Origin of the sequence: Streptomyces aidingensis (assembly GCF_900112355.1) — a bacterium.
Classification (GTDB): domain Bacteria; phylum Actinomycetota; class Actinomycetes; order Streptomycetales; family Streptomycetaceae; genus Streptomyces; species Streptomyces aidingensis.
Genome location: NZ_FOLM01000007.1, coordinates 1 through 115,343, shown reverse-complemented (window position 1 = coordinate 115,343; position 115,343 = coordinate 1). Strand labels below are relative to the sequence as shown.

Sequence of the window (115,343 nt, the reverse complement as noted above, 5' to 3'; positions counted from 1 at the left end):
CTCCGAATCCCACCTTGGGGGTGAAGATGGGAACGAATGCACGAATGCACGAATGCGCGAATACGTGCACAGGGGTCGATGGGGCTGTGCTTGCCGCAGCGCACCCGCCGTCACCCGGGCGGGCCGCCCGGGCTGCGGCCAGGAGCCCGGAATGCCAGCATCGACCCGGTACGGCCCCGGACGAGGACGGTGTGCGGCGGATGGACAAGACGGGACTGATCGAGGAGACCGTGCGCAGGGCCGGGGACGGCGGCTCCGGGCCGTCCGCGGAGGAGACCGAACGGGTTCTCGACGCACTTTTCGGCACCCTGGAGCACGCCGGGGTGATCGCCGAGGCACTGCGGCGCGGAGAGCCGGTCACCGTGCTCGGCTTCGGCACCTTCCACGCCGAGGATTCACGCGCCGTGCTCCAGCCCGGCAGGGCGCTGAACGAGTACATCACCCACGACCTGCCGCCCGACCGGCCCTGACATCCCCATCCGGCCGGCATCGGCCAGGCGGGCGTAAACGCAGGTCATGCGAGCGAATGCCGGATGCACCGGGGCCCGGCGGCGGGCCGGCGGGGAAAACGGTGAACGGCACGCGGCGGCCGGTGAGCACCGTCGACCGCCCGTGCCCGTCCCACTTCCCCCACCGGCGCAGGAGCATGCCATGACCATGGAAGCGACCCGGGTCGACTTCGACAAGGAGACCGGCATCGGGCCCACCGACCCCGAGGGCGAGTTCGACCCGGAGGAGCGACGGCTCCTCGAGGACGTCCAGGGCAACATTCTCAAGAGCCACGGCCGCGACCACAGCCGCCATCTCTTCATCCGGTTCGACCCCGCGCAGCGCGATGCGGCCCGCTCCTGGCTGGCCGGCATGGCCGACCAGGTCACCAGCGGAATGGAGCAGTGGAACCAGTCCCGCCGCCGGGAGCAGATCTTCGCCAGGGCCGGCTTCGGCCCGGCGGCGGTCTCGGCCGGAGCGGAAATCGGCAGACAGCCGAGCGTCACCATGGGCGGCCAGGCCGGCCCGCTGGGCATCGCGATGACCGCCGGGCTCGGCGGCATGCCGGGCGTCTCCGTGAGCCCCCCGGCCGCCGACGGCCGGGGCCCGGAGGACCCCGAGGCGTATCTGAGCGCCGAGCTCCGGGAACACCCCAGCCCGCCGTTCGTCTGCCTGATGCTCTCCGCGGCCGGCTACCGTGCCCTCGGCCTCACCGACCTGCCGGACGACGCGGCGTTCCGGCGCGGCTCGCGCGACGAGGAGACCCGGTCCAAGCTGTGCGACCCGCCGGTGGCCGAATGGCACCAGGGATTCCGCGAGGCGCACCACGCCCTGATCGTGGTGGCCGACGACGACGCCCGGCGGGTGCAGCAGAAGGCCGACGGGATCCGCGACTCCCTCACCGCCGCGGGCGCCGGCAAGGTGGCCCACCAGGAGATCGGCAAGGTGATCAGGCTGCGCCCCAACGGCCCGCCGCGCGAGCACTTCGGCTTCGCCGACGGCATCAGCGAACCGCTCTTCTTCGCCAAGGACATCGCCAAGGCCGGGCAGAGCGAGCCGGGCCGCAAATGGAATCCGGGCGCCCCGCTGAAACTGGTGCTCACCAGGGATCCGGGCGGCGACCTGGAGACCGGCTACGGCTCCTACTTCGTCTACCGCAAGCTGGAGCAGGACGTCCCCAAGTTCAACGAACAGCGCCTGAAGCTCGCCCGCGCGCTGGCCGAGGCCGACGGCCGGGACCACCCGCACGAGGGCGACAAGGAACTCGCCGGCGCCTACATGGTCGGCCGGTTCCGCGACGGCATGCCCGCGCACCTGCCCGCCACCGCCCGCGGCACGGACGACGCGGTGCCCAACGACTTCGACTTCGGCGAGGACCAGGAGGGCAACAAATGCCCCTACCAGTCCCACATCCGCAAGACCAATCCGCGCGGGGACACCGTCTGGCGGTTCAACTCGACGCTGGCGGAGGAACGCACCCACCGCATCGCCCGGCGTGCCATCTCCTACGAGAGCGAACGCACCGTAGGGCTGCTGTTCCTGTGCGCCCAGTCCGACATCTCCGCACAGTTCGAGTTCATGCAGGAACGCTGGTGCAACAACATCAACTTCATCGCCGGAGGTGACGACGGCAAGGCCGCCACCGGCCAGGACCCGGTGGTGGGGATCGGCAGCTCCGACACCCCGGGCCAGTGGCCCCGGAAGTACGGCAAGCCGGAGCGGACCTCGGTCGGCCTCGCGGAGTCGGTGCGGCTGCGCGGCGCCGAGTACTTCTTCGTCCCCAGCCGCAGCTTCCTGCGCAGCGTCCGCCCCTGACCGCCCCCGTTCCCGGCCGGCCGCCGGGTGTTCAGCCGCCGCCGTTGCCGCTCCGGCCGCGGCCCGCGGCGGGACCGGCCGGGTCCAGGGCCGCCTTGGAGGCGGTGACAAAGGCGTAGATGGCGGCCTTGGAGGATTCGCGGCGCCGGGCGAAGACCGCACGGTCATCGGTGGCGTAGAGCTGCTCCACCTCCGTCAGCGCCTCTCGCGCCCGGTCCACCAGCGGCCGGCTGTCGGTGAGGAGCTCCACCCGGAACATGGCCTCCTGGGCGGCGGTGCGCAGCGCATAGGACGTCCGGCGCAGCCCGAGCCGGTCGTCGTCGGGATGCTCCTCCCGCTCGGCGTACCAGCGGTCCATCACGCCGCGCCGGTAGTCCATCAGCGCCCCGCCGTAGGCCGCGTAGGCGTCCAGCCGCTCCTGCCGGAGCCGCTCCGCCCGTTCGATCCCGGCCGCCAGCCGGGTCGATTTGCGCTGGTAGTGGTGGGCGACGGTGGTACCCAGCAGGGTGCCCAGCACCGCTATGACACTTGCCCCGAGAACCTCCATCCGCCAAGTGGATCACGCCCGCGGCGCGGCGGCGAGCCCCGCTGCGCGCCCGGGCCCCGCCAGGCGGCGGGCCGGCGCGTCGGCGCGTACCGCCGCCGGTATCCGGCCGGCCTACGCCCGCGCGTCGGACCTGCCGGTCCGCCCGCAACCGGTGCTTTCCTGGAGGGAACCGGGCCGGGGCGCCGCACGCGGTGCGGGACCGGCAGCGACCCGTGGCGACAGGAGGTCCGACGATGCGGCGAGGTCCCTACTCCGCGGTCCGGAGGCGGCTGTACCGCGGCGGCCGGCCGCGGCCGGTGGCGCGCCGGATCGACCGGCTCACCGCCGCCTGGCACGCCGGGGCGCTCTCCCCCGGAAACTGGGTGACACTCGAGGTCCCCGGCCGCCGGAGCGGCCGCACCATCACGTTCCCGGTCGTGGTGGCCGACTACCGGGGCGCGGGCTACCTGGTGTCCATGCTCGGGCAGAACGCCAACTGGGTGCGGAACGTCCGGGCCGCGGACGGCAGGGCCGTGCTGCGCAAGCGCGGCCGCCGCGCCGTGCGGCTCCACGAGGTCGGACCGGCCGACCGCGCACCCATCCTGCGCCGCTATCTGGAAGTCGCGCCGGGAGCCCGTCCGCATTTCCCGGTGGACCGGCACGCCCCGGTGGCGGACTTCGCGCGCATCGCCGCGCGCTACCCCGTCTTCCGCCTCGGGCCCCGGGAACCGCGCGGCCCCGGCGGACCGTCGCTGCCCGGCACGCGGGACGGCCGGGCGCACGGGGCGGCGGGGCCCTGAGGAGCGGCGCACCGGGACCTGCCGGCTTCCGGGCCGAAGCCGGTTCCGCGGCCGTGCGCCGGGCCCGCTCCCCGGGCCAGCGGGGCCGGCGCGACATCAGCCGCCGCAGGGCCCGGGCGACCTCGGCCGGGGCCTCCTCGGCCATGAAGTGCCCGCAGGACACGGTGGTGTGCTCCAGGTCGGGGGCCAGGCCCGCCACCGGGCCGCGGCGTCGTAGCCCAGCGCGGCGCCCCGGTCCTGCTGGAGCACCGTGACCGGCATGCGCAGCCGCTTCGCGGCGTCCCGGTCGGCCCGGTCGTGCTCCACATCGATGCCGGCCGAGGCCCGGTAGTCGGCCACGATGGAGGGGATGGCCGCGCGGGACGCCCGCAGATGGGCGGACCGCACATTCCCGGGGATGGCTAGGCCGGGCGCAGCGACGAGTCGACGTGTGTGGCCTGGAGATAGTGCTCTTCCTCGAACTCCAGGAAGAGGGCGTCGTCCAGGTCCACTTGCAGGTCCTCCTCCACCCCGGCAGCGGTGAAGTCCTCCCTGACGACGCCGGTCACCCGCACCCGCTCGCCCTCGTCGACCAGGCTGGAATCGGCGTCGACCACCAGGATCCGGCTCTCGCCCGGGTTCTCGGTCCCGGTGATGGTGAACGAGCCGGGATCGACGATCCGGCCGACCCGGGCCTCGACGGTGACCTCCTCGCCGACCCAGGTGTCGACGCCGTCGAAGAAGGCGTCCCCCTGGATGTCTCCCACATCGACGGATTCCTGCGGGTCGGCACGGCCGTCGTCACCGTCGCCGCAGCCGGCCAGAACGGCCGTCAGCACCATGGCACAGATCAGGGCGGCGGTCCGCGGGGCGGGGCGGTGCGGCAGGAGCGGGTGGTGCATCGTGTTCCTTCGCTTCGGTCCGGACGGCCGCCTTCCCGGGCACGCCGCCCCGGCGACCGCCACACGGCACAGGGTGACGATTCGACCACGGGGAGCGGGAACCGCCGCCGCGACCCGCCCGGCGCGGCGGCGCCTTCCCGCCGTCCGGAGGGAGTGTTCGCCGCCGGGGCAACGGGCACCCGGCGGTGGCGGGCGGGTGCCCCGAGGGCCTGCCCGCGCCGGGCCGGACACCTCGCAGTACGGAAGGAGCAGATGATGACCCAGCAGCAGCCGGGGGCGGGCGGCCGGCCGGTGGTCGCCTCGTACGCCACCTACGAGGACGCGCAGCGTGCGGTGGATCTGCTCTCCGACCAGAAGTTTCCCGTGGAGCACACCGCGATCATCGGCTCCGACCTGCGCATGGTCGAGACCGTTCTCGGGCGGCTCACCCGTGGCCGGGCCGCATTGGCGGGGCTGGCGGCCGGTGCCTGGTTCGGACTGCTGATCGGGCTGCTGCTGTCGATCTTCGCGGCCGACGCGGACGACGTCGCGGTGCTGATGCTCAGCGCGCTGTTCTACGGGGCCCTGTTCGGCGCCGTCTTCGGATTCGCCGGCCACCTGCTCTCCGGGAGCGGGCGGGACTTCACCTCGCGCAGCCGGATCGTGGCCGCCCGCTACGACGTCGTGGTCGGTGAGGAGTGGGCCGAGGAGGCCCGGGGCCTGCTCGCCGGGCACACCGGGGAACACGCCTGAGGCCGGGCCGGGCGGGCCGCCGTGCGGGTGATGACGGGCGGCAATGCGCGACACCCTCCGGCAGGGCCCCGGTGCGGCCGGGCGCCGCACCGATCATGAGAGCCGGCGGCGACCGACAAGATGCTGGAGGCACTGTGCGCACGCATGCACCGGTCAGGGCGGCGGCATCGGCCATTGCCGCACTGGGCCTCGCCACGGCCCTGGCGGCCTGCGGCGACGGGTCCGGCGCGCGGGCCGGGCAGGCCGGGCAGATCCCCGCGCAGACCACCACGACCCCTCCGGCGAGCCTGGACCCGGCGGACTTCACCACCGGGATCGACCACCCGCATCTGCCCATGGAACCCGGCACCCGCTTCACCTACCGGTCCGACGCGGACCCCGGCGGGGAGATGGGCAGGGTGCGGGCCGTTGTCGAGGTCACCGACGAGACCACGGAGATCGGCGGTGTCCCCGCGCTGATCGTGAAGGAGACCGTCAGTGTGGACGGTGTGGTGATCGAGGAGAGCGACAACTGGTTCTCCCAGGACAGCGACGGCAACGTATGGAATCTCGGTGCCGACACCAACACGGTGGAGGACACGGAGGTGTTCGAGACACCGGGAGCCTGGCAGTCCGGCAAACACGGCGCCCATCCGATCATCATCATGCCGGCTGGCCCCGAGGTGGGAGACGTCTACATCACGCCGGACGCCCCCGAGGAACAGGAGGCGACCGTGGAGATCCTGGCCCTCGACACCGCGGTGGACGTGCCCTTCGGCTCCTTCGACTCCACCGTGGCCACCGCGAACACCAACCCCGTCCAGCCCCACGACACATACCGCCTCACCTATGCGGAGGGCGTGGGCCTGGTCCTGAGGGAGCAGACCGAAGGCGGCGCCCAGCGCATGGAACTGATCTCCGTGGACCGGCCCTGACCCGGCCTCCCGGCCCGCGCCCGGGTGGCGGCCTTGCCCGGGGCCCGGTCGCCCCGAACCACGGCGTGCTCATCGCCGCAGCCCGGCGGGCAGCTTCACCCAGCGGCGCGCGGTGCGCAGATCGGCGGCGTCCCGGCCGTCGCTGATGCTCAGGCCCGCGGCGGCACAGGCGTAGGCCAGGATGTCGGCGCCATGGGGGAAGGTGCGCCCGCGCTGCCAGAAGCGGAAGTGCCAGTAGGCGTCCGGGTCGGACTTGTGCGGCCGGAGACCGATCTCCTCACGCGCCACCGCTTCGCCGTCGCGGGCCAGGGCGCCGAAGGTGCCGCCCGTGGGATTGAAGTACACCCCGTACGCGGCGGTTCCCGCCGATATCGCCCGGAGCACGGCCTCGTCCTCCGGCAGGTATCCGTCCTGCGTGACCACGCAGCCGCCGGGAGACCCCGCCACGCTCCGCACGCCCACGTGCCGCAGGGACTCCTCGAAGTCCGTCGGGTCGAAGGGCGCGTCATCCTGACCGGCCCGCGGGCACCGGGCGGGATCGGCACCGAGCCGCCGGATCAGCTCATCCTCGCCCAGGCCCCTGACGAAGGCGATGCCGAGCCCTTCCGTCCACAGCGGCTCCTCGCCGAAGGCCGCGATGAGCGCATCGGCCGCCTGTACGGCCGCGGCCTCCGCCGCGGGCAGCCGCACCGCCCCCGGCAGGTCCGCGACCAGCGGTGCGAGCGGCGTGGTCAGCAGCAGCCGGCCCGGAGACCAGTGCCCCGCCTGCGGGGTCCAGACATCCGCCCCGGCGCCGGTCAGCGCACGGATACGTCCCTGGTCCATGCTGTGGACCGCGTACCACAGCGGTGTGTGCCCGTCGTCGTCGCGTACGTCGACCGCCACGTCCCGTGACAGAAGCATCCGCACGGTCTCCTCCGTTCCCTCCTCCGCCGCCAGGTGCAGCGGTGCGGCCCCGCTGCGGCCGATGCGGGCCCCGGGGGGCGCGCCCGCGTCCAGCCGGGCCCGGACCAGGGCGGCATCGCCCCAGCCCCGGCGGCCCATGTGCCGCCAGTCGGCCCTCGGCGCATACCGCCGGCGGGCCTCCTCCTCACGGCGGCGTGTGTCGAGCTGACGCCGGGTCAGCGGCGGTGCGAGAATCGCGGGCGGTCCGCCCGCCGCCGCCGTCATGAACATCCGCGGCTGTGCCGCCGGCTCCGCCGGCTCCGCCGGCTCCGCCGGCTCCGCCGGCTCCGGCCGCTCCGGAGCGGGCCAGACCTCGATCACCCGGCCCGACGCCGCACGGAGCACCCCCGCGTCGACCGCCGTGTGCGTCTCGGTCACCCCCTCGTCCGGCCACTCGACGACCAGCTGGGTTTCCCCCGGCGGCGGAAGCTCGCCCAGATACAGATCGACATCGGTCCTGAACGGGGACGGGCGGGCGGGAAGCAGGCCCGGAGCCGGCGGGATCAGCCCGGTCGGCTGCGCCGTCGCCGCCGTGCCGGGCCGCCCCGGCGGCCCGGCGGCGGGAGCCGGCCGCGCCACTGTGCCGTCCAGGGAGGTCACCCGGCGGCCGTCGGAGAACAGCAGCCCCACCCTGAGCCCCGACTGGCGTCCGGCAGGCGGGTCCGCTCTGCGGGTCCTGCGGAAGACCGACAGATGCAGGGTGACGGAACGCGGCCATACGGACCAGCCGGTCAGCAGCACCCGCGTCTCCGGGCCGGCGCCGGCCACCGCGGGCTGCGGCACCTGCGCGGGGACGAACCGGTCGACGGGCGGCGCGTACCGCGCGTCGTCACTCCCCGGTGCGGTCGGCCGGGCCAGCACCGCCCGCCCGGAGAGCGGTTCCTCCGGCACCACAAGGTCGTCGAAGAATCCCACACGCCGAGCGTGGCACACCCCACTGACACCGCCTGCCGCGTCCGCGGCGCACGACGCCGATGGCAGACTCGGGCCCGGTCGGAGAACGGTCGCGCGGGCGCCGGACCGCGCGGTGCCGAGGGCGGTGACGGAGGATGAGGGTTCCCGGAGCATTCGCCGAGGCGACGATCCGGCGCGAAGGCCCGCCGGGGAAGGCGTGGATCGACGGTCTGCCGGAGCTGATCGGCACCATGCTGCGGGAGTGGGAGCTGACAGCCGACGGGGAGGTGCTGCACGGCCACGTCGCCGTGGTGCTGCCGGTGCGGCGCGCCGGGGGCGGCCGGGCGGCGCTGAAGGTGGCCTGGCCGGATCAGTACGCCCGCCGTGAGCCCGTCGGGCTGCGCGCCTGGGCGGGCCGCGGCGGTGTGCGCCTGCTGCGCCAGGACACCGGCCGCGCCGCCCTTCTGCTGGAACGGCTCCGGCCGTCGGTGAGCCTGGAGCACCGGCCGGTGCGCGAGGCCCTGAGCACCGCCGCCCGGGTGCTGCGGCTGCTCCACTCCGCGCCGCCGCCGCGGGAACTGCCCTCCGTCGCCGAGGAGCAGGGACCGGTGGCCGGGGAGATCAGCCGGTCACTGCCCGGGCGGCCCCGGTGGCAGTCCTCGCTCCTGGAAGCGGCGGCGGGGACCTTCCTCCGGGCCGGACCGGCGCGCGGCGGTGAAGCCGTCCTGCTGCACGGCGACTTCCACTACGCCAACGTACTCGCCGACGACACCGGCCGGTGGAAGGCCACCGACCCGAAACCCTGTGTCGGACCGCGCGAGTACGACCTGCTGCCGCTGTTGCGGAACCGGTGGACGGAGCTGCCGGCCGGTGACCCGGGCCCGGGGCTGCGGCACCGCCTGCGGATTCTGGCCGCATGCGCCGGTCTCGATCCCGGTGCCGCGGCCGAGTGGTGCCGGGCACGGGCGGCGATGGACGCCCTGGCGGCGGAGATGAGCCACGACCACGGCTTCGCCGCCCGGTCCTGGGCGATCGCCGGAGCGCTCCCGGCGCCCGGGCCCTGACCGCGCGGACCGGCCGCTGGCGGCTCAGGCGGCGGCCTCGGGACGGCCGGGGCCGAGGTACTGCACGGCGGTGTGTCCGGCGTGCGGTGCGAGCAGGTCCCGCAGCTCCTGCGCGGCGGCGGTGAGCAGCCCGCCGTCGTGGTCGGCGCGGACCGTCTCCAGAAGGAAGGCGACGCGGCCGGAGCTCTCGGTGACGCGGGTGCGGTGGGCGTCGCGGTGGTTCCAGTGGCGGGTCAGGACGCCGGTGGCGTCCGCGTAGACGATCTCGCCCGGCCCGGGGTGCTCGGTGGTTCCGGGTTCGCCGAGCGGGGTGAAGGATTCGGTGCCGTCCGCATGGCGGATGTCGACATCGCCGGTGACGTGATCCAGGTCGAAGGCGCCGGCGGGCAGGCCGTGCCGGACCGAGACCACGTTGTAGGAGTCGACGGCCGGGTTGATGCGCGGCAGGGTGCCCTTCTTGGCCAGGCGGCGGCCCAGCGCGTCGACGCTGGGGCGGATGCGGCGGGGGTTGGTCCCGAAGGAGCGGTAGGCGGTGTGCCATGCCCCGATACGGGGGTCGTCCTCGCCGGCGGGCCGCCAGGTTCCGGCGGCGAGCCGCCGTTCCAGTTCCCGCACCGCGGCGTCGGTGTGCGGCCAGGGTCCGCGGCCGCGCAGGCCGGTGGCGGTGACCAGTGCGATCAGGGTGCCGGGGAAGGCGTCGGCAACGGCGGGGGCCATGCGGAAGACGGGCATGCGCGGTGATCCATTCTCCGAGTACGGGCGGCCGGCGGGCCGGGAAGGCGGTGGTGCGGTGACCGCCGGCCGGGGAGGGGCCGGTCGGCTCGGACCAGAGCGATCACGCACGTCCTTGGTCATGCACTGGAACGGCCAAACGGTACAATGAACTGACTCGTCTGTGCCAATCAAATGACCGCATGAGGCATTCCAGCGGCCGGCTGTGGAGATGGTGATCAGACGGCCGAGACGGCCTCAGCCCTGCGGACGGTCGCCCGCAACGTCCGCGCCGCCCGCCTCCGCGCGGGACTGTCCCCGGCCGGTCTCAGCCGCCGCGCCCGGGTCGGCAAAGGGGCCCCGGCAGCGCTGGAGAAAGGCCGGGGACAGTCCCGACCCGGCCACCCTCGTCCGGATCGCCGACACCCGCGGAATCCCGGTCCCGGCCCTGCCGCGGCGCCGGCACCGGGACCTGCCGGCTGTTCATGACCGTCCACCTGCCCCCCCGGCCCCGCCGCCGCCACCATCGCCTGAGGCCGCGGCCGGGCCGGCAGCGGGCAAAACCGGTCGCCCGGGCCTGCTCCCGCCCGCTACCGTCACCCGGATGGGCGACGGTTTCCCCCTGCTCTGGCTCTGCGGCCCCTCCGGCGTGGGCAAGACCACCGTCGGCTGGGACATCTTCGGCCGGATCGCAGCCACCGGGACACCGGCCGGATACCTCGACGCCGACCAGCTCGGACTGTGCTACCCCGCGCCCGCCGACGACCCGGAGACCCACCGCGTCAAGGCCCGCAACCTCGGCGCCATGACCCGGACCCTGCGCGCGGCCGGGGCCCGTTGCCTGATCCTCTCCGGCGGGGTCCAGCACCCCGACCAGGTGCGCCGGTACGCCGAGGCGGTGCCCGGCTGCGCGCTCACGCTGTGCCGTCTGCGCGCCGGGCCCGGCGAACTGAGGACCCGGTTCCTGGGCCGCGGGTGGCGGCCGGAGCTGGTGGCGGAGAACGAGCGGGCCGCCGCGGCGCTGGACCGCAGCGATTTCGGCGGCCTCAGCGTCGACACCACGGGCCTGTCCGTGCCTCGGACGGCGCGGCGGGTGCTGGACCGCGCCGGCGGCTGGCCCGGGCGGCCGGAACCGGCAGCGGCAGCGGCAGGGGAAGCGCCGCCGAGCCCGCCACCCGCGCCCGCCGCCACCCGCTCGTCCGTCCCCGTGCTGTGGGTCTGCGGTCCGCGCGGTGTCGGCAAGTCCGAGGTCGCATGGGCGGTCTTCGCGGAACTGTTCGCCTCCGGTGTCACCGCGGCGTACGTGGACCTGGCCCAGCTCGGCTTCCGCCGGCCGGTTCCCGCCGACGACCCGTCGGGTCACCGCCTGCGGGCCCGGGGCCTGGCTGCGGTATGGCCCGCCTACCGCGCGGCCGGGGCCCGCTGTCTGATCCTCTCCGGCGCAGTCGGTGATCCGGAGACCGTCCGGGCCTGCGCCGAGGCCGTCCCCGAGGGCACCTTCACACTGGTCAGGCTGCACGCCGGCCCCGGCGTGCTCAGGGAACGCATACTGCGGCGCGGCCGGGGCCGCGGTCCGCAACTGCCGGGCGACGAGCTGAAGGGACGTCCCCCTGCGGAACTGCTGAGCCGTGCCGAGGCGGCGGCGCGCGAGGCCGAGACCCTGGAACGCGCCGGAACCGGCATGGCGCGCGTGGCGACGGACGGCCGCACGATCGGGGAGATCGCGGACGAAGTGCGCCGGCTCCTTCCGGACCTCCGCGCACCGGAAGCCGGCCGGCAAGACGTACCAGACGCCCGCGGCAGCGGTTGACCGGGCGGCCACCGCCCCGCTTCCCCGGGGAGGGCGCAGATCTGGAACGGACGCCGGAGACCCGGACGGAGACATACCCGCCGCCGGCGGCGACCCCGCCCGGTTCCTGGTGTCCGGCCGGGGGCGGCTGTGGACCTACGCCCGGCGGAGGTCTCCGGCCGGTGCCGGGGACCGATGCGGTACGGCCCGGCCGTGAGGGGTAATGGGGGCATGGACCAGACGATGACCCATGCCTACCTGGAACGGATCGGTGCCGGCCGCCCGGCCGTGGCCGACGCCGAGGCCCTGCGCGATCTCCAGCAGCGCCACCTGCGGACCGTGCCCTTCGAGAATCTCTCCATCCATCTGGGGGAGGAGATCGAACTCACCGAGAAGGCACTGGTGGAGAAGGTGGTCACCCGGCACCGCGGTGGCTTCTGCTACGAGGTGAACGGCGCATTTGCCGCCCTGCTCGGGGCACTGGGCTTCGGCGTGCGGCTGCTGGCCGCCCGGGTCTTCGAGAACGGCGACGAGACCCGGCCCGGCATCCCCTTCGACCACCTGGCGCTGTGGGTGGAGCCGGTGGACGGCTCGGGGCCGTGGCTGGCGGACGTCGGTTTCGGCGAGTTCTCCGAAGGCCCGGTGCTGCTGGAGAGCCGCGAGGAACAGCGGGACTCCGCCGGGGTGTTCCTGCTGCGCGAGGGCCCGCACGGCGACCTGGACGTGTTCAAGAACGGAACGCCGCAGTACCGGCTGGAGACGCGCCCGCGTGCGCTCGCGGACTTCGAGGGCGGCTGCTGGTACAACCGCACCTCGCCGTCGAGCCACTTCACCCGGGGGCTGGTGTGCTCCCGGATGACCGGGGACGGGCGGATCACGCTCAGCGGGCGGACCCTGAAGCGCACCGCGGCCGGCCGGCAGCAGACCGAGGAGGAACTGCCCGGCGAGGCGGCGGTACTGGACGTCTACCGCCGCCACTTCGGGATTGTGCTGGACCGGGAGCCGGTCGTCACCCGGCCCGGCACCGCCGCCTGACCGGCCGTACCGGGGCGGGGGACCGTGCCGCCGGAAGGCGAACCCGGGCGGAATTCCGGCCGAACAGAACCGGAAGGCCGCCCGCGGCGTCTGAGCCGTCGACCACAATGCGGCGGGGCCGCCGCACCGTGCCCCGGCCCGGCCCGGGCCGTCGGCTTCTGGCGGATCGGTTGCGCCACCCGGTGGCAACTGGAACTGTTCGGGGTGGATGTGCGGCGGTCTGCGCCACACGGCGGACGTCCCGTCATGACAGGTGCGTGGGGGCGGTCTGCACACAATGTCTGCACCAATGAATCATGAAGGAGTGTGAACGCCGGCATGGTGTTCAAGCGGCTGCTCGGTGCGCTCGGGGTGGGCGGGCCCAAGGTCGACACGGTTCTGTCGCCGGGCGGGGTCCACCCCGGCGGCACCATCAGCGGCCAGGTCAACATGATCGGCGGCTCATCGGACTCCGAGATCCAGCAGGTCTCCCTGGAGTTCGTCGGCCGGGTGGAGGTCGAGTTCGAGGTCGAGGGGGAGGAGCACGAGGGTCACCGTCTGGTCGGGTTCGACAAGGTCGCGGTGAGCGGCCCGTTCCGGCTCGGCGAAGAGGAGGAGCGCTCCATTCCGTTCCAGATCCCGGTGCCCTGGGAGACGCCGGTCACCGAGATGTACGGACGTCAGCTCGGCATCGGGCTCGGGCTGCGCACCGAACTCGCCGTGGCGGGCGCGGTGGACGCGGGTGACATGGACCCGGTCGCGGTGTTCCCGCTGCCCTCGCAGGAGGGTGTGCTGGAGGCGCTGTCCCGGCTCGGCTTCGTCTTCAAGTCGGCGGACCTGGAGCCGGGCCACATCCGCGGCACCGGCCAGCAGCTCCCGTTCTACCAGGAGATCGAGCTGGGGGCGGCTCCGCAGTACCAGGGCGTGATGAACGATCTCGAGGTGACCTTCCTGGCCGGTCCCGGTGGCCTGGAGGTGGTCCTGGAGGCCGACAAGCGCGGCGGGCTGTTCCAGTCCGGCGGTGATGTGATCCACCGCTACACCGTGCCGCACGAGGCCCCGGACCAGCGGGACTACGTGTCCGAGGTGGACTCCTGGATCCGGGCCATGGTCGAGGGCCGGCCCGGCCACTGAACCGTCGCCGGCGCGGCGTTGCGCCGGCCGCACCGGCATTCCGGCCGGGCCCCGGCGGGCCCGGCCGGTTTTCTGCTCCGTCGGCTTGACAGCTCTCTCGTCAGTTAGTTGACTGACTAACATGGTCGGCCCGGCAGCCGCGCCGGCTCGGCACACCCCGGCTCCGGCCGCTCTGAGAGGAGCGCACGCATGACAGCGCAATCGCCCGCCGCCACCCGGGTACTGGTCACCGGGGCGACCGGCTTCCTCGGCCGCCAGGTACTGCGCGCCCTCATGGCACACCCGCGGGCGCGGCCCGTCGCGGCGTGCCGCAACCCCGCCCGGCTCCCCGCGGACTTCCCCGGCGAGGTACGGTCCGGCGATCTGCTGGACGCCGGCTACCGCCGCCGGGTGGTGAGGGATGTGGACGTGGTGTGCCACACCGGCACCTGGGGCGCCTTCTGGGGGCATGCCGACGCCGAGCGCACCCACTTCCTGGAGCCGGCCCTCGACCTGCTGGAGCAGTCCCGGCGGGCCGGAGTCCGCCGCTTTCTGCTCGCCTCCACGGTGGCCGTGGCCGCACCGTCCCGGGACGGCTCGCCCGTCGACGACTTCGCGCCGCCCGCGCCCACCGGGTTCTGGCCGCACGCCGACCGCCTGATCGAACTCGACCGCCGCATGGAGCAGACCGCCGGCCGTGACGGCACCGGAATGGTCACGCTCCGGCTGGGCCACTTCGTCGGCGCGGGCAACACCCTGGGGCTGGTCCCGGCCCTGGTTCCCCGGCTGCGCACCCGCCTGGTGCCGTGGCTGGCGGGCGGACGCGGGCGGCTCGCCCTGACGGCCGACACCGACCTCGGTGAGGGCGTGGCGCTCGCCGCGCTCGCCGACGGCCTGGAACCCTATGAGTCATTCAACATCTGCGGCCCGGAATTCCCCACCATGCGCGAGGTGGTGGGTTTCCTGGCGGCCGAAACGGGCCTGCCCGCCCCGCGTTTCAGCGTCTCCTACGGCGCCGGCTACGCCTTCGGCCGTCTCATGGAGGCCCTCCACCCGGTGCTCCCCGGGTCCTCGCCCTTCCTCACCCGGTCCCTGGTCCGGGTGGCCGAGGACCGGTACTGCCCCACCGACTACGCCGAACGCAAGCTGGGCTATGTGCCGAAGAAGGACTGGCGCACCGCGGTCCGGGAATCGCTCGACGAGCTGCGGCCCCGGGGCTTTCCCTGGCCCCGGCTGGCCCAGAGGGTGTGACGCCGACGCGACGCCGCTTCAGCGCGGGCGACGCCGTGCCCGCCCGCACCGTGACCACCCTGCACGCCGGTCCCGTGCCGGTGCCCGACCCCGAGGCCCTGCTCCACCTCCGGTTCCGGCGCTTCGCCGGGTACCCGGTCGGCAACCTCCGTCTGCGGTCCGTGGTCCGCCGCCACGACGGGATCCGCGCCGCCGGACTCCGGAAGGTGCCGTCTTCCGCTCCACGCGCGAGGCGATGCCGCCCGACCCGGGCGGGCTGCCCTTCGCCGTCGTCGCCGGCCCGGAGAAGCTGCTCCACCAGGAGTGCGGAGTGGCGGCCTCCGTCCGCTCCCTGCCGGACCCGCGGGCCCGGCCGGGCGCACCGTCGCGGGAGCGGCCTCGACGGCGAGGCGGCCGGTCCGGCGGACACCGGCCTCAGGAGCCGGCCCGTCAGAGCTCGGCCGGTGCCGATGAGGAGCCGCGGGGGCCGGGTGCGGGCGGGCGCACCGGCCGGCTCTCCGCTTCGATCAGCCAGCCGACCGGGTTTCTGGGGCTGGTCTCGCCCCGGCGGCGCTGCTTCCTGCCGAGGACGATCAGCTGGGTGCCTTCCTCCAGCATGTGCCTGGTGCGGCCCTGGTCCGGCGCCTCCCAGTCGTCGGCCCGCCATCGTCCTGTCACCCCGTTGAAGAGCATCACGCGGACCAGTGCGTCGCCCTGGGCGGCTCCGAGGGTGAGCCAGACGCGCCCCCACCGGTACCACTGCTCGCGCGCGTAGGAGGGAACGTTTTCCGGCGGCGGGATCACGAGGTGGGTGACCAGCGCTTCGTCGTAGGTGTTGTCCGGCAGGACGGCGAACTCCTCCCCGAGCACACCCATCTGGAATCCGAGCATTGTGCGGACTTTCTGCTTGACGTTGAAGGACGGCGGGTACCGCCGCGGCCGCTCCAGACCGGCGGTCATGATGCTCCGGCCGGGCCGGCCGGACGGGGACGCGCTCGGCAGCGGCGGCCCCCGGTCACAGGAACTGCTCCTCCCGGGGCCCGGCGGCAGTCGTGATGCCTTCGACTTCGAGAAGCCAGGTGATGGGGTCGCGGTTCTCACCGGCGCCCGCGGACGGCCTTCGCTTCCCCAGAGTGATCTTCTGGGTGCCGGGGCCGACACCCACATGGATCCGCCGGTGGGAATCCACCTCCAGCTCGGACGTTCGCCAGGTCCCGCTCTCGGCCTTGTACGCCCTGGCCACCACGATCTCCCGGTCCCTGCCGGGAATCGTGCCGAGGCTGAGCCACATGCGTCCCCACCGCTGCGCAAGGTCGGGGGTGTCGTCGAGGGAGGCTGCGGGTGAGGGGATGACCAGGAGGGTGAGCAGTCTCGGGTCGTACAGGGCGCCGTTGGCGTGATACGCATACGCGTCCCTGAGCCTGCCGCCGATGTGGAAATGAAGCACGGTGCCGGTGTCCCCTCTGCCGGAGTCCTTGTCCCTGCTGTTCCACCGTCACGTCCCCCCGCGGTGCGCAACAGGGGGCACGCAGGGGTGCCCGCAGCACTTCCGTCCCGCGCGGCGGCCACCACGGCGCGTGCCCCTCCCGCCCCCGCACCGGCCTTTCCGCCCGGCCGATGTCGCGTGAACTTGACACCGCGCCGGGCGGACTTCTAGTCTGTCAAGCAGACTTGACTCAACGCTGCGGGAGACAAACTCGTGCAAGCACACCATGCGGCCGGGGACTACCGGGACTCGGTCAGGACAACCGTTCGACTTGTCCTCTGGACATTCGCCTGGGCGGCGACGCTCGCCCTGGCCAGGTTCGGCCCGGAAAACTGGTGGGATTCGCAGCAGCCGGCGGCGAGCTGGGCCGCGGTGGCCGTCAATCTCGCCGCCGGCATCGGATGGATCGCCGCCTTCTCGCGCTTTCTCCGGGCACAGGACGAGTTGCAGCGGAAGATCGTGCAGGATGCGCTGGAGGTCACCCTCGCGGCGGGGTGGGTCGGCGGATTCGCCTACGTCGTCGCGGACGCCGCCGACCTCGTCACCCACGACCTCGATATCGCAGCGCTCTTCCCCGTCCTGCTGGGAGTCGTCTTCCTGGGCGCCGTCCTCGTCGGAAAGATCAGATACCGATGAAGAACCGCATCAAGGACCTCCGGGCCGAACGCTCCTGGACGCAGGCCGACGTGGCCCGGCGGGTCAGCGTGTCACGGCAGACGATCAATGCCATCGAGACAGGGAAGTTCGACCCGAGCCTTCCGGTCGCCTTCCGTCTTGCCAAGCTCTTCGGTCTGAAGATCGAAGAGGTGTTTCTCGACGATCAATGAAGCGCCTGGGTCGTGCCTGCGCCGAGGGCCGCCGTCGGCCTGTCACCGGCCGGCCGCTCGAAGCGGCTCGTCCGCCGGTCTGTCGGCCTCCCAGCGCAGCAGGTCGCCGGGCTGGCAGTCGAGGGCGGCGCAGAGGGCGGCAAGCGTGGTGAAACGGACCGCCTTGGCACGGCCGTTCTTGAGCACCGCCAGGTTGGCGGGTGTGATCCCGACGCGCTCGGCGAGTTCCCCCACGGACATTTTCCGTTTGGCCAGCATCACGTCGATGTCGACGACGATCGGCATCAGATCACCGCTTCCAGTTCGGCCCGCATCCGGGTCGCCTCGATGTCGCGCGCGACGGCCTGGGCGAGCAGCATCCGCAGCACGAGCACGATCAGCGCGACCCCGAAGACCGCCAGCGAAACCCCGCCCAGCAGAAGCACGATGCCCGGGGCCACGGCCTCGCCCGGGGCCAGGACCACGCCGAGGGCGAACACCAGCAGCGCGGCGGCGACGAAGGCGCCGATCACGATGTGCACATGACGGAAGGCGGCGTGGGAGAACACGGTTCCGCGCCGCACCATCGTCACCAGCCGCCAGACGCAGACCAGCACCGTCTGGGCCGTCATGATGCCCAGGACCACAATCGCCAGGATCGGGAAGCGCCGGTCGCCGAGCGCACTGCCCTCCAGGTCGAGGGACAGCAGCGCCACCATCACCGTCTGGACGAACAGTGACCCGGCGAGGAGCGCCAGCAGCACCACCCGCAGCGCAAGCACGGTCAGTTTTCCCATCATTGCTCCTTCAATCGAAACACGATGGGAATCTATCGAAAAACGGTAGGTGCCGGCAAGTGGTGGACCCCGTCGCGTTCGGTTCGGGCCTCCTCGGGTCCCCGCCGCGGCAGCGCTCGGCGCGGTCCCGCGGGGTCCCGCGGCGTCGTCCCGCGCCGAGCGCGGGCCCGCCCACGGGGCGGACCGTGGTCGGGACCTGCTCCTGTGCGGGGGGCGAGCCATCTCCCACGAACATATATTCGCATGGACTTAAAAATTCGATCACCTGAAGTAATTCCATACCCTCACGTGAGGGAACTGCGTCCGCCCTGCCGATCGCGGAGTTTTCTTCGCACGGCCTTGCGGTAGGAAAGCGCCACCGGAGTACAGGCGAGCAACCTGGAGGCTCACATGGCTGTTCCGAATTCGTGGCTGCCGGTGGAGGTTGTGAACAACTGGGGCGGGACGATCACCAGCCTCACGGCCAACCACCGCTACGACACCGACCACTACGACCACCATTCCTGGGAGTCCGTCGAGAACGGGAAGACGGCCAGTGGAATGCAGGCAGGCTTCTGGACCGGTTTTCTCCGCACCGGAAAGGACTACTGGAATGTGGTCTTCCGCGCGGACGGCCAGAACTGGACCTGCAAGGAGAACTTCTACTGCTTCCTCACCAGCGACGACGCGAGCAGCGGGCGGGCCGTGCGGCTGACCATCTCCAAGAACAACCTGCACGTCGCACCGCCCGAGTCCAGCTCCTGCGACGTCTCTCTCCACCAGGTGGGCTGAGGAACCGGCGTGCGGGTGAGCGGCCTGGGCGACCTCATCGCCCTGGTCACCGGAACACTGGGCGCGGCCCCGGGAGACCGCTGCGGCTGCGCCCACCGCAGGGACCTGCTCAACAAGATGTTCCCGCTGCCCCGCCGGCTGCGCACCCTCCGGCGCGCCACCGGCCGGGGATGAGCTCATGACTGCGACGGACTCCGCCGGTGAAATGGGGCACGCCGGAATTCTCCAGTGCCAATGGCTGGAGAATCACCTTCCGCAGTTCCTCCGCCTCCCGGGTCTGCCGGGCTCTGCCCTGGACGGGCTCAACCGGATCACGGAGTTCTCGATCGTCCTGCTGGGTCTCACCCGGCCCCTGGACACCACACCGCCCGGCGACCCGTATGCGGTCTGGGCCAACCGCATGGCACATGCCCTGTGGACCGGTCTGCACCGTGGCCGCGGGGCGGACACGGTCCGGGCGGCGGCCACCGCCGCCCGGACCGTACCGGGCCGTCTGCCCCTGCTGGCACTTCCCGTGCTGGGCACCATCACACGGCGCGGCTCCCGCACCCGGTCCCGGGCGACGGCCCTGCTGGCCGGGCTGCCCGGCACCACGGACAGCGGCGACGCCGCCCCGGCCTTCGCCCGTGACCTCATCGGCCTGGGCGACTGCCGCCCGGCCGTCCACGCCGGACTGGCAGCACTGATGCGCACCGCAGGCCCACCGGGGTCCTCCCGGCAGACCGCATACGACCTGACGCACCTGACCTTCTACGCGACCCTGATGGGGCAGCGGCCCGCCGGCTGGTCCACCGAGGCAGCGGCCTGGGTACGGGTCTACCTGGAGGACTCGGTCACCGCCTGGCTGCGCCGCCGCGATGCCGACCTGGTCGCCGAGACGGTGACGGCCCTTCTCCAGACCGGCTGCCCCGCGGGTGCCTCCATCCGCACCGCGGCCGAGGCGCTGGCTGCGGCCGCAGATCCGGACGGCGGGGTGCCCGCGCATCCGTGCCCCGGCCACGTCGGCCGCACATTCGCCGAGCGCTATCACCCGACCCTGGTCTCACTGGCGGCACTGGCCGCCTTCGACCGCAGCGGACGGACTCCGGCCCGTGCCGGAGCCGGCGGACGCGGGACGCCCGGCGCCTTCACTGCTGCTGCCGGAAGTTCCGCGCGTAGTCGGGGACGCGGTGCGCCGGGCCCACCCCGGCCGCGGTCTGCGGCGGGCCGTACACCTGGCGCAGGGGAATGACGCCCGCCCAGCACCTGTCGGCCTCGGTGTCGAACTCCTCGTCTCCCACATCGCCCTGCCGGACCTTGGCGGAGGCGTGGGTGACGGGAATGCGGATCACCTCGGTCACTTCCCGCTCGCACACGCTGGGGGTGCGCACTCCGGGGTCGTTCCCGCGTCCGGGGACCAGGTGGTCGTTGAGGATCTCGAAGGCCCTTCGCTTCTGTGCCCGGGGCACCAAGGCCGGTCTGCCGTACATCACGGCCGAGCGGTAGTTGATGCTGTGGTGGAACAGCGAGCGCCCCAGCACCACGCCGTTCACCTCGTTCACCGTGACGCACACCCGGAAGCCGGCGTCGTCCTTGTTGGCCCTGACCAGCTGCGTCAGCCGGGAGACGGCCGAGCCGTGCACATAGAGCGAGTCCACCGTGCCGTCCTTGACAAAGGGGGCGTACAGGGACGGCAGTACGCGCGGGATGGAGGGCCGGCCGGCGCTTCCGGAGCCGCCGGAACCGGGGTGTTCCACGAAACCGATGTGGCAGACGAAGCCGGCCCGCACAATGGCGGTCACGGTCGACTTCCGGTAGTCGAACCGCCTGTCGCCATAGGGGTCCCCGGCATGCGAGGTGTACTCGTCCCTGGGGTACTCGTCCGATTTCGGCGCATTGCTTGCGACAACCGTCACGGGGCTGGACGCGCTGCCGTCCGCGTTCGCGCCGACGGCCAGCCGGTACTCGCCGCCCCGGTCCGCGGGCAGCGCGAACCGCACCTGGTGCAGCAGGCATTCCCCCGACGCGCGGAAACCCGGCTCCGCCGGAATGGGCGGGCCGCCGCCGGGGGGCGGCACGAGCGAGATCACGGCCTCGTTTCCCCCGAGGTTCCCGCCCAGGACGGACAGGCTCTCGGTGACCCACCTGCCCCGGTCCTTCTCCAGACGTACCTCGCTCCGGCTCAGACGGTCGACCTTCGGTGCCGGCCGCGCAGTTGTCATCTCTTCCCTCCAGTCTTCCCTCCGGATCGGACCCGCGGATGGCACCCGCCCGGCGCGGGACCGTCCGGCGGAGCCGAGCCGGCCGCGGGGGCGCCGCGGGGATGTGCGAAGGCGTGCTGTCCCTTCCTTCGGTCCCGCCTCCGGCCCCCGATACCGCCGAACGCCGGAACGTCCACCGCCCGGCGGACCCCGCCGGGACCGGTGCCGCCCGCCCCCCGGTCGCCGCGGCCTACCCGGCGGCCGGGGGCGGCGGCAGGTCGTCGAGGGCGCGGCGCAGGCCGGCGACCGCGCCGCACACGGTGCCGGGCCGGTAGGCCGTGTAGCACATGCGGAAATAGCCGGGCCGGGGGCAGGAAAGGGTCTCTCCCGGCAGCAGTTGCACCCCGGCCCGGTCCCGCAGCCACCGTTCCAGGGCCGCCTCCCTGCGGTCGATCTCGGGGAAGAGGGCCGGGCCGCCGACCGGTACCCGGTCCAGATGGGCCCGCAGGTCCAGCAGAAAGAACTGGGCCGGGTTGCGCCCCGGCTCGCCCCGGCCCGCGTAGTCGATGTCCGCGTGGCCCAGCGCGCCCGCGACGTCCCCGCGGGCCTCGGTCAGCCGGCGGCGGTAGAGCCGCATCAGCGCGCGGGGATACCACTCCCCGGCCCCGTCCCCGGAATCCTCCGCTCCCTCGTCCGGCACTTGGAACAGCAGCTTCAGGTAGGCGCCCTTGAGGGAGTCCAGCGGCCCGAACCAGCAGACGGACTTGTGCCGTTCGTCACCCGCCAGCACGCTCCGGACCTGGGGCGAGGCGGACACCAGAAAGCCGACGCGGAAACCGGACAGACCGAAGTCCTTGCCCAGGCCCCACACCAGGTGCACGCGGTCCCGGCGGCGCCGGCAGACCTCCAGGGACAGGGCACTGGTGAACGGCGGGTCCGCGCCCTCGATCTGGGAGAAGGCATAGATCTCGTCGGACACCACATGCATGTCCGTCTGCTCCAGCGCCCAGGCACAGATGTCCTCCAGCAGCGCCGCCGGATGGTTGACCCCCAGCGGATTGCCCGGATTGGTCAGCACCAGCAGCCGGGGCGGGGTCCGCTGGGCACAGTAGGCCCGCTGAAGGTCCTTCAGGATCAGGCCGAAGTGCTCCCGGCCGCCGCCGCTGCGCTTCAGCGTCGGCACCGGCACCAGGCGCAGCCCGGGGCGCTGCTCGAAGCACCACCGGAAGCCCTGCCAGCACGGGGTGGGGACCAGAACCCCGTCGCCCTGCCGCAGCACTCCGCCCTGGCGCAGCGCGAGCGCCAGTGATTCCAGGGCGCCGGACACGCCGGCGGTGGCGAAGACGTCGCTGTGCGGGTCGATGACCGCGGAGAAGTTCTCGCGCAGCAGCGCGGCGACCTTCTCCCGCAGCCGGGCGGTGCCATAGGGCGGGGACAGGTAACGGATGTCGTCCTCGCCCAGGCGCACCCGGCCGAAGACGTGCTCGTCCAGCGAGTCGTACAGCAGCACATTGTCCGCGATGCCGAGATTGACCAGCTTTCTGCCGGTGGCGGCGTGGTAGGCGGCGATGCGCTGTTCGGGATCGGCGATACGGAGCGCCGGCACCAGGGCGGCGTCCGCGGTCTCCTGCGGCGTCATGGTCCCACGCTGGCAAGGCCTGCACGGCGAGACCATGCGCCGCACCCCGGCCACGCGAAGACGGCGCCCCGGGTCCCCCGGAAGGCCGCACCGCCGGGAGGTGGCGCGGACGGCGCCGGTCCTCCCCGGGGCGGCGTGCCGCGAGATGCTCCTTCGGCCTCGGCGAAGCCGGGGCCGGACACCGGTGGCAACCGGTGGAAGGGCCGGTGGAAGGAGTTGTGCACATCGAAGGGTGCACAGGAATGCTAGGTTCTGTGCAAAGCGCAGTGTGAGCCCTGGGGTGGAGGCGATCCGGATGGCCGAGGCGGGCCATGACCTGGTGGCCGCTGTCGATGCCCTGATCGACCGGCCCCGGGACCTGCCCGACGCGGCCGAGCGCCGGCGTCTGCGCAGGGCCGACGGTCTCACCCAGAACCAGGTGGCCGGCGCCCTGCGGGTGAGCCGCACGACCCTGGTCGCCTGGGAGGCCGGGCGCAGCGAGCCGTCCGGGCAGCGCCGCGCCGCCTACGCCCACTTCCTTCGCCGGCTTGCCGAAAAGTATCCCGCCGTACCCGGGCGGGAGGCACCCTGATGAGCCGCCGGCACCACGATGGCGACTTGTTCGCGGCTGTGGACGCGCTGCTTGAGCAGGCCGAGCCGCTGCCCGAGGCGGCCGAGCGGGAACGGCTGCGGCTCGCCGCCGGCCTGACCCGCGCCGGAGTCGGCCGCGCCCTCGGCGTCACCGCCCCCACAGTCGCCGGATGGGAGACCGGCCGCAGCGAGCCCAGCGGCCGGCGCCGCGCCGCCTACAGCCGACTGCTCCAGGGCCTGGCCCAGCGCTACCCGGCACCCGGTGAACCGCAGACGGGTCGGGTGCCCGGACCCGGCCGCGAGGAAGCGCCGCGGACCCCGGCCACCGGCCACTCCGCCACCGGCGCGCCGGCCGCCGCACCGGCGCCAAGCGGCCGGCCGGTGGCCGAGAAGCCGGCCGCCCGGCGCCACCCGGCTCCGGCCGCCCCCTCCGATGCGGCCTTCCCGGCGGGGCCGCTGGCGGTGCTGGACGGCACCGGCACCGGCCATCTCGCGAACGGCCGGACCCTGGAGTGCCCGGCCGCCACGGTGCCGGACCTGGTCGCCTGGGCCCTGGACACCGGCCTGGGGCAGCCGAGGCTGCACCGCGCCGGGCGGGACGGCGACCCGCTGGTCGTCCTCACCCCCGGCGCCGCCGCGCGCCTCGGCCTGCCGGGGCGGCTGGCGGACCGGCGCGGGCTGCGCCTTGCCGGGGACCACCCGGTGGTCCGCGAGGTCCTGGCCGCCGGATGGCAGCTCACCAGGCGCGGCTTCGGCCCGTGGGCCCGCATCTACCGGCCGGTGGAGCGCGGCGGGCGCCGGCAGTGCGTGCAACTGGCCGTGCTGCCCTGGGACGCGCTCGATCCCCGCGCCTGGGGCGGCACCGCCACCATGCCCGCCGCCGACATCGCCCGGGTGCTGGGCACCTACGCCTCCCGCGTCCTCACCCCCCGCGGCTCCACGGCCGTCACCGGGCTGGAACTGATGACGGCGCTGCGCCCGCCGAGCCGCGCGGTGCGCACCGCGGACGGCGGCTGGGCCTCCGGCCCCGTCCCCGGCTCCCTCACCACCCCCGTGGATCCGGCGCCCCCGGAGGCCCCGGACGAACACCCGGTCGCGCAGGGCCGGGCCCCGGACGCGGTGCTGGACGAGGAGGCCTACGAGTGGGTGCGTGACCCCGAGCTGCTGAGCGACGCGGAGTGCGCCATGCCCTGCGCGGTCGGCCTGGACGTCAACATGGCGTTCGCCGCCGCCGCCAACCGCCTCACCGTCGGCCTCGGCGAGCCGGTGCACACCGACGGCCCCCGCTTCGACGCCAGGGTCCCGGGAAGCTGGTACGTCGACCTCTCGCACGTGGAGACCGACCCGCGGCTGCCCAGCCCGTTCACCCCGCACGGCCGCCGCCCCACCGGCCCGGCCTGGTACGCCACCCCCACCCTCGCCTACGCCGCCGAACTCGGCTACGGCATCCGCCCCCTTCAGGCGTGGATCCGCCCGGAGTCCGGCCCCTACCTGGATCCCTGGTACGAGCGGCTGCGCGACGCCTACCTCGCCACCATGGCCGACCTCGGCGTCACCAAGGACCTCTCCCCGCGCGCATTCCTCGCCGCCATGGAGCACCACAAGACCGCCGACCCGGCCGCGGTGGCGGTGCTGTCCGCGATCAAGGCCACCGTCAAGGGCGGCATCGGCAAGCTCCGCGAGCGCCCGCAGGGCGCCGGCTACCGGCCCGGCGAGCGCTGGCCCGCACTCGACCGCCCCACCTGGCGCCCCGACATCCGGGCCGCCGTCATCGCCCAGGCCCGCACCAACATGCACCGCAAGATGCGCAAGACGGCCGAGGCGGCCGGGCTGTTCCCCGTCGCGGTGCTGTCGGACTGCGTGGTCTACCCCGCGCCCGGGCCGTCCCCGCTGGACGTCCTCCCGCACGACCCGGCCACCGGGAAACCGCCGCCCGGCACCTTCCGCCCCGGGGTCTCGCCCGGGATGGTCAAGCACGAGGGCAGCATGCCGTTCTGGCGCTGCGCGGAACTGCTGGAGCAGGGCGCCAACCCCGCCCGCCACATCAAGGACGCGACGGACGGGGGCGGGGCATGACCAACAGCGGGCTGTTCACCCGCGTGCCCGCCACCGCGGCCGTTTCCTGCCGGGCCTGCCGCCCCGGCACCCCGGAGGCCGGCGAGGCCCGGGAGGAGGCGCCGGGCCGTGGGTGAGATCGCCGACGGTATCGAAGCCGCATTGCAGGCCACCCAGACCCGCCCCGTCCCCAGGAGCCCGCAGGTCCGGGTGCGCTACCTGGTGCGCACCGTCGACAAGGGCAGCACCCGGGCGACCGCCGTCCGGCTGGGCTGCTCCCAGCGGCAGGTCGAGCGCTACCTCGCCGGGCAGGCCAAACGGCCCACCCCCCGCCTGGCCGCCGCGATCGAACGCGAGATCCGCCGCGCCTGGCAGCCCCGGCTCCGGCAACGCGCCGTCCAGCGGGCCGCCCGGGCCGGGATCACCGTGGAAACCCGGGCCCGCTTCGGCTTCACCGCCGCCGGCGGCTCCACCGACGACCCCAGGATGCGCCGCATCACCGAACAGCTCCCGCCCGGCACCGCCGCGCAGCTCCTCGCCGCCCACCAGGCCGGAGCCGACGAGCAGCGGCTCGCCCGGATCCTGGCCGACGGCCTCGGCCACGCGTACTTCCGCGACCGGGGACGGCGCGCGGACGGGCTGGACGTGGAGATCTCCGATGTCGACTACCTGAATCTGGAGCTGTGACACCCCGGGGGGGCTTCCGCGGCAGCGGCTCCGGGACCGGCCGGTGCCGCCGGCCGGTCAGGTGTCGGTGAGGGCTTGGTGACCTGGGAAGCGGAGACCGCGGTGGCCGGGGGCGGATCGGTGCTGTGCCGGGACGGACGGAGGCTGGGGAACAGGGAGGAGCCGGGAGGCCTGCTCGTGGCTGCGCCGGGTCTCTTCGCGCTTTCCGGGGCGGGTGACGCCGTCGGAGGTCGGTGACCAGGGGAACCCTGGGCGGGAATCCCCTTGGGGCCGAGCCCGGACCGCCTTTCGGCCCCGTCCGGCGAAGTCCGGTGCGGTGAGGTCAGCGCGGGTCGGGGGGGTCGGGCGCGGGGGTGAGGGCGGCGGAGAGGTCGCACACGGCTTCGCGGCTGTCCTGGCTGGTCTTGCTGATCAGGTTCGCCACGTGTTTCTCCACGGTACGCGGCGAGATGTGCAGGCGGCGGGCGATGTCCTTGTTGCCGAGGCGCTCGCGCAGCAGCTGGAACACCTCCCACTCGCGTACCGTCACCCCCTGCGCCCGCAACTGGAGCGGGATGCGGTCGGTGCCCGTGCGGTGCTGGTGCACCGGGGCGCCGACCTGCCGCAGCAGCGCCCGGCAGGCGCCCGCCGCGGTGACGATCGCCGACTCCTGGAAGAAGTGCTCGGCGCGCCGCAGCCAGCCCACCGGATCGCCCCAGCCCGCGGACATGGCCTCCTCGCCCAGCAGCCGCAGCCCCAGGTGACGGGCGGTGGGATACGGTTCGGCGGCCTCCTGGGCACGGCGGACGGCGGCCAGCGCCCGGTCCGGATGGCCCTCGCGGCCCAGCAGCACGGCGTCGGCGAGCAGCGTGAACTGCCGGTTCCAGCGCATCCGGCCGACCGCGGTGTCCGCCAGCCGCCGGAACTCCTCCCGGCCGGCGGTGCCGGCCAGCACGTGCAGCAGCAGCCCGAGGCCGTGCCGCCCGCCGAGGTGGAAGACCGACGGGTTGGCCTCCTCCATGGCGATCAGGGCGGCGAGCTCCCGCCGGGCACCGGGCCGGTCCTCCTCCAGCAGCGCGCAGAAGACCCTGGCCAGGCCGATGGCCAGGCCCTCCTCCTGCGCGCCCTTGACGTTCCAGTGCTCGAACGCGGCCAGCTCCCGGTCCATGGCCTCCCGGTCCGCGCGGTGGGCGGCGGCGGTGGCACGCGCCATCAGCACATAGCGGACGATCGGCGCCAGCCGCATCCGGGAGGTGGTGGACAGGCATTCCTCACTGTCGCGCAGCGCCTCGGCGAAGCGGCCCCGCAGCACCGCGTGGAGCAGCAGGATGGAGTCCACGGTGTACATCACGGTGACCGCGCCGAGACGTTTCGCCTCGGCGCGGGCCGAGGCCAGCCCCCCGGAATCGCCCTCCGCCAGCCAGCGGTCGCCGCCGATGCGCACCAGCGCGTACAGCTGCTGGATCGGCAGGTCGTGCTTCTCGGCCAGCCGCAGCGCCTGCCGGGAGCAGGAGGTCGCCTCGGCCAGATCGCGGCGGCGGGCCAGGACCCCCAGCATCTGCCAGGCCTCGCAGGCCACCTGCGGCAGCCGGTGGCGCTCGGCCGCCTCCACCGCCCGCCGCGCAAGCGCCTCGGCGTGCCGGGTGCGGTCCGGGCCCGGGGTGTCGAGCGCCAGATAGGCGGCGACCACGTCGATGGGCGCGGTGTGCCGTTCGTCCGGGTCCGGCCCCAGCAGCGAACGTGCCTGCTCGATCTGGTCGTTGCCCTCCGCCCACCGCCCGGCGATATGGGCCGCCTTGGCGAGCTTGGTGTGCAGCGCGGCCACCCGGGGGGCGCTCAGGCCGGCCCGCACCAGCTCCCGGGCGCTGCCCGCCAGGCTGTAGGCGCGGGTGAAGTCCCCGGCCTCGGCCAGCGCCGGGATGAGCCCTTCCAGGGCCTCCGCCCGGGCGCCCGGGTCGGCCGGGCCGGTGCCGCCGGCCAGCAGGTTCTGGGCCCGTCCCAGCAGCGAGATGGCGGAGCCGACCGCGCCGTCGGCCAGGGCCCGCCGGCCGGCCGTGGTGAACAGCCGGCCGGCCCGTGAGGAGTTGCCGGCCGCGGCGTGCAGACCGGCGGCCAGCGGGCACCACTCGCCGGGCAGCTCCGGGTGGATCGCCTCGATCGCCTCGGCGGCCCGCTGGGAGAGCTCGGCCCGGCTGATCGGGGTGAGCTGGGCGAGCATCGCCTCGACCGTGAGCGGGTGCCGGAAGGCGTACCAGTCGGGTGCGGGTTCGTCGGCGACCACCAACTGCGCGGCCACCCCGGCGTGCAGATGGCTCAGCAGGCTGCGGTCGTCCAGGCCGGTGATGCGCTGGAGCACCGAGAGGGAGAAGCGGCGGCCCAGCACGGCCGCGGCCGACAGCAGCATGGTGGCCTGCGGGCCCAGCCGGTCGATGCGGTGCACGGTGCCCCACATCAGCGCGCTGGCCACCTCGCTGCGCAGATCGCCCACCGCGCGCCAGCCGTCCCCGGAGCGGACCAGCGCGCCGCTGCTGAGCATGGACTGGAGCAGCTCCTCGACCAGGAAGGGGTTGCCCACGCTGTCGCTCCACAGCCGGTCCAGGGCCTCGCGCGGGACCTGGTCCGGCGGTACGTCCAGGCAGGAACCGGCCATCCGGGCCACATCGGGCCGTCTGAGCAGCGGCAGCCGCAGCAGGGTGCCGGCCCGGCGGCGGGCCGCGGCACGCGCCAGGTCCATCGCCGGGCACGCCTCCACCCGGACCGTGGCCAGGACCAGCACCGGCAGATGGGCCAGATTGTCGGTGAGGTACTCGATGACGGCGAGGGTCTCGGTGTCGGCGTCGTGCAGGTCCTCCATCACCAGCAGCGTGCCGCGGTTCCGGCCCAGGGCCGCCAGCAGCCGCAGCAGCGCCTCGCCCAGCACCACCATGGAGGTGTTGTCGTTGGCGCCGTCGCCGGCCGATTCGCCCAGGTCGGGCACCAGACGTCCCAGCACCGGCTGGTAAGGGGCCAGGTGCGGGTCGTCCAGCGCCTCCAGGGGCTCGGCGCCGCGGAACAGGGGCAGCAGGGCTTCGGCCAGGGGCCGCAGCGGCACCACCGGGCCGATGGTGCTGCTGCGGCCCCGGAGCACGCGCATGCCCTGGTCGAAGGCCACGCCGGCGGTCTCGGCCGCCAGCCGGGACTTGCCGATCCCGCCCTCGCCGGCCAGGAAGACGGCATGTCCTTGGCTGCGTGCAGTGCCGTTCAGCATGTCGCTGAGAAAGGAAACTTCTTGTTCTCTGCCGACAATCTCCGCTGCACGTACAGCCATGTGAGCGATCGTAGCGGCAGAACGCGCACAGATGGAGAGTGCGAATCAGTGGTGACCGAGGCGTCAGACGATGGAAACCGTGGTGTCGATTCCCCCGAAGGTCGCGATAACCCCGCTGCCGACCGTGAGTCCGGCGAGCACCCGGACCCCGGCGCAGACACCGCTTCTGCCGAAGAGGCCCGTCTTCCCCGCGGGCTGCGCTCCGGGCTCCCCGAGGTCTTCGGCGAAGTCTTCCGACACGGCCGCGGATTCCGCGGCTTCGGCGGCGGCATCGGCGGCGGTGGTCTGCGTGGGGGCGGCGGGGACGGACGGGTCGGCGGACGGCAGGGCGGACGGTTCCATCGGGGCTCCTTGACCGGTCATGAGGGTGCCTCTCCTGGGACGGGGGGAAGGTCAGAGCGGGCAGAGGACAGGACGAGCAGGACGGGGCGGGCAGGGACTCAGGTCTCCGTCGGATCCGGAGCGGGACGGGCCGCCGGAGCCGCCGGGGCACCGGCGGCCGGAGGCGGGACGGATGGATCCAGCAGCAGAACCGACGGCACGGTGGCCGGGAAGGCCGTCCGGAGCAGGGCGTAGCCGATCCCGGACAGGCCGCTGAGCAGGCCCGGGGACGGCAGCCGGCCGGGGGTGCCGCAGCCGTGCCCGTGCTGCTGGAGGGAGCCGAGCAGCAGACCGGTGCGCCGGGCGAGCCCGGGACTGTCCGCGCCCAGGGCGGTGAGCGTCTCCAGGACGCCGAACTCGCCGTGGCACAGGCTCAGATCGGCCTGCGGCGAGGTGCCGGCCAGCAGACGGGCGCAGCGGGCCGCGTCGTCCGCGGCGAGCAGCGGGCCGTCGCCCCGGTCCGCAGGGTCCGCCGGGTCCGGCAGGTGCGGGGCGGAGGCGGCGGCCAGGGCGATCCCGGCCAGGCCGGAGCACCAGGCCGCCGGGTGCTCCCCGGCCGCGCCCGCCGCCACGGCATCCCGCAGCAGCGTGGTCGCCAGCGGCGCGGGCCGGCCGGTGCGGCCCGCGTGCCGGGCCAGCGCCCAGCCGATGCCGGCGTCGCCGTGCGCGAAGCCCGGCGGCGGGGACGGGGCGGTGACGGCACCGCGGTCCGCGGGCGGTGCCGTGAGCTGGTCGGTCAGCCGGTCCATCAGCCGGTCGCCGAGCCGGTCCGCGATGCGGCCGGCCAGCTCGGCGGCGCCGGGCAGCCGGTGCTCGCGGTGCACGGCCTCGGCCGCGGCCAGCCCGCCGGCCAGTCCGGCCGCCACGCCCAGCACCGGCCGCGGCCCGGCGCCGTCCCCGGCCTGCGTCTGCGCCGGTCCGGGCCCGGCCGTGGCGTGGGCCAGGGCCGTCAGGGCGGGCGGCAGACACCGGTCGAGGCCGTCGCCGAGCAGGGTGGCCAGCCGGGAGACCGCGTAGCAGATGCCGCCCAGGCCGTGCTGGGCGCCCGGCCCGACCGCCCGGGCCAGCTCCGGCCGGGCGGCCAGCATGGCCAGCAGTTCCGGCAGCGCGGCCAGCGCCGCCCGGGCCAGTTCCCGGTAGCGGTGACCGCCGGTCAGCTCGCCGAGCTGGGCCAGGAACAGGGCGACCCCGCAGTAGCCCTGGGCCAGCCCGGCGCCCATCGGCAGCACCGTCCAGTACGACTCCTCCACAAGTTCCAGGCCCAGCCAGTTGGCGCGGCCGGACCCGTGCACCGCCCGGCCCACGATCTCGTCCGCGATTCCGCAGGCCATGGCGAGCAGCAGCTCGGGCGCGGGCGCCAGGGACGGGGCGGCGGGCAGCCGGGCGGGGGCCGGGCGGTGCGCCGCGCCCGGGTCGGAGCGGGTGGTGGCCAGCGCGGCCGAGATGATCCATTCCTGGTCGTGCCGGTCCACCTCGCTCATCCGGCCGATCTTCGCGGCGGCGGCGTCCAGGCTCGGCCCGGGCAGCACATCGGGCACCCGGTCCCCGCGCGAGGTCCACAGTGCCCGGTCGCCGGTGCGCTGGAAGAACACCGGCACGTCCCCGGACCACAGATCGCTGATCTCCTCCTCCACCAGGCGCTGCCGCACCGGGTCGCCGGCCGACTCGGTGCACAGCGCGGAGAACAGCGCGTCCCCGGCCAGTGCCGAGCGCAGCAGCTCCGGGTGGGTCATCTCGCCCAGCAGCGCGGTGTACAGGCGGGTGGCGCGCAGGATGACCCGGCCGGTGCCGGTGCCGTGCGCGGCCAGCAGGCCGTCCGGGCCGAGGAGTTCCTCCCGGTGGGCGACGACCGCGTCGTATCCGGAGCGGAAGCCGGCCAGCAGCGCCAGCTCGAAGTCGGCGTATCCGGCCTGGCCGTCCCCGGGCAGCGGCCGGTTGCGGCTGCCGCCGAACGGCGCGGGCCGGTGCACCAGCCGCATCCGGTCGGTCCCCGCGCCGTCCCAGACGGCCTTCCCGGTGGGCAGGGTGCCGCCCGGCCGGCCGCCGACCGAGGAGATGTCCACCGCGCCGTGCTCGCCGATCAGGAGCTGCGGCAGCACACAGGTGCGCTGCACGGACCCGGCCAGCGCGGTGCCCGCCGGGTCCGGCCGGGTGAGTGTGGCCTCGGGCACGGTCGGGTGGAGCAGGGTCTCGGCGTCGATGGGGACGGGCTGGTCGCCGCAGGCGATGATGTTCTCGCAGTGCATGTCCACGCCGTCCACGGCGTGGAACAGGGCCAGCAGGCCGCCCTGCCGCCGGTGGAAGCGGGCCACCTCCGGCACCGACCGGCACGGGCGGTGCGTGATGAACTCCATCCAGCCGTAGCCGTCGCCGGTGACCGTGGCGGGCACCCGCAGGCCCAGGCCGGGCACCTTGCCGTCCAGCCAGTCGGCCATCCGGGCCAGGAACACGTGCTGGTCCAGCGGCCGGGGCTTGTAGACCACGACGGTGCCGTCGGTGAACCGCAGCAGCGCGGTGGACCGGCCCCGCTGGTGCGGGTCGCCGTGGCCGGTCTCGACGGTGACCAGCGGCCCCGGGTCGTGGCCGCGCAGCAGGTCGGCGACGATCCGTTTGCGGTCGGCCCGGAACCGGGTGAGCAGTTCGGCGGCGGCCTCGGCGGTCCCTTCGGCGGTCTGGCCGAGCAGCCTGGCCAGCACCGGGTAGCGGCCGAACAGCCGGGCCAGGCCGGGGCGTCCGGCGACCTGCCGCAGGAAATCGGCGAACCGTTCGCGTGGCCCCGCGCCGTCCAGCAGGCCCTCGCCGCGGGCCCGGTCCAGTTCCAGCACCAGGGCCCGGGCGGCCAGTTCCGCCAGCCGCAGCCGCAGCCGGAACTCCAGGCCGGCGCAGACGGACGCCAGGTCGACCGGGGACTCGCCGTGGCCGGCGATCCCGGTGGCGACGGACCGGTCCCCGGTCACCTGGTCGGCCACCGCGCGGACGGCGGTCTCGCTCAGCGGGCGCAGCGCGGGGGTGAACACCTCCGCGCCCGCCGGGCCGGCGGCGGACTCCTCCGGGTCCGGGGCCAGATGCCCGGGTCCGGGGTGTTCGGGGGCGGCGGCCAGGGCGCGTTCGGTGAAGGCCGCCCAGGACGGCTTGGCGGCCCGGGCGCCGAGGCGGTCGGCGGGCTCCGCGCACAGCGCCGCGAGGGTGCGGTCGTCGATGCCGAGCCGGGCGAGGCGGGCGGCCAGCCCGCCCCGGCTCAGCTCGTGCAGCCCGGCCGGAGCGTGCTGCCCGCGCTGCCCGCGCGGCTCCGCGGGGCGCGCCGGGGCATCGTCCCGCGCCGGAACCGGCTCCGGGCGGTCGGGCGCGGCGAGCCGCTCCCCGAGGGTGAGGCCCGGGGCCCACCACCAGGGGGAGAGCGAAGTCCGCGGCGGTTGGCCGGCGAGGACGGATGCGCTGGTCACGCAAGCATCGTGACAGAGCACCACACCACGTTCATGGGGAAACGACCCCCACATTCTCCCGCCCCCGGCCCGCGGCCTGGGGGTCCGGGACGGGGGCGCATGGGGGCCGGCCGTCCGCGGGTCCGTCCGGCGGCCGTCCCGTCCGGCGGCTCATCCGGCGACGAGCAGCCGGCCGGAGGCCGCCGGAACGGCCGCCCGCACCGCGGGCGGGACCGGGCGGTGCATGCTCTCGGGCAGCTCGAACCGGTGCACGGCGACCAGTGGTTCGGTGGTGGCCAGCGCCGAGGCATGCCCGTCCGGCGCCGCCAGACCGTAGAGGTGGACCGTGCAGGACGGCCACTCGGGCGCCGTGGCCCGCACCGTCGCCCCGCTCACGTCCACCCGGTGCGGCCAGGCCCGCAGTCCCAGCCCGGTCAGTTTCAGCGCGGCCTCCTTCCGGGTCCAGGCGGCGAGCAGCCATCTGGCCCGCTCCGGGCCGGTGAGCTGGGCGAAGTGCGCCCGCTCGGCCTCGCTGAGGATGGTGCGGGACATGGCCTCCGGGTTCTGGAAGGAGTCCATCTCCTCGATGTCCACGCCCACCAGGCCGGTCCCGGTGAGTGCCAGCAGCAGCCAGCTCCTGGTGTGCGAGACCGAGTAGTCGATGGCCGCGCCCTGGAAGACCGGGCGGCCGTGCCGGGCACCGGGGCAGCGCGGGCAGCCTCGTTCGATCACGATGTCGGAGGGCCGCGCGCCCAGGTAATGGGAGCCGATGAGGCGCTGGGCCGCGCGGGAGGTGAGGAACACGTCCCGGGCCGGGGTTCCCTCCAGCTTGGCGGCCCGCCGCTGCTCCTCGGCGTCCAGCAGGCCGGGCCAGCCCGGCCGGACATGGACGGGCACCAGCCACAGGTGTACTTCACCCGGGGCGATCATCGCTGCCTCCCGAGGGGATGGGAGGCCGCCGCCCCGGCGGGCACGGCGGCCTCGGAGGTGTCCGCGGTCTCCGGGGTCCGCGAGGCCCGCGAGCTCCGGGTGGGCTCGGCGCCGTCCGCGGCGGGGCCGTCCGCGCCGGGCGTGGGCGGCGCCGGGCGGCGGAGGCGGTCCAGCAGATGTGCGACGGCGGCGGCGAGCTGTCCGTCCCCGGCACCGGACCGGTCGCGGAAGGGCGGCGGGTCGGCCACCACATCGGGCACCACCCCCCGGTTCTCCAGCAGGTCACCGGCCTGGCGCAGAAAGAAGCGGTACTCGGGCTGGGTCGTCACGGTGCCGTCCACCAGCACATGCCGGGGCCAGGTGGCGATCACCCCGCCCCAGGTGCGCCGCCCGACCAGGCTGCCCAGCCCCTGGGCGCGGAAGAGATGGGCGAAGATCTCCCCGTCCGAGCCGGTGTGTTCGTTGACCAGTACGGCCATGACGGCGGGCGGGGACTCCGCCGGATGGACCGTGAGCCCGTTCCACCGGCCGCGCTGCACCCCGGCCCGGGGACGGGCCAGCCGGTCCAGCAGGAGCGGCGAGATGTGCCCGCCGGTGTTGTAGCGGACGTCCACCACCAGCCCCTCCCGGTCCAGTTCACCGAGGAAACCGCGCACGAAGTCGGCGAAGCCGGTGCCCATCATGTCCGGCACGTGCAGATAGCCGAGCCGCTCGCCGGACAGCTCGTGCACAGCCCGCCGGTTGGCGGCCACCCAGTCCAGATAGCGGGCACGGGTCTCGCTGCCGACGGTCCGGACCGTCACCTGCCGGGGCGGCCCGCCGCCGTCCCGCCGCACCGTCAGCTCCACCTCCCGGCCGGCCTGTCCGACCAGCAGTTCGCCCGGGCCGGGCGGGCCCACCGGGCGGCCGTCCACGGCGGTGACCGTGTCGCCGGGCCGGATGCCGGTGCCGGGGCCCCGGCAGGGCGAGGTGGCACCGCTCTGCCAGGGGTCGCCGCGCAGCACCCGGGCGATCCGCCAGCCGTCCCGTCCGGTGCCGCCGGGCCCGGCCCGCCAGTCGACGCCGAGAAATCCCTGCGGCTGCTGCCCGGGCGGGGTGCGGTGGTCGCCGCCCTGCTCGTAGGCGTGCGAGGTGGCCAGCTCGCCGTGCAGCTCCCAGATCAGGTCGGAAAGTTCGGAACGGCAGGCGACCAGGGAGACCAGCGGGGCGTAGCGGGCGTGGAGCGCGTCCCAGTCCAGCCCGGACATGCCGGCGTCCCAGAAGTTCTCCCGCTGGAGCCGCCACGCCTCCCGGAACATCTGCCGCCACTCGGCCTCCGGCCGCACCTCGACCCGGACCCGGTCCAGGTCGACCCAGCCGCTGTGCCGTCCGGGCGGGGCGTCGGGGTCGTACTGGTCGAGCCGGTCGGCGGACAGCACCCGGAGCCGGGTGCCGGAGCGGTACAGCAGTACCCCGCCGCGGCGGTCCGCGGACAGTTCGTCCACCGGGCCGAGGCAGTCCTCGGCGACCTCGCCGGCGGCCAGGTCGACCAGGGTCACGGTGGCGGCGGCCTCGGCACCGGCCCCGGTGCCGGAGGCGTCCGGATCGGGGCCGGTGACCGGGGCGGCGTGCACCAGCACCCGTCCGGGCAGGGCGGTCAGCGCGGTGTAGCGGCCCTCGGGGACCGGCAGCGGCACCACGCGGTCGGCGATGCCGTCGAGGTCGATCCGCACCGCGGGCGGCGCGGAGCCGTCCCCGGTCTCCTCGGGGCCGCTGCCGGGCTCGTCGCCGGCGGGGGCGGCGGGGCCGGACTGCTCCGGCCCCCGCCCCAGCGGCGAGGGATCGCCGTCCCGCAGCGTCACCAGGTAGGGCCGGGCACCGAAGGTGAAGCCCAGGCCGAACAGGACCTGGTCGTACTCGGCGGTCAGGGTGCGCTGGCCGAGGAAGTACAGATACCGGCCCTCCGGGTCGAACTCCGGCGAGCTGTCCCGCAGCACCGGTTCGGTGATCTGGTGGTGCCGGCCCGCGGGCACGTCGGCGATCCGGATCGCGGAGGTCTGCGGCGAGAGGGGGAAGGTGTAGGCCAGCCAGCGGCCGTCCGGCGACCAGGCCAGGTCCTCGATCCGCTCGTGCCGGGCGGTGTCCAGCAGCCGGGGGACGGGCCGTTCCGCGGCGGCGTCCACCGTCCACAGCTCCTGCCGGTTGGTGGCGAAGGCGACCACCGGGGAGGCGGGGGAGACGGCGAGTTCGGTGACGCAGCCGAAGCCGCCGGCCAGCAGCTCCCGTTCGGGGCCGGTGCCGTCCGCGGGGAGCAGCACCAGCCGCTCCTCCGGGCCGTCGTCGGCGGCCACCGCCACCAGCGCGGAGGCGTCCGGCAGCCAGTCCGGCAGCCGGTGGCGCACGCCCTCGGGCCGGCCGTGCCGCCGCACCGCTCCTGACCAGGGGGCCAGGGTGAACGCCCGGCCGCGGGCGGCAAGTGCCAGCCGGCTGCCGTCCGGGCTGAGCCGGGCGCCGTCCAGATGCTCCCCGGCCGGGACGAAACGGCGTCCGCACCGGTCGCGGGAGGAGGTGATCCGGATGTCGACCGGCCGGGGCCCGGCCCCGTCGTCGCTGTCGTCGCTGCCGTCGCCGTTGCCGGGGGCCGCAGGGTCGAGCAGATGGATGCGGGCCCCGGCCTGATAGACCAGCCGCCGCCCGTCCCCGGAGAGATGACGCACGTAGAAGTCACGGTGGTGGGTGTGGCGGCGCAGATCGCCGCCGTCGGGACGGCAGGAGTAGACGTTCCCGGTGCCCTCGTGGTCGCTGACGAAGCAGATCCGGTCCCCGGCCCAGCACGGAAAGGCCAGATTGCCGGGCAGCGACACCAGCCGCCGGTACGGCCCGGCCTCGCCGTCGGCGATCCACAGCTCGCCGGCGCAGCCGCCGCGGTAGCGCTTCCAGCGGGCCGGGTCGCCGGTGTTGCGGCCGAGCACCACCCGGCCGCCGGGGCCGTGGGCGACGGCGTCGGCGGTCCCCGGGCCCAGCAGCCGCGGCGGGCCGCCGTCCGGGTGCACCGCGAACAGCCGGTTGCCGAAGCCGGCCGGCTGTTCGGCGGCGGAGGCGTAGAGGATCTCCCCGGTGCGCGGATGCCAGCCGGCGGTGGCGCAGCGGGCGGCCTGGTAGGTGAGGCGCCGGGCCGGGCCGCCGCCGGCCAGGTCCAGCAGGCAGATCTCGGTGGGGCCGTCGTCGGCGCCGGTGAACGCCACCCGGGTGCCGTCGGGGGACAGCCGGGGGCGGGCGGCCTCGGACACACCGGCGGTCAGCCGGCGTGCCTGGCCGCCGCCGGCCGGGACGCTCCACAGGTCGTCCTCGCAGGCGAAGACGATCGTCTCGCCGTGCAGGGTGGGAAAGCGCAGGTAACCGGGCATCAGGAAGCTCCCGCCACGGGCGGGGACCCGTCCCGGTCCGGCGTGCCGTCCGGGCTGGCGCCCCGGCGCCGGCCGCGTTTGCGGATGCGTTCCACCAGCTCGCGATGGCGGGCCTGCCGGGCCTCCAGCTCGGCCCGCGCGTCCTCCTCGGTGAGGCTCCAGTAGCAGGCCGAGCGCCACTCGCCGACCGTGTAGGAGTCATAGGCGCAGCGCACCTGCCGGCTGGCCGCCAGGGTCTCGGCGGACTGCAGCATGGTGTTGTGCTCCAGCACCTGGTTGACGATGACCCGCATGTTCAGCTCGGCGCGCAGATAGTCGTGGGCGGCCTGGACGGCCAGCGCACCCGGCCCGCCGCGGAAGCGGGGGAAGACCCCGAAGGACAGCTCGCAGGTCTGGCTCCGCCAGTCCACCGAGGTGATCCAGCAGAACCCCATGATCTCGCCCCTGGGGGTGCACATGGTGAAGATCCGCTTCTCCTGCTGCCGCTCCGCGATGGTGGTGCGCACGTCGGCGGACAGCGTCTCGTCGTCGATGGAGACCGCGAAGTCGGTCAGGTTCGCCTGGAAGCGCGGGTCGCGGAGCAGCATGGCCCGCAGTGGGATGTCGTCCTCGGTGAAGTGCCGGATGGTCGCGTTCAGCATGGGTTCTCCGCCTTCCGGAAGTGGACGAGGACGTCCCGGTGGGCGCCGCCCTGGAAGAGGTGGCCCGGCAGCACGCCGGTGGCGGTGAAGCCGCAGGCGGCGACCGCGGCGGCCATCGGGCTGCCCTCCGGCACCAGCGCCAGGCAGGAGGTGCACCGCCGGTAGGCGGCCAGGAACTCCAGCAGGGCGCGCAGCGGAGCCGGGTCCGGGGAGGTGGCGGCGACGTATGCCTGGCGGGGCTGCCGGGGATTGGGGGCCCAGCCGACCAGCGCGTCACCGGACCGGAAGACCTGCGCCTCGGCACCGGTGAGGGTGCGGGCCAGCAGGGGATCGTTCTGGGTGACGGGGTCGGTGTCCAGGAAGCCGCGGGCGGCGTCCCCGGCGGCGCGCAGGGCCGCCGCGGCGGCCGGGGCGTCCAGCAGCACCAGCCTCCCGGCCGCGGCCTCGGGCGGTGCGGCGGTCGCGGCCGGGCCGCCGGCCGCGGTGCCGGTCGTGGTGTCGGTCAGGCTGTCAGTCACGGCGTACCGCTCCCCAGATCTCCCGGTCGACGGCGCGGCCGTCGAACCACATGCCCTCCGGCGCGACGGCCTCCCGCCGGAAGCCGCAGGCCGCCAGCGCGGCGGCGGGCGGCTGCGCGGCCGGAGTGACCCAGCCGTACAGCCGGTGCAGATTCAGGCCGTGGAAGCCGTGCTCCACGGCCGCCGCCAGCAGGCCGGGAAGGTCGTCCGGGCGGCGGTGCAGCCCGATCTCCAGGCGGGCCCGGCGGTTGACCCAGTCGATACCTGTCCAGCGGACGAAGCCGGTGTCCGGGACGATGCACAGCTCGTCCGGCCCGCCCTCGGTGCCGTCCGGCTCGGCGACCGCCGCCGGTTCCGCCAGCGGTGGCCGGCCGGCCACCGGCAGGCCGAGCAGTTCCCCCGGCAGCCAGGGGCCGGCGAGCAGTCCGCGGTCGGTGCCGCGGTATCCGCGCAGCCTGGTCATTGTGGTGCCCCCTTCCGTTCCGGCGGGAAGATCCGGGCGAAGAAGACCCGGCCGTGCCGTCCGCCGCCGCGCGCCGTGACCTGGGCCAGGGTGCCCTCCTCGGTCAGGCCGGCGGCACGGGCGAACCGCCGCCCGCGGTCGTCGAACTCGTGCAGCGGCAGGGCGATCCGCACCACCTCGCGCTCCCAGCGCAGAGCGCGCACCAGCTCCCGGTAGGCGGACACCCACCACGCAAGCGGTGCCTCGCCGGTCAGGCGCAGCTCCACCTGGTAGTGGCAGCCGTGCTCGGCGCCCGCGGCCTGAACCGCGTACAGCCCGGCCGGGCGGCCGTCGGCGAGCAGCAGCCGGGTGTCGTCGTCGAGCAGCCGCAGGATCTCCGCCTCCGACCGGGTGTCCGGGCGGTCGGTGCGGTAGTAGAAGTCCGGCTCGGTGAACATCGCCAGCACCGCGTCGGTGTCCTCCGGCGTGCGGGGACGGCCGGACCACCGCGGCGCGGTATCCGGCGCGGTATCCGGCTCGGCGGGCGGCGCGGTGCGGTGCGCGGTGGGGGTCATGAACCCTCCCTGTGGGATGCGGGGGCGGGTGCGACGGCCAGCCGGAGGATGTTGGTGGTGCCGTCCATGAATTCGAAGGCGCAGACGTCGCGGCACCACTTCTCCAGCAGCGGGTGCCCGGCCAGCGCACTGGGCGGCAGTTCCCGCTCGGCCCAGCGGGCGGTGCGCACCGCGAGATGGGTGGTGTGCAGCTTGGCCACGCAGGCCGGCTCCCGGTCGTCGGGCCGGGCGTCCACCTCGGCGGCGGTGTCGTACAGCAGCTGCCGGGCGGCATCCAGCCGGGCGGTGACCAGGTCGTGGCCGGGGCGGCCGGGCCGCAGGGCGCGCACCTGGTCGTGGATGGCATGGGCGACCCCGAGCGCCTGGGCGGCGATCTGCAGCCGGACCACGGTGAACGCCCGGTTGGCGCCCCACAGTCCGCGCCGGGACAGCGGCAGATGCCGGCCGAGGACGTGCTCCTCGGGCACCGGCACCGCGTCGAAGCGCATCTCGCCGATGCGCGCTCCGCGCAGCCCCAGCATCTCCAGGGGGGAGCCGGTGAAGCCGGGCGCCGGGCGCTTCAGCAGTACCGCCCGGATGGACAGCGGGGTCGGTCCGACGCGGGCGAAGACGACGCCGACGGAACCGCGTTCGGCATTGGCCACATAGCGCTTGGTGCCGTGCATCAGAAAGCCGCCGGCCGGGTCCCGGTCCAGCCGGGTGCGCAGGGCGGTGGCGTCGCTGCCGTGCTCCGGCTCGGTCATGCCGAAGAAGGTCCAGCATCCGGTGCGGGCCAGTTCGCCGTAGAACAGCTCCTGCTGGCGCTCGTCGCCGAGGGCGTCCACGGTGAATCCGGCCAGCGAGGGGGCCGCGCAGGCGTTGAGCACCCCGGCGTCGCCGCGGGCGAGTTCGATGTTGGCCGCCACCCGGCCCAGGCAGGAGGCGGTGAACTCACGCGCCCAGGCCGGCACCGGGTGCGGCCGGAAACGTTCCGGGGTGCCGACCACGCGCAGCAGCTCCAGGGCGCCGCAGCGGCGCAGCAGCCGGTGGTCCTCCGGGGCGCGGTCCACGGCAAGGGCCAGCGTGCGCAGCTCGGCGCCGAGTTCGCGGCAGCCGGCCACCAGGTCGCGGACCGCGGGCGGCAGCGATCGCGCGGCGGCCGTGCCCGTGGCCCTGCCCGTGGCGGCGGCAGCGACGGCCGGGGAGCCGGCCGCGCCGGCGGTGGCGGTGCGGCCGCCGACGTCGGCGGCCGGGGTGGCGGGGGTCATGGGACGGCCTCTCCGGTCGCCTCCCGGGCGACCCAGCAGTTGGCCACCAGCCGGGACACCACGACGCCGCGCAGGGCGCCGTCGCCGGCGTAGCCGGAGCCGCCCAGCAGCTTGGCCAGTTCCCAGTCCAGTTCGGTGAGCCGGTCGTGCACCTCGGCCACGGCGGCGGGCAGCGTGCCGGCGACCCGCAGGGTGCGGCGCGCGACCTCCAGCTCGACCCGGGCGTCGGCCAGCGTGCCCAGCACCAGCTGCCGCCGGATCAGCGGCTCCCCGCCGCCGATGCGCCCCGACAGATGGTCCACGGCCCGCTCGGCCAGCCGCCGGGTCAGCCCCAGCCGCACCGCCGCAAGCCTGGCGGCCAGCGCGGTGAGCCGTTCCGGCGCGGCGGTGCGGTGCCGGGCGGGGCGCCGCACGAAGCTGACGCCCTCCCGGGCGGCCAGGGGGTGGGGTACGAGGGACGCCCGCGGGGGCACCGCCGCGGACGGCAGCGCGGCAACGCTGCCCGGAGCGGCGTCGGCGCCCGCGCCGTCCAGCGCCGGCCCCAGGCCGGCCGCCAGGCCGTCGCGGTGGCCGGCCCGCTCGCACTCCGCGAGGGTCTCCCGCATGGCGTCCTCCGTGTCCCGTGTTCTCCCGTGCCGGGTGGTGCGGTGGTGCGGTGGTGCTGTCCGTTCTCGCCCGAGGGGGTCCGGCGGCGGTGTGGCGACAGGGAACACCGCCGCCACACCGCCGACGATCACGCGGCCTTGACGGCGACGGCCTTGGTCGCAACCGCCTTGGTGGCCACGGCCTTGGCGGCCACGGCCTTCGTGGCGACGGCCTTGGTGGCCACGGCCTTCGTGGCGACCGCCTTGGTGGCGACGGCCTTGGTGGCGACGGCCTTGACCGCAACCGCCTTGGTGGCAACCTTTGCCATGGTGATTCTCCTCGTCGTGAGATGCGAGAACGGTTCGCCCCCGTCATTCCGGTGGCGGGAATTCCCGTCCGGCGGTGGCGAATCGAGATTCCCGCGCCGGAATACGGGCTGTCAATGACAGCTTTGTGCCGTCCCCTTGATGTCACCGTGAGCCCCTGACGAAAACGCGCGGAACCCGCCAGCATGTGGCCAGGAAAACGTGACCGGCAGACGATGCGGCGGGAGGGAACGATGGCAGCGGCGATCCGCACCGCGCCCCTGTGCTGGGGCCAGCACCATCACGTGCTGCGCTATCTGCACGCACCGGAGGCGTCCCGCCACGAGGCGCACATCACCACCAGCTACCCGCTGCCCGAGGGCTGCACCACCGCGCACGTCCGGGCCGCCCTGAACCACCTGGTCCGCCGGCACGAGGGCCTGCGCACGGTCTACGACCTCTACGCCCGGCCCTGGCCGCGCCAGCTGGTGCAGCGCTTCGCCCCGCTGCCGCTGATCGAGGCGGACACCGCCGACGACCCGGTCCGCACGGTGCGCGAGCTCTACCAGGCCCCCTTCGACCTGGCCCGGGAATGGCCGCTGCGGGCCTGCGCGGTCACCTCCGGCGGCCGGCTGCTCCGCCTGCACCTGGTCTTCAACCACCTGGCCTTCGACGACGTGGCCCTGGACCGGCTCAGCGGCGAACTGGACGCCCTGCTCGCCGCCCGGGTGGCCGGCCGCCCGGTGAGCCTGCCGCCGGTGGTCCACCAGCCGGTCGACCTCGCCCGCCGGGAGGAGGCCACCGACCCCGGGAAGGCGCTGGCCCACTGGCGGCGGACCGTGCGCGAGCTGCCCGCCGACGTGTACGCGCGCCGCCGCACCCGGCCGGCCGCCCCGGACGCCGCGCACAGCGCCGCCCTGACCACGCCCGCCCTGCTCGGCGCCGCGCGCGACATCGCCGCCCGGGCCGGGATGTGGCCCTCCGCCGTGCATGTGGCCGCCTTCGCCGTCACCCTCGCCGCCTACACCGGCGAGCGGCGGATCGCCCACCGCATCTACACCAGCCAGCGCGAGGCCGGCGGCTCCGCCTCGGTGATGACCTGCCAGTCCTATCCGACCCCGGTGCTGCTGGACCTCACCGACGACCCGCCGTTCGGCGAGGTGCTGCGGCGCGCCGCGGAGCGCATCGAGACCTCCATCGCCCACGCCCACGTGCCCTTCGACCAGGTCGAGGAGGCCGTGGCGCGGGAGAGCGCCCGGCGCGGGCAGCGGATGCGCGTGGTGTCCGAGCTGAACTTCCTGGACAACCGGCCGCGTTCCTGCGGCACCCGCCGGGACCGGCTGACCTGGAACCCCGCACCCGCCGACTGGGCCCGGGCCGGCTCCGACCTCTACTTCCGGGTCTACGAATGGAGCGACGGGATCACCCTCGCCCTCCAGGCCCTGGACGAGGTGATGGACCGGGAGGCGGCGGGCCGCTTCCTGCGCGGCTACGCCACGCTGCTGCACACCCACCGGGACGGCACCGCCGGCCTGCGGGTGAGCCGGGCCGCCGGACTGCCGGCCTTCCCGCCGCCGCCCGCCCGCCGGCTGGTGCGCATCGGCACCGACCTGGTGGATCTGGACGCCACCGAGGCCGCGCTGCGGGAGCACGAGGCGGTCACCGCCGCCCGGGTCACCGCCGGCCGCGACGGCCGTCGTGAGCACCACGAGGACGGGGAGCACCGCGAGGACCGTGAGGACCGCGAGGACCGTGAGGGACCGGTTCTGACCGCCGAGGTGACCGCCGGCCGGCCGGTCACCGCCGCCGAACTCCGCACCCACCTGCTGGGCGCGGTGCACGACCACCCCGCGGCCCGCTGTCCGGCCGTCTTCCGCACCACCATCACCGCCACCGCAACCGGCGGCGTCCCCGCCCCGCCGCCCCCGTCCGCGCCCCCGTCCGCGGCCGCGGCCGAACGGGCACTGACTGCGGCCGTGGCCGAGGCCAACGGCCTGGACCCGGACCGGGTGGACCCCGGGGCCGGCTACGCCGCGGCGGGCGGGCGCGTGCTGCGGCTGCCCCGGGTGCTGGCCGCCCTCGCCGAGCAGGGCTGGACGGGCGTGTCCCCGCGCCGGCTGAACAGCGCCCGCCCGCTGCGCACGCTCGCCCGGCGGATGCGCCCGACGACCACCGAGAATTCCGGGAGTGCCCGATGAATTTCGTCCAGCGACTGAAATCAGATCTGACGGGCGATCCCCAGGCCCGCTTTGTCTTCATCAACAATTTCGAGGTCGAACGGAGCTGGGCCGCCGGTGAACCCAAGCTCCCCGGAGCCGGAATCTCCTTTGCGGACGCAACTGTCAATCGCATGGAGGAACTGGGCGTGCTGCTCGCCGGTGAGGGCGATGTGGTGATGCTCAAGGCGCCCATGGACCAGGACTTCGCCCGCTATCTGGACCGGCTGGGCGCCGCCGCCGGCCGCACCGTCTGGGCCGAGCACAGCGAGCCCGCCCGCACCGTCACCGAGGACGCCCTCGCCTCCCCGGGCCTGCTCGGCCGGCTCCGCGCCCTGGACGACGGCCGCACCTACCTGATGCCGCTGGGCATCTCGCCCCACGAGGAGCTGCTGGCCAAGGAGACCGGGCTGCCGCTGGCCGGCCCCTCCGCGCAGACCTGCAAGGCCGTCAACGGCAAGATCTTCAGCCACCGGCTGGTGGCGGCGGCCGGTCTGACCGCCGTGCCGGGCCAGGTCTGCGAGCGGGTCGGCGAGCTGCGCGGCGCGCTCTCCGCCCGGCTCGCCGCCGGCGGACGGGTGGCGGTCAAGGAGTCCCTGGGCGTCTCCGGCCGCGGCATGGTGGTGATCGAGGACGAGCGGGCCGCGGCCCGGCTGCTCCGGCTGATCGAACGCCGGGGCCCGGACGCGCCCGCCGCCCTGGTGGTGGAGACCTGGATCGAGCACGCCCTGGACCTCAACTACCAGTTCGTGATCTCCCGCACCGGCCGGGTCCGCTTCGAGACCGTCAAGGCCGCCGTGCTGCGCGACGGCGTCCACCAGGGACACCGCTTCCCGGTGGAGCTTCCCCCGGCCGCGACCGCGCAGCTGCACGACGCCGTGCAGGTGATCGGGGAGGCCCTGTACGCCGAGGGCTACTACGGCATGGTCGGCGTGGACGCCATGCTCGGCCGCGACGGCACTCTCTACCCCTGCCTGGAGATCAACGCCAGGTTCAACATGTCCACCTACCAGAGCCGGATCGCCGAACGGTTCATCCCCGAGGGCCGGCACGCCATCGCCGCCACCTTCGGCCTCAGGCTCTCCCATCGTCACCGCTTTGCCGAGGTCGAGGCGGCCCTGGGGGACCTGCTGATGGACCGCCCCGGCCGGACCGGGCTGCTGATCAACAACTTCGCCACGCTGAACGCCGCGGACACCGGCGAAGGCGGCTTCCACGGCCGGCTCTACGGCATCTGCGTCGCCGACGGCCCGGACACCGCCCTCGCCGTGCGCCGGCAGGCGGAGCAGCGGCTGCGGGAAATGGCAGGCATGACGTCATGAGTTCCCCCGACACGACCTCCCCCGACACGACCTCCCCCGAGACCCCTGGCACGCCCGGCGCGAACGCAGGGCCCGGCATCCTGGACGTCGCCGCGGTCACCGAGGCGATGCGCGGCACCAGTGTCCAGGGCATCGGCTACCGCGAGCTCGCCGAGCGCTTCGGCACCCCGCTCTACGTCTACGACGGCGATCTGCTCACCGCCACCGTCACCGGTCTGCGCCGCGCGCTCCACCCGGCCCTGGAGGTCTTCTACTCGCTCAAGGCCAACCCCAACATCAGTGTCTTCGCCGCGCTGCGCGCCGGCGGTGCCCGCGCCGAGGTCTCCTCCCTCGTCGAGCTGCGCACCGCGCTGGCGGCCGGCACCGAGCCGGAGAACATCCTCTTCCTGGGCCCCGGCAAGAGCGAGGAGGAACTCGCCGCCTGCCTGGACACCGGCGTCTACGCGGTGGTCTGCGAGTCGTTCGCGGAACTCGACCGGACCGAGCGGCTGGCCGCCGCCCGCCGCATCCGGCAGCGGGTGCTGCTGCGGGTCAACCCGGCCCTGGCGATCAGCGGCTCCCGGCTCACCATGGGCGGCAAGCCCCGCCAGTTCGGCATCGACGAGGCCCAGGTGCTGGCCGCGGGGGACCTCACCACCCGCTACCGGCACGCCGACGTGGCCGGTATCCAGGTCTATCTCGGCACCCGCATCCTGGACGCCGGGGTGCTCGGCAAGAACACCCGCTACATCCTGGACCTGGCCGAGCGGATCTCCGCGGCCACCGGCATCCGCCTGGACGCGGTCGACATCGGCGGCGGCCTGGGCGTGCCCTACTTCGACGGCGAGGCCGAGCTCGGCCCGGCCGAGGCGGGCCGGGAGATCAACCCGCTGCTGGACGCCTTCACCGCCGCCCACCCCCGCACCCGGCTGATCATGGAGTCCGGCCGCTATCTGGCCGCCCGGGCCGGCGTCTATGTGCTGGGCGTGCGCTATGTGAAGGAATCCCTGGGGGAGCGGTTCGCGGTGGCGGACGGCGGCACCCACCACCACATGGCGGCCGTCGGCATCGGTTCCTTCGTCAAGCGGAACTTCCCCGCGGTGCTGCTGAGCGACCGGGAGGCGGGCGAGCCCCGGCCGTGGAACGTCACCGGGCCGCTGTGCACCCCGAACGACTCCCTGCTCAAACAGGCGGAACTGCCCGACCTGGTGCCCGGTGACCTGCTCGGCGTGCTCAACTCCGGCGCCTACGGCCCCTCCGCGTCGCCCGGTCTGTTCCTCTCCCACGGCTTCCCGGCCGAGGTGCTGGTCACCGGCGGGCGGGCGCACCTGGTGCGGGAACGCGACCGGCCGGAGGACCTGCTCCGCCCCCAGCGGCTGGTCACCGCGGCCGGTCCCGCCGGGGCGGCCGTGGTGCCCGCCGCCGACCGGGGAGGGCTGCCGAGGTGAGCACCGGGGTGGGCCTGGAGCGGGTGGCGGTACGGCTGCCCGGCCGGGTGGAGAAGGTCGCCGACATCATGCGCCGTACCGGCCACGACCCCGCCGAGAGCCGCCTGTTCAAGACCCTGTTCGGGCTGCGCCACAGCCCTTCGCTGGCGCCCGGCGAACAGTGGGAGGACCTGCTCACCGCGGCCGGCCGCGAGGCGCTGGGCGGCGGGCACGCCTCCCTGGTGCTGTACGGCCACACCCTGCTCACCCAGGAGTTCGCCCTCCGCGGCGGCTTCGCCGACCGCATGCGCGCCCGGCTCGGCCTGCCCGGCAGCCGCTTCTTCGGCCTCTCCCACATCAATTGCGTCTCGGTGCTGCGCGGCGTGGAGCTCGCCCGGCGCTATCTGCGCCGCCCCGGCGTGTCCCCCGACGACCGGGTGCTGATCCTCGGCGGCGACCACGCCAGCGTGCACGACGCCTCCCGGGTGATGCCGGGCATGGCGGTCGGCGGCGACGGCGTGATCGCGGTGGCGGTCCGCCCCCATGGCCGCGCGCGCTACCGCTACCTGGGCGGCGCGGCCTCCCGCGACGCCCGCTTCCACCGCAAGGACCTGTCCGCCGACCGGGCCGTCCTGTTCAGCCAGATCTGCCGGGAGCAGGCGGTGGACACCGCGCTGCGCGCCGTACGGGACGCCGGACTGACCCCCGCGGACATCGACTGGGTGATGCCGCACCTGTCCAACCGGATGTTCTGGAGCACCTTCGGCCGTCTGACGGGCATCCCCCGGGACCGGATCTGCACGGATCTGATTCCCGAGCGCGGCCACAACTTCGGCGGCGACGCGCTGATGGCGCTGGAACACGCCGAAAGCACCGGACGGCTCCGTCCCGGACACCGCTGCGTGCTGCTCTCACTGGCCCTGGGCGCCTACTTCCAGGCCGTGATCGTCGAGGTCGAGGAGGATTGACATGACCACCCTGCTGCACCGGGCCGAGCGGACGGCACGCCAGGAGGGGCTGGCCGCCGGCCTGGCCGCCGCCCTGTCCGCGCTGTCCGAGCGGCCGGCGCTCTCCGGCCGGGGAGCCGCTGCCGCCGCGCCCGGCCCCTGGGCCGCGCTCCCCGCCCGGGACATGCCGCCCGGCGCCCGGGTCCGGACCCACCCGCTGGCCGACCGCGAGGAGATCGTCTTCGTCGCCTGCCCCGGCCCCCGCCCCGCCGGCACCCCCGAACAGGCCGAGGCCGCCCGGCTGATCGCCGCGGTCCGGCTCGGCATCGTCCGCCGCCTGCTGGACGAGGCCGTCGAGCACCTGTCCGAACGTACCGCGGGGGACGAGCCGCTGATCCGCAAACAGCTCATCACCGGCGCGGTGGCCGACATCATCGCCGAGGTGGAGCTCCTGCGGGAGCACGCCCTGACCGGGGACGACGACCCCGAGGCGCTGGCCGACCTGCACAACCGCCTCGACGACCTGGGCTGGCAGGTGGCCAAGCTGTTCGGCGCCTCCGGCTACATCGCCGACCACCCCGCCCGGGCCCTGTACGTCTCCGCGCTCGTCGCCAACGTCTGGACCGACCGGCAGCAGGGAGGGCAGGCCGCATGACCGAGCTGGACGCCCGGCTGCGGGCGGTGCGCGACCACGCCCGGGAGGCGGCCGAGGACCTGCGCGCCCGCGCGCTGTCCATCGACGCCGAGCCGCACGCCATGGAACAGCACCTGGACTCCCCGGCCTTCGCCATGATCCGCGAGTCCGCCCTGCCCGAGGAGTACCGTTCCGCATCCCCCGCCCCCGCCCTCGCCGGCGGCGACGACCCGGCGGGCCGCGGCTCCTGCCTGGAGAGCATGGTCGGCGTCCTGGAACTCTTCCGGGGCGACGTGGGTGCCCTGCTGGCCTGCCCGTCTCCCGCCCTGGCCGGAGTCTTCGTCGCCCTGCTGGGTGACGAGGAGCAGAAGAAGCGCTTCTACGAGCGGGTGCGGACCGGCCGCACCTGGGCGTTCTTCGCCATGACCGAGCCGGGCCGGGGCAGTGACGCCACCGCCATGGAAACCCGGCTGGAACGGGACGGGCAGGGCGGCTGGCTGCTGCACGGCACCAAGCGCTACATCGGCAACGGCGCCCGCGGCGGCATCGGAGTCGTCTTCGCCCGCACCGGCCCCTCCCCCCTCCACATCCGGGCCGCCCTGGTGGAACTCCCGGCCTCCGGGTGGCGGGCGGAGCCCCTGGACATGGTGGGGCTGCGCGGGGCCGCACTGAGCGAGATCCGGCTGGACGGGGTGCCCGTCCCCGGCGGCATGCTGCTGGGCGAGCACCTGCCGGCCACCCGCCGCGGCATCTGGGGCGCGGTGCAGACCTTCAACAACATGCGGATGCAGGTGGCCGCCGCCGCGGTGGGCACCGCCCAGGCCATGGCCGAGTACATCGCCCGGCACCGCCCCGGCACCCCCGGCACCCGGCGGGCCGTGGCCCGCGCCGAGGCCGCCCGTTCCCTGGTCTACGAGGCCGCCGCCCGCATCGACCGCAACCCGGACCGCGGCTACCTCTCCAGTGCCGCCAAGCTCGGCGCGACCCGCATGGCCGTGGAGACCGCGCACTGGGCGGCCGCGGCGCTGGGCCCGGCCGGACTGCTGGACCACCCGCTGCTGGAGAAGTGGACCCGCGACGTGTGCGCCTTCGAATTCATGGACGGCACCGGCAACATCCAGCGCCTGCACGTGGCCCGCGGCTACCAGTCGGGAGACGCCGATGGCCGCTGATCCCGCAACCGCCCCCGCCGGTGCCCCTGCGGCGATCGGCGACCTCTCCATCGGCACCGTCGCCGTCGCCCGCCACCGGCACGCCCGGTACGAACCGGCCCCCGCGCTCACCGACACCGCCTACCTGGTCCCGCTGGCCGGGGCCGCCTCCCGGGCCACCGGCATTCCCGTGGCCGCGCTGCGCCTCCTGGTGCCCGACCGGGGCCCCGACGTCAGCGCCCTGGCGCTGACCGCGCTCGGCGGGGACGCCAGGGACGAACCGCTGTACTACGTGCGCTCCGGCCCGCAGCGGGACGCCGTCGCCTCACCGCTGTCCGGGCTGGTCCACCGCCTGGACTGGGCGGGCGACGACCTCGGCATCACCCACCTGGAGGAACTCGGCGGCACCCTCGTCCTGGACCTGGTCGCCTGGACCCTGGAGAGCGGCTCGGCCGCGGTGCTGATCTGCGACGAGCCCGCCTTCACCGGCACATCGCCCGGCACATTCCCCGGCACATCCCCCGGCGACGGCGACGGCCGGCCGGTCCCGGCGGCGGTGGCCCTGCGTCTGCGGCGCGGTAGCGGTCCGTTGCAGGTGCTGGACTGCGGGGAGGGCGCCCCGGCGGGGGCGGCCGACAGCGCCGGGCATCTGTTCACCGGCCGTGGCCCGTGCGATGCCTGGCTGGCCGCCCACCGGGCGCTGGCCGCCGGCCAGGTCACCGCCGGGGACACCCTGCTGCTGCACACCAAGGGCCCCCGCCGGGAGGGCTGGCTCACCCTCCGCGCCACCGACCCCGCCCGCCTCCGCCTCACCGACGCCACCCCGGCCGCCCGGCCCAGCCCCAGCGAAGGACAGCCATGAATCCGTTCCACCAACTCCTGGAGCCGGTCGGCACCTCGGCTCCGGCGGGCGCCCTGCCCGACTGGTTCCGGCGCGGTCTGCGGACCGGCCCGGACGGCGAGGCCCTGCGCATCGGCCGCCGCTCCCTCACCTACCGCGAACTCCACGCCCGCGCCCTGGCCCTGGCCGGCACCCTCACCGCCGCGGCCGGGGGCCGCCCCCGCCGGGTCGGTCTGCTGGCCGCCCGCAGCGTGGAGGCGTACGCCGGGATACTGGCCGCCGGATACGCCGGTGCCGCCGTCGTCCCGCTGCACCCGGAGTTCCCCGCCGAGCGGACCCGCCGCATGATCTGTGCGGCCCGGCCGGACGTGCTGCTCACCGACGACTCCGCCCGCCCCGTCCTGCCGGGACTCGCCGCCGAACTCGGCAGCACCCCGGTGATCCGGCACCCCGACGGACCGCCGCTGGAGCGGCCCGTGTCCCCCGCGCCGGACGACACCGCCTACATCCTCTTCACCTCCGGCTCCACCGGCCGCCCCAAGGGCGTGCCCGTGCTGCACCGCAACGTGGACGCCTACCTGCGGTTCGTCCACCACCGTTACCGCTTCACCCCGCAGGACGTGTTCTCCCAGACCTTTGACCTCACCTTCGACCTGGCGATGTTCGACATGTTCGCGGCCTGGGGCAGCGGCGGCACCCTGGTCTCCATGCCGCCGGGCGCCTTCACCACGGTCCCGGACTTCATCGCCCGGCACGGCATCACCGTGTGGTTCTCCTCGCCCAGCGTCATCTCCCTGGTGCGCAGGCTGCGGGCGCTCGCCCCGGACGCCATGCCGTCCCTGCGGTACAGCCTGTTCTGCGGCGAGCCGCTGCTCGGCCACGACGCCGCCGACTGGCAGGCCGCGACACCGCACTCGGCCGTGGAGAACCTCTACGGGCCCACCGAGCTGACCATCTCGTGCAGCGTGCACCGCTGGGACCCGCGGACCTCGCCCGGACGCTGCGTCAACGGCATCGTGCCCATCGGCACCGTGCACCCCGCCCTGCGGTACCTGCTGGCCGGTGCCGACGGCCGCCCCGCCCAGGACACCGGCGAACTGTGCGTCACCGGACCGCAGATGGTCCCCGGCTACCTCGATCCCGCGGACGACGCCGGCCGGTTCCTCACCCACGAGGGCCGCCGCTGGTACCGCACCGGCGACCTGGTGCGCCGCCTGCCCGGCGGCGAACTCGCCTACCTGGGACGCCGTGACCACCAGGTGAAGATCAACGGAGTCCGCATCGAACTGGCCGAGGTGGAGTGGGGCCTGCGCCGCTGCCGCGGCGTCCGCGATGCCGTGGCGGTCGCCCTGGACGGCGAACTGTTCGCCTTCTACCTGGGCGAGCAGCGCCCGGCCGCCGACCTGATGGAGGAGCTGGGCACCTTCTTCCCCCGGCAGCTCGTCCCGCTGCGCTACCAGCACCTGGACGAGTTCCCGCTCAACGCCAACCGCAAGACCGACCGGCCGGCGCTCGCCGCCCGTGCCGCCGCGCTGCGCACCGCCGCCGTCTGAGGCCCCTGCCCGGAACAGCCGCGGCACCATCCCCGCGGCACTATCCCCGCGGCACCGTCCGCCCGTGCCCGTCCCGGGCCCGCGGCACGCCATCGCAGAGAGGACACCACCACCATGGACCGCACCGAGATCACCGAGCACCTGCGGGCCGCCCTGTCCGCCGTGCTGAACAAGGACCTCCCCGAGGTCAGCCCCGAGATGCGGCTGTTCGAGGACCTGGCGCTGGACTCCACCAGCGTGATCGAGCTGCTGATGAGTCTGGAGGACGCCATCGGCCTGGAGGTCGACCCCGACGAGCTGGGGCCGGACGTCTTCCGGACGGTCGGCAGCCTGGCCGACTACATTGAGGCCGGGTTCGCCAGGACCGCGGTCTGACCGTCCGGAAGGGAACGGGGACCATGAGCGTGGGACTGTCCCGGGTGGCCGTCCGGCTGCCCGGCGGGACCGAACCCGTGGACGACGTACTGGCCCGCATCGGCTGCGGGGCCATGGAGCGCAAGATGTTCTCCCGGGTCTACGGGCTGCGCGACAGCCCGGTCCTGGCCCGGGGCGAACGCATGGAGGACCTGCTGGCCGCGGCCGGCCGCGGCGCCCTGGCCGGCACCACCGCCTCCCTGGTCCTCTACGGCCACACCCTGCACATGGCCCAGCACGATCTCGGCGGTGACTTCCCGGACCGGCTTCGGGACCGGCTCGGCCTGCACGGCAGCCGCTTCTTCGGCCTCTCCCACGTGAACTGCGTCTCGGTGCTGCGCGGTGTGGAGTACGCGCGCCGCTATCTGCACCGGCCGGGCGCCGGGCCCGGCGAGCAGGTGCTGCTGCTCGGCGGCGACCAGGGCAGCATCAGCGATGTCGCCCGCTACATCAAGGGCACCACGGTCAGCGGTGACGGTGCGGTCGGCGTCCTGGTGAACCGCACCGGCGGCACCGGCGGCACGCGCGGGGCCACGGTGCCGCAGCGCTACCGCTGTCTGGCCGCCGCCGGTGCCCGGGACGCCCGTTTCCACCGCAACCTGCGGATGACGGCCGAGGAGCTGGCCGCCTTCGGCCGGGCCTGCTCGGACCTGGTGGCCGGCACCGTCCGCCGCGCGGCCGAGGCGTCCGGCGGGAGCGCGGAGCGGCTCGACTGGGTGATGCCGCACTTCTCCAACCGGATGTTCTGGCGTTCCTTCAGCCGGACCACCGGTATCCCGGCCGACCGGATCTGTCTCGATCTGCTCCCCGAGCGCGGCCACAACTTCGGGGGGGACGCGCTGATGGCGCTGGAGCACGCGGACAACGCCGGGCGGCTGCGCCCGGGGGACCGCTGCGTGCTGGTGGCGATCGGCCAGGGGGCCTACGTCCAGTCCCTGGTCGTCGAGGTCCTGGCCGAACGCGACGAAGGAGCACAACCATGACCGGATTCGACAGCAGGGTGCGGGCGGTGCGCGACCGCGCCCGGGAGGCGGCCGGGGACCTGCGGGCCCGCGCGCTGTCCATCGACACCGACCCCCGCACCATGGCCCCGCACCTGGACTCGGAGGTGTACGCCGCGATCCGGCACGGCGAGACCCCGGAGGAGTACCGGTGGGGGCCCGAGCCGCCCGGAGCGGTCCTGCCCGACCGGCACTCCTGCCTCCAGAACGTGGTGGGCATGTGCGAGCTGGCCCGCGGCGACGTGGGGGCCCTGCTGGCCTGCCCCGCCCCCGGCCTGGCCGGCACCTTTGTCGAGTTCCTGGGCAGCGAGGAGCAGAAGAAACGCTTCTACGAGCGGGTCGCCGACGGCCGCACCTGGACGTTCTTCGCCATGACCGAGCCGGGCCGGGGCAGTGACGCCACCGCCATGGAGTCCCGGCTGGTCCGGGACGGGCAGGGCGGCTGGCTGCTGCACGGCACCAAGCGCTACATCGGCAACGGCGCCCGCGGCGGCATCGGCGTCGTCTTCGCCCGCACCCGCCGTTCGGCGCTCTCGGTGCGGGCGGCCCTGGTGGAGCTCCCGGTTCCCGGGTGGCGGGCGGAGCCGCTGGACATGGTGGGGCTGCGCGGGGCCGCGCTGAGCGAGATCCGGCTGGACGCGGTGCCGGTCCCCGGGCACATGCTGCTGGGCGAGCATCTGCCGGCCACCCGCCGCGGCATCTGGGGCGCGGTGCGGACCTTCAACACCATGCGCCTGCGCGTCGCCGCGGCGGCCGTGGGCACCGCCCTGGCCATGGCCGCCTATGTGCGGGAGCACCGCCCCGGCGCTCCCGGCGCCCGGCGGGCCGTGGCCCGCGCCGAGGCCGCCCGTTCCCTGGTCTACGAGGCCGCCGCCCGCATCGACCGCGACCCGGACCGCGGCTACCTGTCCTGCGCGGCCAAGCTGGGCGCGACCCGCATGGCCGTGGAGACCGCGCACTGGGCGGCGGCGGCGCTGGGCCCGGCCGGACTGCTGGACCACCCGCTGCTGGAGAAGTGGACCCGCGACGTGTGCGCCTTCGAGTTCATGGAGGGCACCGGGAACATCCAGCGCCTGCACGTGGCCCGCGGCTACCGGTCGGGAGAGGCCGATGGCTGAGCCCGGCTCCCCCCTCGCCCCCTCGCTGTGCGTCGATGCCATCTCCGCCGCCGGCCGGTGGCACACCGGCTATGTCCCGCTCTCCGCCTTCCCGCCCTCGATCCTGCCCGCGGCCCGCCGTGCCTCCGCCTTCTCCGGCATCCCCCTCGACCACCTCATGGTCACCGCCGACGCCGACGCCGCCGACCCGGGGGAGGCCGCGGCGGAGGACGGCGTCAGCGCCCTGGCGCTGGCCGCGCTCGGCGGGGACGCCAGGGACGAGCCGCTGTTCTTCGTCCGCTCCGGTCCGCTGCGGGACGCCATGGTCGCCGAACTCGCCGGACTGGTGCACCGCTTCCGGTGGAAGGGCGACGACATGGGCCTCACCCACCTGGAGGAACTCGGCGGCATCCTGGTGCTGGACCTGATCGGGTGGGCCGTGCCGGCCGGGGCCACGGTGCTGATCTGCGACGAACCCCTGTACGCCGACGCCCGGGCGGGCGGGGCCCGGTTCTCGGCGGTGGCCCTGCGTCTGCGGCGCGGTAGCGGTCCGTTGCAGGTGCTGGACTGCGGGGAGGGCGCCCCGGCGGGGGCGGCCGACAGCGCCGGGCATCTGTTCACCGGCCGTGGCCCGTGCGATGCCTGGCTGGCCGCCCACCGGGCGCTGGCCGCCGGCCAGGTCACCGCCGGGGACACCCTGCTGCTGCACACCAAGGGCCCCCGCCGGGAGGGCTGGCTCACCCTCCGCGCCACCGACCCCGCCCGCCTCCGCCTTCCCGCCCCCGCCTGAGCCGGCGGAGGGCCACCGGACCGACCGGAACGGCCGCGCTCCGCGCCCCACCGCAAGGCTGCGGTGGGGCGCGGAGCGCGGCCGTTGTGGCCCGTGGCGCGTCAGGCGCTCCGCGCGGCGGTGACCGCCGGTGCGGGGGCGGCGGGCGCGGCCGGGCTGATGGTGAACCGGCCGGCCGCCTGCACACCCGCCTGGAAACGGCTGACCGCGTCCAGGTCACGCAGCAGGCTCGCGATGTGCCGGCGGCAGGTCCGCACCGACATGCCCAGCCGCCGCGCCACCACTTCGTCGGTCAGACCCTGCGCCATCAGCCGGGCGATGGCCTGCTGGAGATCGTCGGCCGCGGCGGCGTAGCCGGGCTCCGAGGAGGTGAACGGCGTGCCGGTCTCCCACAGCTGGTCGAACAGGTCGGTCAGGAAGCGGACCATGCCCCGGTCCTGGACCCGGCGGGCGGCCGGCTGCCCGTCCGGGCCGGGCGGCAGCTCCACCACCACGGCGAGCGTGTCGTCGAAGACCACCGTCGCCTGCGGCACCCTGCTGAGGGTGCGCACCCGGGCGCCGTTCTCCACCAGCCGTCTGGCCCGAGCCCGGTCGGCGAACCCGGTCCGGCTGCGGTGCGGGCACACCACGCGCACCGCCACGTCCCGGTCCAGCACCCCGTAGCAGGGCGCCAGCAGTTGCTCCAGCAGGTCTTCCCGTTCGTGGCCCGGCTGGAGCACCAGCAGCTCCTTGCGGCAGACCTCGGCGGCCACGGTGAACAGGCCGCGGATCTCCGCCGTGCCGTGCAGGCCGTCGATCGCCCCGGCGCGCCCGTCTCCGTCGTCCCCGGCGGACCGGCCGGCCCCGGGGGAGGGGTCGGTGACGGCGGTGATGCGGGCGCGCAGCCGGTCCACCAGGTCCCGCTGCCGGAAGATCTCCCGCTCCACGGGCGCCACCAGCCGTGCCGCCGCGTCCTGCGGGCTGGCCGGCACCAGCCGCCCGCCCGCCGTGTCGTCGGTGCGCAGCAGGCCCAGCTCGACCAGCCGTCCCGCGGCGAGAAACAGTTCGGGCAGGGAAACCCCCAGTTCCGCGGCGGCGGGCTCCAGCGCGCGGATGCCGCCGTGGCGGACGGCGTAGCGGTAGAGGGCGCCCGCGCGGTCGTCCGGGCTGTCCGCGGCACCTGTCCGGCCGCGGCCGTCCACGGCCGGCGCCAGCGCCACCTGCGGCAGCGGGGAATGCGGGGAGTGCGGGAGAGCGGACTGCGAAAGGGCGGACTGCGACCGGGCGGGCGGGGCGACCGTCGACATGTTTCCTCCGAAGCCTGGTTCCGTTCCGTGGGGCTCAGCGTCCCGCCACCGTTCCAGACCGCCTTATCGGCTCACTACCCGGGCGCTACCGGCCCGCTACCGCCGCCCTCTCCACCCGCTACCGCGCCCGTGATAGCGGCATGAGGCCGCTTCAGGAGCGGCCCCTGCTGGACTCGCAGCACCGGGTCGGGCACGCGCCGCCGCCCGCCCCCGCCGCTGCCCGGCGCCACGACACGCTACCGACAAGGGACTGGTGACGATGGACATCCCGCGCACGTTCCGCACGACGCTGCTGGCCCACCTGCCCGTCGCGTCCGGGGACGACTTCGCCCCGGGCGACGACCTGTCCGCGCTCGGCCTCGACTCCATGGGGGTGGTGCAGCTCCTGACCGACCTGGAGGAGACCTACGGCCTGGAGCTGCCCGACGAGCTGATCACCGAGGAGACCTTCGAGACGGTCGGCTCGCTGTGGGAGGCCGTCGGCCCGCTGATCCCCGCCGAGCGGCTCACCGGGGCCGAGGCCGTCGAAGCCGATGTGTGAGCAGCCGCCCCGCCGCCTGGACCGGCTCACCGCCTGCGGCGAGCCCGGCCGGCCCGCGGTGACCTTCCGCTCCGAGACCCTGACCTACCGGGAGCTGGCCGACCGGGTGTCCCGCGTCGCGCACGGCCTGCACGGCCTCGGCGTCCGGCGCGGCGACCGGGTCGCCGTCTGGGCGGAGAAGCGGACCGAGACCGTGGTCGCGCTGCTGGCCGTCGCCGCGGCCGGCGGTGTGCTGGTTCCCCTCAACCCCGTCTACCGGCCCCGCCAGGTGCGGCACGTCCTCGCCGACTGCGCCCCGCGCGTGGTCATCACCACCGAGGAGCGGCGCGCCGGTGTGCTCGGCGCCCTGGCCCCGGACAGCTCCGTCGCCCATGTGGTGTCCTTCGGCACCGCCGGCTGGCAGGCCCTGGAGAGCACCGAGCCGCCGGTCCCCGGCGCACCCGTGCCCGGTGCCGGGGACGTCATCGACGACGATGTGGCCGCCATCCTCTACACCTCCGGTTCCACCGGCCCGCCCAAGGGCGTGGTGCTCTCCCACCGCAACCTGCTGGCCGGTGCCGCCAGCGTGGCCGAATACCTGGGCCACACCCGCGAGGACGTGGTGCTGGCCGTGCTGCCGCTGAGTTTCGACGCCGGTTTCAGCCAGCTCACCACCGCGCTGGTGGCCGGCGCCCATGTGGTGCTGGTCAACTACCTGCGCGCCCGCGAAGTGGTCCGGCTGTGCGCCCGGCACCGGGTCACCGGCCTGACCTGCGTACCGCCGCTGTGGCTGCAGCTCGCCGAGCAGGACTGGCCCGCGGAGTCCACGGCGGCGCTGCGGTACTTCGCCAACACCGGAGGCCGGATGCCCCGGACCACCCTGGCCGCGCTGCGGGACATCTTCCCGGCCGCCGACCCGTATCTGATGTACGGGCTGACCGAGGCGTTCCGCTCCACATACCTGGACCCGGCCGAGGCCGGGCGGCGCCCGGACTCCATCGGCAGGGCCGTCCCCAACGCCGAGGTGCTGGTCGTCCGCCCGGACGGCACCCCCTGCGCCCCCGGTGAGCACGGCGAACTCGTGCACCGCGGCGCGCTGGTGGCCCTCGGGTACTGGAACGACCCCGAGCGCACCGCGCAGCGCTTCCGCCCGGCCCCCGGACGGCCGCCCACCGGGCGGCCCGAGATCGCCGTCTGGTCGGGCGACACCGTCTACCGGGACGAGGAGGGCTTCCTCTACTTCGTCGGCCGCGACGACGAGATGATCAAGACCTCCGGCTACCGGGTGAGCCCCACGGAGATCGAGGAGGCCGCATACGCCACCGGGCTGGCCGCCGAGGCCGTCGCCTTCGGTGCCGAGGACCCGCGGCTCGGCAGCCACATCGTGCTGGCGGCAGCCAGGTCCGCCGATGCCGCGGCGGCCTCGGCCGAGGACCTGTCCCGCGCCCTGGCCCGGGAACTGCCCGCCTACATGATGCCGCGGCGCATCGAGCTGCTGCCGCGGCTGCCCCGCACGGCCAACGGCAAGTTCGACCGGGTCCGGCTGCGCGAAACCCTGCGGCGGGCCGCCCGGCCCGCCCCGCCCGCCGGACCGGCACCGCCGGCCGGGCACCCGGAGCACACGCGGAAAGCGGAGGAGGAACTGCCGTGCTAGAGGCGGTCGCACTCACCAAACGCTACGACGACATCCAGGCCCTGGACGGCTTCACCCTGAACGTCGCGGCCGGCGAGATCGTCGGCCTGGTCGGCCACAACGGCGCCGGCAAGACGACGTTCGTGGAGATGGTCTCCGGGCTGCTGAAGCCCGACAGCGGCACCGTGCTCGTGGACGGCCGCCCGCCGTCCGAGGCGCGCGGCATCATCGGCATCTCGCCCCAGCACATCGCCCTCTACCGGCCCCTGACCGTGCGTGAGCACCTCGAACTGTACGGCAGCCTGGCCGGGCTGCGCCGCGCCGCCCTGCGCGAGGCGGTCGAGGAACTGGCCGTCGCCCTGCACCTCACCGCCTTCCTGGACCGCCGCGCCGGGTTCCTCTCCGGCGGCCAGCAGCGCCGCACCCAGGCCGGCGCCGCGCTCATCCACCGGCCGTCCCTGCTGCTGCTGGACGAGCCGACGGCCGGTGCCGACCCGGAGACCCGGCAGGCACTGCTGGAGGTGGTCAGGCGGCGGGCCGGGGAGGGCGCCGCCGTCGTCTACACCACCCACTACCTCACCGAGCTGATGGACCTCGGGGCCACCCTGGCGGTGGCCGCCAAGGGCCGGATCATCGCCCGCGGCACCAGCGCCGAACTGCTGGAGGGCCTGCCGGGCGAGGTCCGGGTCACCGCGGCCGGCCAGGAGCTGCACGCGTCCACCACCGACCCCACCGCGTCCCTGCTCGACCTGCTGCGCACGGCCCCCCGGCCGGTGGAGTCCGTCGAGCTGCGCAAACCCACCCTGGACGATCTCTACCACTCCCTGGCGGTCACCGATGGCGTCTGACACCCTTCTCGCCCCCTCCGCGCCCTCCGGCGCCCCCGGCCCGGCGGCCGGCGGCGCGGCACCGGCCGGCGTCCGCGCCCGGCTCGCCGACTCCCTGCACCGCACCCTCGCCCTGATCCACTACAACCTGCTGCTGCGGCTGCGCGACCCCTCACAGCTCATCAGCTACCTGGTCACGCCCATGGTGTTCATGCTGATGCTCCAGCCGCTGTACCGGGAGGCGCTGGACGCCGGCACCCAGTGGGCGGTGACCGGCCAGCTGGTGATGTTCTCGGTCTTCGCCATGGCCATCGTCGGCCACTCGATCTTCGTGGAACGGGAATGGCGCACCTGGGACCGGCTGCGCGCCAGCCGCGCCGCCCGCGCCGAACTCCTCCTCGGCAAGGGCGTGCCGGTCTTCCTGGTGCTGCTCTTCCAGCAGGCCGTGCTGATGGTCTACGGCATCCTCGTCATCGGCATGGACATCCCGCCCAGCATCCCGCTGCTGTGCCTGGCCATGTCGGTCTGGGGCTTCACGCTGCTGGCCATGGGCGCCGCCCTGGCCACGCTGGTGCGCAGCCGCGGCGACCTGATCGTGGCGAGCGATGTCGGGGCCATCCTGGTCAGCACCATCGGCGGGACCTTCCTGCCGGTGGACCTGATGCCGGGCTGGGCCCAGGCGCTCGCGCCCTTCTCGCCCGGCTACTGGGGGCTGCTGGTGCTGCGCGCCGCCGTCGAGGGCGACGCCGCCGCCATGCTCGGGCCCACGCTGGTCTGCCTCGCCATCGCCGTCGTCTTCGGCGCCGTGGCCACCTACCGCCTCGCCCACGGGTGGGGCCGCAGCCATCTGGTCTGACCGCCGCTCCCTCGGGGGCGGGGGAAGCCGGACGGCCGGAGCAATCCTCGGACACTCAGGTGAAGCCCATGATCCCGGAAGCGGAAACGCACTCCAGCAACTCCACCGACCTCTCCGACTCCACCGACGTCGCCACGGACACCGGTGCGGACACCGGTGCGGACACCGGTGCGGATTCCGGCGCCGACTCCGCCATCGCGCTGGTCGGCATGTCCGGCCGCTTCCCCGGCGCCCGTGACGCCGAGACCCTCTGGCACAATCTGCTGTCCGGCATCGACGGCCTGCGCCCGGTCACCGACGCCGAACTGGCCGCCGCCGGAGTCCCCGCCGGCCGGCCCGGATACGTCCCCGTCGGCGGCCCGGTCGAGGGCCTGGAGGAGTTCGACGCCACCGCCTTCGGTCTCACCGACCGGGAGGCCGACACCATGGAGCCGCACCACCGGCTGCTGCTGGAGTGCGCCTGGGAGGCGCTGGAACAGGCGGGCTACCCGCCCGCCGACCCCGGCTTCCCCGTCGGCGTCTTCGCCGGTGCGGCCTTCCCCGACTACCTGCTGCGCAATGTCCCTGACCTGGGTGGGGAACCCGGCGGCAAGGCGCTGCTCTCCTCCGGCGTCGAGCGGGACTCCCTCACCTCGCTCATCTCCTACAAGCTCGGCCTCAGCGGCCCCAGCCTGACCGTCCAGACGTACTGTTCGACCTCGCTGGTGGCCGTGCACCTGGCCTGCCAGAGCCTGCTCACCTACGAGTGCGACATGGCCCTGGCCGGGGGCGCGTTCCTGCCGCTGCCGCAGCCGGCCGGCTACCAGTGGGAGGAGGGCTCCATCCTCTCCCCGGACGGCCGGGTGCGCAGCCTGGACGCCGCCGCGGGCGGCACCGTCATGGGCTCGGGCGCCGCCGTCGTCGCCCTCAAGCGCCTGTCCGACGCGCTGGCCGACGGCGACCCGGTGCACGCGGTGATCCTGGGCACGGCCGTCAACAACGACGGGCGGGAGCGCGCCGGTTACGCCGCGCCCGGGGTCACCGGCCAGGCCGCGGCCATCGAGACCGCGCTGTCCGTCTCCGGCGTCAAACCCGAGTCCATCGGCTATGTGGAGTGCCACGCCGTCGGCACCCCGCTCGGCGATTCGATCGAACTCGCCGCACTCTCCCGCGTCTTCACCTCCGCACGCACCGAGCCGTGCGTGCTGGGCACCCTCAAGCCCCGCATCGGCCATCTGGACCGAGCCTCCGGCGTCACCGGCCTGATCCACGCCGCGCTCGCCCTGCGCGAGGCCGTCCTGCCCGCCACGGCGGGCTTCACCACCCCCAACCCGGCCCTGGCCACGGCCGCCGACCGGTTCACCGTGCTGGCCTCCCCGCGGCCCTGGCCGTCCGGCCCGGAACCGCGCCGGGCGGGCGTCAGCTCCTTCGGCGTCGGCGGCACCAATGCCCATGTCGTCCTCCAGGAGCCCCCGGCCCGGCCCGCGGGCGCCGGCCGCCCCGGGCCGCACCTGCTCACCCTCTCCGCCGCCACCCCCGCCGCCCTGGAGGAGCTCACCGGGCGCCTCCGCGCCCACCTGGCCGGTGACCTCGGACGGTCCCAGTCCCTGGCCGACATCGCCCACACCCTCCAGGTCTCCCGGGGCCGTTTCCCGCTGCGCCGCGCGGTGGTCGTCACCGACCACGCGGACGCGCGGGCCGCGCTGGCCGACCCGGGGCGCCGGCTGGACGGCGAGACCGTGCGCCGCGACCCCCGGGTCCGCCTCACCGGCCCGGGGGCCGACGCGCTCGCCGCCGGCCTGGCCCGCCTCGGCGTTCTCCTGGCCACCGGGGCAGAGAACGCCGACCTGGAACTGGAACTCGGCGCCGGCGACGGCCTGGTGCCCGCCCTCGCCCGGCTCTGGCTGGCCGGGGCCACCATCGACTGGCCCGCCCTGCACGGCCATGAGGGCCGTCGCGTCCCCCTCCCCGCCTACCCCTTCCAGCGCACCCGCCACTGGATCGACCCCCGCCCCGGCACCGGCGGCGCGCCGTCGTCGCCCGTGCCGCCCGATCTGGACCACCGGCTCCGCCTCGCCTCTCCCTGGCTGGTCCTGGCCGCCGACGAGGACGGCGAGGCGCTCGTCGACCGCCTCTTCCGGGCCGGAGCCGAGGTCACCGCCGCCCGGCCCGGGCCGCGCCTCGCCCTGCTGGAGTCGGGGGACCTCACCTTCCGCGACCCGTCCCAGCTCCCCGCCCTGCCGGACTCGCTGGTCGCCGCACCCCGGACCGTCGTGCACGCCCTGGCCCTGGCCTCGCCCGGGGACGCCGTCTCGGCCGCCGCGTTCGCCGCGGCACTGTCCGCACACCCCCGGCTGCCCGAGGCCGACACCGTCGTCCTCACCCCCGCCGGGGCCGCGCCGCCCCCGGCCGCCCCCGGCCTGCGCCACCACGCCGTCCCCCGGTCCGCCTCCCCGGACCTCACCCTTGCCGGGCTTCTCGCCGCCGGCCCCCGCTCCGGCCCGGGCTCCGGACCCGCCGCCGTACCCTCCGCCGCCCCGGGCACCGTCCGCCCGCGCCCCGCCCTCGGCACCCCCTACACGGAACCGGCGGAGGGCATGCAGCGCACCCTCGCCGAAGCGCTCGCCGAAGGGCTGGGCCTGGAACGGGTCGGGGCCGACGACAGCTTCTTCGAACTGGGCGGACGGTCCGCCCAGGCCGTCCGCATCGCCGACCGCCTCAGCCGTACCCTCGGTGTCCCCGTCCCCGCCACCGCCCTCCTGGAGCACCCCACCCTGCGCGCCCTGCACACCGCCCTCACCGGGCCGGACGGCGCCCCGCACCCGGGTCCTCGTCCGGGTGCAGGGCGTCGAGGATGAGGCCGAGGCCGAAGGCGAACTCGTCGGCGTAGTCGTAGCCGGGCTTCAGCACGTGCTCGGTGGCGAGCTCGGTGAGATGGGGGAAGGCGTCGGCCGGCATGTCGCGGAGTATGGCGCCCGCGACCTCCTCCAGCTCCGCCGCGCCGCGGAACGGCAGGCTCAGCTCCTGGATCACAAAGCCGTAGAGGTAGCTGTCCAGGAGCGAGAAGGCGTGCGCGGCCATCGGGACGGAGAACCCGCCGGCGCGCAGCGCGCCGAGGACGGCGTCGTGGTGGCGCAGGGTCGCCGGGCCGGGCCGGGCGCGGGAGTCCATCAGGGCGACCGCCCACGGATGGCGCCGCAGCACCTCGCGGGCGGATTCGGCGCGCAGGCGCATGGCGCTGCGCCAGCCGGTGCCGCCCGGCGGCAGGGCGATCTCGGCGAAGACCGCGTCCACCATGCCGTCGAGGATGTCCTCCCGGCCGGCGACATGGTGGTAGAGCGACATCGGCTCGACGCCCAGCGGTTCGGCGATGGCCCGCATGGTGAGCGCCGCCGTTCCCTTCGCGTCCGCCACCGCCATCGCCGTGCGGATCACCAGCTCACGGCTGAGCGGTCTGCGTGCCGATGCCCGGGCCCGGCCCTTGCCGGTGGCCCTGCCTTCCTCGCGCACTCGCCTTCTCCTTCCGCCTGCTCTTGACGTGCCTTATGGCATAAGTCTAACGTGCCTTATGGCATAAGGTTGATATTGCGGCGGAAGGGCTGCGTCATGGGCACGGACCGGATGAAGAAGGTCTGCATCATCGGGGCTTCGGGGAAGCTCGGGCAGTACATGATCCGGCACGCACTGGAACGCGGCTACGAAGTGGTCGGCGTGTGCCGCGAGCGCAGCGTTCCGAAGCTCGCCGCCTTCGGCGACAGGATCACCGTCGTCCCCGGGCCCACCAACGACCCGGAGGTCATCCGGCGGGCGGTCGACGGGTGCGACGGCGTGCTGACCGTGCTGGTGCCCTGGGGCGTGCAGCAGTACGCCTCGGGCACGGCGCAGGCGGTGCTCGACCACGCGCGGCCGGGCGCGCGCCTGGTCTTCTCCTGCGGCTGGCACATCACGCGGGACGGCAAGGACCGCTACTCGTGGCGGTTCACCACCTTGCTGCGGATCGCCACATGGCTGGGCAGGCTGTTCCGTGCCGTCGAGATCGACGACCAGGTGGAGGCGTGCCGCCGCGTGTTCGCCAGCGACACCCGGTGGACCGTGGTGCGCGGCAGCAGCCTGGAGGAGGGCGAGAGCCAGGGGCTGCCGGTGTGGAGCCGGCATGTGGGCGACCCGGTCCTGGCCAGCGACCTGACGCGGCGGGTGGACTTCGCCCTGTTCATGGTGGAGGCGCTCACCGACGACACCCTCGTCCAGGAGGCCCCGGCGATTGTCGGCTGCCGCACCCCCAGCGCCCTCGCCCACACCCCCGGCCCCGCCTGAGGCCCGCCCGGCCGGCCGGGGAGCCGTCTCGACCGGTCCTCGCCGCCGTGCGGTGGCATGCGGCCCCTGACGACGGGGCCGCTCACTCAGACGGGCCGCAGGGCGGCGGTGAGGTGACGGAGGGTGGTCTCGGGCTGTTCGAGGACGGCGAAGTGGCCTCCGACAAGGGTATGAAGCCGGAACCGGCCGACGGTCTGGTCCCGCCAGGCGGCCAGCGAGGGGGCGGGGGCGCGGGCGTCGGAGGTGGCGGCGATGGCGGTCAGCGGAATGGTCAGGGGCTGCTCGGGCCGGTAGCGGTAGCTGTTGCGGACGGTGAGGTCGGCGCGGATGGCGGGCAGGATCAGGCGCAGCACCCGAGGGTCGGACAGATACAGCTCCGGCGTGCCGCCCAGGCTGCGCAGCAGGGAGACGATCTGCGCGTCGGACAGGTCGTCGGCCGGGTCCTCCACCGCCTGCGGCGCCGAGCAGCCGGAGACGATCAGGTGTTCCGGCTGCGGGCCGCCGCGCCGGCGGAGCTCGCGGGCGAGCTCGAAGCCGACCAGGGCCCCCAGGCTGTGCCCGTAGAGCGCGTAGGGGCGGGGATCGGCGGCGGCCTCGGCCAGGAGGACACCGGCCAGGTCGCCGACCAGGGCCGGCATGGTCGGGTGGGCGGGGTCGGAGACGCGGGCGTCCCGCCCCGGGAGCTGCACCGGGCAGACCGCCGCGTCCCCGGCCCGGCCCGTCCAGGAGCGGAACGCGGAGGCGGAGCCGCCCGCGTGGGGCAGGCAGTACAGGCGGATGCGGGCATCCGGATCGACGGGGAAGGGAAGCCAGCGGGAACGCAGGGAACCGGCACGGGCCGGCCCCGCGGTGGCGGCCGTGCTCACCCGGTCACCTCCAGCCGCACATAGGACGGAGCGGGCTGCACCGCGGACAGATCGGCGGCCAGGGTGACCCGGGAGCCGTCCCGGGCGACCTCCCGGAAACCGCTGAACGCGTAGGTGATCTGCATCATCCGGTTCCGGCCGGTCTCCACGAAGTCGGCCAGCAGCCCCGCCCCCGCGTCCCGGGCGCGCTCCATCAGATGCCCGAGCAGGACGGTGCCCACGCCCCGGGACATCACCCGGCAGGACATCAGCAGCATGTTGAGGTGCCAGTCCGGGGAGCCCTTCTCGACCAGGGCCAGGCCGATCTTGCCGTAGGAGCCGAAACGGTCGGTGAGGGAGGCGACCAGCAGCAGGTGGCCGGGCGAGCCGCGGAGGGCGTCCAGCTCGTCGTAGGAGTAGGTGCGGCCGGTGGAGTTGAGCTGGTTGGTGCGGACGGTCAGCTCCTCGGCGCGCTGGAGGTCCTCGCGCTGTGCCGGGGCGATGGTGAAGGTCATGTCCAGGCCGGCCAGGAACTCCTCGTCCGTGCCGGTGAAGTCCGAGCGCACCTCGTCGCGGGCGAGCTGGCTGCGGTACATGGCGCGGCGCTGGGCGGACTCGTCGGTGACGAAGCGGGGCCGGAACTCGGGCCGGACCAGACTCTCGTCGATGTCGTCCGCGTGGACGCAGGTCACCTCGGGGAGGGCGTGGCCCACCTCGGCCAGCTCGAAGTCCTGGTCGTCGATGAAGGCGAACGCGTCCAGGCCCAGGTTGAGCCGTTCCGCGATGTGCCGGATGGAGGAGGACTTCGGGTTCCACCCGATCTGCGGGCACAGGAACATATCGGCCAGGCCGAACCGTTCCAGCGCCGCCATGGCGGTCTCGTGGTCGTTGCGGCTGGCGATGGAGTGCAGCACCCCCATGGCGTCCAGCCGGCGGATGTGCTCGATGACCGCCGGCCGGGGCACGACGTCGGGGTCCTCCAGCAGGATGCCGTCCCACAGCGTGTGGTCGAGATCCCAGACGATGCACTTGATCCTGCCCTGCACCGGCTTGGCCGGGGCCGGCGTGTCGAGCGTGGCGCTGGTCACGGTGTCCACCTCCGATGGGCTTCGGCAGCGATGGTCATCCGCTGGATCTCGTTGCTGCCTTCGATGATTTCCATGACTTTGGCGTCCCGGTAGCAGCGCGCCACCGGGGAGCCGGGCGCGCAGCCGAGCGCGCCGTGGATCTGCACCGCCTCGGACGCGTGCCGGGCCGCGGCGGTGGAGGCGAAGTACTTGGCGATCCAGGTCGCCATGATGGTGGCCGCGTCGCCGGCGTCCTTCAGCCGGCCCGCCTCGGCCAGCAGCAGCCGTGCCGCCCGCACGTCCGTCACCATGTCGGTGAGCTTGGCCTGGATGAGCGGCAGGTCGCGCAGCGGCGAGCCGCCGACCGTGCGCCGCGCGGTGTGCGCGGCGCAGGCGTCCAGGCAGGCCTGGATGATGCCGACCGACCCGGCCGCCACGCTGTAGCGGCCCAGGTCGAGCGTGCCGGTGAGCACCATGCCGGAGGCGAAACCGCTGGGCCCGAGCAGTGCGCGGGAGTCCAGCCGGACGTCGGAGAAGGTGATCTCGGCGAGCATGGCGGCGCGGGTGCCGAGCATGCCCTCGATGGGCGTGACCCGCACGCCTCGGGCGCGGCGCGGCACCAGCAGCGCGATCGTCCCGGACGGGCCCTGCGCGAACACCAGGTACAGGTCCGCGCGCTGCCCGCCCGTGATCCAGGTCTTGGTGCCGTTGAGCAGCCAGCCGCCGCCGTCGGCGGGCGCCGCGGTGGTGGCCAGGGCGGCGGTGTCGCTGCCGGCTCCCGGCTCGGAGAGGCAGAACGCGCCGAGCAGCCGGCCCGCCGCCAGGCCCGGGGCCCAGCGGCGGAGCTGCTCCGGGGTGCCCCAGCGGTGCAGGGCCCAGCACACCATGGTGTGCACGGTCAGCAGGCTGCGGGTGGAGGAGCAGCCCCGGCCGATCTCCTCGTGGATCTCGCCGAGGGTCACCATGGAGGTGCCGCTGCCGCCCAGCGCGGGCGGCAGGAACGGCGCCCACAGCCCTGCCTCGCCGATCAGGGTCAGCAGGTCCTCCGGCACCGCGCCCCGGCGGTCCATCTCCTCGGCGGCCGGTACCAGATGCGCGTCGGTGAAGGCCCGGGCGGAGGCCCGGTCCGGCGCGGGCGGGGCGGGCAGGGCCGCCGGGGCGGCGGCGGGGGCGGTCAACTGGTCCGTCATCGCGGCGGCCTGCTCACGCGGTCGGGACGGCGGCGGCCGGGCGCAGCCGGTTCACCAGCTCGGTCATCGCCTTGACGGTGCGGAAGTCGTCCAGGCGCAGCTGGTCGTTGGGGATGCGGATGCCGAAGGTGTTCTCCACGAACATCACCAGCTCCATGGCGAACAGGGAGTTGATGTAGCCCAGGGAGAAGATGTCCTCGGTCTCGGTGATCTCGGCCTGCGGGAAGCGGGCGGTGATGAAGTCCAGAATCCGGGCGCTGGTGGTGTCGGACATGGCGGATGACCTCACTTGGTGTCGGTGCTGACGGAAGCGGTGGAAGCGGTGGAAGCGGCCGGGGAGGCGGGGGAGGCGTAGGTGTAGAAGCCGCGGCCGGTCTTGCGGCCGTGGAGACCGGCGTCCGTCATCTGCTTCAGCAGCGGGCACGGCCGGTACTTGCTGTCCGCGTAGTGCTCGTGGAGCACCTCGACGCTGTAGAGGATGGTGTCGACGCCGATCAGGTCGGCCGTCTCCAGCGGGCCCATCGGGTGACCGAAGCAGCCCCGGAAGACCTCGTCCACGGCCTCGGCGGTGGCCACACCCTCGTGCACCAGGAACGCGGCCTCGTTGACGGTCAGCATCAGCACCCGGTTGGAGATGAAGCCGGAGGCGTCCTTCACATCCACCCAGCGCTTCTCCATGCTGCTCAGCAGCTCCCGGGTGCGCGCCACGGTCTCCGGCGAGGTGTGCACGCCGGGGATGAGCTCCACGACCGGCTTGGCGGGGACGGGGTTCATGAAGTGCACGCCGACCACCCGCTCGGGCCGGCTGCCCACCGAGGCCAGCCGGGTGATCGGGATGGCCGAGGTGTTGGCGACGAACACCGTCTCCGGCCCGCAGACCTGGTCCAGCTCGGCGTGCACCGCCCGCTTGGTCTCCCAGTCCTCGGTGACGTTCTCGATGACGATGTCCGCCTTGGCGAGCGGGCCCAGGCCCACGGCCGTGGTGATGCGGGCGAGCACGGTGTCCGGGTCCAGGGCGGGGCCGCCCATCATCCGGCTGAGCCGGCAGTTGCGGGCGATGGCCGTCCGGGCCTGCTCCAGAATCCGTTCCTCCCGGTCGACGAGCAGCACCTCGTGACCGGCCTGGGCGAGGTTCTGGGCGACACCGATGCCCATCACCCCCGCGCCGACGACTCCGATGACCGACATGACGTTCCCCTTCCGGGCGTTTCCGAGTGCTGGTGGGCGTGTACTGAGATGCGGTGGTGCGTGTGGTGGCCGGGTGCGGCGGGATCAGGGGCGGCGCCGGCGGGCGGCTGCCGCCCGCACCCCGGAGCGGCGCAGCCGGGCCTGCTCCGCACCGTCCCGGCCGGGGGCCGCGGCCGCCGGGGCGGGCGTGCCCTCCACCAGCCGGGCCAGCGCCGACACGGTGGGGGCCTCGTGGATGACGTGCGGCGGGAGTTCCGCGTCCGGGAAGGACTTGCGCAGCGTGGAGAGCAAAGTGATGCCCAGCAGCGAGGTGCCGCCCAGCTCGAAGAAGTTGTCCAGCACGCCGACCCGTTCCAGACGCAGCGCGTCGGACCAGGCCCGCGCGACGGCCTCCTCGGCCGGGCCCTGCGGCTCCCGGTACGGGGTGACCAGGTCGGGCCGCGGGTGGCGCTCCCCGGTGTCCGGCGCGGACGGGCCCTCGGTCAGCGACGCCACGCTGAACCGGGCGGCCACGTCCGCCACCGCGGGCAGGTCCTGGGTGGAGACCACGACATGCGGCTCGCCCGCGGCCAGCGCCCGCAGCAGGGTGCGCCAGCCCTGGTCGAAGGCGATGCCGAAGCGCGCCCGGTGCTCGCGGAAGTAGGTCTGGATGTTCTCCTCGTAGCCCGACAGGCCCTCGTCCCAGGCGTTCCAGGTCCATTCGCCCCAGGCCACCGACACGGTGGTGCGGTGCCGGTCCCGGCGGCCGGGCGCCCAGGCGTCCAGGAAGGCGTTGGCCGCGCAGTAGTCGACCTGGCCGGGGCCGCCGCCGGTGACGGAGGTGATGGAGGAGAACAGCACCAGGAAGTCCAGCGCCACGCCCGCCCGCTCCAGCGCCGCGTCCAGGGCGCGGCTGCCGGCCAGCTTCGGGGCCAGCACCTGCTCGGCGTCGCCGGGCTGCTTGAACTGCATCAGCCCGGTGCCGGGCACCCCGGCCGTGTGCAGCACGCCGTGCAGCGCGCCGAACCGCTCCCGGGCCAGCTCCACGGCCCGCAGCACATCGGCCGGTTCGGCCACGTCGCCCTCGACGATCTCCACCTCGCCGCCCTGCTCCAGCACGTCCAGCACCCGCCGGACCCGGGCCCGGATCTGCTCGGACGCCTCGGCGGTCCCGTCCGCGATGGACCGCCACCGCTCGCGGGGCGGCAGCCCGCGCCGCCCGAACAGCACCAGCCGGGCGCGGCAGGCGCGGGCCAGTTGCTCGGCCATGGCCAGGCCGATGCCGCCCAGGCCGCCGGTGATCAGGTAGACGCCGCCCTCGCGCAGCACCTCGCGGGCCGTGGCGTCCGGGTCGGCGGGCGGCAGCGCCTGGTAGGCGGGCAGCCAGCGGCGCCGGCCGCGCAGCGCGACGGTGCGTCCGGGCGCCGGGCGGTGCAGTTCCGCGGCCACGGCCGCGGGGTCCGGGTCGGGGACGGTGTCGATCAGCCGGGTGGAGACGGTCGGGTACTCCATGGGGATGACCAGGGCGGGGCCGGTCAGGGTGGCCGCGTCGGGGCGGAGCTCGGCATCGTCCAGGACCCGCTGGGTGCCGCTGGCCACGATGTCCAGCGCCCAGTTCTCCAGGCCGATGTCACCCGCGCCCCGGGCCAGGGCCACCAGGGTGTGCAGGCCGAGGGCGAGCGGGTCGCCGTCCGGGGCCAGGTTCCACAGGTGGACCACCCGGTCGGGCAGGGCGCCGGCCGCCTTCAGGTCGCGCAGCAGGGCCAGCGCGTCGGCCACATTGCCGGGGCGGACGGCGGCGACGGCCGGGCCGTCCCCGGCGCCCGGGTCCGGGTCCGCCGCCGTGGCGGGCGCGCGGTAGGCGTCGCCGGGCCGGACCAGGGTCAGGCGGGCACCGGTGACGGACGCGGCCCGGGCCAGCTCCCCGGCGATCCGCTCGGCCGCACCCTCCCGGGTGAAGACCAGCCAGGAGCGGGCGGTGGCCAGGGCGGGCGCGGACCCGGCCGGGGACTGCCGCCACACCGGCACATGCAGCCAGCGCTCCTCGGGCAGCAGCGGAATCCGGTCGAACTCGGTGAGCGGATCGGAGGTGCCCTCCGGCAGTTCCGGCATGCCCGGCCCCGTAGCGGCGGCGGGCGCTGCCGTAGTGGCGGCGGACGCCGCGGAACCCCCGGGCGCGGAGCCGGCGGGAGCCGGGTCGATCCAGTAGCGCTGCCGCTGGAACGGGTACGTCGGCAGCGGAATCCGCCCGGTGCCCGCGTCCCGGTGGTGGGCCGCCCAGTCGATGTCCGCGCCCAGCAGCCACAGCCGGGCCAGGCAGTCGGCGAACACCTGGTCGTCCGGGCGCCGGTCGTTGGCCGCGGGCAGCGTGGAGGTGATCATCGGCCAGCGGGCGGGCGGACAGCCGCCGCTCCGCAGCAGCGCGCCCAGCGACTGGCCCGGCCCGATCTCCACCACGGCCAGTTCCTCGTCGGCGAGCAGCGCGCCCGCCGCCCGGTGGAACCGCACCGGCTCGCACATGTGCCGCGCCCAGTAGGCCGGGTCGGTGACAAGCGCGGCATCCGCCTCGCCGCCGGTGACATTGGACAGATAGGGGATGGCCGGCGCGTTGAGCGTGATGTGCTCCCGGATCCAGGCGGTGAGCCGCTCGGCCACCGGGGCCAGCATCCGGGAGTGGAAGGCGTGCGTGGTGCGCAGCGGACGGCACACCGTGTCGGCCGCGCGCAGCTCCTCCGCCAGCCGGTCCAGGGCGTCCGCCGGGCCCGCCACCACGGTCAGCTCCGGGCCGTTGAGCGCGGCGACGTCCACGCCGAGGCGGGCCAGCGGGAAGCGGCGGCGCAGCTCCTCCTCGGGCAGCGGCACGGCCGCCATGGCCCCCGGCTCGGCGTGGCGCGCGATCAGCGCGGCCCGGTGGGCGACCAGCGCCAGCGCGTCGTCCAGGGACAGCACCCCGGACAGGCAGGCCGCCACGTACTCCCCGAGGCTGTAACCGAGCATCACCGAGGGCCGCACGCCCCACTCCATCAGGGTGCGGGCCAGCGCGTAGTCCACCGCGAACAGCAGCGGCTGGACCACCTCGGTGCGCTCCAGCCCGGCCGCCCGCCGGTCCTGTCCGCCCCCGGGGCCGCCGGAGCCGCCGCGGCCGAGCAGGGCGGCCAGGTCGGGCCCGGCGCCGCGCGGCCCGGTCAGCAGCTCGCCCAGGCCGGCGGCCGGGCAGTCCCGCGGCAGCCGGGCCAGGCAGTCGTCCAGCGCGGCCCGGAACACCGGCTCCCGCCGGTAGAGTTCGCCGACCAGACCCGGGTACTGCTCGCCGACCCCGGCGAAGAGGAACGCCACCGGCCGGTCGTCGGCGGTCTCGATCCGCCCGGCCGGGCCCTCGTCGAGCGCGGTGACCGCGCCGGCCAGGGTCCCGGCCACCGCCACCCGCCGGTGCTCGAAGGTGCGGCGGCCCACCTGGAGGGTGAACGCCACGTCGGCGAGGCGCAGATCCGGGTTGCCGCGCAGGTGGCCGGCCAGCCGCCGCACCGACGCGTCGGCCGCGTCCGCGGTGCGCGCGGACACCGGCAGCACCTGGTGGCGGCGGACCGTCGCGGGATCGGCGGGCGGCGGGGCCGGCCGGCCGGGCGGCTGCTCCACCACCACATGGACATTGGTGCCGCCCATGCCGAGGGAGTTGAGGCCGGCGATGCGCGGCCGTCCGGTCCCGTCGCCGCCGCCCTGCCAGGGGGTCAGTTCGCCGGCGACCCGGAACGGGCCTGCGGCGAAGTCGATCTCCGGGTTGGGCTCGGTGAAGTGCAGCGTGGGCGGGATCAGCCCGTCCCGCACCACCATCGCCGTCTTGATCAGCCCGGTGGTGCCGGCCGCCCGGTCCAGGTGGCCGACGTTGGGCTTGACCGAGCCGAGCGCGCAGTACTGGGTGCGCCCGGTGGGGCCGAAAGCACGCGTCAGGGCGGCCACCTCGATGGGGTCGCCGAGGACCGTACCGGTGCCGTGCGCCTCCACATAGCCGACGTCCTCGGCAGTCACCCCGGCGTCGGCCATGGCGTCGGCGATCACGGCGGCCTGGCCGGTCACGCTGGGCGCGGTGTATCCGGCCTTCAGGGCGCCGTCGTTGTTGAGCGCCGAGCCGCGGATCACCGCCCAGATGTGGTCGCCGTCGCGCAGCGCGTCGCCCAGCTTCTTCAGCACCACCACGGCGGCGCCGTCGCCGAACATGGAACCGCGGGCCTGCGCGTCGAAGGCCCGGACATGGCCGTCGGGGGATTCCTGGCCGCCCGGGCTGTGCAGGTGGCCGACCCGGTCCGGGACGCGCACGGACACGCCGCCGGCCATCGCCATCTCGCACTCGCCGGCGCGCAGCGCGCGGACCGCGGTGTGCACGGCCACGAGGGAGGTCGAGCAGAAGGACTGCACGGCCACGCTGGGCCCGCGCAGGTCGAAAAGGTAGGAGACGGTGGTGGTCAGGGCGTCCTTGTCATTGCCCATGACCAGCTCGTAGATGCTGGCGTCCTCGTCGGAGGTGAACCGGCCGGCGATGCCGAGCAGGTAGGTGCTCAGATTGCAGCCGCCGAAGACGCCGACCCGGCCGCGGTGTTCGGGGCGGCAGTAGCCGGACTGCTCCAGGGCCTCCCAGCAGACCTCCAGGAACAGCCGCTGCTGGGGGTCGGTGAGGGCCGCCATGCGGGGGCTGAGGCCGAAGAACCCGGCGTCGAAGCCGGTGATGTCGTCCAGCACCGGGCGGGCCGCGACATAGGCGGGGTCGCGGGCGACCTCGGGTGCCACCCCGGCGGCGATCATCTCCTCGGGGGTGAAGAAGCTGATCGACTCCACGCCGTCGCACAGGTTCCGCCAGAACGCGCCCACGTCCCCGGCGCCGGGGAAGCGCCCGGCCATCCCGACGATGGCGATGTGCCGGTCCGCGTCCGGGTCCGGGTCCGGCCGTGTGTCCCGCTGCGCCGGCACGGCGGCGGGCACGGCGTCGGCGGGCACGCCGGCAGGCCCGGACGCGGTGACGGAAGCGGCGACGGCGGCGACGTCCTGGGCGTCCCGGTCGTCGGGTCCGGCCGTTCCCGGCCCTTCCCGGGGCGGGGCCGGCGGCTCGGCGGCCGGCGCGCCGGCCCCGACGACGGTCGCCAGATCCCGGACCGTCGGCTTGTCGAACAGCGTCACGGTCGGCACCGCGACCCCGAACTCGTCCTTGACCAGACCCAGCATCCGCAGGGCGAGCAGCGAGTTCCCGCTCAGGTCGAAGAAGTTGTCCCGCACCCCGACCGGCTCCACGCCGAGGACCGACGACCACAGTTCCGCCAGGCGCCGTTCGGTCGCGGTCCGCGGCGCCACATACGGCTGCGGCAGGTCCGGCCGCGGGAACCGGGGCGCCGTCGCGGCCGTCGTCCCCGCCGCGGCCGAGGGAGACGGCCCGGCCGTGGGGAGCCTGCCGTCCAGGCCGCCGGCCGCCGCGACCACGGCCGGCCGGGCCAGCTCCAGCACCCGGTCGAACGCGGCGAGCGCCTCCCGCTCGGTCATGGCGTGCGCCGCCATGGACTCGGCGAGCCGGCCGTCCACCCGCTCCAGCGTGCCCGGCCAGGTGTCCCAGGCCGCCGAGATCCAGCGGGTGCCGCCGCCGGTGCCGTCGCCGCCGCGGCCCCGGGCGTGGGCCGCCAGCGCGGCGTTGGCCGCCGCGTAGGCGCCGAGCGTCAGGCCGCCCAGCACCGCGGAGGTGGAGGAGAACAGCATGCACCAGTCGGGCCGCCGCTCCGCCGGCAGCGCGTCCAGCACCTCGGCCAGCACCCGGGCGCCGCGCACCTTGGCGCCGAAGTGCCGGGCCACGGTGGCCTCGTCCAGGTCCGCCAGGGGCCGCAGTCCGTCCTGGTCGGCGTCGGCGGCGGCGTGGATCACCCCGTCGATCCGCTCGCCGTCCAGGAACAGCTCCCGCATGGCGGCCGGGTCGGTGACATCCGCCCGCGGGGTGACGATCTCCGCGCCCAGGTCACGCAGGGCATGCAGGGCGCGCAGCCGGCCGGTCCCGGAGCCGGGGCCGCTGCGGGAGGTGAGCACGACCCGGCCGGCGCCGCGCCGGATCAGATGCCCGGCCAGGGTGCGGCCCACCACCCCCAGACCGCCGGTGATGAGGTAGGTGCCGCCGGGGCGGATGCCCGGGGCGGCCGGGCCGGTGACCTCACCGGTCACCTCGGGGGACGCCTCCGGCGCCGGGGCGTGGCCGGGCAGCAGGCGGCGGCCGGCGCGGTGGGCGACGACCACACCCTCGGCGGGGCGGGCCAGTTCCGCGGCGAGCGCGCGGGCCGCCTCGGCGGGGCCGTAGGCGGGATCGAGGTCCACACACCGGCTGTCCAGGCCGGGGTGCTCCTGGCCCGCCACCACCGGCAGGACGCCGAGGGCCGCCTGGGTCGCGGACACCGGGGAGCCGGAGCCGGAGTCGCCGGCCGCCTGGCCGCCCCGGGTCGCCACCAGTACCCGCCCCGCACCGGAGGCGAGTACGGCGGCCACGGAGCGCACCGCCGGTACGGCTTCGTCCTCGGCACGGTCCAGCCCGGACAGATCCACCACCGTGTCGGCGGTGTCCCCGGCGGTGTCCCCGGCGGGGCCGGTGCGGACGTTCTCGGCGCCGGACCGGCGCAGCAGGCGGGCCAGCTCCCCGGCCACACCGCCCCGGTCGGGGACGATCCGGTACCGGCCGCCGCCGGGGGAGGCGGCCGCGCAGGTGCCGGTGTCCGGAGCCGGGTGCCACTCCGGGACCAGCAGCCGCACCCGCTCCTGCCCCGGTTCCCGCTGCCGCTCCGGTTCCGGCGCCGTCGCGGGCTCCGGGCGCGGCACCGGGTCGATCCAGTAGCGCTTGCGCTGGAACGGGTAGCCCGGCAGCCCGACCCGGCGCGGCGTGCGCCCGGCCCGGTAGGCGGACCAGTCCAGGGCCGCCCCGGCCAGCCAGAGCCGGCCGGCCGCCTCGGCCAGCACGGCGGCGGCCGGGCGGGCGTCACCGGCCCCGGGCAGGGCGGCCACCACCGGCAACGGCCGGTCACCGGCGACGTTCTCCGTCTCCGGACCGAGATGCAGCAGCACGCTGTCGTCGTCCGGCGGCACCGGCCACGCACCGGCGCCTCCGGTTCCTTCGGCGCCGTCGGCCGGCAGCCCGGCCCAGTGGGCGGGGTCCGTGGCCTGTGCGGCGGTCAGCGGCCGGCCGGTGCGCGGGCAGGCCGCCGGCAGGGCCGGCGGGCGGAGCGTGAGGGTGCCGGCCACCCACCGGGTCAGCTCCGCCCGGCCGGCACCACCGGCGTCCGCGGAGCGCCCGGTCCGTTCGATGCGTCCGGCCAGGGCGAGGGCATCGGCCGGGGACATCACCCCGGCCAGGCAGGCCGCCGCCGCATGACCGGCCGGGCCGCGCCCGGCCACCGGCGCGGGCTCGACGCCCCAGGAGCGGACCAGCCGGCCCAGCGCCAGCGCCAGCACGAAAGCCCCGCCGAGGGGTGTATCGGCCGCCCGCTCCCCGGCCTGTTCCCGGCAGGAGTCGTACACCGCGCGGAACTCCGGGTCGGCGGCGCGCAGTTCCTGCGCCATGCCGGGGCGGTGCGCGGGCACGGTGCCGTCCAGCAGCAGCCGGACGGGCCGGCCGGTGGCGCCGTTCTCTGCGGCCAGCACGCCCTCGCCCCGGCGGAGCGCCCCGGCCGCGTCCGCGGCGGAACCGGCGACCAGCATCCGGCGGTGGGCGAACACCCGGCGGCCGGTGGCCAGGGTGTGGGCGATGTCGGTCAGCCGGTCCCCGGTGGTCTCCAGGTGCCCGGCCAGGGCCTCGGCGGCCCGGTCGGCGGCCTCGGCGGTGCGGGCCGACCAGACCAGCGGCTCGGCCCGAACGGCCGGCCGCGGCTCCGAGGACGGCTCCGCGGGCCCGGCCGGCCCGGGGGCGGCGGCCTGCGGCGGTGCTTCCTCCAGCACCACATGGGCGTTGGTGCCGCCGATGCCGAAGGCGCTCACCCCGGCCCGCCGGGGACGCTCTCCGCCGCGCCGGGGCCAGGGCTGCCGCTCGGTGACCACGGTCAGTTCGGCGCCGCCGTCGGTGAGCTGGGGGTTGGGCCGCTCCAGGTGCAGGGTGGCGGGGATCTCCTCGTGGTGCAGGGCCAGCGCGGCCTTGATCAGGCCGGTGACCCCGGCGGCCCGGTCCAGATGGCCCACATTGGTCTTGACGGAGCCGATGGACAGCGAGCGGCCGTGGAACACCCGCTGGAGCGCGGTGATCTCGGCGGCGTCGCCCAGGGCCGTGCCGGTGCCGTGCGCCTCCAGGTAGTCCACATCGCCCGGGTCCAGGCCGGCGGCGCCGAGCGCCTCCTCGATCACCGCGGCCTGCCCGTCCACCCCGGGCGCGGTGAAACCGGCCTTGCGGTCGCCGTCGTTGTTGACCGCCCAGCCGCGCAGCACCGCATACACCCGGTCGCCGTCGGCCAGCGCGTCCTCCAGGCGGCGCAGCGCCACCACGCCGACACCGCTGCCCAGCGGGGCGCCCTGCCCGGCCGCGTCGAAGGCCCGGCACCGGCCGTCCGGGGAGGCGATGCCGCCCGGCTGGTACTGGTAGCCCACCCGGTGCGGCACGGACAGCGAGACACCGCCGGCCAGTGCCACGTCGCACTGGAAGCCGGCCAGGCTGTTCGCCGCCAGGCAGACCGCCACCAGGGAGGTGGAGCAGGCGGTCTGCACGGCCAGGGCCGGGCCGGTCAGGCCGAGCAGATGAGCCGCCCGGGTGGCCAGGGTGTCCTTCTCGTTGCCCAGCACCACACCCATGTCCAGCGGCACGCCGGCCGGGGTGAGATTGCTGGTCAGATAGGAGCTCCAGGCGCAGCCGGCGAACACGCCGACCGAGCCGTCCAGCCGGGCCGGGTCGCAGGCCGCGTCCTCCAGGGCATGCCAGCAGTGCTCCAGGAACAGCCGGTGCTGCGGGTCCAGGATCTGAGCCTCGCGCGGGTTCATGCCGAAGAACTCGGCGTCGAACAGCTCGATGCCGTCCAGCACCGCGCCGGCCTTCACATAGGTCGGGTCGGCGAGCCGCTCCTCGGGCACGCCCGCGGCGCGCAGCTCCTCGTCCGTGAAGGTGGTGATGCCCGTGCGGCCGGCCCGTACGGTCCGCCACAGGGCGCCGACGTCACCGGCGCCGGGGAAGCGGCCCGCCATGCCGACCAGGGCGATGTCGGTGGGGGAGTGCTCGGTCAGGTCGGTCACGGTCGTCCTCACTTCTGGGAGCCGGAGATCCGGGCGCGGCGCCGCTGGCCGCGGGCCGCGCCGCCGGTGGGCCGGGGTCCGGCCGCCGGGGCGGGCGTGCCGTCCGGCCCGCCGGCGGCGCCGGCGGGGGCGGACGGGCCGGACGAGGGGGACAGGGCGGCGGCGAGCGCGGCCACGGTGGGGTGGGCGAACAGCAGCGCGGGGGCGATCTGCCGCCCCAGCCGCCGTTCCAGGGCGGCCATCATCGCCATGCCGACCAGGGAGTTGCCGCCCAGGTCGAAGAACGGGTCCTGGCCGCCGACCCGGTCGATGCCCAGGTACTCGCCCCACACCTCGGCGACCGTGGTCTCCAGGCCGGGGCGCGGCGGCACATACTCGGTGCGCAGCGGCGGCCGGGGGAACCTGGCCCTGCCGGTGCGGTCACCCCCACCCCCACCGCCGCCGGCCTCGCCGGCCCCGTCGGTTCCGTCGGCGGTGGCCGCGGCGTTGCCTGGGGCGGCGCTCTCCATCAGCCGGTCCAGGGAGTTGAGCCGGGTGATGTCGCGGACGGCGTGTTCCAGCGGCGGGCGCAGCGCCACCACCGTGCCGCCGGCCGAGGCGGTGATCCGGTCCAGCAGGGCGCAGCCGGCCTCGTCGGAGAACCCGTGGCGCTTGCGGTAGGCGATCCGGTCGGCGCCCGTGGTGTCGTCCGCCCAGGCGTCGTGGAGCCAGTGGCCCCAGGCCACGGTGACGACCTGGGTGCGGTCGGCGGCGTGCGCCAGGGCCTGCCCGTAGGCGTCCAGCACGCTGTTGGCGGCGCAGTAGTCGGCCTCGCCGATGCCGCCGACCACGGTGGCGATGGAGGAGTACAGCACCAGCAGCCTCGGCCGTTCGGCGGCCGGGGTGGCCGGGCCGACCAGCTCCGCCAGCGGGCCCATGGCCAGCACCTTGGGCGCCAGCACGCGGTGTGCCTCGGCCGGATCGCGTCGCTGGGCCAGGCCGCCGCCGGGAGCGCCGGCGGCGTGCACCACCATGTCGAGGGTGCCGAACCGGGCCCGGGCCTCGGCCAGGGCGCGGCGGAACTCCTCCGGCTCGCCCACGTCCGCGGAGATCAGCAGGACCTCGGCGCCGGCGGCGGTGAGTTCCGCGGTGTCGGCCCGGCCGGTACGGCTGACCAGGGCCAGCCGCCGCACCCCGCGGCGGGCCAGGTGACGGGCGAGGATCATGCCCAGGCCCCGGGTGCCGCCGGTGATCAGACAGGTCCGCGCGGGCGGTGCGGCATCGGCGGCATCGGGCAGCGGGAGCTCGGTGTGGGCCAGGAGCCAGCGGCGGCCGTCCCGCCGTCCCGCCAGGGCCGGCGCCGCCGCCGGGCCGCCGCCGGGCTCCCGGAAGCCGTGCCGCAGTTCGTGCAGCAGGTGCCCGGCAGCCCCGGGGTGGCCGGGCTGCACGTCCACACCACGCCAGGACAGCGCGGGGTATTCGGCGCACACCCCGCGCGCCAGGCCGTGCACCAGGGCGCGGTCGGGTGCGGTGGCGTCCCCGCCGGTGATCTCGGCGGCGCCCGCGCTGACCGTCAGCAGCCTGGCCGGGCGCCCGGCCAGGGCCTGGAGGGTGAGCAGCAGGCTGTCGAAGCCGTGGCGGATCGCGGTGCGCAGCTCGTCGTCGGCGGGGAAGAGGGTGCCGGCCGGTTCCCGCAGGCTCCACAGGTGGGCCACATGCAGCGGGCCGCCGCCCCCGCCGTCGTCGCCGTCCCCGTTGCCGATTGCGGCGAACACCTCCTGGTGGTGACGGGGGTCGGCCGGGTCGATCACCAGGCGTCGGCCCTCGCGGCGCGGTACGGGGCCGCCGCCCGGGAGCACCTCCAGCACCCGGAGCCCGGTGCCGGCGGCGGTGGCCGCGTCGGCCAGCCGGGTGCCGAGCCCGCCGTCGCTGAAGACCACCAGGGTGCCGGACAGTCCGGGCGCCGCGGCGCCGTCCGGGAGCGGGGCGAGGTCCGGGCGCCAGACCGGTGCGTAGCAGCGGCCGGGCTCGTCGCCCTCTCCCTTGTCCTCCGCCTTCTCCTCCGCCGTCTGCTTCTCCGTTTGCGCGTCCGGCGCGGCCTGCCGGCCGTCCGGACCGGACGGCTCGGGCCAGTAGCGGGTGCGGCGGAAGGGGTAGGGCGGCAGCGAGACCAGCCGCCCGGTGCTGCGCCGCAGGGCCGCCCAGTCCAGTTCGGTTCCCAGCTCCCACAGCCGGGCGCAGGTCTCCAGCAGCGCGGCGCTCTCGTCGGTGTCCTCGGTCACCGCCCACTGTGCGGGCAGGGTGCCCAGCACCGCCGGGCGCGCGTCGCCCACGTTCTGCCGCACCAGCCCGCCCAGCGTCTGGCCCGGGCCCAGTTCGACATAGGCCGTCACGCCCTGCTCGGCACAGTGCCGCACGCAGTCGGCGAACCGCACCGGGCGGCACAGGTGGCCGGCCCAGTAGCCGGGGTCGGTGGCCTCGGCGTCCGTCAGCACCCGGCCGGTGGCGTTGGAGACCACCGGGATGCGGGGCGCCCGGCGCGGCACCGAGGCGACCAGGCCGGCCAGCCGGTCCCGGGCCGGACGCAGCAGCGAGGAGTGGAAGGGGTGGGCGGCGCGCAGCGCGCGGGCCGCGATGCCGGCCTCGGCCAGCCGCCCGGCCGCCGCTTCCACGGCGTCGGGCGGACCGCTGAGCACCGTCATGTGCGGGCCGTTGAGCGCGGCCACGTCCACCGACGGGCCGAGGTCCAGGCCGGCGAAGTCCTCGGGGGCGGCGGCCACGGCCAGCATCCGGCCGGGCGGGGCGGCCTCGATCAGCCGGGCCCGTTCGGTCACCAGCCACAGGGCGTCCGGCAGGGTGAACACCCCGGCCAGGCAGGCCGCGGCATACTCGCCGAGGCTGTAGCCGGCGAGCAGCGCGGGCTGCACGCCGCGCCGCATCAGCAGCCGGGCCAGCGCGTATTCGAGGGTGAACAGGAACGGGTGGGCGGTCTCGGCGTGGTCGAAGAGGTCGTCCGGCGAGGCGGTGAGCAGGGTGCCGCCGCCCGGGCCGGCGGCGTCCCGCGGCGCGGCGAAGAACACCGGGCGCAGATCGACGCCGCACCGCTCGGCGGCTGCCGCCAGGCACTCGTCCACGGCCTCGGCGAACGCCGGCTCCTCCCGGTACAGGCCCTGGCCCACGCCCCGGTACTGGTCGCCGACACCGGGCAGCAGGAACGCGGTGCGCGGGCCGGACGTGCGCCCGGTGGCGCGGACGGCCTCCCCGGTGGCCGCCGCCGCGAGGCGTTGTGCCGCCTGTTCCCGGCCGGTGGCGACGACCGCCCGCCGCACCGCGCCCGCACCGCGCCCGCTCTGCAGGGTGTGCGCCACGTCGGCGAGCCGGGGGCCGGGGCCGTCGAGGCGCCGGGACAGGCGTTCCAGCATCGCGCGCAGCTCGGCCTCGCCGGCGGCGGAGACGGGCAGCAGCTCGGCGGCGGGCGCCGTACCGGCCCCCTCGGGCTCCGCGGGCGGCGGGGCGGTCTCCAGCACCACATGGGCGTTGGTGCCGGACCAGCCGAAGGAGCTGACCCCGGCGACCACCGCGCCCCCGTCGTGCCCGTCGTCCGTGCCAAGGGCGCCGTCGGCGCGGTGCCCGGCGAGCGGTCCGCCCTCGGCGGCGGGCCGCACCGCCGGACCGGCCGCGTGCACCACGTCCGCCGGTTCGGTCATGTGGAGATTGGGCGGCACCCGGCCGTGCTCCAGGACCAGCACCGTCTTGATCAGCCCCGCGATACCGGCCGCGGTGTGGGTGTGGCCGACGTTGGTCTTCACCGCGCCCACCCGCAGCGGCGGCCCGGCGGCCGGACGGCTGCCGCCGAACACCTCATGCAGGGCGCCGAGTTCGATCTCGTCGCCGAGTGCCGTGCCCGAGCCGTGCGCCTCCAGGTAGGCCACCTCGCCCGGCGCCACCCGGGCGGCGGCCAGCGCCCGGCGGATCACGTCGACCTGGGCGTCGCGGTTCGGCGCGGTCAGGCCGTTGCTGCGGCCGTCCTGGTTGACCGCCGAGCCCCGGATCACCGCGCGGACGCGGCGGCCCTCGCGCAGCGCGTCGGACAGCCGGGCCAGCATCACCAGGCCGCCGCCCTCGCCCATCAGATAGCCGTCCGCTCCGGTGTCGAAGGTGTGGCAGCGGTCGGTGGGCGAGAGCAGCGCGTTGGCACTGCTGTACGCGTGCAGGAACGGGTGCAGGGCCAGGTAGACGCCGCCGGCCAGGGCCTGGTCGCACTCGCCCGCGCGCAGCGCCCGCACCGCCTGATGCACCGCGACCAGCGCCGAGGAGCACGCGGTGTCCAGCGAGAAGGCCGGCCCGCGCAGATCGAAGTGGTAGGCGATGCGCCCGGCCACCACGCTGGCCAGCCCGCCCTGGCCCAGGTACGGGTCGGCCCACACCCCGCGGCCCTCGATCTCGGTCTCCAGCTGCCCGTACTGGAAGGAGTCGGAGAAGCCGAGCAGCACGCCGGTACGGCTGCCGGCCAGGCCGGGCGGCGGGGTCCCGGCGTCCTCCATGGCCTCCCAGGCCAGCTCCATCAGCAGCCGCTGCTGCGGGTCCATGCGCAGCGCCTCCTGCGGCGGGAAGCCGAAGAACTCCGCGTCGAAACCGGCCACATCGGGCAGGAAGGCGCCCTGCCGGGGCCGGCCGGCGCCGGGCGGGGCCTGGGCGCGGAAGCGGCTGACGGGCACCTCGCCGACGGGGGCGGCGCGGCCCTCGCGCAGCAGGTCCCAGAAGGCGTCCACGTCCTCGGCGCCGGGGAACCGGCAGGACATGCCGATCACTGCGATGGGCTCGTGGTCGCGGGCGTCTGCCTCGGCCAGGCGCCGGCGCGCGTCCGTCAGATCGACGGTCACCCGCCTGAGATAGTCGCGGAGCTTGTCCTCGGCCGCCATTGGTGAACCCCCATCAGAGCTGTGGCTGGTCGCTGGTCGCGGGTCGGTGGGCTGGGTGCGTGGCTGGTGGTGCGCGGAGCGGGCGGATCAGAGCTGGGTGTCGATGAAGGCGAAGAGTTCGTCGTCGCTGCCCAGGCCCTCCGGCCCGGCCCCGGGCACCCGGCCGGGCATCGGCGCCGGGCCTCCGGTGCCGGGGCCTGTGCCGGTCGCGGTCGCGGGTCCGGTCCGGGCCGCCGGTACGCCGAGCCGGTCCAGGGCCTCGGTGAGCAGCGCCGCCGCGGCGGCCGGTTCCAGGTCGGGCAGCACCCTCTCCAGCGCGGTGCGCAGCCGCCGCTCCGGACTGGGCACCAGGTCCCGGGCCAGGCGGGCGGAGAGCGCGGCCACGGTGGGGTGGTTGAACACCAGGGCGGCGGGCAGCCGCAGGCCGGTCTCGGCGCTGATCCGGTTGCGCATCTCCACCGAGGTCAGCGAGTCCAGGCCCATTTCGCGGAACGGCTTGTCCGGGTCGACGGCGTCGGCCGAGCGGTGGCCCAGGGCGAGCGCCACCTGGCCGCGGACGAACGCGGACACCGCGTCGGCGTCCGGGAACCGGCGGCCGGCGTCCGGTGCGGTTCCCCCCGCTCCGTCCGCTCCGTCCGCTCCCGCCGGGCCGTGCGGGCCCTGCGGGGCGGGGCGGCGGGCCGCGGCCGGGACCAGGGAGCGCAGCACCGCCGGGGGGCCGCCGGGGCGGGCGCGCAGCGCCGCGGTGTCCCAGCGGGCGGCCACCACCCGGGCGTCCGCCTGCGGGCTCAGCGCCGCGTCCAGCAGCTGAAGGCCCTGGCGTTCGTTCATCGCCGCCAGCCCGGCCAGCCGGGTGCGGTCGGCGTCCGTCATGGCCCCGGTCATGCCGGTGCGCACCGACCACAGGCCCCAGGCCACCGAGACCGCGGGCAGGCCCAGGGCGCGGCGGTGGTCCGCCAGCCCGTCCAGATAGCCGTTGGCCGCCGCGTAGTTGGCCTGCCCGGCGTTGCCCAGCACCCCGGCGACCGAGGAGAACAGGACGAAGGCGGTCAGCGGCTGGTCCAGGGTGAGTTCGTGCAGCAGCCGGGCGGCGTCGGCCTTGGGGGCCAGCACCGCGTCCAGCCGCTCCGGGGTCAGCCCGGCCAGCGTGGCGTCGGACAGCACCCCGGCCGCGTGCACCACGGCCGTCAGGCGCTCCCCGGCCAGCAGTGCGGCCAGTTGTGCGCGGTCGGCGAGGTCGCAGGCGGCGATGCGCACCGAGGCGCCCAGCCCGGTGAGCCGCTCGGCCAGCGCTTCCGCGCCGGGGGCCTCGGGGCCGCGCCGGGAGACCAGCAGCAGGTCCCGGGCGCCGTGCCGTTCCACCAGCCGGGCGGCGGTCAGCGCGCCCAGACCCCCGGTGCCGCCGGTGACCAGCACGGTGCCGTCGCCCAGCCCGGCCGGCGGGGGGCCGTCGGCGATGTGGCGCACCACCCGGGGCACCAGCACCCGGCCGCCGTCCGCCACCGCGAACTGCGGCTCCGCCACGGCCGCCACCAGGGCGCCGTCCTCGGGTGTGGCGTGGGCCAGGGCGAACCGGCCGGGGTGCTCGGTGACGGCGGAGCGGACCAGGCCCCACACCGCGGCCCCGGCCGGGGTGCCGGGGTCGGCCAGGAACACCAGCCGGGAGCCGGCGTACCGGTCCTCGGCCACCCAGCGCTGGGCCAGCGCCAGCGCCCGGCGCAGCATCTCGTGCGGGACCCGCGGCGCGGGGCGGAGCCCGGAGGCGTCGCCGTCCCGGCGGCCGTCGCCGTCGCCGTCCGGGCAGCGCACCAGCACCACGGGCGGCACCTCGGCGGGCAGTTCGGCGCCGAGGCCGATGACCGTCCAGCCGGGCTCGGCGGTGCCGGACGACGGGGCGGACTCCACCCACTCCACCCGGTGGAGCTCGGTGCCGGGCGCGGCCGAGGCGGGACGGAGGATCACCTCGCCGATCTCGCCGGCCGGGGCACCGGAGGAGTCCCAGAAGGTGAGGGAGGAGCCGGAGATCCGCACCCGCAGCGTCCCGGACGTCCGCCCGGTGAACCACAGGCCGGAGAGCACGAACGGCAGGTGCAGCCCGTCCGCGTCCAGCACCAGCGGATGCAGGGCGGCGTCCAGCAACGCCGGGTGCACGGTGAACCCGTCGTCCCCGTGCCCGTGCCCGTCCCGGCCGGTGCCGTCGGGCAGGCGCACCTCGGCCCACACCCCGGTGCCGTCCCGCCAGGCCGCGGTGAGCCCGCGGAAGGCCGGGCCGTAGGCGTAGCCGGTACCGGCGAGCCGCCGGTAGGCGTCGGAGAGGTCGAGCGGCTCGGCGCCGGCCGGGGGCCACTGGGCGAGCCGGGCGGGCGCCGCCGGGCGCCCGGCGGCCAGGGCGCCGGAGGCGTGCCGGGTCCACGGCGTCCCGGCGTCCGGCCGGGCGTGGACGGTGACTTCGGTGCCGCGGACCGCGACCTGGATCTCGGCCGAGCCGCCCTCGGGCAGCACCAGCGGGGCATGCAGGGTCAGCGACTCGACACCGGCCGCGCCCGCCTCGGCGGCGGCCCGCAGGGCGAGTTCGGCGAACGCGGTGCCCGGCAGCAGTACGGTGTCCCGCACCGCGTGGTCGGCCAGCCACGGCATGGTGTTGCGGGAGACCCGACCGGTCAGCAGCAGCCCGCCGCCCCGCGCGCCGTCCTCGCCGTCCTCGCCGTCCCCGGCGGCGGCGAGCGGGACCACGGAGCGCAGCACGGGATGGCCGCCGTTCCCGTCCGGGGACAGCCAGAACCGGCGGCCCAGGAACGGGTGGGTGGGCAGCTCGAGCGTGCGGCGCACCGGGCCCAGCACCGCCGGCCAGTCCACGGCCGCGCCCCGCACCCAGGCCCCGGCCAGCGCGGTGAGGAACTGCCGCGGGCCGCCCTCGCCGCGCCGCAGCGTGCCGGTGGCGGAACCGGTGATCCCGGCGTCGGCGAGGATCTCGCGGACCGCCCCGGCCAGGATCGGATGCGGGCTGACCTCGATGAACAGCGGGTGGCTGCGGTCGCGGAAGGCGCGCACCGCGGTGTCGAAGAGCACCGGCTCGGCCAGATTGCGGTACCAGTAGCCGGCGTCCAGTGCGGAGCCGGGCAGGAAGTCCCCGGCGCAGGAGGAGGAGAAGGCGGTGGCCGTGTCGGCGGGGGACAGGCTGCCGATCGCGTCCAGCAGCTCCCCGCGCACCGCCGCCACATGCGGGGTGTGCGCGGCATAGGCGACCGGGGTGCGCCGCACCTGTACGCCGTCCGCGGCGCAGGCCGCCGCGAACTCCTCGATGGCGGCCAGTTCCCCGGCCAGCACGGTGCCGACCGGGCCGTTGTCGACGGCCACCCACAGCCGCCCGGCCCAGGGCGCCAGGCGCCCGCGCACCTCCGCCTCCGGCAGGCCGACCGCCAGCACGCCCCCGGTGCCGTCCAGACCGCCCACCACCCGGCTGCGCACCGCGATCACCCGGGCCGCCTCCTCCAGGGACAGCGCGCCGGTGACGGCCGCGGCGGCGATCTCGCCCTGCGAGTGGCCGACGACGGCGGCGGGTTCCACGCCCGCCGCGCGCCACAGCCGGGCGAGCGAGACCATCACGGCGAACAGCGCCGGCTGCACCACCTCGGTGCCGTCGTCCAGGGAGGGCGCCCCCTCGGCGCCGGTGAGCACGTCCTGCACCGACCAGCCGGTCCAGGGCCGCAGGGCGTCCGCGCAGCGTTCCAGCTCGGCGGCGAACCGCTGGTCGGAGGCGAGGAGTCCGGCGGCCATGCCGGCCCACTGGGCGCCCTGGCCGGGGAACACGAACACCGGGTGCACCTCGCGGGCGGCCGTCCCGGTGACCAGGCCGGGGTGCGGTTCGCCGGCGGCCAGCGCGGCCAGCGCCGCGCACAGCTCCTCCCGGCCGCCGGCCACCACCACGGCGCGGTGCGGCAGGGCGGCCCGGCGGGTGAGGTTGCGGCCGGCCTCGGCGAGGTCCGGCCCGGGGACGGTGGCGGCGAAGGCGCGCAGCCGGTCCGCCTGGGCGCGCAGCGCCTCGGCGGAGCGGGCGGAGACCGCCCACACCAGCGGGGCGTCGCTCCGGGCGGCGGCCGGGAACGCGGCCCCGGGAGCGGGCGGCGCGGCGTCCTGCCCGGCGGCGGGCGGGGCGGCCTCCAGCACCAGGTGGGTGTTGGTGCCGCTGATGCCGAAGCTGGAGACGGCGGCCCGCGCCGGGCGGCCGTCCCGCCCCGTCCAGGGCCGTTCCTCGGTGAGCACCCGGACCCGCCCCTCCGCCCAGTCGACCCGGCTGGTGGGCCGCTCCGCGTGCAGGGTGCGGGGCAGCGTGCCGTGCCGCATCGCCTGCACCATCTTGATCACACCGCCGACGCCGGCCGCCGCCTGGGTGTGGCCGAGGTTGGACTTCAGGGAGCCGACCCACACGGTGTCGTCCCGGTCCCGGCCGTAGGTGCCGAGCAGGGCGTCGGCCTCGATGGGGTCGCCCAGCGCGGTGCCGGTTCCGTGCGCCTCGACGGCGTCGACATCCTGCGGGGCCAGTCCCGCGTCGGCCAGGGCCTGCCGGATGACCTGCTGCTGCGCCTGGCCGCTGGGCGCGCTCAGGCCGTTGCTCGCGCCGTCGGAGTTCACGGCCGCGCCGCGGATCACGGCCAGCACCGGGTGGCCGTTGCGCCGGGCGTCGGACAGCCGTTCCAGCAGCAGCACGCCCGCGCCCTCGGAGAACACGGTGCCGTCGGCCGCGTCGGAGAACGCCTTGACGCGGCCGTCCGGGGCCAGCCCGTTCTGGCGGCTGAACTCGACCAGGATGCCGGGGTTGCTCATCACGGTCACGCCGCCGGCCAGGGCGAGGCCGCAGTCCCCGCGCCGCAGGGCGCGCACCGCGAGCTCGATCGCGACCAGGGAGGAGGAGCAGGCGGTGTCCACGGTCAGGGCCGGGCCGTTGAGGCCGAGGGTGTAGGCGATGCGCCCGGAGGCCACCCCCAGTCCGGTGCCGGTGAGCAGATGGCCGTCCACCGCGCTGCTCGGCTCGTGCAGCCGGGTGCCGTAGTCGGAGGCCATGGCGCCGACGAAGACGCCGGTGGGGGAGCCGGCCAGGCAGCCGGGGTCGATTCCGGCCCGCTCCACGGCCTCCCAGGAGATCTCCAGCATCAGCCGCTGCTGCGGGTCCATGGCCAGGGCCTCGCGCGGGCCGATGCCGAAGAACTCCGCGTCGAAGAGGTCGGCGTCGTGCAGGAAGCCGCCGCGGCGGGTGGCGCAGGCGCCGCCGAACAGGGCGTCCAGATCCCAGCCGCGGTTGACCGGCAGGCCGGACATCACATCCCGGCCCTCCGCCACGACCCGCCACAGCTCCTCCGGGGTCCGGACGCCGCCCGGGTAGCGGCAGGCCATGGCCACCACCGCGACCGGCTCGCGCGCGGTGTCCCCCGCCGCGGCGAACGCCGCGCCGGGCGCCGCGGCTTCGGGAGCGGCGGCTTCGGGTGCGGCGGCGGGCCGCGGGGCGTCGTGCGCGGTGAGACGCTCGTGCAGCAGGCGGGCGACGCGGTCGGGGGTGGGGAAGTCGTACAGCAGACCGGTCGGCAGCCGCAGTCCGGTGAGCGCGCTCAGCCGGTTGCGCAGCTCCACCGCGCTGACCGAGTCGCAGCCCAGTTCCTTGAAGGTGCGGGCGGGATCGACGGCCTCGGCGTCCCGGTGGCCCAGGACGGACGCGGCGGCGCCGCGCACCAGTGCGCGCAGCTCCTCCCGGGTGGCACCGGCCGCGGCGGCGGGCGCGGCAGCGGCAGCCCCGGTTGCCCGCTCCGGGGACTCGCCCACCCAGTGCCGTTCCCGCTGGAACGGGTACGTCGGCAGGTCGACCAGCCGGGCCCCCGGTATCTCCCAGTCCACCGGAACCCCGCCGGTCCAGGCCTCGGCGAGGCTGCGCTCCAGCCGCGCCGGGCCGCCCTCCCCGCGGCGCAGCGTGCCGACCGCCACGGCCTCCCGGCCGGCCGCCTCCGCGGTCTCCTCGACCGCGCCGGCCAGCACCGGGTGCGGGCTGCACTCCACGAACCGGGCGTGCCCCAGCTCCAGGGCCCGCCGGGTGGCGTCGGCGAACCGGACCGGGTGGCGCAGGCTGCGGAACCAGTAGTCGGCGTCCAGCCCGGCGGTGTCCATGGGTTCGCCGGTCAGCGTGGAGAGGAACAGCACCGGCACGGACACCGGCCGGACCGGTGCCAGCAGTGCGCGGATCTCCTCGCGCAGCGCGTCCACCGCCGGGGAGTGGGAGGCGTAGTCCACCGGCAGGATCTTGGTCCGGCAGCCGTCCGCGGCGAGCCGTTCGCGCAGCGCCAGCAGCCCGGCGCGGGCTCCGGAGACCACCACCGAGCCCGGTCCGTTGACGGCCGCCAGCGACACCCCGCCGAACGCGCCGCCGTCCTCGCCGAGCAGCCCGGCGACCGTCCCGGCCGGGGCGGCCACCGACATCATGCCGCCGCCGGAGACCCCGCGCAGCGCGCGGCTGCGCAGCGCCACCACCCGGGCCGCGTCGCCGATGTCCAGCGCGCCCGCCACGGTGGCCGCGGCGATCTCGCCCTGCGAGTGGCCGATCACCGCGGCCGGCTCCAGCCCGTGCGACCGCCACACCTCGGCCAGCGACACCATCACCGCCCACAGCGCGGGCTGTACCACGTCCACCCGGTCCAGGTCCGGCGCGCCCGGCTCCTGCCGCAGCACCGGCAGCAGCGGGTAGTCGGTGAACGGCCGCAGCGCCTCGGCGCACTCGGCCAGCCGCCGGGCGAAGACCGGGGAGGAACCGAGGAGTTCGCGGGCCATGCCGGGCCACTGGGAGCCCTGCCCGGGGAAGACCAGCACATCCTTGCCGGCCACCGCACGGCCGGTGACGGCGGCACCGTCCGCCCGGCCGGCGGCCAGCGCGGCCAGCGCCGTCCGGCGGCCGGCGGCCGGCACCACGGCCCGGTGTTCCAGCCGGGCCCGGGTGCGCAGCAGCGACAGCGCCACGTCCGCGGGCCGCTCCCGCGGCCGGTCCGCCAGGTGCCGGGCCAGGGCGGCGGCCTGGGCGCGCAGCGCGGGGGCGGAGCGGGCGGACAGCACCAGCGGGGCCTTTGCCGGTGCCTCCTCGCCCGTCCCGGTCCCGGCCCGGCCGGCCGTCCCGGCGGGCCCGGACGTCCGCGCGGGCCGGGGCGGTCCGGCCAGGACCAGATGGCAGTTGGTGCCGCCCACGCCGAACGAGCTGACCCCCGCGACCAGCCGGGCCTCCGGCTCCGGCCACTCCCGGGCGGCGGTCACCACCTCCAGGTTCAGCTCGCCCAGCGGGATGTCCGGGCCGGGGGAGACGAAGTGCAGGCTGGGCGGCAGGGTGCGGTGACGGATGCTCAGCACGGCCTTGAGCAGGCCCGCCACACCGGCGGCGCCCTCCAGATGGCCGATGTTGGTCTTCACCGAGCCCACCAGCAGCGGACGCCCGGCGCCCGGCCGCCGGCGGCCCAGCGCCGCGCCCAGCGCCGCCGCCTCCACCGGGTCGCCGGCCCGGGTGCCGGTGCCGTGCAGCTCCACGTACTGCACCTCGGCCGGGGAGACGCCGGCGCGGCGGCAGGCCAGCCGGATGACCTCCTCCTGCGCCCGGCGGCGCGGGACGGTGAGGCCCGCCCCGCCGCCGTCGTTGTTGACCGCGCCGCCCAGCAGCACGCTGTGCACGGCGTCGCCGTCGGCCAGCGCGGCGGACAGCGGCTTGAGCACCAGCAGTGCTCCGCCCTCGCCGCGCACATAGCCGTTGGCGCGGCTGTCGAAGGTGTGGCAGCGGCCGTCCGGGGAGAGCGCCCCGAACGCCCCGATCACCTCGCTCGCCGCGCCCAGCAGATTGAGGTTGACACCGCCCGCCAGCGCCAGCGGCAGCTCCCCGCGGCGCACCGCCTCCGCCGCCTGGTGCACCGCCACCAGGGAGGAGGACTGCCCGGTGTCCACGGTCATGCTCGGCCCGGTCAGCCCCAGCAGATAGGAGACGCGGTTGGCGATCAGGCTGCGCTGGGTGCCGGTGAAGGTGTGCGGGCCGGGCGGCCCGGGCAGGTGGGCGTAGTCGCCGCCGATGGCGCCGACGAACACCCCCGCCGCCGCCCCGCGCAGCGCGGTGGGCGCGATCCGGGCGTGTTCCAGGGCCTCCCAGGCCAGTTCCAGGGCCAGCCGCTGCTGCGGGTCCATGGCGGCGGCCTCGTGCGGCGAGATGCCGAAGAAGGCGGCGTCGAAGCGGTCCACCTGGGAGAGGAAGCCGCCCCGCCGGCGGGCGCCGGGGGGAAGATCCGGCCAGCGGTCCGCGGGCGCGTCGGTGACCGCGTCCGCGCCCTGGCGCAGCAGCCGCCAGAAGGCGTCCGGGCCGTCCGCCCCGGGAAGCCGGCACGCCATGCCGACGACGGCCACCGGCTCGGGCTCACCGGCAGCGCATTCCGCATCCGTGGAAAACATGTATTCACCCCGCCGTTGCAGCGCATTTCGGATATCGGGCCGGGCGGAGAGGAGTCTCCGCACGGAAGGGAAACGGAAAACGGACCGCTCTGTGCTGATCGCTCCGGCTCGGCCGTCGGATCATGCCGTAATGGTGTGGTGATCGCCGTGACGGCATGGTCTGCGGTACCGCCGCGGACGGCTGACGATGACCGATCCTGCGGCTCCGGCGAGCGGACCGTCAAGGCGCTTCCGGGCGAATAGCGGTGGCAGCAAAACCTCGGCAGAAAGCTGCCAGCGGCCCTGGGCCCGCACCGCCGTACCCGGCGGGCGGGGCAGCGGCCGGCCCTGCCCGGAAACCGGCGGCAGGCCCCCGGAACCCGGGCCCACCTGGCCCTTTTCCGTCCCCTCCCGAGCACCGCCGGTTGCCGCAGGGCACCGGAACGGCCCTCCGCGGGGGCGCCGGGTGGGGGTGCCGCCCGGGTCCGGCCCCGGGGCCGCGGAGAATATGGGGGCACCCTACCCATGCCGGTCCCGGCGCCGCCGGGGCACAGTTCCGATACCAGCGTGGTGACCACCGCCTTGTTTACCGGAACAGGCGGCTTGGAACAATCAGGCCCGGAGCAATCCGGCATGGACAACAAGGGGAGCGATGTCCGAGACCGTGTCCACGGCGGCGTCCGGGGCAATAGCGGAAGAGCTGCCGGAAAGCAGACCCGGCGGGCCGGAATTGTTCCGGCGGACCGGCGGAGTGCTGTGCGTCGGCGGAATTCCGGCGGACCGGCTGGCGGCCCGGGTGGGCTCCACGCCGTTCTTCGCCTACGACCGCGCGCTGATCACCCGGCGGGTGGCCGAGGTACGGGCCGCACTGCCGGACGGCATCCGGCTCAGCTACGCCGTCAAGGCCAACCCCATGGTCGCGCTGCTGCACCACATGAGCGGGCTGGTGGACGGCTTCGACATCGCCTCCGGCGGCGAGCTGGCCAAGGTGCTCGACACCACCATGCCCGCGCAGCGGATCAGCTTCGCCGGGCCGGGCAAGACCACCGAGGAACTGGACCGGGCGGTGGCCGCCGGGGTCACCGTGGAGGTGGAGTCGGCGGGCGAGCTGGCCCGGCTGGGCCGGGTCTCCGACCGGCTCGGCATCCCGGCCCGGGTGGCGCTGCGCGTCAACCCGGACTTCGCGGTACGGGGTTCGGGCATGCGGCTGAGCGGCGGCCCCCAGCAGTTCGGTGTGGACGCCGAGCAGGCCCCCGCGGTGCTGGACGCCATCGCCGCCTCCGGCGCCGAGTTCCAGGGCTTCCATGTCTTCGCCGGCTCGCAGAACCTCTCGGCCGAGCACCTGTGGGAGGCCCAGCGCCGGACCGTGGAACTGGTGCTGGATCTGGCGGAGAAGGCCCCGGCCCCGGTGCGCTGCGTCAACCTGGGCGGCGGCTTCGGCATCCCCTACACCCCCCGGGACACCCCGCTGGACCTGGCCGCGGTCGGCGACCGGCTGGCCGTGCTGCTGCACGAGCGGCTGCGGCCCCGGCTGCCCAAGGCCCGGGTGGTGATCGAGCTCGGCCGCTATCTGGTGGGCGAGGCCGGCGTCTACCTGACCCGGGTGGTGGACCGCAAGCAGTCCCGCGGCACCACCTTCCTGGTGGTGGACGGCGGTCTGCACCACCAGCTGGCCGCCTCCGGCAACTTCGGCCAGGCCATCCGGCGCAACTACCCGATCGCGGTGGCCGCGCGGGCCGGCGGCGGAGACCCGGAGACGGTCAGCGTGGTGGGCTGCCTGTGCACCCCGCTGGACCTGCTCGGCGACCGGGTGGTGCTGCCCCGCGCGGAGCCCGGGGACCTGATCGCCGTCTTCCAGGCCGGGGCCTACGGACTGACCGCCAGCCCCACCGCGTTCCTCGGCCACCCGGCCCCCGCCGAAGTGCTGGTCTGACCACGCCGCACCGCGGGGGACCGCCGGGACCGTACCGCCGCGGGGCACCGCCCCGCGCACCACCGCATCTAGCAGGTGACCAACCACCGCCGGACCACACCGGACCGGCCGGCCGCACGGCCGGCACCCCGAGGGGGAACCCATGCACACTCTCGAACGGACACGTGAACGGACGGACGACGGACACCGGGGGACCGCGGACGGTCGGTACCGGCCCGGCGGAGGCGGCCTCGCGGGACCACGGTTCCGGATCCTCGGCCTGCTGCACGTCCAGGGCCGCGACCATCTGATGATCACCGCACGCCGCCAGCAGGTGCTGCTCGCCGTCCTGCTGCTCAACGCCAACCGGGTCGTGCCCCTGGACAGCCTGGTGGACGAACTGTGGGGCTGTGTGCCGCCTGTGACGGCTCGTGCTCAGGTGCAGACCTGTGTGTCCGCGTTGCGGCGTGGTCTGTCTCATGCCGGTCTGGGGGAGCGTATCCGCACCCGCGGGGCCGGCTACGCCCTGGAACTCGTCCCGGAGGAACTTGACCTGAAGGTCTTCGAGCGGCTGCTCGGCCAGGGCCGGGAGGCCCTGGCCGCGGGCCGGCCGCAGGCCGCGCGTACCGCCTTCCGTGAGGCCCTGGCCCTGTGGCGGGGGGAACTGCTCACCGGTATCGACAGCCGGGCGGTGCGCGCGCACCGGGTACGTGTCGCCGAGCGCCGCACCGAGGCGGTGGAGGACTGCATCGAGGCGGAGCTGCGGCTGGGGCTGCACCGCGAACTGGTCGGCGAACTCTCCGCCCTGGTCGACGAGTACCCGCTGCGGGAACGTTTCGTGGCCCAGCTGATGACCGCGCTCCACCGGTGCGGACGGCGCGTCGAGGCGCTGGCCGCCTACCGGAAGGTCCGGGAGACCTTCGTGGAGGAGCTGGGCCTGGACCCCGGCCCGGCTCTTTTCCGTCTCCACCAGGACATTCTGACCGGCCGTGCGGACCCCGGCCCGGTCCTGGCCGGCGGCGGCGTGCCGCCCGGCCCCGGCACGGTCACGGGTCTGCGTGCCGGTCCGGGCCCGGCCACGGCCGCCGGCGGCCCGGTGCCGAGGATGCTGCCGCCCCGGGTCTCCTGCTTCACCGGCCGGACCGAGGTGCTCAACGCGCTGCGCCGGCGGCTGACCGCCGGCCGGGGCCTCCCGGGCACGTCGCCGGTGGCGGTGCTGACCGGCCGCAGCGGGGTCGGCAAGTCCGCCGTGGCCGTGGAGGCCGCGCACGATCTCGCCCCGGAGTTCCCCGACGGCCAGCTCTACGCGCGTATGACCGGCCCCGACGGGCGTCCCGCGGACACCGCCGAGGTGCTGGAGCGGTTCCTGCGGGCGCTCGGGGTGCCGGCCGCCGAGATTCCCGCGGACCCGGACGGGCGGGCCGCCTGCTACCGCAGCACCACCGCCGGCCGCCGGCTGCTGATCGTGCTGGACGACGCCGCCGACGAGACACAGATCCGGCCGCTGCTGCCCAGCACCCCGGCCGGCCGGCTGCTGATGACCGCCAGGGCCCGCAGCGCCGCGCCCACCGGCGCCGCGGTCCTCGAACTGGACGTGCTGCCCACCCGGGAGGCGCTGGCCCTGCTCGCCGCCGTGGCCGGGCCCGACCGGGTGGCGGCCGAGGAGCGCGAGGCCCGTGAACTGGCCGGGCTGTGCGGGGGCCTGCAGATCGCGCTGCGCGGCGCGGCGGCCCGGCTGGCCGCACGCCCGCACTGGACCTTCGCCCATCTGGTGGCCCGGGCCCGCAGCGAGCACCACCGCCTGGACGAGCTCGGCGGGCAGGGCATCGATGTCCGGGCCGCGCTGCACCGCGGCTATCATGCGCTGCCGCCCGAGGCCCGGCTGCTGCACGCCCGGCTGGCGCTGCTGGAACCCCCGGGGCCCTCGCAGCCGCCCCAAGCGCCCGGTTTCCCGGAGGAAGGGGCCGCGCCGCCGGATGCCGCTGTGTCCGGTGCCTGGACCTGGGGTGCCTGGCTGGCCGGGCCGCTGCTGGACCTGGAGGCCGGCCGGGCCGCCGACGCCCTGGAGGCGCTGGTGGACGCCCGCCTGGTGGACGTGGCCCACGGCACCGGCGCCGCCGCCCGCTGCCGGATGCACGAACTCTCCCGGGTCTTCGCCCGCGAACGGCTGCTGGGCGACTCGGCCCGGCAGGAGCGGACGCAGGCCCTGCGGCGGGTGTTCGGTGCCTGGCTGTTCCTGGCCGACGAGGCGCGTGCCCGGCTCGGCACCGGCCCCGCGCACGGCCCGCGCGGCGCGGCCGGCCGCTGGCCGCTGGCGCGCCCGGTGACCGACGAGGTGCTGGCCGAGCCGGCCTCCTGGTACGCGCGGGAACGCCCCGCGCTGCTGGCCGCGGTGCGGCAGGCGGCCGGCAGCAACGCCGTGCGGCAGTGCTGGAACCTGGTCGTCGCCGTCGCCGGCCTGTCCGCCCGTCAGCGCCCCGGCGACTGGCGGGAGTGCGCCGTGCAGGCCCTGCACGCCGCCCGCCGGAGCGGGGACCGTATCGGGGAGGCCGTGATCCGGGATCTGCTGGACCACGGCCCGTCCCGCCCCGCAGCCCGCCGCGAGAAGAAGGAGGTCGCCCGATGACCGACGGCACCACGGACCGCAGCACCGGCACCGCAGACAACCGCACGGCCGGGCCCGGGCCCGCCGGACCGCGCGTCGGGGCCATCCTCCCGGCGGGCGGCGGCACGCACGCCGGACAGGCCGGCAACACCGTCGAGGAACTCATCGCCCAGACCCGCCGGGCGGCCGGCGCCGGACTGTCCTCGGTGTGGTTCACCCAGCTGTTCGACCACGACGCGATCACCCTGGCCGCGCTGGCCGGCCGGGAGGCCCCGGGCATCGAGGTCGGGACCTCGGTGGTGCCGCTCCACCCCCGCCATCCGCTGCTGCTCGCCGCCCAGGCACAGACCGCCCAGGCCGCCACCGGGGGCCGGTTCACCCTGGGGGTCGGCCTCGGCGTGCGGGAACTCCTCGAACCCGCCTACGGCATTCCCTTCCCGCCGCCCATCCGGCATCTGCGCGAGGCGCTGACCGTGCTGCGCCAGGCCCTGGCCGGGGAACGGCCCCGCCTGGCCGGCCGCACCGTCACCGCCCTGCCGTCGTTGCCCACCGAAGTACCCGGCGGCAGTGGGGTGCCCGTGCTGGTGGCGGCCATGGGCCCGCAGGCGGTGCGGGCCGCGGGTGAACTCGCCGATGGCATCCTGCCGTTCCTGGCGGGGCCGCGGACCCTGTCCGGGCGTATCGTGCCGGCGGTGCTGCGGGCCGCACGGGAGGCCGGCCGGCCCGCCCCGAGGATCGCGGTCGCCGTGCCCGCCGTGGTGAGCGATGAACCCGGGATCGTGCGGGACCTGGCCGCGGCGCATCTGGCCCCGTATGCCGCGGTCCCCTCCTACCGCCGTGTCCTGGACGACGAAGGGGTGGCCCATCCCGTCGAGCTCGCCCTGATCGGCGACGAGATTGCTGTGGCGGCGGGGCTGCGCCGCTACTTCGACGCCGGGGCCACCGACGTGCTGCTGCTGCAGAGCGGTATCCGCTGTGCCCGGGAGCGCCTGCGCACCTGGCACCTGGCGGCCACCCACACCTGACCACGGCCCGCCGCCGCGGTGGACCGGCAGCGCACGGTGCGGGCCAGGATGCCCCCGGCCCGCTCCATGGCCGGCCGCCACCGTGGTGGAGCGGCTGTGGCTGATGTTCCGCCATGACTTCCCGGAGTTCGACGGACGGCTGCCCCACGCTGACGGAACCTTCCGCGACACCCGGCTGGGCGCCGTACCTCCTCGCAAGCGGTGACCGCCCTGCCGGATTCGCGTTGGTCCCCCCAATACGGCCGAACCGACGCGCGTGCTGAACAGCTTTGGTGGTGCGCCGGGGCACGGCGGACGCCGGATCGGGCTGCGCGCATCTGCTGGTGACGGGGCCCGGGCGGTGCGCCCGTGAGTTCTTCGGCGGCGTGTCCGGCCGTCTGGCGTGATCAGCAGCATGAGCGCTGATGCTCCGCCGGGGCCGCCGATGGAGGGGACCGCGTCGGTACACAGGGCACGGGTGTCCGCATACGCGGCTGTGGGAGCACGGCTGTCCCTGTTCAGCGATCGGCAACGTGCCGACGCCGTGGCTGCCGCGCCGGCTCTGGGCTCCGGCATTGGCGGGCAGGTCGGCGCAGATGGAAATCGAGGGGAGACAGGTCTTCGTCAAGCGGGTGCCGCTGACGGACATCGAATTGCAGCCGGAGCACCTGCGGCCGACGGCGTACCTGTTCGGGCTTCCGCTCTTCCACCAGTACGGGGCGGGGTCGGCGGGGTTCGGCGCCCGGCGCGAGCTGGCCGCTCACATCATGACCACAGGCTGGGTCCTGAAGAACGAGTACGCGGGTTTCCCTCTGCTGTATCACTGGCGGGTCTTGCCCGACTGTCCTCCTGCCGGCTTCGCCGACGAGTTCGGCGGTGTCGACGGGGCCGTCGCGCATGGGGACGGGTCACCGGCCGTGCGCCGTCGGCAGGAGGCCATCGGCCGGTCCTCCTTCAGCCTGGTGCTCTTCTTGGAGCATGTGCCTCAGACGCTCGCCCGCCGGCTTCTCCAAAGACGTGACACGGCCCAGCCGGACGCGCCTGGGGCATCGTCCTTTCGGTGGGTTGAGGGCGAGCTGCTGCGAGGGACGGAGTTCATGAGCGCGCATGGACTGGTCCACTTCGACACGCACTTCGCCAACCTGCTCTCCGACGGCCGGCAGGTCTACTTTGCCGACTTCGGCCTTGCGCTGAGCCGCGAGTCCGAACTCTCCGCGGCGGGGGCGGACTTCCTCACGGCGAGGCCGCCGAGGGGGCGGGGGCCGGCGGCTCGTTCGGGTGAAACCGCCCCGCCCAGCCCTCTGGCCGGGCCAGGATGGGAGGCCGTACCGGCACGGCGAGTTGAAGGGAGCCCGGCCGGCAATGTGGAGGGGTCTGGACCCCCGGGAAGAATCCGCCGCGTTCGAGGGCGCGCTGCCGTGGCTGCGCCCGGTGGGGGAACCGGCCCGCGAGGCGCTGAGGAAGCTCGACCGCCCGCTGGCCGCCTGGTGCCGCACCAGTGAGGCGTACCTGTTCGACTCCGGCGCCTACGACGCCGGTTTCGCCGACGAACCCGGCGGCCTCTCGCCCCTGGAGAAGCAGATCGCCCAGCTCCCGCCGCGGCCGCAGTGGGCCATGGAACGCGTCTGGCTGCCCGGTGCCGAGACCTCCCCGCAGCACGAGGAAGCGTACGAGCGGGCCTGTGTGCGGATCGCGGGGCACCGGCTGCACCCGCGCTGCCCGGCGCCTGCACCACCCTCGCCTGCCACCGCGCAGGCCTGCACGACGTACACGACGACGAGGACGGGGACGGCGTCGAGTCGGTCCCCGGCGATGTCACGGCCGCCCTGGAGTGGGCGACGGCCGGGGTGTGTGTCCTTCAGCAGTCCCTGCCCCACCCCCTCCGCGACGTCCTCCTCCACGGCGAGGCCGACAACCGCCCCGCCCCTCGCATCCTGTTCGCCTACGCCGTCCTGCTGCGGGTGAGGGCCTCCGCGCGGCCGACTTCTGGTCCACCTCAGCCCCATGGACAACATGGGCGCCCGCTTTCTCGCCCCCGGCGGCCCCGCCCTCCACACCCACTGACACCGCGCAGGAGCCGGGACGCCGCGGCGTCCCGGCTCAGCCCTCGCCGTCCGGGTTCCCGGTGTCGAGACCGGCGGCCCGCAGCGCCTGGACTAGCCGGGCGGTGTCCTCCGGGCTGCGGCTCGGGCAGACCGCCGCGGTCTGACGCGCCCGGTCGTCACCGTGGTGTCACCGGTCTCCGCCCAGCAGGGCGTTGCACTCGCGCTGCAGACCGATGTCCCTCCACATCGGGTGCTGCGGGGCGGTGTTGGAGCAGACGACGGCACCGCGTACTCCGGCTCGGGCGGCTCCGGCGACGGCCCGGCGGCAGAAGGCGGACCCGACCGGGCCTGCCTCGAAGCTGCTGTGCAGCGGTGTGTAGCCGATCCAGCCCTCCCCGAAGACGAGCGGGACACCGGTTTCGGCGGCCCAGTCGGCGGCCGCCGCCGTCCACAGGGCGAGGGTGGCCTCCATGGCCGCCCGGTGCAGGGCGTACCGGTCGTAGAGCCAGGCGTCGAAGCGGTCGGGGTCGCACCAGTCGTGGATGTAGACCTCGCGCCGGCCGACGATCGTGGCCTCCAGGCGCCACCGGTCCTCCTCCGGCGGCAGCCATTCCTCCAGCCGGGGCGCGCCGGGGCGCAGCAGTTCCCGCTCGGCCCGGTCCTGCGGGAACGGCCGGGAGGGGTCGCGCAGCGCGTAGGTGTCGAGGAGTTCGTCGAGCACGCCGTAGACGTACGGGTGGAAGACCGCGACGTCGACGTTGCGGGGGACGCCGCGCAGGGAACCGACGGGGACCTCGGCGTAGTTGACGGTCACGGGGCGGTCGGGGTGGCGCTGGCGGAACCGGGCCAGCCCGCGCTCCAGACGGGGACGGAGCGCCACGACAGGGTCCTCGTCGGCGGCCAGGCCCTCGGTCAGGCGGCCGGCCTGGACCTCGTTGTGCAGTTCGGTGAAGGCGACCCGGTCGTCCAGCCCGCCGTGGCGGGCGAGGAAGTCGATCAGGTCGGCGAGGGCGTCGGCGAGGGCCTCCGCCCGGCGCTCGGGCTCGATGGCCGTGATCGCGTCGAACCAGGAGCGGTCGGCGGCGAAGGACGGTGACTGCTGGTACTCCCAGCTGGAGAGGATGACGAAGCAGTCGTGCCGGCGGGCCGCCTCGAACAGGGCGAGCAGATGCGCGCGGGCGTCGATCTCCGTCGTGCCGCGCACGTCGTACCAGCGGACCCGCTGACCGTAGTCGCCGCCCAGCGGGCCGAGGCGCAGCCGGGTGGTGTCGACGCCGGTGCCGGACAGCAGCAGGGGCATGGCGCAGATCCGGACGGTGTTGTACCCGCGTTCCACGGCCTCGGCGAAGGCCCGGTCGAGGTCGGCGAAGGGCTCCCCGGGACCGGTGCGGGTGTACCAGGAGAAGTCCCACAGGGAGATGGTGAGGGCGGAGGGAAGGTGGGCGGGCAGCGGCGTGGGCATGGACGAGGATGCCTTCCGTGGTTCCGTGCGGAGATAGGGTGAGGAAGGGAAGCGCAGGGGAGCCGCTCAGCTCTTGGCCGCGCCGGCGGTCAGCCCTTCGACGAGCTGCTTGCGCAGCAGGAAGAGGACGGGCAGGCTCGGGACGGCCGCGAGGACGGTCCCGGCGAGCACCAGGTCGTACTGGCGGCCGGCCGTCCCGGAGAGGGCGTGGAGGCCGAGCGGCAGGGTGTAGTCACCGGGTGAGCTGACCCACGGTATCCCGTCCACGGTGCAGGGGGCGAGCCTGAGGAGACCGTCACCGAGCGGGCGGGCGGTCTCGGAGAGGTCGACGAAGAGGTTCTCGGCGGTGCCGTACCCCATCACCCGGGGGTACTGGTCGATGACGGTGCCCGCGAGGTCGGGGTGTTCTCCTCGGCGATCGCCTGCGCCGTCATCCGGGTGACGATGTCGGCCGGGGCGGCGCTGGTGATCCGCATCCGGTAGTCGAAGCGGGATCCCCGCACCGGCGTCCGGTCGCGACCGCCTTCTCGTACGTGGTGGCGTATCCGGGATCGTGCGTCCACAGGGAGACGTCCGCCGGCCCGGACGCGACGGGTGCCGCCGGGGACGTCGCGCACGCCGACAGGGCGCCGGGCGGCCATTCCGAGGCCCAGTCCAGCCGCACCGCGCGGCAAGGGCCCTGCGGCCGGGGTCAGTCATGGCCGGCTCCGTCCGCGGCGCGCACGGTGGCCCGGTGCACGTGGACCAGGCTCACCCGGTCCACGCAGGCCCTCTCCCGGGCCGCCGCGAGACCGTCGCGCACGGAGGCGTCGACGTACACCTCGCTGTCCTCGGCCAGCGGCAGGACGCGGATCTCGACACCGTGCCCGGCGGCCTCCTCGGCGAACCGGCGCAGGCCGATCTCCCAGTCCGGGCCGTACCAGAAGTGGTCGGCGACCAGCCGGCCGCCGATGTACGCGCGGGCCACGTCGCCGGTGTACGCCACCCGCAGCAGCACCTCGCCCCGACCGGCGAACGCCTCGCGGGGCACGGAGACGTGGTACACGACCGCCGAGTCGAAGTCCTCGTCGCGCGGGGCCGACGCCCGGTCGTGGGAACCGCCCGTCCGCGCGGGCGGGACGGTGGCTTCGGCGCGCACGCAGGTGACCGTGGGTTCCGCCGCGTCGCCGGGGAGGGCGAGCGGCCACCGGGTGAAGGCGCCGTCGGCGGCCGGAGCGCCCAGACCGGTGCCGGTGAGCGAGTCCGGCGCGGGCAGGAAGGCGAGGGACGTGGTGGACGCGGTGGTGTGCAGACGGAGTTCGTCGCCGTCGGCCAGGACGAGAGCCTCGCTGAGGACCAGGCGGTCCTCCCCCTGGACGTGGACCCGGTTGACGGTGAGGGCCTGGTGCTCGTCCACGACGAGTACGCGCACGCGGCCGGCGGGTCCGTGGATCGTGAGCAGGGCGTCCGTGCCCGGCTGCGGCACGGACACCAGGGTGCCGTCCGCGTCCGCCCGCACCTTTGCGGGACCCGCCACCCGCAGGCCCGCGGGCAGGGAGAGCGTCACGGGAACGCCGGCGGTGGCGGCCAGCACTGCCGTGGGGACGCCGTCCACCGGGAGCCGGGTCACGGGCTGGGCGGTGGCCCAGTCCAGGACGATCCCGTGGCCGAGGTCGTGGCCGATCGGCCAGACGAAGTGGGCGCCCGACGGGAGGGTCACCGGCCGGTCGGGCAGGGTGACCGTGCGCCCGTCGTCCAGCCGCACCCGGAAGCGGGCGTCGTCGTGGCGGGGCAGGGGCTCGTGCGGCTGGTGGTTGTTGACGAACAGGAAGCCGCGCCGGCCGTCGGAGCGGACCGTCCAGCGCAGGGTGGTGCGGTCGTCCAGTCCGTCGGGCCCGGCCTCGGGCGGCGCCGGTTCCATCCGGGCCAGGTCGGCCCCGCAGTCCCGTAGGAACAGGTGGTGCAGGCGCAGGGCGTGGAAGGAGGGGCGCACCTGCCCGTACTCGCCGAGGGGGGCCTGGAAGTCGTAGGTGACCGCCGGGAGGTCGTTGGGGTAGCCGGTGTCGTGCGACTCCTGGTTGGGCCGCTCGTGGTCCAGGCGCTGGGAGGAGCCGTGGTACAGGTAGTAGCCCTGCCACACCGAGCCGCTGCCGAGCTTGGCCAGCGCCAGCGAGGTGATGTCGGCGGCCGGCACCAGGGGCCTGCGGTGGTAGGCGATGGCCATGCCGCCGCCCAGCTCGCAGGTGGCGTAGGGGTAGCGGCGGTCGTCCGGCCCCGTGCCGGCGGGGGCGTGGGACCTGAGGTCGGCGCCGATGGCGTGGTCGTCGCGGATGGGCGTGAAGAAGTAGTGGCGGCGCGTGTGCCGGGCCCAGCCCTTGTGCGCGTCCTCCCAGAACGCCTCCGGGTAGCCGCCGTACAGCGGCAGCAGGACATCGGCGGGGAGGTCGGCCGCGCCCCAGGCGGTGGCGGTCCACAGCGGCGCCCGCAGGCCCGCCTCCTCGGCCGTGCGCCGCAGCGTCGCCAGGTGGGCGGGCTGGTCGTACAGCTCGTTCTCCACCTGCACGGCGACGATCGGGCCGCCCTCGTCGTGGGAGAGCCCTCGCAGTTCCCGCGCGATGCGGGTGTAGTAGGGGCGGACCAGGTCCAGGTAGGCGGGATCGTCGGTGCGCGGTGTGCAGCCGGTGTCCGCCAGCCAGCCGGGGAATCCGCCGTTGCGGCATTCCCCGTGCGCCCAGGGGCCGATCCGCACCACCACGGCCAGTCCCAGTTCCCCGCAGAGTCCGACGAAGCGGCGGACGTCGAGCCCGCCGTCGAACCGCAGGACGCCGCGGTGCTCCTCGTGCTGGTTCCAGAACAGGTAGGTGGCCACGGTGTCGACACCGCCGGCGCGCATCTTCAGCAGCTCCTCGCGCCACTCGGCGGCCGGGTAGCGGCTGAAGTGGAACTCTCCGGTGACCGGTATCCAGGGATCGCCGTCCCGTTGGACGCATCGGCTGTCCACCGACACGGCCCGCGGCGTCCCGGGCGCGCTTCCCATGGGGAGGTGTCCCGTGAGCGGCGGGGACGGTGTGCGGACGTGGGACAAAAGCATGACAGGCGGCTCCCGTGCCAGTGGCTCCTCGAAGTGGGGTTCATCCTCAGTGCCGTTCACAGGGCTGTCAAGATGTATTCATAATTAACGACCAGCGCTATCATGGGCCGCGTTCGCGCCTGCGGCGCCCACCCCGCGCGCCCGAGGCGTGCCCGACCTCAAGGAGATGGCGGCATGGCGGCCTACAGCACCCGGGGCGTGCACGGACAGGTGGTCCAGTCGCTCGGAGCGCGCATCGTGGGCGGCGCCGTGCCCGAGGGGGCGACACTGGACGTGCGGGCGCTGGGGGAGGAGCTCGACGTCAGCCTGACCGTCATGCGCGAGTCGCTGAAGGTGCTGGCCGGCAAGGGGCTCGTCGACGCGCGGCAGAAGCGGGGCACGTTCGTCAGGGGGCGCAAGCACTGGAACCTGCTCGACGCGGATGTCATCCGCTGGCGTGTCGAGGGGGGTGCCGGTGAGGAACTGATGCGTGACCTCGCCGACGTCCGCTCCATCATCGAGCCCGCGGCCGCCCTCCGTGCCGCCCTGCACCGGACGGACGCCGACCTCGGGGCCCTGGAGGCGGCGCTTGACCTCATGGGGCGGGCCCGGGCGGACTCGGCCGTCGCCGCCGAGGCCGACGCGGCCTTCCACCGCGCGCTCCTGGCGGCCACCGGCAACGAGATGCTGGCCCGCATGGACATGCTGCTCGAGCCGGGCCTGCGGGAGCGCGACCGCCTCGTCCACGCCCACGCCTCCGTCGGTGACCCCGTGCCGAGCCACCGTGCCGTCCTCGACGCCGTGCGCGACCGCGACCCGGCCCGGGCCGAACTCGCCATGCTCGGCCTGCTGGCGAAGGCGGTCGAGGACCTGGATCACGTCACCGGGCGGACGGCCGACCCCGCGGACCGCGAGTCCCCCCACGGGGCCCGCTGACGCGGCGGCGGGGGCGGGGTGTCGCCGGACGGTCGCCGTGGCCGGGCGGCCTGCCCTTTGTGAACGGTACCTCAGGCGGGCACCTTGACCCGACTCGATCATTCATAAATTCATATTTAAGACTCTCGTGGGGTGGTCATGCTCGCCGACCGCCCCGGACCCGACCCGTCCGCACCGCAGCCCTCGGAGCCGCCCATGCCGTCCACGTATCCGCAGCCCTCCGGAACAGCGCCCCGCTTCGACGGACGCGTCGCCGTGGTCACGGGAGCAGCTGGGGGGATCGGCGCCGCGATCGCCCGGCGGCTCGCGGCCGAGGGAGCCCGCGTCCTCGTCGCCGACATCGACACCGCGGAAGGGGAACGCACAGCCCGCGCCATCCGGGACGCCGGCCACCAGGCCCTGTTCCACCCGACCGACGTGAGCGACGAGGAGTCCTGGGCCGCGGCGCTGGAGACCGTGCGCGGCGCCTACGGACCCGTCTCGGCCCTCGTCTCCAACGCCTACGCCGTGCGCGTCGCCCCCGCCCACGACACGACGCTCGACCAGTGGAACCAGCAGCTCGGTGTCACGCTCACCGGCGCCTTCCTCGGCTTCCGGGCCTGCCTGGACGACCTGCGCGCCACCCGCGGCTGCGCCGTCCTCATCTCCTCGGTGCACGCGCTGGCCGGACTGCCCGGCCGCCCCGCCTACGCCTCGGCCAAGGCCGGACTCACCGGTCTGGCACGCCAGTTGGCGGTGGAGTACGGGCCCGGCGTACGGGTCAATGCCCTGCTGCCCGGACCCGTGCTCACCCGAGCCTGGGACGGCATCGGCGCGGAGGACCGGCGGCGCAGCGCGGAGCAGACCGTGGCCGGACGGCTCGGCAGTCCCGAGGAGGTGGCCGGGGCCACCGCCTTCCTGCTGAGCGACGACGCCTCCTTCGTCACCGGCGCCTCGCTGGTCGTCGACGGCGGCTGGAGCGCCTACAAGACCTCGTCCTGAACCGTGCCCGCCCCGCGGGGGACGCCCGTGCCCGGCACCCCGGCCGGCCGGCGGTACCCGGCCGCACCAAGGAGAAGCATGAAGATCACCCGTGTCGAGACCTTCGCCGTGCCGCCTCGCTGGCTGCTGTGCCGCGTCGAGACGGACGACGGCGTCATCGGCTGGGGGGAGCCGGTGGTCGAGGGCCGCGCCGCCACTGTCCGCACCGCCGTGCGCGAACTGTCCGAACTCCTCGTCGGGCGGGACCCGCTGCGGATCGAGGACCATTGGCAGACCATGACCAAGGGGTCGTTCTACCGTGGCGGCCCGGTCCTCTCCAGCGCGGTCGCCGGACTGGACCAGGCGCTCTGGGACATCGCGGGCAAGGTCTACGGCGCGCCGGTGCACCACATGCTCGGCGGCCCGGTGCGCGACCGCGTACGGGCCTACACCTGGGTCGGCGGGGACGAGCCCGCCCAGATCGCCGAGGCGGTGCGGGAGCAGGTGGAGGCCGGTTTCACCGCGGTGAAGATGAACGCCTCCGGGCGGATGAACCGGCTGGCGACCGCCCGGGACATCGACGAGGTCGTCTCCCGGGCGGCCGCCGCCCGCGAGGCACTCGGTGACGACAAGGACTTCGCCGTCGACTTCCACGGCCGGTTCACGGTCGCCAACGCGGCCAAGGTGCTCCCGCATCTCGCCCCGTACAACCCGCTGTTCGTCGAGGAACCCGTACTCCCCGAGTACACCCACCGGCTGCGCGACCTGGTCGGGGTGTCCCCGGTGCCGCTGGCCACCGGGGAGCGCCTCTACTCGCGCACCGACGTGCTGCCCGCCCTCACCGCCGGGGTGGCGGTCCTCCAGCCCGACCTCTCCCACGCCGGCGGCATCTCCGAGGTCCGCCGGATCGCCGCGCTCGCCGAGACCTTCGACGTGCTCCTCGCGCCGCACTGCCCGCTGGGCCCCGTCTCGCTCGCCGCCAGCCTGCAAGTCGCCCTCAGCACACCGAACTTCCTCATCCAGGAGCAGAGCATAGGCATCCATTACAACGTGGGCGCCGGTCCGCTGGACTACCTGGTCGACACCACGCCGCTGCGCTTCCACGACGGCCACCTGCTGCGGACCTCGGCCCCGGGCCTCGGCGTCGAGGTGGACGAGAAAGCGGTCCGCGCCGCCGACGACACCGTCGCCCACTGGCATAACCCCGTCTGGCGGCACACCGACGGCTCCTTCGCCGAATGGTGACACCCGCCCGCCCCCGACCCTCCCGGACGTGAACATGAAACCCCCGCACACCGTGCACGCCGACACCTTCCCCGCCGTGCTCCGGCGCACCCGGCTGGCCGCCATCGTGCGCGGCCCGGACGCCGACGCCGCGCTGCGCACGGTCATGACCCTGCTGGACGAGGGCGTGGCCCTCGTCGAGGTCTCCCTCAACACCGCCGACGCCCTCGGCGTCATCCGCCGCGCCGTCGCCGAGGCGGGCCCCTCGGCCCTCGTTGGGGCGGGCACCGTGCTCACCGAGGACGACGTCGCCCGCGCCCGGGAGGCGGGCGCGAGCTGGATCGTGACCCCCGCGCTCACCGAGTCCGTGGCGGCCTCCGTCCGCGTCGGACTGCCGGTCCTGGCCGGCGCCCTCACCCCGACCGAGGCCGTCGCCGCCCGCGGGGCCGGGGCCGACGCCGTCAAGCTCTTCCCCGCATCAGTCGGCGGATCCGCCTACCTGAAGGCGCTGCGCGACCCCTTCCCCGACCTGCCCTTCGTGCCGGTCGGCGGCGTCGACCTCACCGGCGCCGAACAGTACCTTTCACATGGCGCGGTCGCGGTCGGCGTCGGCTCGCCCCTGGTGGGCGACGCCGCGCACGGCGGCGACCTGGACGGCCTGCGTGCCCGCGCCCGCCGCTTCGTCGCGCTCTGCGCCCACGACCCACTGCGGGAGGAGGCGTGACCGCCGCCCCGGGGACCGCGCCCGTCGACGTGCTCACGTTCGGCGAGACCATGCTCACCGTACAACTGCCCGGCCCGCTGGCCGTCGGTGCCGACGCCCGCACCACCGTCGCCGGCGCCGAGTCCAACGTGGCCATCGGCCTGGCCCGGCTGGGCCACCGGGCCGCCTGGGCGGGCCTGGTCGGCGACGACGAGCCCGGCCGCCTGATCCTGCGCACGCTGCGCGGCGAGAACGTCGGCACCGCCCGTGCCGGCGTCCGCCCCGAGGCGCCCACCGGCGGCATGCTCCGCGAGCGGCGCGTCGCCGACCTGGTGCGCGTCCACTACTGGCGCAGCCACTCGGCCGCCTCGCTGCTCACCCCCGCCGCCCTCGCGCCCGCCCTCGACGACGGCGCCCGCGTCCTGCACCTGACCGGCATCACCTGCGCCCTCGGCCCCGGCCCGCTGGAGGCGGCGCATGAGGCCGCCGCCCACGCGCACGCCCACGGCTGGACCGTCGCCCTGGACGTCAACCACCGCCAGCGGCTCTGGACCGCCGAGGACGCGGGCAAGGCCCTGCTCCCGCTGCTGGAGCACGTCACCGTCCTGATCGCCTCGGACGACGAACTGCCTGTGGTGACCCACGCCTTCGCCGAACGGCCCGAGGGGGAGGAACGGGCCGTCGCCGCGCTGCTGGACGCCGGAATGCGCGAGGTGGTCGTCAAACGCGGAGAAGAGGGAGCCGCCCTCCACAACCGGAACGGCTCCCGGCACACGGTCCCGGCTCTACGGGTGCCCGTACGGGACACAGTGGGGGCGGGCGACGCGTTCTGCGCCGGATACCTCTCCGGCCTGCTCGACGGACTCCCGCCGGCCGCACGCCTCACCCGCGCCAACACGCTCGGGGCCTTCGCCGTCGCCTCGGACGGCGACTGGGAGGGGCTGCCCCGCCGCGACGAACTGGAGCTGCTCGCCGCCGCCCCGGGAACCACGATCCGCTGACCGTCCGCCCACGACCCCTCGGAGCGCCTCACCATGACCGCCCTGACGCCCCTGACCCTGCCGGACCGCCTGGACTCGGCGAGGGCGTCCGCTGGACCGACGGCGGACTCGTCTGCGTGGACATCCCCCCGGGCCGTCTCCTGACACCGGACGAGGACGGCACCGCCCCGCTGCGGACCCCCGCCCGGCTGGACGTCCCCCCCCTGGGCGCGGTCGTCCCGGTCGCCGACCGGCCCGGCACCTGGATCGCGGCTGCTGGCACCGGCGTCTGCCTGCTGGACCCGGGCACGGACCCCGAGTGGCTGGCCGTCCCCGAGCGGGACGCGCCGACCCCATGCGGATGAACGACGGATGCGCCGACCCGCACGGCCGATTCTGGGCCGACAGCATGGCCTACGACGGGACACCGGACGCGGGCTCCCTGTACCGGGGACCGGCCTGGAGTGGCGCGGTCACCCGGGTCTTCGAGGGCATCACGATCCCGAACGGTCCCGCGTTCGACCGCGACGGCACCACGATGTACCCGGCGGACAGCGCCCGCGGACCCGCACGGCCCCATTCCGCGGACCCGCGCGACGGCGGCCTCGGCGCGGGCGAGGAGTCCGTACGGGTCGACGACGGCAGCCCCGACGGCATGACCGTGGACGCCGAGGGCGCCCTGTGGACGGCGGTCTGGGGCGCCGGCGAGGTCCGCCGCTACCTGCCCGACGGCACACTGGGGACCGTACTGCGCCTGCCGGAGACCCAGCCCGCGGGGATCTGCCTGGGCGGCGACGACGGAAGCACCCTCTACGTCACCACGGCCCGGGTGGGGCTCCCCGAGCCCGGCCCGTTGGACGGAGCCGTGTTCCGGGCCAGGGTGGAGGTGCCCGGCCTGCCGACGGCCGCCTACCGCTCCACGGAGGCCTGACCGCCGTGCACACGTATGTGCCCGGCACCATGGGACCGCCCCATGATGCCGGGCACAGGTGCGGGGCAACGGGTCAGCCGATCATGGCCACCGATCCGAGCACGTCCACCTCACAGCACACCTCCAGGCGCACGGCACCCGGTCCGGCCGGCTCCCGCGTCCAGTACCAGGGGAGCGCCCGCCCCGCACGTGCCGAGCGGCTGCCGCCGGAGCACCCGGCCGGCCGTGTCCCGCAGCAGCAGGACCGCGGAGCCGCCGCCCGACGGCACGCACCCGCCGGCCACCTTCCCCCGGCGTACGTGAGCGGCTCGCTCCACCAGGCGTGTACGCCGACCGCGGTCACCCCACCGAGACGGGGGCCCAGCGTCATCGTGCCGTCGAGGTGTGCCGAGTCCCGGGAGCCAGTTCCCGGTACGGGCCGAGGGCCTTGCACTCCGGTCTCCACCTCCCGCACATGCCGCTCCCGGGCCAGCGCCCGCTCCCGCACCGAAGCCGGCAGCGACTCCAGCAACCCCAGCGGCGGCATCCGCGCCACCTCGGGCGCGCCCATCACCTCGAACCCCGGAGCCGGCGAACAACAGCGACAGCAACATCGCCATCACCGCACCGTCCTCGTCGACCAGCCGTACCTGCCCACTGGTCAGCGCCGCCACCGTCCAGATCCGGCCCTCGGACCGCACTGGCATCCCAGCTCGACCACCGGCCCCCTCGCCCTGCCCGGCCTCACCACGAAGCCTCCGCCCACACCGGCATCCGCTCTTGCACCGGCGCGCCCAGACCGGCCGCCAGCCCGCCTGCCCACAGCGCATGGAACACCGTCGGCAGCCCCACCAGCGGATCCCCGACCCGCCCGGGCCGCCGACGCCCACGAAGCCGCCGCCGAGGGCCTCCTCACCCCGCTGCGCGCCGAACTCCACCTGCCCGCACACCTGGACCCGCCCCGCGCCGCGCAGGCCGCCAGGGCCGCACTGCCCGCCCTGCATACCGCCGACACCGACAGCTGCACCAACGCGGCCCGCCGCCTGCGCCGCCGGGCCCGCGACCACCACACCCAGGCCGGCCCCGCCCGCGCCCGGGCCGCCGCACTGCGCACCGAGGCCGCCCTGCGCACCGCCCTCCCGCCGTTATGTTTTCCGAGGTCCTGCAAGAGGACCGCTGGCCTCCGGGCCCGGCATGACTGTTCCCCCCTGTCGAACGGATGACCTGGGGGGTGGTGTCACCGGGCCCGAGAGGCGCCGTTGGAGACGCTGATGAGAGGTCCGACTACCGCCTGGCCCGGCGCAATGCCCGGCCGCTTGCGGGCGGCAGGTCTGCATAACGTGGATGCGCGCATACGACGCCAACGCCCTGGCCAGCACCGCACGAACCCCGTTCGGGAGGATGGGTTGGACCACATCGACGACGTGGGGGTCTTCCTTGGCCTGGACGTCGGCAAGAGCGCCCATCATGGGCACGGACTCACCCCGGCCGGCAAGAAGGTCTTCGACAGACAGCTGCCCAACAGCGAGCCGAAGCTGCGGGCGGTCTTCGACAAGCTGGCCGCGAAGTTCGGCACCGTGCTGGTGATCGTGGACCAGCCCGCCTCCATCGGAGCCCTCCCTCTGACGGTCGCCCGGGACGTCGGCTGCAAGGTCGCCTACCTGCCCGGCTTGTCCATGCGGCGGATCGCCGATCTCTACCCGGGCGAGGCGAAGACCGACGCGAAGGACGCGGCCGTGATCGCGGATGCCGCACGGACGATGCCGCACACCCTGCGCTCGTTGGAGGTGACCGACGAGATCACCGCCGAGCTGACCGTGCTGGTGGGCTTCGACCAGGACCTCGCGGCCGAGGCGACCCGCACCTCCAACCGGATACGCGGCCTGCTCACCCAGTTTCACCCCAGCCTGGAGCGTGTCCTTGGCCCGCGCCTGGACCACCCTGCGGTGACCTGGCTGCTGGAACGCCACGGCTCCCCGGCCGGCTTGAGAAAGGCCGGACGTCGCAGGCTGGTCGAGGTGATCCGGCCCAAGGCCCCGCGCATGGCCGCCCGGCTGATCGACGAGGTCTTCGACGCCCTCGACGAGCAGACCGTCGTGGTCCCGGGCACCGGCACCCTCGACGTGGTGATCCCGTCTCTGGCCCGTTCACTCGCGGCCGTCCACGAACAGCGACGAGCCCTGGAAACACAGATCGGACAGCTGCTGGAGGCTCACCCTCTTTCCAAGGTCCTGACGTCGCTGCCCGGCGTCGGCGTCAGGACCGCCGCCGCTTTGCTGGTCACCGTCGGCGACGCAACCAGCTTCCCCACCGCCGCCCACCTGGCCTCCTACGCCGGCCTGGCCCCGACGACCAAGTCGTCGGGGACCTCGATCCACGGCGAACACGCGCCCAGAGGCGGCAACCGGCAGCTCAAACGGGCAATGTTCCTGTCCGCATTCGCTGCACTGCACGATCCCGCCTCCCGCACCTACTACGACCGATGCCGCTCCCGCGGCAAGACCCACACCCAGGCCCTCCTCCGCCTGGCCCGCCAGCGGATCAACGTGCTGTTCGCGATGCTCCGCGACGGCAACTTCTACGAACCCCGAGGCCCACGCCCCGCTTGACGAAAGACATAGAGGCACCCCCCCGTGGCCGCTGCCGAGGAAGCCGCCCGCACTGCCGGGCAGTCGCCCGCCCGGCCGGCGGGAACAGCGGCCCCGGCTGTGCCCGGCCCGCCCCGCCCCGGCCCCGCACGGACCCGCTGACCACCCCCGACCCCGCCTCCCCGGTGGAGACGGCTGAAGGGGCCAACGGCCCGGCCCGGCTGCGCGCCCCGCCCCGGCTGGCACCCCGGCCCGGCCCGCTGCCACCTTGACCCCCGGGCTTCCGGGGGGGGGCGGGAGACGGCCGTCTCCCGGGAGGCGCACAACCGCTCCGAACCGCTTTGCAGATCCACCTGGGAACAGACTGCGGATTCCCGGCGCGGACAACGAGCCCACAGCAACCCCGAGAAGGCCCCTGAAAGTGGCTGTGAGCCACGCAGGGGGACGGTACGTATCCCCGCACATGGCGGATCGCGAAACGAAACAGATCTCCGCCGGGATTGTTCCCCGGAAAAGCTGCCGGTATTTGAGATCAGGATCTAAACTCTCGCGAGTACACGGTTTGTGCGCCGCCTGTAGCGGGCATAACGCGCGGGGCGTGTACGGACGAAGAAGGGCCGCCCCTCCGAAGAGAAGCGGCCCTGGTGCGGTGACCGCCGTGGGGGCCCCTACAGGGGCGGCTGGCGGAACAGGTCGAGGAGCAGTCGGCCTGCGTTCGCGAGGAACGATCCCGCCACCAGCAAGAGCCTGAGCCGGCTCCTGCGGCGGTCATCACGAGGCGCCGGATCGCCGTCCATGTGTTCGCCTCCTTCTCTTCCGGTCCGATACAGACGGTGCGACCGGTCAAGGACACGTAACAGGCGGCGAAAGTCACCGAAGTGACCATACGTCTTCCCCGGTCGGCCGCGCAGGAAATCCGTTATCCCGATTCCGGCGGGATAACGCCCCGCCGTGCGGAGACGTCTTGTCGGCGAGCGTTTGATGTGATCAGGCAGGGCTCGGGTGACCTGGGCTGATCAGTTCGTGCGGGGCGGCGACGGGGCCGCTCTGCGGCGGGGGAGTGTGGACGCCATCCCGTGGTCAGAGGTTCGTGATCTGCGGCTTTGTCAGATACAGGGAGCGTTGACCAGGACTGACCAGGTCTTGTGTGCGGTGGTCGGGGCTGCTGCGCGCTGCTATGCCGCCGCTGCTGCGCGCCGGGAGGTTGCGGGTGGGTGAAGCGGCTTACCCGCGGCACCGGTTGGGGGTGAGGATGGGTGCCATGGGGTCGGGGGCGCGTACGGCGGGGGTGGCGTATCAGTTCCGGCACCGGGAGTTGCAGGACTATCTGGCGCGCACCGCTGCTGCTTCGCCGTCGGGACCGCCGGTCACAGGGTGAGCGCCGGCGTGGTGCGTGGCCGGGGCCGGGCTGTGCGAGGTGCCGCCCCGGCTCCCGTCTCCCCGCCTTCAGCGCGGCACCGGCTCCGCGAATGCCGGGAGCCCCGCACCCAGACGGCCGGGACTCCCGGGTACAGCCGGGGCTGCGCACTCAGAAGCTGCTTGCGAGTGCGCAGCCGGGGTTGTGCGCGGTCGGCGTCACAGGCTGAGCAGCACGTCGCGGACTGCGGCGGGCCGGGACAGGAACGGGTGGTGGCCGGTGTCGAGCTCGACGGTGGTGCCGGCCCGGCGGGCGAACCTGCGCTGGAGGTGCGGCGCGGTGCCGCGGTCCTGGGCGCAGACGAGATACGTCGAGGGCACCTGCTGCCACGCGGCGGCCTTGACCGGCTGCCCGGTCACCTGCACACTCTGCCGGGCGAGGTGGTGCGCCGCCTGTTCCTGGACCTCGGGGTCGCAGTCGTGCAGGAACGTATCCGCGAGCAGTTCGGGGCGGACCGCGAAGGTGCCGGTGCCGGGATCGGTGTCGAGGAACGGAGCGGGGCCGCCGTCTGCGAATTCCGACAGGCTCTGACCGGGCTCGGGCAGATAGCTGGAGATCAGCAGCAGGTGGCGTACCGCCGCGATTCCCGCGGCGGCTTCCGCGATGACGATCCCGCCGTAGCTGTGGGCGACCACGACGGTCGGCTCGTCGCCGCCCTGCAGCACCTGCCGTACCGCGGCGACGTCGTCGGACAGGCCCGGGCCGCCGGCACCGCCGGGCACGCCCGTCTCGCCGCAGCTCGGAAGCGCCGGTGCCAGGCTCGGCACCCCCCCCGCTCCCGCAGCAGCCCGGCGGTGCGGTGCCACCACCACGCCCCGTCCCGTACGCACGCCCCGTGCACGAACACAACCCTCACCGCTGCCTCCAGGTCTGCCTCGGCCGTCCTTCCGACAACGGTAGACGTAGCTGCCGTTACGTGAAAAAGTCGCCCCCCATGGGCAGACGACCGCAACCGCACATCAAGGAGAAGCTGCTCGACGCCTGCACCGACCACGCCCTGGCGCACGGTCTCCCCGACCGGCTCGAGCCGCTGGCCACCGCCACCGGCACCTCGGCCCGCATGCTGATCTATCATTTCGGCACCCGTGACGCCCTGCTGCGGGCCGTCCTCGGGCGCGCACGGCAACGCCAGCTCGACACGTTCGAAGACCTCCTGCGGACACGGCCCGGCGAGCCCTACACGGCCACCCTGGACCGCGCCTGGACCTTCATCACCGGCCCCGACGGGCGGCCGTACCTGCGCATGTTCGGTCAGCTGCGCGAGAGTGCGGAACAGCAGCTGTGGCCCGGCTTCCGGCGTGCCGCGACGACCGACTGGCTCGGGCCGCTCGGGAACGGCCTGCGCAGCATCGGCCGGCCGGATCTCGCCACGCTCGTCCTCGCCGTGATCCGCGGACTCCTGATGGATCTCGACGCCACTGGCGACGCCACCCGCACCGACCGGGCCTTCCGGGATTTCCTCGGCGCACTCGAGAACCTGTCCGGTGACCTCCGCCCAACCGCCCGCCGCGCCCGGGAGGCCGGTGCCCGTGTCGAGACCTTGCCGATGCGGGCCGGGGCGGCGCCTGCACCTGCACCGGCGAAGGAGCCGCCGCTGTGAAGAACCGACGAAGGGCTGACGAAGGAGTGCACGTGATCTCTGTCCGTGAGGTCGGGATTCTGGCCGGCAGTGCACATGCCGGGCAGACCGACAAGACCGGAGTGCCGTACACCGAACATGTCCGGGCAGTGGCCCGCCGGGCTCGGCCCGTTCGGTGATGAACTCATCATGGCGGGCCTGTTGCACGACGTCTTGGGAGACACCGACTGGACCGCCGGGCGTCTGCGGGAAGCGGGCGTGCCGGCCCAGGGCCGTCGAGATTGTCGAGGCGGTGACCAACCAGGCGAGCGGGAGCGCCTCGCGGCAAAGTACCGCTGCGCGCGCCCAGCTGTGGCCGGCCGCGGACCGGAACGACGTCGAGGCCATCGTCCGCATCGTCAACCCGTCGCTGCTCGCCGAACTGGACGCCCGCTGCTGATCGCACCTTCCTACAGGGCAAGGGCGATGGCGGGGCGCCTTCGCATCCGGGGTTCCGGCGGGCTGTGCGAGGTGCCGCCCCGGCTCCCGTCTCCCCGTCTTCAGGGCGGCACCGTCCCGCGAACGCCGGGAGCCCCGGACCGCTCAGTCCCGGGCCCAGGGGGCAGCGCCGACCGGGTGGGTGGGGATTATTCCCAGTGGATGCCGAGTTCGTTGAGTTGTGCGGCGCGCTGCGGGGTGAGCGTCCCCCGCCTGCTCTTGACGTTGGAGATCCACACACCGAGTTTCACGGG

The 115,343-nt window shown here is 75.1% G+C and carries 85 protein-coding genes and 4 pseudogenes; 51 read left to right on the top strand and 38 right to left on the bottom strand.

Annotation, left to right across the window (positions count from 1 at the left end; genetic code table 11):
• The first annotated feature begins 200 nt into the window (after positions 1-200).
• Together BM242_RS14375 and BM242_RS14370 are read left to right on the top strand one after the other, a co-directional pair.
• Positions 201-470: an HU family DNA-binding protein gene (locus tag BM242_RS14375; protein WP_093839215.1), complete on the top strand. Its 270-nt coding sequence runs from the start codon at positions 201-203 to the stop codon at positions 468-470.
• Positions 471-651: 181 nt separating this feature from the next.
• Positions 652-2,304: a Dyp-type peroxidase gene (locus tag BM242_RS14370; RefSeq protein WP_093839214.1), complete on the top strand. Its 1,653-nt coding sequence runs from the start codon at positions 652-654 to the stop codon at positions 2,302-2,304.
• Positions 2,305-2,335: 31 nt separating this feature from the next.
• On the opposite strand, the gene BM242_RS14365 is transcribed toward BM242_RS14370, so the two are convergent.
• The gene (locus BM242_RS14365; RefSeq protein ID WP_175541415.1) at positions 2,336-2,851 is read right to left on the bottom strand and encodes a hypothetical protein; all 516 of its coding nucleotides are present in this window, start codon (positions 2,849-2,851) and stop codon (positions 2,336-2,338) included.
• A 233-nt stretch (positions 2,852-3,084) separates the two neighbouring features.
• Here BM242_RS14365 and BM242_RS14360 point away from each other — a divergent pair, with 233 nt between their 5' ends.
• Positions 3,085-3,630, top strand: a complete 546-nt coding sequence (locus BM242_RS14360; protein WP_093839213.1) for a nitroreductase/quinone reductase family protein — start codon at positions 3,085-3,087, stop codon at positions 3,628-3,630.
• A gap of 88 nt (positions 3,631-3,718) precedes the next feature.
• Here the strand turns inward: BM242_RS14360 and BM242_RS14355 are convergent.
• Both BM242_RS14355 and BM242_RS14350 read right to left on the bottom strand, forming a co-directional pair.
• Positions 3,719-4,032: pseudogene (locus BM242_RS14355) on the bottom strand (alpha/beta fold hydrolase); the annotation flags it as partial.
• Positions 4,032-4,511, bottom strand: coding sequence for a hypothetical protein (locus tag BM242_RS14350; RefSeq protein ID WP_093839212.1), 480 nt, complete (start codon positions 4,509-4,511; stop codon positions 4,032-4,034). The pseudogene BM242_RS14355 and the gene BM242_RS14350, both read right to left, overlap by 1 nt.
• A 255-nt stretch (positions 4,512-4,766) precedes the next feature.
• Between BM242_RS14350 and BM242_RS14345 the strand changes: the two genes are divergently transcribed.
• Both BM242_RS14345 and BM242_RS14340 read left to right on the top strand, forming a co-directional pair.
• Entirely contained in the window at positions 4,767-5,243 is a 477-nt protein-coding gene (locus BM242_RS14345; protein WP_342746966.1) for a YflT domain-containing protein, read from the top strand.
• A 134-nt stretch (positions 5,244-5,377) separates the two neighbouring features.
• Positions 5,378-6,157, top strand: a complete 780-nt coding sequence (locus tag BM242_RS14340) for a hypothetical protein (protein WP_093839210.1) — start codon at positions 5,378-5,380, stop codon at positions 6,155-6,157.
• A 69-nt stretch (positions 6,158-6,226) separates the two neighbouring features.
• On the opposite strand, the gene BM242_RS30825 is transcribed toward BM242_RS14340, so the two are convergent.
• Entirely contained in the window at positions 6,227-8,017 is a 1,791-nt protein-coding gene (locus BM242_RS30825; protein WP_093839209.1) for an ankyrin repeat domain-containing protein, read from the bottom strand.
• 134 nt (positions 8,018-8,151) lie between these two features.
• Between BM242_RS30825 and BM242_RS14330 the strand changes: the two genes are divergently transcribed.
• Positions 8,152-9,060 carry an aminoglycoside phosphotransferase family protein gene (locus tag BM242_RS14330; RefSeq protein WP_093839208.1) on the top strand — a complete coding sequence of 303 codons (909 nt, stop codon included), beginning with the start codon at positions 8,152-8,154 and terminating at the stop codon, positions 9,058-9,060.
• Positions 9,061-9,084: 24 nt separating this feature from the next.
• On the opposite strand, the gene BM242_RS14325 is transcribed toward BM242_RS14330, so the two are convergent.
• Complete coding sequence (locus BM242_RS14325; RefSeq protein ID WP_093839207.1) at positions 9,085-9,792, bottom strand: B3/B4 domain-containing protein; 708 nt, start codon at positions 9,790-9,792, stop codon at positions 9,085-9,087.
• A gap of 189 nt (positions 9,793-9,981) precedes the next feature.
• Between BM242_RS14325 and BM242_RS30245 the strand changes: the two are divergent.
• From BM242_RS30245 to BM242_RS14300, 5 genes and pseudogenes are all read left to right on the top strand, one after another.
• A pseudogene (locus BM242_RS30245) lies at positions 9,982-10,222 on the top strand (helix-turn-helix domain-containing protein); the annotation flags it as partial.
• A gap of 153 nt (positions 10,223-10,375) precedes the next feature.
• Entirely contained in the window at positions 10,376-11,581 is a 1,206-nt protein-coding gene (locus BM242_RS14315) for an ATP-binding protein (RefSeq protein WP_175541414.1), read from the top strand.
• A gap of 210 nt (positions 11,582-11,791) precedes the next feature.
• Positions 11,792-12,595: an arylamine N-acetyltransferase family protein gene (locus BM242_RS14310; RefSeq protein ID WP_093839206.1), complete on the top strand. Its 804-nt coding sequence runs from the start codon at positions 11,792-11,794 to the stop codon at positions 12,593-12,595.
• Positions 12,596-12,913: 318 nt separating this feature from the next.
• Positions 12,914-13,696, top strand: a pseudogene (locus BM242_RS14305) (sporulation protein); the annotation flags it as partial.
• A gap of 201 nt (positions 13,697-13,897) precedes the next feature.
• Positions 13,898-14,938 carry an NAD-dependent epimerase/dehydratase family protein gene (locus BM242_RS14300; RefSeq protein WP_093839205.1) on the top strand — a complete coding sequence of 347 codons (1,041 nt, stop codon included), beginning with the start codon at positions 13,898-13,900 and terminating at the stop codon, positions 14,936-14,938.
• 429 nt (positions 14,939-15,367) lie between these two features.
• On the opposite strand, the gene BM242_RS14295 is transcribed toward BM242_RS14300, so the two are convergent.
• Together BM242_RS14295 and BM242_RS14290 are read right to left on the bottom strand one after the other, a co-directional pair.
• Positions 15,368-15,877 (bottom strand): hypothetical protein, encoded by a 510-nt coding sequence (locus tag BM242_RS14295; RefSeq protein WP_093839204.1) that lies wholly within the window; start codon positions 15,875-15,877, stop codon positions 15,368-15,370.
• Between the two features lie 55 nt (positions 15,878-15,932).
• Positions 15,933-16,364, bottom strand: coding sequence for a hypothetical protein (locus BM242_RS14290; protein ID WP_093839203.1), 432 nt, complete (start codon positions 16,362-16,364; stop codon positions 15,933-15,935).
• Between the two features lie 252 nt (positions 16,365-16,616).
• Between BM242_RS14290 and BM242_RS14285 the strand changes: the two genes are divergently transcribed.
• Both BM242_RS14285 and BM242_RS14280 read left to right on the top strand, forming a co-directional pair.
• Positions 16,617-17,039, top strand: a complete 423-nt coding sequence (locus BM242_RS14285; protein WP_093839202.1) for a purine-cytosine permease family protein — start codon at positions 16,617-16,619, stop codon at positions 17,037-17,039.
• The gene (locus tag BM242_RS14280; RefSeq protein ID WP_093839201.1) at positions 17,036-17,230 is read left to right on the top strand and encodes a helix-turn-helix transcriptional regulator; all 195 of its coding nucleotides are present in this window, start codon (positions 17,036-17,038) and stop codon (positions 17,228-17,230) included. The genes BM242_RS14285 and BM242_RS14280 overlap by 4 nt, the downstream gene beginning before the upstream one ends.
• A gap of 42 nt (positions 17,231-17,272) precedes the next feature.
• On the opposite strand, the gene BM242_RS14275 is transcribed toward BM242_RS14280, so the two are convergent.
• The gene (locus tag BM242_RS14275) at positions 17,273-17,515 is read right to left on the bottom strand and encodes a helix-turn-helix domain-containing protein (protein WP_093839200.1); all 243 of its coding nucleotides are present in this window, start codon (positions 17,513-17,515) and stop codon (positions 17,273-17,275) included.
• Positions 17,515-18,006 (bottom strand): DUF2975 domain-containing protein, encoded by a 492-nt coding sequence (locus BM242_RS14270; RefSeq protein WP_093839381.1) that lies wholly within the window; start codon positions 18,004-18,006, stop codon positions 17,515-17,517. Before BM242_RS14270 ends, BM242_RS14275 begins: the two co-directional genes overlap by 1 nt.
• A 390-nt stretch (positions 18,007-18,396) precedes the next feature.
• On the opposite strand from BM242_RS14270, the gene BM242_RS14265 reads away from it, so the two are divergent.
• From BM242_RS14265 to BM242_RS14260, 3 genes are read left to right on the top strand one after another with little or no spacing between them, the layout of a single operon-like run.
• Entirely contained in the window at positions 18,397-18,777 is a 381-nt protein-coding gene (locus BM242_RS14265; protein WP_093839199.1) for a hypothetical protein, read from the top strand.
• Between the two features lie 9 nt (positions 18,778-18,786).
• Positions 18,787-18,951 carry a hypothetical protein gene (locus BM242_RS29415; protein WP_175541413.1) on the top strand — a complete coding sequence of 55 codons (165 nt, stop codon included), beginning with the start codon at positions 18,787-18,789 and terminating at the stop codon, positions 18,949-18,951.
• A 4-nt stretch (positions 18,952-18,955) separates the two neighbouring features.
• Complete coding sequence (locus BM242_RS14260; protein ID WP_139238334.1) at positions 18,956-20,008, top strand: DUF6895 family protein; 1,053 nt, start codon at positions 18,956-18,958, stop codon at positions 20,006-20,008.
• On the opposite strand, the gene BM242_RS14255 is transcribed toward BM242_RS14260, so the two are convergent.
• Entirely contained in the window at positions 19,905-20,978 is a 1,074-nt protein-coding gene (locus BM242_RS14255; RefSeq protein WP_093839197.1) for a pyridoxamine 5'-phosphate oxidase family protein, read from the bottom strand. The two genes, BM242_RS14260 and BM242_RS14255, sit on opposite strands and share 104 nt — an antisense overlap.
• A 229-nt stretch (positions 20,979-21,207) precedes the next feature.
• The gene (locus BM242_RS14250; protein WP_175541412.1) at positions 21,208-22,596 is read right to left on the bottom strand and encodes a pyridoxal phosphate-dependent aminotransferase; all 1,389 of its coding nucleotides are present in this window, start codon (positions 22,594-22,596) and stop codon (positions 21,208-21,210) included.
• 268 nt (positions 22,597-22,864) lie between these two features.
• Between BM242_RS14250 and BM242_RS30240 the strand changes: the two genes are divergently transcribed.
• The 3 genes from BM242_RS30240 to tpg all read left to right on the top strand — a co-directional run bounded on the left by BM242_RS30240 (position 22,865) and on the right by tpg (position 25,908).
• Positions 22,865-23,167 (top strand): helix-turn-helix transcriptional regulator, encoded by a 303-nt coding sequence (locus tag BM242_RS30240; protein ID WP_245834076.1) that lies wholly within the window; start codon positions 22,865-22,867, stop codon positions 23,165-23,167.
• Positions 23,167-25,242, top strand: coding sequence for a telomere-associated protein Tap (gene tap / locus BM242_RS14245; RefSeq protein ID WP_245834075.1), 2,076 nt, complete (start codon positions 23,167-23,169; stop codon positions 25,240-25,242). Before BM242_RS30240 ends, tap begins: the two co-directional genes overlap by 1 nt.
• Before the next feature lie 108 nt (positions 25,243-25,350).
• Positions 25,351-25,908, top strand: a complete 558-nt coding sequence (tpg, locus tag BM242_RS14240; RefSeq protein WP_093839195.1) for a telomere-protecting terminal protein Tpg — start codon at positions 25,351-25,353, stop codon at positions 25,906-25,908.
• A 322-nt stretch (positions 25,909-26,230) separates the two neighbouring features.
• Here the strand turns inward: tpg and BM242_RS14235 are convergent, their stop codons facing one another.
• From BM242_RS14235 to BM242_RS14180, 12 genes are all read right to left on the bottom strand, one after another.
• Complete coding sequence (locus BM242_RS14235; RefSeq protein WP_093839194.1) at positions 26,231-29,194, bottom strand: ATP-binding protein; 2,964 nt, start codon at positions 29,192-29,194, stop codon at positions 26,231-26,233.
• 63 nt (positions 29,195-29,257) lie between these two features.
• Positions 29,258-29,536 carry a hypothetical protein gene (locus BM242_RS14230; protein WP_093839193.1) on the bottom strand — a complete coding sequence of 93 codons (279 nt, stop codon included), beginning with the start codon at positions 29,534-29,536 and terminating at the stop codon, positions 29,258-29,260.
• Positions 29,537-29,634: 98 nt separating this feature from the next.
• Positions 29,635-33,018 carry a type 2 lanthipeptide synthetase LanM family protein gene (locus BM242_RS14225; protein WP_107365127.1) on the bottom strand — a complete coding sequence of 1,128 codons (3,384 nt, stop codon included), beginning with the start codon at positions 33,016-33,018 and terminating at the stop codon, positions 29,635-29,637.
• A gap of 150 nt (positions 33,019-33,168) precedes the next feature.
• Positions 33,169-33,927, bottom strand: coding sequence for a 4'-phosphopantetheinyl transferase family protein (locus BM242_RS14220; RefSeq protein WP_093839191.1), 759 nt, complete (start codon positions 33,925-33,927; stop codon positions 33,169-33,171).
• Entirely contained in the window at positions 33,924-37,313 is a 3,390-nt protein-coding gene (locus BM242_RS14215; RefSeq protein WP_093839190.1) for a S41 family peptidase, read from the bottom strand. The genes BM242_RS14220 and BM242_RS14215 overlap by 4 nt, the downstream gene beginning before the upstream one ends.
• On the bottom strand, positions 37,313-37,954 hold the full coding sequence (locus BM242_RS14210) for a GNAT family N-acetyltransferase (protein WP_093839189.1): 642 nt from the start codon (positions 37,952-37,954) through the stop codon (positions 37,313-37,315). The genes BM242_RS14215 and BM242_RS14210 overlap by 1 nt, the downstream gene beginning before the upstream one ends.
• The gene (locus BM242_RS14205; RefSeq protein ID WP_093839188.1) at positions 37,948-38,472 is read right to left on the bottom strand and encodes a hypothetical protein; all 525 of its coding nucleotides are present in this window, start codon (positions 38,470-38,472) and stop codon (positions 37,948-37,950) included. Before BM242_RS14205 ends, BM242_RS14210 begins: the two co-directional genes overlap by 7 nt.
• Positions 38,465-38,935 (bottom strand): GNAT family N-acetyltransferase, encoded by a 471-nt coding sequence (locus BM242_RS14200; RefSeq protein ID WP_093839187.1) that lies wholly within the window; start codon positions 38,933-38,935, stop codon positions 38,465-38,467. The genes BM242_RS14205 and BM242_RS14200 overlap by 8 nt, the downstream gene beginning before the upstream one ends.
• On the bottom strand, positions 38,932-39,489 hold the full coding sequence (locus BM242_RS14195) for a hypothetical protein (protein WP_093839186.1): 558 nt from the start codon (positions 39,487-39,489) through the stop codon (positions 38,932-38,934). The genes BM242_RS14200 and BM242_RS14195 overlap by 4 nt, the downstream gene beginning before the upstream one ends.
• A complete protein-coding gene (locus BM242_RS29410) occupies positions 39,486-40,736 on the bottom strand; it encodes an acyl-CoA dehydrogenase family protein (RefSeq protein WP_175541411.1) in 1,251 nt (416 codons plus the stop codon). The genes BM242_RS14195 and BM242_RS29410 overlap by 4 nt, the downstream gene beginning before the upstream one ends.
• Positions 40,733-41,341 carry an acyl-CoA dehydrogenase family protein gene (locus BM242_RS14185; protein ID WP_093839185.1) on the bottom strand — a complete coding sequence of 203 codons (609 nt, stop codon included), beginning with the start codon at positions 41,339-41,341 and terminating at the stop codon, positions 40,733-40,735. The genes BM242_RS29410 and BM242_RS14185 overlap by 4 nt, the downstream gene beginning before the upstream one ends.
• A 128-nt stretch (positions 41,342-41,469) precedes the next feature.
• Positions 41,470-41,649: a hypothetical protein gene (locus BM242_RS14180; RefSeq protein ID WP_093839184.1), complete on the bottom strand. Its 180-nt coding sequence runs from the start codon at positions 41,647-41,649 to the stop codon at positions 41,470-41,472.
• Between the two features lie 231 nt (positions 41,650-41,880).
• On the opposite strand from BM242_RS14180, the gene BM242_RS14175 reads away from it, so the two are divergent.
• The 12 genes from BM242_RS14175 to BM242_RS14120 all read left to right on the top strand — a co-directional run bounded on the left by BM242_RS14175 (position 41,881) and on the right by BM242_RS14120 (position 54,998).
• Positions 41,881-43,824, top strand: coding sequence for a condensation domain-containing protein (locus BM242_RS14175; RefSeq protein WP_175541410.1), 1,944 nt, complete (start codon positions 41,881-41,883; stop codon positions 43,822-43,824).
• Positions 43,821-45,164 carry a preATP grasp domain-containing protein gene (locus BM242_RS14170; RefSeq protein ID WP_093839182.1) on the top strand — a complete coding sequence of 448 codons (1,344 nt, stop codon included), beginning with the start codon at positions 43,821-43,823 and terminating at the stop codon, positions 45,162-45,164. The genes BM242_RS14175 and BM242_RS14170 overlap by 4 nt, the downstream gene beginning before the upstream one ends.
• Before the next feature lie 107 nt (positions 45,165-45,271).
• Positions 45,272-46,591, top strand: a complete 1,320-nt coding sequence (locus BM242_RS14165; RefSeq protein WP_093839379.1) for a type III PLP-dependent enzyme domain-containing protein — start codon at positions 45,272-45,274, stop codon at positions 46,589-46,591.
• Positions 46,588-47,538 carry a 3-oxoacyl-[acyl-carrier-protein] synthase III C-terminal domain-containing protein gene (locus BM242_RS14160; RefSeq protein WP_245834074.1) on the top strand — a complete coding sequence of 317 codons (951 nt, stop codon included), beginning with the start codon at positions 46,588-46,590 and terminating at the stop codon, positions 47,536-47,538. Before BM242_RS14165 ends, BM242_RS14160 begins: the two co-directional genes overlap by 4 nt.
• A gap of 1 nt (position 47,539) precedes the next feature.
• Complete coding sequence (locus tag BM242_RS14155) at positions 47,540-48,172, top strand: acyl-CoA dehydrogenase family protein (protein WP_093839181.1); 633 nt, start codon at positions 47,540-47,542, stop codon at positions 48,170-48,172.
• Positions 48,169-49,323 (top strand): acyl-CoA dehydrogenase family protein, encoded by a 1,155-nt coding sequence (locus BM242_RS14150; RefSeq protein WP_093839180.1) that lies wholly within the window; start codon positions 48,169-48,171, stop codon positions 49,321-49,323. The genes BM242_RS14155 and BM242_RS14150 overlap by 4 nt, the downstream gene beginning before the upstream one ends.
• On the top strand, positions 49,313-50,164 hold the full coding sequence (locus BM242_RS14145) for a hypothetical protein (protein WP_093839179.1): 852 nt from the start codon (positions 49,313-49,315) through the stop codon (positions 50,162-50,164). Before BM242_RS14150 ends, BM242_RS14145 begins: the two co-directional genes overlap by 11 nt.
• Positions 50,161-51,696 carry an amino acid adenylation domain-containing protein gene (locus BM242_RS14140; RefSeq protein WP_093839178.1) on the top strand — a complete coding sequence of 512 codons (1,536 nt, stop codon included), beginning with the start codon at positions 50,161-50,163 and terminating at the stop codon, positions 51,694-51,696. The genes BM242_RS14145 and BM242_RS14140 overlap by 4 nt, the downstream gene beginning before the upstream one ends.
• Before the next feature lie 114 nt (positions 51,697-51,810).
• Positions 51,811-52,071, top strand: a complete 261-nt coding sequence (locus tag BM242_RS14135; RefSeq protein WP_093839177.1) for an acyl carrier protein — start codon at positions 51,811-51,813, stop codon at positions 52,069-52,071.
• Between the two features lie 23 nt (positions 52,072-52,094).
• Complete coding sequence (locus tag BM242_RS14130) at positions 52,095-53,093, top strand: 3-oxoacyl-[acyl-carrier-protein] synthase III C-terminal domain-containing protein (RefSeq protein ID WP_093839176.1); 999 nt, start codon at positions 52,095-52,097, stop codon at positions 53,091-53,093.
• A complete protein-coding gene (locus BM242_RS14125; RefSeq protein WP_093839175.1) occupies positions 53,090-54,229 on the top strand; it encodes an acyl-CoA dehydrogenase family protein in 1,140 nt (379 codons plus the stop codon). The genes BM242_RS14130 and BM242_RS14125 overlap by 4 nt, the downstream gene beginning before the upstream one ends.
• Entirely contained in the window at positions 54,222-54,998 is a 777-nt protein-coding gene (locus BM242_RS14120; protein WP_093839174.1) for a hypothetical protein, read from the top strand. Before BM242_RS14125 ends, BM242_RS14120 begins: the two co-directional genes overlap by 8 nt.
• 101 nt (positions 54,999-55,099) lie before the next feature.
• On the opposite strand, the gene BM242_RS29405 is transcribed toward BM242_RS14120, so the two are convergent.
• Complete coding sequence (locus BM242_RS29405; protein ID WP_107365126.1) at positions 55,100-56,284, bottom strand: helix-turn-helix transcriptional regulator; 1,185 nt, start codon at positions 56,282-56,284, stop codon at positions 55,100-55,102.
• Between the two features lie 259 nt (positions 56,285-56,543).
• Here BM242_RS29405 and BM242_RS14110 point away from each other — a divergent pair, with 259 nt between their 5' ends.
• The 5 genes from BM242_RS14110 to BM242_RS14090 all read left to right on the top strand — a co-directional run bounded on the left by BM242_RS14110 (position 56,544) and on the right by BM242_RS14090 (position 62,957).
• Positions 56,544-56,825 (top strand): phosphopantetheine-binding protein, encoded by a 282-nt coding sequence (locus BM242_RS14110; RefSeq protein ID WP_093839173.1) that lies wholly within the window; start codon positions 56,544-56,546, stop codon positions 56,823-56,825.
• A complete protein-coding gene (locus BM242_RS14105) occupies positions 56,818-58,458 on the top strand; it encodes an acyl-CoA ligase (AMP-forming), exosortase A system-associated (RefSeq protein WP_093839172.1) in 1,641 nt (546 codons plus the stop codon). Before BM242_RS14110 ends, BM242_RS14105 begins: the two co-directional genes overlap by 8 nt.
• Positions 58,452-59,285: an ABC transporter ATP-binding protein gene (locus BM242_RS14100; protein WP_093839171.1), complete on the top strand. Its 834-nt coding sequence runs from the start codon at positions 58,452-58,454 to the stop codon at positions 59,283-59,285. Before BM242_RS14105 ends, BM242_RS14100 begins: the two co-directional genes overlap by 7 nt.
• A complete protein-coding gene (locus BM242_RS14095; protein ID WP_093839170.1) occupies positions 59,275-60,120 on the top strand; it encodes an ABC transporter permease in 846 nt (281 codons plus the stop codon). Before BM242_RS14100 ends, BM242_RS14095 begins: the two co-directional genes overlap by 11 nt.
• A 68-nt stretch (positions 60,121-60,188) precedes the next feature.
• Positions 60,189-62,957 carry a beta-ketoacyl synthase N-terminal-like domain-containing protein gene (locus BM242_RS14090; protein WP_093839169.1) on the top strand — a complete coding sequence of 923 codons (2,769 nt, stop codon included), beginning with the start codon at positions 60,189-60,191 and terminating at the stop codon, positions 62,955-62,957.
• Here BM242_RS14090 and BM242_RS14085 read toward each other — a convergent pair.
• Entirely contained in the window at positions 62,896-63,519 is a 624-nt protein-coding gene (locus BM242_RS14085; protein WP_093839378.1) for a TetR/AcrR family transcriptional regulator C-terminal domain-containing protein, read from the bottom strand. The two genes, BM242_RS14090 and BM242_RS14085, sit on opposite strands and share 62 nt — an antisense overlap.
• A 186-nt stretch (positions 63,520-63,705) precedes the next feature.
• Between BM242_RS14085 and BM242_RS14080 the strand changes: the two genes are divergently transcribed.
• Entirely contained in the window at positions 63,706-64,413 is a 708-nt protein-coding gene (locus BM242_RS14080; protein ID WP_093839168.1) for an NAD(P)-dependent oxidoreductase, read from the top strand.
• An 86-nt stretch (positions 64,414-64,499) separates the two neighbouring features.
• Here BM242_RS14080 and BM242_RS14075 read toward each other — a convergent pair whose 3' ends face one another.
• The 8 genes from BM242_RS14075 to BM242_RS14040 form a co-directional block, all read right to left on the bottom strand.
• Entirely contained in the window at positions 64,500-65,279 is a 780-nt protein-coding gene (locus BM242_RS14075) for a thioesterase II family protein (RefSeq protein ID WP_093839167.1), read from the bottom strand.
• Positions 65,276-66,346, bottom strand: coding sequence for an HAD-IIIC family phosphatase (locus BM242_RS14070; RefSeq protein WP_093839377.1), 1,071 nt, complete (start codon positions 66,344-66,346; stop codon positions 65,276-65,278). Before BM242_RS14070 ends, BM242_RS14075 begins: the two co-directional genes overlap by 4 nt.
• Positions 66,343-67,515, bottom strand: a complete 1,173-nt coding sequence (locus BM242_RS14065) for an acyl-CoA dehydrogenase family protein (protein WP_093839166.1) — start codon at positions 67,513-67,515, stop codon at positions 66,343-66,345. Before BM242_RS14065 ends, BM242_RS14070 begins: the two co-directional genes overlap by 4 nt.
• Before the next feature lie 13 nt (positions 67,516-67,528).
• Positions 67,529-67,789, bottom strand: coding sequence for an acyl carrier protein (locus BM242_RS14060; protein ID WP_093839165.1), 261 nt, complete (start codon positions 67,787-67,789; stop codon positions 67,529-67,531).
• Positions 67,790-67,800: 11 nt separating this feature from the next.
• Positions 67,801-68,703 (bottom strand): 3-hydroxyacyl-CoA dehydrogenase family protein, encoded by a 903-nt coding sequence (locus BM242_RS14055; protein WP_093839164.1) that lies wholly within the window; start codon positions 68,701-68,703, stop codon positions 67,801-67,803.
• A gap of 84 nt (positions 68,704-68,787) precedes the next feature.
• Positions 68,788-77,904, bottom strand: coding sequence for a type I polyketide synthase (locus BM242_RS14050; RefSeq protein WP_093839163.1), 9,117 nt, complete (start codon positions 77,902-77,904; stop codon positions 68,788-68,790).
• A gap of 8 nt (positions 77,905-77,912) precedes the next feature.
• Positions 77,913-82,805, bottom strand: a complete 4,893-nt coding sequence (locus tag BM242_RS14045) for a type I polyketide synthase (RefSeq protein ID WP_093839162.1) — start codon at positions 82,803-82,805, stop codon at positions 77,913-77,915.
• 87 nt (positions 82,806-82,892) lie between these two features.
• On the bottom strand, positions 82,893-91,259 hold the full coding sequence (locus BM242_RS14040; protein ID WP_093839161.1) for a type I polyketide synthase: 8,367 nt from the start codon (positions 91,257-91,259) through the stop codon (positions 82,893-82,895).
• A gap of 631 nt (positions 91,260-91,890) precedes the next feature.
• On the opposite strand from BM242_RS14040, the gene BM242_RS14030 reads away from it, so the two are divergent.
• The 4 genes and pseudogenes from BM242_RS14030 to BM242_RS14010 form a co-directional block, all read left to right on the top strand.
• Positions 91,891-93,171, top strand: a complete 1,281-nt coding sequence (locus tag BM242_RS14030; RefSeq protein WP_093839159.1) for a pyridoxal-dependent decarboxylase, exosortase A system-associated — start codon at positions 91,891-91,893, stop codon at positions 93,169-93,171.
• A 142-nt stretch (positions 93,172-93,313) separates the two neighbouring features.
• Positions 93,314-95,776 carry a transcriptional regulator gene (locus BM242_RS14025; RefSeq protein WP_093839158.1) on the top strand — a complete coding sequence of 821 codons (2,463 nt, stop codon included), beginning with the start codon at positions 93,314-93,316 and terminating at the stop codon, positions 95,774-95,776.
• Positions 95,773-96,780, top strand: a complete 1,008-nt coding sequence (locus BM242_RS14020) for a TIGR03564 family F420-dependent LLM class oxidoreductase (RefSeq protein ID WP_093839157.1) — start codon at positions 95,773-95,775, stop codon at positions 96,778-96,780. Before BM242_RS14025 ends, BM242_RS14020 begins: the two co-directional genes overlap by 4 nt.
• Positions 96,781-97,204: 424 nt before the next feature.
• Positions 97,205-97,997, top strand: a pseudogene (locus BM242_RS14010) (protein kinase family protein); the annotation flags it as partial.
• A 994-nt stretch (positions 97,998-98,991) separates the two neighbouring features.
• Here the strand turns inward: BM242_RS14010 and BM242_RS14000 are convergent.
• From BM242_RS14000 to BM242_RS13990, 4 genes are all read right to left on the bottom strand, one after another.
• Positions 98,992-100,266 carry a cellulase-like family protein gene (locus tag BM242_RS14000; RefSeq protein WP_093839155.1) on the bottom strand — a complete coding sequence of 425 codons (1,275 nt, stop codon included), beginning with the start codon at positions 100,264-100,266 and terminating at the stop codon, positions 98,992-98,994.
• Positions 100,267-100,332: 66 nt separating this feature from the next.
• Positions 100,333-100,626, bottom strand: a complete 294-nt coding sequence (locus BM242_RS30230) for an ABC transporter permease family protein (protein WP_245834073.1) — start codon at positions 100,624-100,626, stop codon at positions 100,333-100,335.
• A complete protein-coding gene (locus tag BM242_RS29400) occupies positions 100,626-100,769 on the bottom strand; it encodes a hypothetical protein (RefSeq protein WP_175541409.1) in 144 nt (47 codons plus the stop codon). Before BM242_RS29400 ends, BM242_RS30230 begins: the two co-directional genes overlap by 1 nt.
• Positions 100,770-100,957: 188 nt before the next feature.
• On the bottom strand, positions 100,958-103,282 hold the full coding sequence (locus BM242_RS13990) for a beta-galactosidase (protein ID WP_245834072.1): 2,325 nt from the start codon (positions 103,280-103,282) through the stop codon (positions 100,958-100,960).
• Positions 103,283-103,510: 228 nt separating this feature from the next.
• Between BM242_RS13990 and BM242_RS13985 the strand changes: the two genes are divergently transcribed.
• From BM242_RS13985 to BM242_RS13955, 8 genes are all read left to right on the top strand, one after another.
• Positions 103,511-104,251 (top strand): FadR/GntR family transcriptional regulator, encoded by a 741-nt coding sequence (locus BM242_RS13985; protein WP_093839153.1) that lies wholly within the window; start codon positions 103,511-103,513, stop codon positions 104,249-104,251.
• A 195-nt stretch (positions 104,252-104,446) separates the two neighbouring features.
• Positions 104,447-105,232 carry an SDR family NAD(P)-dependent oxidoreductase gene (locus BM242_RS13980; RefSeq protein ID WP_093839152.1) on the top strand — a complete coding sequence of 262 codons (786 nt, stop codon included), beginning with the start codon at positions 104,447-104,449 and terminating at the stop codon, positions 105,230-105,232.
• A gap of 78 nt (positions 105,233-105,310) precedes the next feature.
• A complete protein-coding gene (gene dgoD / locus BM242_RS13975) occupies positions 105,311-106,456 on the top strand; it encodes a galactonate dehydratase (RefSeq protein WP_093839151.1) in 1,146 nt (381 codons plus the stop codon).
• A 34-nt stretch (positions 106,457-106,490) separates the two neighbouring features.
• Positions 106,491-107,159, top strand: coding sequence for a bifunctional 4-hydroxy-2-oxoglutarate aldolase/2-dehydro-3-deoxy-phosphogluconate aldolase (locus BM242_RS13970; protein WP_093839150.1), 669 nt, complete (start codon positions 106,491-106,493; stop codon positions 107,157-107,159).
• Positions 107,156-108,139, top strand: a complete 984-nt coding sequence (locus BM242_RS13965; protein ID WP_093839149.1) for a sugar kinase — start codon at positions 107,156-107,158, stop codon at positions 108,137-108,139. The genes BM242_RS13970 and BM242_RS13965 overlap by 4 nt, the downstream gene beginning before the upstream one ends.
• A gap of 116 nt (positions 108,140-108,255) precedes the next feature.
• The gene (locus BM242_RS31030; protein WP_342746964.1) at positions 108,256-108,483 is read left to right on the top strand and encodes a hypothetical protein; all 228 of its coding nucleotides are present in this window, start codon (positions 108,256-108,258) and stop codon (positions 108,481-108,483) included.
• A complete protein-coding gene (locus tag BM242_RS31025) occupies positions 108,480-109,049 on the top strand; it encodes an SMP-30/gluconolactonase/LRE family protein (protein WP_342746963.1) in 570 nt (189 codons plus the stop codon). The genes BM242_RS31030 and BM242_RS31025 overlap by 4 nt, the downstream gene beginning before the upstream one ends.
• Before the next feature lie 1,385 nt (positions 109,050-110,434).
• Entirely contained in the window at positions 110,435-111,637 is a 1,203-nt protein-coding gene (locus BM242_RS13955; RefSeq protein WP_093839148.1) for an IS110 family RNA-guided transposase, read from the top strand.
• A gap of 1,554 nt (positions 111,638-113,191) precedes the next feature.
• Here the strand turns inward: BM242_RS13955 and BM242_RS13950 are convergent.
• On the bottom strand, positions 113,192-113,800 hold the full coding sequence (locus BM242_RS13950; RefSeq protein ID WP_245834071.1) for an alpha/beta hydrolase: 609 nt from the start codon (positions 113,798-113,800) through the stop codon (positions 113,192-113,194).
• A 167-nt stretch (positions 113,801-113,967) separates the two neighbouring features.
• Here BM242_RS13950 and BM242_RS13945 point away from each other — a divergent pair, with 167 nt between their 5' ends.
• Both BM242_RS13945 and BM242_RS30225 read left to right on the top strand, forming a co-directional pair.
• Positions 113,968-114,633, top strand: coding sequence for a TetR/AcrR family transcriptional regulator (locus BM242_RS13945; RefSeq protein ID WP_245834070.1), 666 nt, complete (start codon positions 113,968-113,970; stop codon positions 114,631-114,633).
• Between the two features lie 271 nt (positions 114,634-114,904).
• Entirely contained in the window at positions 114,905-115,051 is a 147-nt protein-coding gene (locus BM242_RS30225) for a hypothetical protein (RefSeq protein WP_245834069.1), read from the top strand.
• The last annotated feature ends 292 nt before the right edge of the window (positions 115,052-115,343 follow it).

Coding starts and splice junctions, on each gene's coding strand:
- BM242_RS14135 (WP_093839177.1), top strand. CDS start 51,811: ATGGACCGCACCGAGATCACCGAGCACCTGCGGGCCGCCCTGTCCGCC.
- BM242_RS29410 (WP_175541411.1), bottom strand. CDS start 40,736: ATGACCCCCGCCACCCCGGCCGCCGACGTCGGCGGCCGCACCGCCACC.
- tap (WP_245834075.1), top strand. CDS start 23,167: ATGAGCCGCCGGCACCACGATGGCGACTTGTTCGCGGCTGTGGACGCG.
- BM242_RS14280 (WP_093839201.1), top strand. CDS start 17,036: ATGAAGAACCGCATCAAGGACCTCCGGGCCGAACGCTCCTGGACGCAG.
- BM242_RS14300 (WP_093839205.1), top strand. CDS start 13,898: ATGACAGCGCAATCGCCCGCCGCCACCCGGGTACTGGTCACCGGGGCG.
- BM242_RS14020 (WP_093839157.1), top strand. CDS start 95,773: ATGACCGACGGCACCACGGACCGCAGCACCGGCACCGCAGACAACCGC.
- BM242_RS14030 (WP_093839159.1), top strand. CDS start 91,891: ATGTCCGAGACCGTGTCCACGGCGGCGTCCGGGGCAATAGCGGAAGAG.
- BM242_RS14360 (WP_093839213.1), top strand. CDS start 3,085: ATGCGGCGAGGTCCCTACTCCGCGGTCCGGAGGCGGCTGTACCGCGGC.
- BM242_RS14080 (WP_093839168.1), top strand. CDS start 63,706: ATGGGCACGGACCGGATGAAGAAGGTCTGCATCATCGGGGCTTCGGGG.
- BM242_RS14185 (WP_093839185.1), bottom strand. CDS start 41,341: ATGCGGGAGACCCTCGCGGAGTGCGAGCGGGCCGGCCACCGCGACGGC.
- BM242_RS14125 (WP_093839175.1), top strand. CDS start 53,090: ATGACCGGATTCGACAGCAGGGTGCGGGCGGTGCGCGACCGCGCCCGG.
- BM242_RS14295 (WP_093839204.1), bottom strand. CDS start 15,877: ATGACCGCCGGTCTGGAGCGGCCGCGGCGGTACCCGCCGTCCTTCAAC.
- BM242_RS14040 (WP_093839161.1), bottom strand. CDS start 91,259: ATGTTTTCCACGGATGCGGAATGCGCTGCCGGTGAGCCCGAGCCGGTG.
- BM242_RS14105 (WP_093839172.1), top strand. CDS start 56,818: ATGTGTGAGCAGCCGCCCCGCCGCCTGGACCGGCTCACCGCCTGCGGC.
- BM242_RS14220 (WP_093839191.1), bottom strand. CDS start 33,927: ATGATCGCCCCGGGTGAAGTACACCTGTGGCTGGTGCCCGTCCATGTC.
- BM242_RS14325 (WP_093839207.1), bottom strand. CDS start 9,792: ATGCCCGTCTTCCGCATGGCCCCCGCCGTTGCCGACGCCTTCCCCGGC.
- BM242_RS14375 (WP_093839215.1), top strand. CDS start 201: ATGGACAAGACGGGACTGATCGAGGAGACCGTGCGCAGGGCCGGGGAC.
- BM242_RS14265 (WP_093839199.1), top strand. CDS start 18,397: ATGGCTGTTCCGAATTCGTGGCTGCCGGTGGAGGTTGTGAACAACTGG.
- BM242_RS14170 (WP_093839182.1), top strand. CDS start 43,821: ATGAATTTCGTCCAGCGACTGAAATCAGATCTGACGGGCGATCCCCAG.
- BM242_RS14095 (WP_093839170.1), top strand. CDS start 59,275: ATGGCGTCTGACACCCTTCTCGCCCCCTCCGCGCCCTCCGGCGCCCCC.
- BM242_RS14310 (WP_093839206.1), top strand. CDS start 11,792: ATGGACCAGACGATGACCCATGCCTACCTGGAACGGATCGGTGCCGGC.
- BM242_RS14200 (WP_093839187.1), bottom strand. CDS start 38,935: ATGACCAGGCTGCGCGGATACCGCGGCACCGACCGCGGACTGCTCGCC.
- BM242_RS14145 (WP_093839179.1), top strand. CDS start 49,313: ATGGCCGCTGATCCCGCAACCGCCCCCGCCGGTGCCCCTGCGGCGATC.
- BM242_RS14130 (WP_093839176.1), top strand. CDS start 52,095: ATGAGCGTGGGACTGTCCCGGGTGGCCGTCCGGCTGCCCGGCGGGACC.
- BM242_RS14215 (WP_093839190.1), bottom strand. CDS start 37,313: ATGCCCGGTTACCTGCGCTTTCCCACCCTGCACGGCGAGACGATCGTC.
- BM242_RS30230 (WP_245834073.1), bottom strand. CDS start 100,626: ATGGGGTACGGCACCGCCGAGAACCTCTTCGTCGACCTCTCCGAGACC.
- BM242_RS14060 (WP_093839165.1), bottom strand. CDS start 67,789: ATGTCCGACACCACCAGCGCCCGGATTCTGGACTTCATCACCGCCCGC.
- BM242_RS14085 (WP_093839378.1), bottom strand. CDS start 63,519: ATGGCGGTGGCGGACGCGAAGGGAACGGCGGCGCTCACCATGCGGGCC.
- BM242_RS14235 (WP_093839194.1), bottom strand. CDS start 29,194: ATGGCTGTACGTGCAGCGGAGATTGTCGGCAGAGAACAAGAAGTTTCC.
- BM242_RS14315 (WP_175541414.1), top strand. CDS start 10,376: ATGGGCGACGGTTTCCCCCTGCTCTGGCTCTGCGGCCCCTCCGGCGTG.
- BM242_RS14230 (WP_093839193.1), bottom strand. CDS start 29,536: ATGGAACCGTCCGCCCTGCCGTCCGCCGACCCGTCCGTCCCCGCCGCC.
- BM242_RS13945 (WP_245834070.1), top strand. CDS start 113,968: ATGGGCAGACGACCGCAACCGCACATCAAGGAGAAGCTGCTCGACGCC.
- BM242_RS14000 (WP_093839155.1), bottom strand. CDS start 100,266: ATGCCCACGCCGCTGCCCGCCCACCTTCCCTCCGCCCTCACCATCTCC.
- BM242_RS29405 (WP_107365126.1), bottom strand. CDS start 56,284: ATGTCGACGGTCGCCCCGCCCGCCCGGTCGCAGTCCGCCCTTTCGCAG.
- BM242_RS31025 (WP_342746963.1), top strand. CDS start 108,480: ATGAACGACGGATGCGCCGACCCGCACGGCCGATTCTGGGCCGACAGC.
- BM242_RS14255 (WP_093839197.1), bottom strand. CDS start 20,978: ATGACAACTGCGCGGCCGGCACCGAAGGTCGACCGTCTGAGCCGGAGC.
- BM242_RS14090 (WP_093839169.1), top strand. CDS start 60,189: ATGATCCCGGAAGCGGAAACGCACTCCAGCAACTCCACCGACCTCTCC.
- BM242_RS14140 (WP_093839178.1), top strand. CDS start 50,161: ATGAATCCGTTCCACCAACTCCTGGAGCCGGTCGGCACCTCGGCTCCG.
- BM242_RS14350 (WP_093839212.1), bottom strand. CDS start 4,511: ATGCACCACCCGCTCCTGCCGCACCGCCCCGCCCCGCGGACCGCCGCC.
- BM242_RS14210 (WP_093839189.1), bottom strand. CDS start 37,954: ATGCTGAACGCGACCATCCGGCACTTCACCGAGGACGACATCCCACTG.
- BM242_RS14275 (WP_093839200.1), bottom strand. CDS start 17,515: ATGCCGATCGTCGTCGACATCGACGTGATGCTGGCCAAACGGAAAATG.
- BM242_RS14065 (WP_093839166.1), bottom strand. CDS start 67,515: ATGACGGACCAGTTGACCGCCCCCGCCGCCGCCCCGGCGGCCCTGCCC.
- BM242_RS14365 (WP_175541415.1), bottom strand. CDS start 2,851: ATGGAGGTTCTCGGGGCAAGTGTCATAGCGGTGCTGGGCACCCTGCTG.
- BM242_RS13970 (WP_093839150.1), top strand. CDS start 106,491: ATGAAACCCCCGCACACCGTGCACGCCGACACCTTCCCCGCCGTGCTC.
- BM242_RS14150 (WP_093839180.1), top strand. CDS start 48,169: ATGACCGAGCTGGACGCCCGGCTGCGGGCGGTGCGCGACCACGCCCGG.
- BM242_RS14195 (WP_093839186.1), bottom strand. CDS start 39,489: ATGACCCCCACCGCGCACCGCACCGCGCCGCCCGCCGAGCCGGATACC.
- BM242_RS14055 (WP_093839164.1), bottom strand. CDS start 68,703: ATGTCGGTCATCGGAGTCGTCGGCGCGGGGGTGATGGGCATCGGTGTC.
- BM242_RS14045 (WP_093839162.1), bottom strand. CDS start 82,805: ATGGCGGCCGAGGACAAGCTCCGCGACTATCTCAGGCGGGTGACCGTC.
- BM242_RS14120 (WP_093839174.1), top strand. CDS start 54,222: ATGGCTGAGCCCGGCTCCCCCCTCGCCCCCTCGCTGTGCGTCGATGCC.
- BM242_RS14025 (WP_093839158.1), top strand. CDS start 93,314: ATGCACACTCTCGAACGGACACGTGAACGGACGGACGACGGACACCGG.
- BM242_RS14260 (WP_139238334.1), top strand. CDS start 18,956: ATGACTGCGACGGACTCCGCCGGTGAAATGGGGCACGCCGGAATTCTC.
- dgoD (WP_093839151.1), top strand. CDS start 105,311: ATGAAGATCACCCGTGTCGAGACCTTCGCCGTGCCGCCTCGCTGGCTG.
- BM242_RS14270 (WP_093839381.1), bottom strand. CDS start 18,006: ATGGGAAAACTGACCGTGCTTGCGCTGCGGGTGGTGCTGCTGGCGCTC.
- BM242_RS14165 (WP_093839379.1), top strand. CDS start 45,272: ATGCGCGGCACCAGTGTCCAGGGCATCGGCTACCGCGAGCTCGCCGAG.
- BM242_RS13980 (WP_093839152.1), top strand. CDS start 104,447: ATGCCGTCCACGTATCCGCAGCCCTCCGGAACAGCGCCCCGCTTCGAC.
- BM242_RS14180 (WP_093839184.1), bottom strand. CDS start 41,649: ATGGCAAAGGTTGCCACCAAGGCGGTTGCGGTCAAGGCCGTCGCCACC.
- BM242_RS14345 (WP_342746966.1), top strand. CDS start 4,767: ATGACCCAGCAGCAGCCGGGGGCGGGCGGCCGGCCGGTGGTCGCCTCG.
- BM242_RS13985 (WP_093839153.1), top strand. CDS start 103,511: ATGGCGGCCTACAGCACCCGGGGCGTGCACGGACAGGTGGTCCAGTCG.
- BM242_RS14330 (WP_093839208.1), top strand. CDS start 8,152: ATGAGGGTTCCCGGAGCATTCGCCGAGGCGACGATCCGGCGCGAAGGC.
- BM242_RS14250 (WP_175541412.1), bottom strand. CDS start 22,596: ATGACGCCGCAGGAGACCGCGGACGCCGCCCTGGTGCCGGCGCTCCGT.
- BM242_RS14175 (WP_175541410.1), top strand. CDS start 41,881: ATGGCAGCGGCGATCCGCACCGCGCCCCTGTGCTGGGGCCAGCACCAT.
- BM242_RS14110 (WP_093839173.1), top strand. CDS start 56,544: ATGGACATCCCGCGCACGTTCCGCACGACGCTGCTGGCCCACCTGCCC.
- BM242_RS14155 (WP_093839181.1), top strand. CDS start 47,540: ATGACCACCCTGCTGCACCGGGCCGAGCGGACGGCACGCCAGGAGGGG.
- BM242_RS13990 (WP_245834072.1), bottom strand. CDS start 103,282: ATGGGAAGCGCGCCCGGGACGCCGCGGGCCGTGTCGGTGGACAGCCGA.
- BM242_RS14370 (WP_093839214.1), top strand. CDS start 652: ATGACCATGGAAGCGACCCGGGTCGACTTCGACAAGGAGACCGGCATC.